The organism is Pseudomonas sp. R3-18-08, assembly GCF_003852065.1.
Taxonomy (GTDB): Bacteria; Pseudomonadota; Gammaproteobacteria; order Pseudomonadales; family Pseudomonadaceae; genus Aquipseudomonas.
Map to the genome: position 1 here is coordinate 2505273 of NZ_CP027729.1, position 115343 is coordinate 2620615.

Consider the following 115343-nt stretch of genomic DNA (forward strand, 5'->3'; position numbering starts at 1 on the left):
CCTGGTGGTGGTCGGTATCGGTATGCAACCCAATATCGAACTGGCCGCAGCGGCCGGGCTGGACGTCGGGCAGGGCATTCGCGTTGACGCGCACTTGCGCACCAGCGCGGCGAATATCTACGCAGCGGGAGACGTCTGCGAGTTCCGGCTGGGCGGCCTCTATCAGCGTCAGGAAACCTGGCGCAATGCCGAGGCCCAGGGGCGGCATGCCGCATTGAACCTGCTGGGCCGGGCATTGCCCTTCGACGCCGTGCCGGGTTTCTGGTCCGACCACTATGACTGGGGCTTGCAGACAGTCGGTGTGATGACGCCGAAGGTGGTCAGCCGCGCCTTGCCCCACGGCGGTTTGCTGCTGTTCTACCTCGATGCCGAGGGGTATCTGCAAGGCGCCTGCGGCTGGGCGCCGGGCAACAGCGTGGCCAAGGACATCAAGCTGTGCGAACGTCTGATCATCGCCCGTGTGCCGTTGTCGTCGGTGGGCCTGGCTGATCCGGCGGTCTCTCTCAAACACTGGCTGCGGGGCTGACATGCGCGAATTTCTGGTATTCCAATCGCTGTGGGCGATGCACACCGAACCCGGCCCGATCGAGGCGCAACTGGATCGCATCGTCGCCGCCGGCTTCGATGGCGTCACTGATCATTACTGGAAGGCCGCCGAGGTCGCACGCCTGCACGCGGCCACCGCCGCACGGGGTTTGCAGATCGAAGGCCAACTGTTCCCGCAGTCGGTGGATGACCTGGCGCGCGCACTGGAGGTGATCAGCCGCTACGGCTGTCATCACCTCACTCTGCAAGCCGACGTGCGCCCGCGTACCCAGGCCGAGGCGGGCCGGTTGATCGAGGGCTGGCAACGCCTGGCCGAGCAGGTGGATTTCCCGATCCTGCTGGAAACCCACCGTTATCGCCTGACCAGTGACCTGCTGTTCACCCTCGACCTGCTGGCGCAAATGCCTGACCTGAAACTGCTGGCGGACCTGTCCCACTACGTGGTCGGTCGCGAGTTGCCCGAACCCGGCGCCGCCGACGACGATGAACAGATACGCACCATCCTGCGCCATAGCTGGGGCTTTCATGGGCGCGTAGCCAGCAGTGAACAGGTGCAGGTCGCGCTGGATTTTGCGCAGCATCAACCCTGGGTGGAACGCTTTATCGGTTGGTGGCGCTACGGAATCGAGGACTGGTTGGCCCGCCCGAACACCCCCCAAAGCCTGTCCTTCACCTGCGAACTCGGCCCGCCGCCCTATGCGATCACCGGTGCGGATGGCCGGGAACTCAGTGATCGCTGGGCTGAGGCGCTCACCATGAAAACCCTGGTTCGCAACCTATGGAAGCAGTGCCTGGACGATCAACTCAGCAGCCCGGTGCTGACCGCCCCAATCAAAAACACCCCGAGCAGCGCGCGGTAGATCACGAACGGCCAGGTGGAGAAGCGCTCCAGAAACTTCATCAGGCCCCAGATCGCGAAAAACGCCGAAATGCTTGCCACCACCAGGCCGAAGATCAAGTGCGGCCAGGCGTGGGCGGGCAGGTCGGCGTGCAGCAGCACCCACAGTTCTTTCAGGCCGGCGAGGGCGATGGCGGGCAGGCCCAGCAGGAATGAAAAGCGTGCCGCTTCTTCGCGTTTGAAATTCAGGAACAGCGCGGCGGTCAAGGTCGAGCCCGAACGCGAGACCCCGGGAATCAACGCGCCGATCTGTGCGATGCCCACGATCAACGCATCACGCAAACGCATTTCGCTCACCTCGCGGGTGTGACGGGCGCGCAGTTCGGCTGCCGCCAGTAATATCGCCATTACCACACAGGCAATACCGATCACCATCAGCCCACGCAGCGGCGAGTTGCAGGTATTCAAGGTTGACGACAGCGCCAGGCCGGCGATGCAGATCGGGATGGTCGCCAGCACAATCGCCACCGCCAGCTTGAACCAGCGGTCGTTGTAGTCACCCCGGCGTACGGCACTGATGCTGCCCGTGGTCACTTGCTGCACATCGCGCCAGAAGTAGCTCACCACCGCCGCCAGCGCCGCCAACTGCATCGCTGCGGAAAACGCCGAGCCAGGGTCTTGCCAGCCAAGCAGGGCCGGCACCACGCGCATGTGCGCGGTGGACGACACCGGCAGCAATTCGGTAATGCCCTGGATCACCCCCAGGATAAAAATCTGCAGGTAATCCAGGGAGGCAAACCCCACATCCAGGCCGGCGGAGCAGACGTTAGTCAAAATACGAGTCCTTGAAAAAAGGGAGAGCCGGCGAAGTTTATTCTAAATGTTTCTGGATTTCGGCCAGGGGCCAGGGCTATTTGCAATCGGTTCAGCCAATAGAAAGGTTGGGCAATGTATTGGCCTTGCCAGCCGATTTGTGAACAATGGCGCCCTGCGTTTTTTCACCGAGAGCCCCATGCCTGAAACCACTGTCGAATTGATCCAGACCGGCCCTGAACACGCCGAGCTGATCCGCAATCTCTACCAGTACTACGCCTATGAGTCTTCGGATTGGGAGCAGGAAGATGTCGAGGCCGATGGCCGTTTCTACATCCACGACGAGCACCTGGCCCGCTATTGGCAAGACCCGCAGTGGAGCGCCAACCTGTTATTGGTCGACGGCTATGTGGCCGGCTTCCTGTTGATCGAAGGCAGCGAACTGCCGGGCATCGATGCCCTGGAGCTGGCCGACCTGTTCATCCTCAAGCGCTACCGCCGCAAAGGCATCGGCCGCGCCATCGCCACCCAGGTGCTGTGCAGCGGCGAGGCCAATTGGCTGGTGCGGTTTTATGACCAGGACGAAGTCTCCCAGGCGTTCTGGCGCACGGTGCTGGATAACCTGCCGCGCCCGGTGCAAACCCTCGAACTCGAGGATGAGCCGCACTTGATCAGTTACCTGGTGACCCACGCTTCACTGCATTGAGCGGCCATGGGCCTGGGCGGGGCTGAACAACACCTGCTGCATCGCTTGCGGCGGTTGCCCGAAGGCTCGCAGGAACGCCTGGCGCATGCGCTCGCGATCACCAAAGCCGGTCTCGCGGGCTACCACTTCGACCGGGTGGCGACTGGTTTCCATCATCGCCCGCGCCGCCTCCACACGCAGCGCCTCAATGGCCTTGGCCGGCGTTTGCCCGGTTTCTTCGCGAAATACCCGGCTGAATTGGCGCGGGCTGAGGCGGGCGACATCGGCCAGGGCGTCCACCGACAGGTCGTGGGTGAGGTTTTCGCGGGCGTAGGCTAGGGCCAGTTGGACGCGGTCGGACTTGGGGTCCAGTTCCAGCAGGGCCGACAGTTGCGACTGTTCACTGCCGCGCCGTTGTGCGATCACCAGCTTGCGCGCAATGCGCCGGGCCAGGTCGCTGCCCAGGTCGTTCTCGACCATGGCCAGCGCCAGGTCGACCCCGGCGCTCATGCCGGCGCCGGTCCACACCTGGCCATCCACCACAAATAACTTGTCTTCTTCCAGGCGAATATCCGGGTAGCGCTTGCGAAACGCCGGTGCGTGGATCCAGTGGGTGGTGGTGCGCTTACCTTCCAGCAAACCGGCTTCGGCCAGCACGAAAATACCCATGCACAGCGAGGCCACGCGGCGCGATTGCGCGGAGGCGGCCTTGACCATCTCCAACAGATTGGCTTCCGGCAGGCGAAACTCCAGGTAGCCGCTGACGATCAGCGTGTCGTAACCCTGCGGCCGAATCGGCGCGGTGTTCACCGAAAAACCCTGGGACGTCATGACCGCGCCGCCGCTTTCCGACACCAGGTGAAACTCATAGGCCGGCTCGCCCCGCAGCAGGTTGGCGCACTCGAACACCGAGCCCAGGCTGAGGCTCAAGGACTGGAAATTCGGGTAAACCATCAACGCAACGCTGTGCATCAGCATTCTCCAAGGGGCGCGGGAGAGGCGATTGTCGGCGCGTGCCAGGTAAACGGCAACTGCCTTTGGCCGATGGCCGGAATCCTTGCGCATATGACATTGTGAGCCTGCGCCTGCGGCCCTAACATTCCTCCAACGAACTAGACGACTGGTCTAATCGGCAGGGGCGAAGCATGAACAGCGAAACCAAAAGTGCACGGCAGACCATTCTTGAAAGTGCGCAAGCGATTGTGGGCAGCAAGGGATTTTCCGCGGTGGGATTGAACGAAATACTTCAAGCCGCCGACGTGCCCAAGGGTTCGTTCTATCACTACTTCAGCTCCAAGGACGCCTTCGGGGTGGTGTTGCTCGATACGTATTTCGACAACTACGTGCTCGGCATGCAGCAGTTGTTCAGCCAGGCGGACCTGTCTGCATACGCCAGGCTGATGCGCTACTGGCAGGCCTGGATCGACAACCACACCGGCTGCACCGACGCCGGAAAATGCCTGGCGGTCAAACTCGGCGCCGAAGTGTCTGACCTTTCAGAGCCGATGCGCCTGGCGTTGCAGCGCGGCACTTCACGCACCATCGAGTTGCTCGCCCTGGCGCTGCAGCACGGGGTGCAGGACGGCTCGTTGATGATCGGGCAACCCCCCGAAAGCCTGGCGCGACGCCTGTATGCGTTGTGGCTGGGGACCAGCGTCATGGGCAAGATTACCCGTACCACCGCGCCGTTCGATGAGGCGCTGGGGCTGACCCGACAGTTGTTGGGCCACCCCGAAAACCCTGTTAATCACAACGATCGAGGCACTGGAAAATGAAAGTATTAATGGTACTGACCTCTCACGACCAGCTTGGCGATACCGGCCGCAAGACCGGCTTCTGGCTCGAAGAGTTTGCCGCTCCCTATTACGCGTTCAAGGACGCTGGTGCCGACGTCGTGCTGGCATCGCCCGCCGGTGGCCAGCCGCCGCTGGACCCGGTCAGCGATCAGCCGGACTTCCAGACTGATCAAACCCGACGCTTCGCCGCCGACCCGGCCGCGCAACAGGCCTTGGCCACTACGGTGAAACTGGACGCGGTCAACGCTGCCGACTTCGACACCGTGTTCTACCCAGGTGGCCACGGCCCGCTGTGGGACCTGGCCGAGTCGCCAGTGTCCATCGCGCTGATCGAGTCGTTCGAGCGTGCCGGCAAGCCTGTCGGGTTTGTCTGCCATGCACCGGGTGCCTTGCGTCACGTCAAGGCGGTCAACGGCGAACCCTTGATCAAAGGCCGTCGCGTCACCGGGTTCTCCAACTCCGAAGAGGCGGCAGTGGAATTGACCGAGGTGGTGCCCTTCCTGATTGAAGATGAATTCAAGAAGCTGGGTGGCAACTATGAGAAGGGCGCTGACTGGCAGTCTTTCGTGATCGTCGATGGCTTGCTGGTGACGGGGCAAAACCCCGGCAGCTCCAGCGAAGTGGCCAAGGCCCTGTTGAAACTCACCGCTTAATTTAAATAACCGATTGATGCGTTGGCGGCTCGCGAGAGTCGCCAGTGTTTTCGTTCGTCCTGAATTTGGAATATCCCATGGCTCATCCATTGAACACCCCAGTAAAACTGGGACATCACACCTTGAACAACCGCGTCGTGTTGCCGCCCCTGACGCGCCAGCGCAGTGCCCAACCCGGCGATATCGCCACCGACTTGATGGCCCGCTACTACCGTCAACGCGCCAGCGCCGGTTTCATGGTCAGCGAGGGCACCCAGATCGAGCCGCGTGGCCAGGGTTACGCGTGGACGCCGGGGATCTACACGCCGGCGCAGATCGACGGCTGGCGCAAGGTCACCGAGGCGGTGCATGCCGAGGGCGGGGTGATCTTCGCCCAGTTGTGGCATGTGGGCCGCGTGTCCCATAACGCCCTGCAACCCGAGGGCGCCGCGCCGGTCGCACCGTCGGCGATCCAGCCCGTGCAGGCGAAGGCGTTTATCGAAACCGCGCCGGGTGTCGGCGAGCTGAAGCAACCCCCGGTACCCCGTGCCCTGACGGTGCTCGAGATCGAGGAACTGGTCGGCCACTACGCACAGGCGGCGCGCAATGCGCTGGACGCAGGCTTTGACGGGGTGGAGATTCATGCGGCCAACGGCTACCTGGTCAACCAGTTCATCTCGGTCCATTCGAACCAGCGTGAGGATGAATACGGCGGCTCACTGGACAACCGCCTGCGCTTTTTGCGCGAGATCGTCGAAGCCGTCTGCCGCGTAGTGGGCCCAGAGCGCCTGGGTGTGCGCTTTTCGCCACTGTTCAGCGGCACCGACCAGGATCGCGTGTACATCGGCCTGGTGGAAGAAGACCCGCACCACACCTACATCGAAGCGATCAAAGTGCTGGAGCAGTCGGGTATCGCCTACGTCTCCATTGCCGAAGCCGACTGGGACAACGCCCCCGTCCTGCCGCACAGCTTCCGCCAGGCCGTGCGCAGCACCTTCAGCGGGCGCATCATCTACGCCGGCCGCTACACCGCTGAGCGTGGCGCGCAACTAATACAGGCAGGGCTGGCGGACCTGATTGCGTTCGGGCGGCCGTTCATTGCCAACCCCGACCTGCCGCAGCGGATTTTCAATGGCTGGCCGTTGAATGCTTTGAAGGCTGAAGGATTGTATGGCGGGACTGAGGCGGGGTATGTCGACTATCCGGAATATGCCAAACCGGACTGAGCTGAGAGTTACCCCTGTAGGGGAGGGCTTCGCCCTCCAGCGGGAGCAAGCTCCCTCGCCACAGGGGCGTGAAGGGTTTATTCGACGCGCAACACAATCTTGCCGATATGGTCCCCGCCTTCCATGCGGGCGTGGGCCTGGGCGGCGTCGGTGTATTCATACACCTTGTCGATGATCGGCAGGCAGCGCCCTTCGCTCAACACTGGCCAGATATGTTCACGCAACTGCTCGGCAATTGCGGCCTTTTCTTCGCGAGTGCGGGCGCGCAGTAGCGAACCGGTGATCACCGCGCGTTTGCCGAGAATGGTCAACAGGTCCACATCATTGGCCTTGCCGCCACCGAGAAAGCCCAGCATCACCAGGTGGCCGTCCATGCCCAGGGCCTTGAGGTTGTTGTTGAGGTAGGAGGCCCCCATGATGTCGAGGATCACATCCACGCCCTGGCCGGCGGTCTTCTCGGCGATGACCTGGGCAAAATCTTCCTCGCGATAATTGATCGGCTGCGCGCCGAGCTTGGCAATTGCTGCGCATTTATCGGCGCTGCCGGCGGTGGCGAAGGCCTGGATACCGAATTCCTGGCAGAGCATCAAGGCGGTGGTGCCGATGCCGCTGGTGCCGCCGTGGATCAAGGCGCGTTCGCCGCTGCAGGCGCCGCCCAGACCAAACAGGTTGGCCCAGACGGTGAAGAAGGTTTCCGGCACCGCAGCGGCCTGAATCCAGTCCATGCCTTCGGGAATCGGCAACGCCTGGCTGGCCGGCACCGCGCAGAACTGCGCATAGCCGCCGCCATTGGTCAGGGCGCAGACCTTATCGCCGAGCGCGTATTGATCCACGCCTTCGCCCAGCGCCACCACTTCACCGGCCACTTCCAGGCCGGGGATCGGGCTCATGCCGGGTTTCATCGGGTACTTGCCGGCCCGCTGCAAGGCGTCGGGGCGGTTGACCCCGGCCGCATGCACGCGAATCAGGATCTCGCCCGGGCCGGCCACCGGTACGTCTGCACGTCGCGGTTGCAGCACTTCGGGGCCGCCGGGGGCGGTGATTTCGATCAGGGTCATTTCTTGAGGCAGGGTCATGAAGGGGTTCCTGTGACGATGAGCGTATGGGTTGGGACCGTGGCGAGCGGTCGACGGTTCAGCCAGATCATGCCCGCTTCCAGCAACAGTGCAACCACAATGGCGCCCGCCGCGATCAGGAACAACAGCCCATGCTGGCCGCCACTGCCATTGAACAGCGCCGAGTAGGCAAAGCCGGCGAGCGCCTGGAAGGTGGCAAAAGACACTGTCGCCCGGCTCCAGGCTATTTGCTGCGAGTGATGCTCGGGGATCAGTTCGTGGATTCGCGCCAGCGCCAGCGGCACAATGCCCGGCGGGAACGAGCCGAGGATCAGCGCCAACACGGCAAGGGCCACGAACGAGCTGGAGACCGCCAGCGAGCCCAATGCGATCGCCTGGATCACCAGCACGACGCGAATACTCAAGCGGGCACCGAGGGTGTCGGCAAGAAATCCGTAGGTCACCGGCCCGACGATGGCGCCCAGGCCATACATCACCCAGATCATCGCCCCGACATGCGCCCCGGCACCCAAGCCGCGTGCCACGTAATCCACCAGGAACACCATGGCCGGCACCAGGCCCGCCGCCATGAAGGCGTATTGCGCGAACAGCAGGTACACCGCTGCCGGTGTCGGCGTTTTAGCCGTTGGCGGCGTTGCCTCCTGCAGCGTGCCGTTGGGCCAGGCGAACCAACTGGCGGCGGTCAGCACCAGGGCCAGCAGGCCCAGGCCGAACCAGGTCTGCTGCAGGCCCAGACTCAACAACGGCGGCACGATTGTGCCGGAGCCGGCGATACCCAGGCCGATGCCGAGGAAGATCGCACCACTGGCCACGCCACGGCGCGGGGCCGGAACATGCGGCAGCACGGTCGCCGCTACCAACACCATGATCGCGCCGCCGGCGATGCCCGACAGCAAGCGCCAGGCGAAGAACCACAGCACCGACAACGGATAGCCACAGGCGAAAAACGCCAGGGTCACTGCCACCATCATCAGGCGCAGCGCCGTTTTGTTGGAAGTCGCTCGGGCGATGGGCCGTCCGATCAGCGCGCCCACCAGGTAACCCACCAGGTTCGCGGCGCCGAGGTAGACCACGTCGCTGGCGGAAAACCACTGGGCCTGGATCAGCGAGGGGATCAACGGCGTATAGGCAAAGCGCGCCAGGCCGATGCTGACCAGGCTGGCGCAGAGCCCGGCGAAGATCGGTAACCAGACTGCGTTTCGGGATGAAGCCTGTGTGTGCAGCATGATGGCGGTCCTGGATATTTTTCTGTGGCGCCCAGCATAGCCAGGATTGCTGATGCAATAATGCAGCGAATTTGCAGCGCGTTGATGCGTTTACGCAGCGGAGGTATTGATGAATTGGGACGATGCGCGAGTGTTCCTCGCGGTATGCCGGGAAACCACATTACGTGGCGCGGCTCGGGTGCTGGGCGTGGACCAGGCCACGGTCGGGCGGCGGATCAACGCCTTGGAAAAGTCCCTCGGCGCGACGTTGTTCCTGCGCACTTCCGAGGGCTATGCCTTGACCGCCGTCGGCGAAGCCGCGTTGCTTTCGGTGGAAAAAATGGAGCGTTCGGCCCTGGAGTTGCAGCGCCAGATACAAGGGCTGGATGAGCGTCTCACCGGCACCGTGCGCGTCAGCACCACCGACTCTTTGGCCATCGACTTCCTGATCCCGGCCATCGCGCGTCTGCATGAGCAGCACCCGGACGTGCGCGTGCAGCTGGACGCCTCGACCCAGTTCCTCAGCCTGGCCAAGCGTGAAACCGATATCGCCGTGCGTAACATCCGCCCGGACAACCCGGACCTGATCGCCCGGCGCATCGCCCGCTGGCCGGTGGGGCTGTTCGCGGCGCAGTCCTATATCGACCGCCACGGCGTGCCGGAACCCGGCAGCCTGTTCGAAGGCCATGACCTGGTGGTGTATCAACCCTACCTGCAAAGCCAGAAAGACTTGACGCTGGTCTGCGAACCGTTGGGGCGCGGGCGGATTGTTGCAGCGTTGAGCTCCAGCCTGCTGGTACGCCGCGCGATTGCCGCCGGCATCGGCATCGGCGAGATCCCGGTGTACACCGGCGAACGTGACGGCCTGGTCCGCCTGTGGCCGCAGCGCACGCGACCGTTGCCCTATGATGTCTGGCTGGTAACCCACGCCGACCTGCGCCATACCGCACGGGTGCGGGTGGTGATCGATGAAATCGTTGCGGGTTTTTCAGCGTCGCCGACCTAAGGTCAGCACACGCCTGCAAGCCCATCGTCGCGGCCAGGGCCACACTGGCGGTCGGTCATTTTCGACGGACACAGGTGGCATATGAACGAAACAAAAAAACAAGATGTCGGGCTGTTGTTCCTGCGGGTCAGCGGGGCGCTGTTTTTGCTGTGGGTGCACGGGTTGCCGAAACTGCTCAACTACAGCGAACAGCTGAAGCTGATCGAAGACCCGTTTCACCTGGGCGCGCCGCTCACCTTGCTGCTGGCCATATTTGCCGAGGTGCTGTGCCCGCTGCTGATCATCGCGGGGGTGTGGACGCGCCTGGCATGCCTGCCGATCCTGGCGGTGCTGGTGATCGCGCTGCTGGTGGTGCATCCGGAATGGACGCTGTTCGAAGGGCAGTTTGGCTGGCTGTTGATGATTATCTTCACCAGCATCCTGATTGCGGGGCCGGGGAGCCTACGGCTGGGGCAGCGATTGGCCTGAATAGTAAAGGTGATTCAAATGTGGGAGGGAGCAAGCCCCCTCCCACAGGGGTTACTCAGCGGTTCAGGAAGGCCAGCAGGTCTTCATTGAGCTGCTGGGTGTGGGTGGCGGCAAATCCGTGTGGCGCATCCTTGTATACCTTCAGCTCGGCGCCCTTGATCATCTGGGCGGCAACCTTGCCAGTGGTTTCGAACGGAACGATCTGGTCACCGTCACCGTGGATGACCAGGGTCGGCACGTCGATTTTGGCCATATCCGGGCGGAAGTCGGTCTGGGAGAACGCGGTGACGCAATCCACGGTGGCTTTCAGCGAGGCTTGCAGCGCGATCTGCAGGGTCTGGGTGAGCACGCCCTCCGAGACTTTCTGGCCCTTGTTGAGGCCAAAGAACGGCGTGTTGAAATCGCTGATGAATTGCGCGCGGTCCTTCAGCAGGCCGGCCTTGATGCCATCGAAGACGTCGTTGGGCACGCCCTGCGGGTAATCGGCTTTCTGCCCGAAGATCGGCGTCACCGCACCCAGCAGTACCAGCCCGGCGACCCGCGCGCTGCCATGGCGCGCGATATAGCGGGCCACATCACCGCCACCCATGGAGAAACCCACCAGGGTCACGTCCGTCAGGTCCAGGTGGTCGATCAACTGGGCGATATCGTCGGCGAAGGTGTCGTAGTCGTTGCCGGTCCACGGCTGATCAGAGCGACCAAAGCCTCGGCGGTCGAACGCGATTGTGCGAAAGCCACGGCTGCTCAGGTATTCCATCTGGTATTCCCACATGTCGGCATCCAGCGGCCAGCCGTGGCTGAACAGCACGGGTTTGCCGCTGCCCCAGTCCTTGAAGTAGATCTGGGTACCGTCTTTGGCAACGAATGTGCTCATCTGAAACTCCTGTGTCTGCATGAAAAGACTGAGTAAAAAATCCGCCCTGTTACATCGCGAAAAGCCTGCGCCAAAAAACCAAGCCGGGCTTGTATCGGTGTGCTTGCCTCAATTACCAACTGAACTTGAGCTCCATGCCCAGGTAGTTGCTGTCGTGCCCGCCGGCATCACGCAGGGTCTGGCCGACCGCGTAGTGCACGGCTTCGACCGCGCCGGTCAGGTTCGGCGTGAAGGCGTAGTCGGTTCTCAGCTGACCGTAGGCACCGGTCCAGCGTTCACCCTGGCCCGCAGTGCCGGCGACCGGCACGCTGGGCTGGGTGTAGACCGCATCCGCAGTGGTTTGCCGCCACAGCAGGCCGATGGCGGTTTGCACGCTGAGCTTGGCGACGGGCTTGACGGTGATCGATGGCTTGACGTGAATCAGGTTGCTATAGCCGGTATAGCCCGCCAGGGAAAAGTAGTAGCCGTTGGGAAACAGCGGGTTGAAGGTGCCGACGGTGCCGTCACCGGTTTTGCGATCGCCCGAGGCGATGTCCAGTTGCAGGCCGAGGCGCGGCTTCCACGCCAGGCCGTCGAAGGTGTAGCCGGTGCGGCTGCCGCCGGCCCAGGCGCGAATGTCCTTGCTGCCCACCGAGCCGCCTTGCAGCATGGCTTCGATGTCCCAGTCGAAGCCCTGGGCCGCGCCACCCAGGCGCGCATCCAACAGCTGGCGCGTTTCGTCGCCATCGGCGTCCAGGTAGTGCGCCGCGCTGCGCTCATACACGCCGTAGTAGGCCGACAGCTCATTCGTGCCGCCCACCAGGCGCTCGACCCGCAGCATATGAAAACGCGCGTCACTGTTGGACTTGTCGTCGAAATGCCGGCCATCCTGGTACTGCACCGGTTGGCTGGCGATCCCGATAAAGCGCCAGTTCGACGTTTCCCAGTCGGCCCACAACGCATCGAACGACTGCCGCACATTCGGGCCGTCCCGTGACGAAATGAAGCGCTGCAAGTCGAAGGCAAAATCCTGGCGACCGATACGGCTCTTGAACGTGCCGCTGCTGAAGGTGTTCACGTATTCGGCGAAGGCCAGGCGCAAATCCACGCGGTTCTGATCGGCGCCGCCCAGGGTGGTTTTGTCATAGGCGCGCACGTCTTCGAGCTGGGTGAACACGCGCCAGTGTTCATTCAAATGCAGGTCGGCGTGAACCTGGAAGCGCTGGATCAGGTAGCGATCACGGGCCACGTTCTTCACGCCGAAACCGCTGGCGTCATTCATCTCGAAACGCTCGCGCAAGGTCGCACCCAGAGACAGGTAGGTGAACGGGTTGGCGCCCGACAGCGGGATGTACTTGAGGTTATCCAGCGGCTGCGTGCGCAGCGCCGGATTCTTGAGCACCGACCAGTCTTCCTGCCAGCGATTGGCCTTGATCGCCGGGCGGCTCGGTGGGTCGTCGGCGTGGACGCTGCCGACGAGCAGCGGCCACAGCACGGCCAGGCTCCAGCCTGTATGACGGATCATTTTTTCGCGGTGAGCTGGTGAATTTCCGCCACATAACCGCCGGGGAATTCAACCACTGCACTGCGCCGGCCTTTGCTGTCGAACGCGGGCACCAGCACCTTGGCGCCAGACCCGCTGGCCTTGCCGAGGGTGGCGGCCAGGTCGCTGACTTGATAGCCGGTGGTGTCGTGGCCGAACGGGTAGGGCAGATGGCCGTTGGTGACCAGCACCGCCATGCGCCCGAAGGCTGACTCGATCTCGACGCGACGGTACTCGCCGCCCGCTTGGCCGACATCAGCGGCGGGAGCGTGCTTGTCGTCGTTCACTATTTTGCCGTGGGAGAAGCCGAGGAACGCCTTGATAAAGCGCTCGGCGCTGTCATTGGACACATACACGCGGTTCTCCGGAACCGCCTCGAACGCCGCGTAGTCCGGGGCCTTGGTGTGCCAGTAGAGCTGCATGTTGACGCCGCCCGGCCACTGCACCACGGCATCACGGCCGATGGGGTCGGGAAAATCGCTGACGATCACATCGGCGCCATTGTCCCGCGCCGCCTTGAGGGCTATGTCCATGTCCTTGACCAGATAGCCGTTGCGTTCCTGGCCGAACGGATGCGGCACGGGCGTGGTGAAGCCGAACAACGAGACCGTGCCCGCCGGGGTCTGCAGCAATTGCGAGGTGGTGCTGCTTGGCACCGGCAGCACATTCACCACCACCTGGGGCGTGCTCTTGCCGCCGAAGGTGGCCAGGAAGCTCTGGGCGAAACGGTCGACATCGGCCGGCGCCACATACACGTGGCTGGTGTCGTATTGGGGCGCCACGGCGACGCTTGGGGTGGCCGCCAAAGCGCTGTTCATCATGGCGCTTGCCAACAGCGTCAATGCTACGGATACCTTGATTGCTTTGTTACGCATGCCCATTCTCCAGCGCTTCTACGGGTTCGAAAGCCGTGAGGTTAGGGGGCAGGCGCCATTGGGAATTGTATGGACGTGCTCGGTTGAACGTTTCAGCGGCCAGGCGTGTCCACCGAACTCTTCCGTCAGATCACACAGGTGAACGAAATGGCCAAGACTTACAGCTATGCCGCTCGGGACTCCAAGGATTCGCTCAAGCCCTTTACCTTCGAGCGCCGCGCCCCCGGCGCGGATGACGTACAGATCGAGATTCTTTATTGCGGGGTATGCCATTCCGACCTGCACACCGCCCGCAACGAGTGGAACAACACCCTGTACCCGTCGGTGCCCGGCCATGAAATCGTCGGCCGTGTGACGGCGGTCGGCGCGAATGTGAAGACATTCAAGGTGGGTGACCTGGCGGGTGTCGGCTGCATGGTCGACAGCTGCCAGCAGTGCGCATCCTGTGCCGAGGGCGAGGAGCAGTATTGCGAGAACGGCTTTACCGGCACCTATAACGGCCCGCTGTTCGGTGGCGAGAATACCTACGGCGGTTATTCGGACAACATCGTGGTCAAGCAGCAATTCGTGCTGCGCATTTCCCACGATGATTCGAACCTGGCGGCGGTAGCGCCGTTGCTGTGTGCCGGGATTACCACCTATTCGCCGCTGCACCACTGGAAGGTCGGCCCGGGCAAGAAGGTCGGCGTGGTCGGCCTTGGCGGGCTTGGGCATATGGCGGTGAAGATCGCCCACGCCATGGGGGCGCATGTGACGTTGTTCACCACTTCGCCGAATAAGCGTGAAGATGGGCTGCGTTTGGGCGCTGATCAGGTGGTGGTGTCGAAGAATGCCGATGAAATGGCCAAGGTGGTCAACAGCCTGGACTTTATCCTCAATACGGTGGCTGCGCCCCATGACCTTGATGCGTTTATCAGTTTGCTCAAGCGTGATGGCACGATGACACTGGTGGGGGCGCCGGACAGTCCGCATCCGTCGCCTGCGGTGTTTAATTTGATCTTCAAGCGTCGCAGTTTGGCGGGGTCTTTGATTGGTGGGATTCAGGAGACTCAGGAGATGCTGGATTTTTGCGCTGAGCATGGGATTGTTTCGGATGTTGAGATGATTGATATCCAGGGGATTAATGAGGCGTATGAGCGGATGCTCAAGGGGGATGTGAAGTATCGGTTTGTGATTGATATGGAGAGTTTGAAGAGGGAGAGTCGGGTGGCTTGATCTAGTTGGGTTGGATTGAGTACATATCCGTTGCTGCGGTAACGGCTACTTAGGGTTCCGCTCTTACAGCCAGCCCTTTCAAGGTCTTTGATAAAATCCCGCAAAACTCCGATCAGGGTGACGAAAGCGATGTGGGCAGAGGTTCTAGCGCGGTTTGAGAAAAAAGCACCGGCCAGTGTCATGACCAGAGTGATATTGGAGCAGGCTGTTCCTGCTGAATGGGTCGACCAGGTGTTCGAAGAGCACCGTCAGCGGCAGTACCCACGAGAGCTTTTGTTTTCAACCATCGTTGAACTGATGTCCCTTGTTTCATTGGGTTTGCGACCTTCGCTGCATGCCGCCGCGCGACAGATGGAAGATCTTCCTGTCAGCTTGGCGGCGCTGTATGACAAGGTCAGTCGTACAGAGCCTGCGCTACTGCGCGCCCTGGTCACCGGTAGCGCAGAGCGTTTGGCACCGACGATAAAAGAACTGGGGCACACAGCCATTTTGCCTGGTTGGCAACTACGGGTCGTTGACGGTAACCACCTGCCTTCCAGCGAAAAGCGTCTGGGCGCTTTGCGCCGTGAACGAGGCGCCGCCCGGCCTGGTTTTTCCGTTGTGGTTTACGACCCCGATCTGGACCAGGTCGTTGATCTTCAGCCTTGTGAAGATGCCTATGCCAGCGAACGCGTCAGCGTGCTGCCGTTGCTGGAAAAGGCCAGCGCGGGGCAACTGTGGATGGCTGATCGACTCTACTGCACGCTCCCGGTCATGCAGGCCTGCGAAGATACCGGGGCCTCGTTCATCATTCGCGAACAGAGCAAACATCCACGCCTGCTTAAGGAAAGCGACTGGCAGCTGCCTGTTGCGGTCGCGGCAGGCAGCGTGCGCGAGCAAATCATCGAAGTAAAAGGTGGACGACAGTGGCGGCGAGTCGAACTGAACCTGCAAAACCCCACCGAATCCGGCGACGCTACGCTGCTGTTCTGGAGCAACTTGCCCGACTCTATCAGTGCTGAGCAAATCGCCGATTTGTACCGCCGTCGCTGGAGCATCGAAGGGATGTTCCAGCGCCTGGAAGCGGTGTTGGACAGTGAAATCGAAACCTTGGGCAATCCTAAGGCAGCCCTGTTGGGATTTGCATCGGCCGTGTTGGCTTACAACGTTCTGGCCGTGCTCAAACGCAGCGTCGAACAAGCTCATCGCCAAACTCTGCCCGACGACTGGGAAGCATCGATTTTTCACCTGACGGTGCAGGTACGCAGCGGTTACGAGGGGATGCAAATAGCCTTGCCAGAATATTTATCCATCCCTATCCCCGCAGCGGGGCTGGCTCAATACCTGCTTGCCCTTGCTCGAAATATCCAGCCCAAAGCGGTCGTCAAGAGCAAACGGGGGCCGAAGGTGCCTAAACCCAAGGAATGGCTGGAAGGCAAAGCCGCGAATGCCCATGTGTCGACGGATCGGGTGCTCAAAGCCGCTAAAATCAAAAGACCTTGAAAGGGCTGGCTCTTACAGCGGGTCACTTTTGGAGGGACCCAAAAGTAACCAAAAGGTCCTCGCCCCACCACTCGGCACCTCGCCTAGGCTCGGTGTGCCCGAACGCAGGCTTGAATCCGTGGGTAACCCGGCAGGACGCCGGGTTAGCCGCCCTGCGCCATGGATGGCGCATGGCGGCGGCCCACGGATTCAAGCCTGCGTTCGGCCAGCGTGGTTAACGGGGCGACTGAGATCAAGATCCAAAGCAAGAGCAAGAGCCAGATCAAAAGATTGCTGACTTCGTCAGCGTCTGAGGAAGTAGAAGCGACACCTCGCACGCTTCAATAATCAGGTCGGCTCTAAGGCCGCCTCGCTTTGCTTTTGATTTTGCTTTTGATCTTAAGCGCCCCGTTAAACCACGCTGGCCGGAATTCGACAGTGATTTGGGGGGTAAACCGGCAGGACGCCGGTTTAGCCGCCCCGCGCCATGGATGGCGCGTGGTGGCGGCCCCCCAAATCACTGTCGGATTACGGGCACACCGAGCCTAGGCGAGGTGCCGAGTGGTGGGGCAAGAGCCCTTTGGTTACTTTGGGGCTCTTTTCCAAAGTGACCCGCTGTAAGAGCGGAACCGCCAGCCGCCATGACCTAAATAACGGATATGTACTCGGTCAATTCCAAAAAAATCCCGGCCAACCTCAAGCCACCATGATGATCTTGGACACCAACTCCACCACCGTCTTGGCCTGCAACTTCCTCATCAACCGCGCTCGATGCACCTCCACCGTCCGATGCGAAATCCCCAATCTCAGCGCGATTTCCTTGGATTTGAGCCCGTTGACAATGTGCATGGCAATCTCCCGCTCCCGCGGCGTAAGGTCGCCTGTGCCTTGATGGGTGCGGTCCAGCCGTTCGAAGTGCCAGATCATCAACTTGAACGGATCCCTGGGCGTGAGCGTGTAGCCATGGGACCTGGCCCAGAACACTTCGCCATTGCGATGCTGCATGAAGCGCTCGTCGGAATAAAAACCGCTGTCGCTGTCGAGCAACCACTCATGGCTGCGCTTGCCGATGGCGTGGTAGTCGGCCTGGGACGGGTAAATCAGCAGGGTCAATTGATTGACCAGCGTCGCGTGGGTGTAGCCGAACAGGTTCAGGAACGCGTCGTTGCAGTCGATGATCACGCGGTTGCTGGTGACCAGCTGCGGCGCGGGGGACAGCTTGAACGCCAGGCGTTCAAGGTTCTGCAATGGCGGGGTAATCACGGTCATGGGCATCCTGCCTCGTTGTTCAACTGACTGGCGGACTACTTATCCATGTAAGTAGTTACACGAATTGGCCCGCGACCAGAGGTGGGTCATTGTAGGGAAAGTCCGGTTCAAGAACAGAAGAAATTGATTATGCCTGTTGATTGCGTGTCTATCGTTGCCGCTGGTCATTCGCGTTTTGGTCGCTTGGAAGGCACCACGCTGGAAGATCTGATTGTTCAGGTCACGCGAGAGGCCTTGAGCGATGCCGCTCTCGAGGCGGCGCAAATCGACGCGCTGTTCCTCGGCCATTTCAATGCCGGGCTGGTGCCGGATGGGTTTGCCGCGTCGTTGCTGCTGCAGGCCGACCCCGGCCTGCGCTTCAAGCCGGCCACACGCTGCGAGAACGCCTGTGCATCCGGTTCGGCGGCGATCCAGGCCGGCGTCAATGCGATTCTCTCCGGCAGCGCCGAATTGGTGCTGGTGGTGGGAGCCGAGAAAATGACCCATACCTCCACGGCCGCCGTTACCCAGGCGCTGGCCGGCGCCGGTTATCAGAATGATGCGGCCGAAGCCGGCCTGAGTTTCCCGCAGTTGTTCGGCCGCGCCGCTCGCCAATACGCCGACCGTTACCATTGCCCGCTGGGCTCGATGGCGGCGATCGCCACCAAGAACCACTCCAATGCCATGGCCAACCCGTTGGCGCAGATGCACCGCGAGATGAATTTCGAGCACTGCAATAACGTGTCCCAGAGCAACCCGTTCGTGGCCGAGTCGCTGCGCCTCACCGATTGCTCGCTGATCAGTGATGGCGCTGCGGCGATTGTGCTGGCGTCGCCCAAGCGTGCGCGGGCGTTTCGCCGCGATGTGCAGATTCGCGCGATGACCCAGGTCAACGACACATTGCCCATCGCCCAGCGCGATATCCTGGCGTTCGAAGGCCCGCAGCGGGCGATTCATTCGGCGCTGCGCGGGGCGAATGTGACCCTGGCCGACCTGAGCTTCGCCGAGGTGCATGATTGCTTCACTATCGCCGAACTGCTGATCTACGAAGCCATGGGCCTGGCGCCCAAGGGCGAGGGGCACCGTGTGCTCGACAGCGGCGTGGTGCGCGCGGGCGGGCGCTTGCCGGTGAACCTTTCCGGTGGGCTCAAGGCCAAGGGCCATCCCGTCGGCGCGACCGGTGTCTCGATGCATGCCCTGGCATTCCGGCAATTGACCGGCGAGCCGATTGGCCTGGCAGTGCCCAACGCGGAGTTCGGCCTGGTGTTCAACATGGGCGGCATGGCGGTGGCCAACTACGCTTCGGTCCTGCACGCGCGCCGGTACTGAGCCATGAACATTGCCAATTGGCTGCACGACACCCAGCGTCGCGACCCGCAACGCCCGGCGCTGTTCGACGGCGCCCGGCAAGTGGCTGACTACGCCACCTTCGCCGCCCATGTGCGCCAGCGCGCCGCGCACCTGGTCGACCAGCACGGCTTGCAACCGGGGGACGCGGTGGCGGTGCTGATGAAAAACAGCTGCGACTATCTGGAGTTGCTCTACGCCATCTGGTGGATGGGCGCGGTGGCGGTACCGATCAATGCCAAGCTGCACCCGACCGAGGCGGCATGGATCGCGGATAACGCTGAAGCACGCTTGATCTTTACCGATGGCGGCCGGGTGTTTTCATCGCGGGATTTGCCTGCGCGCTGCACGGAACTCGACGGTCACGTGCTGCCGCCGAACCAGGGCTGGCCAACCCTGGAGCAACCGGTACCACGCCAGGATAACGACCTTGCCTGGCTGTTCTACACCTCCGGCACCACCGGGCGTTCCAAGGGCGTGATGCTGTCCCATGGCAACCTGATCGCCATGTCTTTGTGCTACGCCACTGATGTCGACCCGGTCAGCGCCGACGATGCCGCGCTGTACGCCGCGCCGATGTCCCATGGCGCCGGGCTCTACAACTTTATTCACGTACGCTGCGGCGCGCGGCACGTGGTGCCGGCGTCCAACGGTTTTGACGCCGCCGAGTTGTTCGGACTCGCGGCAGAGTTGGGCAGCGTCTCACTGTTTGCCGCGCCGACCATGGTCAAGCGCATGGTCGAGCAGGCACGGCAACAGGGCTATCACGGTGAAGGCATCAAGACCATCGTCTACGGCGGCGGCCCGATGTACCTGGCCGACTTGCGCGACGCCGTCGACACGTTCGGCCCCCGCCTGGTGCAGATCTACGGCCAGGGCGAGAGCCCGATGACTATCAGCGTGCTACCCCGTGGGCTGATCGCCGACCGCCAGCGCGCCGACTGGGCGACCCTGGCCGCGTCCGTAGGCTACGCGCAAGCCTGCGTGGAAATCCGCATTCTCGATGCCCGCCACCGACCGTTGCCAACCGGCGAGCGCGGTGAGATCGCGGTGCGCGGCGCCACGGTGATGCAAGGCTATTGGCGCAATCCGCAGGCCACCAGCGACACCCTGGTCGAGGGTTGGCTGCTCACCGGTGATATCGGCTTTCTTGACCCCGCCGGCTACCTGACCCTCACGGATCGCTCCAAGGACGTGATCATCAGCGGCGGCAGCAATGTGTACCCGCGCGAAGTCGAGGAGGTGCTGGCCCAGCACCCCGAGGTCTTCGAAGTGTGCGTGGTGGGCGAGCCGGACCCGCAATGGGGCGAGTCGGTGGTGGCGTTTGTGGTGACGCGCAGCGGCGAGCCCCTCGACGAAGGCGAGCTCACGGCGTGGTTTGTGGCGCGCATGGCCTCGTTCAAAAAACCGAAAAAATATGTATGGCGCAGCGACTTGCCCAAGAACAGCTACGGCAAGGTCCTCAAGACCGACTTGCGGCAGTGGTTGAAAGCAGCGACTATCGCCGCGCTTTAGCACGGATCGACCAACAGACAAGGAGTCCCCCTCGATGGGCAATCACGCGCAAGACACCGTCCGCAAACGCCGCCGCGCGTTTCTCGGTGCCACCTCCGGCCACTTGATCGAGTGGTATGACTACGGCGTCTACGGCTTTCTTGCCGTGTATATCGGCCAGGCGTTCTTCGTTTCCGACGACCCCACCACCAGCCTGCTGGCCAGTTTTGCCGCGTTCGCCCTGAGCTTCTTCATCCGCCCGTTGGGCGGGCTGTTCTTCGGCCCGCTGGCGGACAAGATCGGCCGGCGTAAAACCCTGATCATGGCGCTGGTGATGATGACCGGCTCCACGGTAATGCTGGGCCTGCTACCGACCTACGCCACCCTCGGCATCGTCGCACCGATCCTGCTGATTCTGGTGCGCTGCGTGCAAGGTTTCTCGGCGGGCGGTGAGATCGGCACGGTGACCAGCTTCATTTCCGAATACGCCGGCCCTGGCCGACGCGGCTTTGCCACCTGCTGGCTGATGGTCACCGCGGTGCTCGGCCTGCTGCTGGGCGGCGCCGTGGCCAACGGCATGACCTGGGTGCTGGGCGCCGACGTCATGCAGGAATGGGCCTGGCGCGTGCCGTTCCTGATCGCCGCGCCCCTGGGCTTCATCTCCATGTATATCCGCCTCAAGCTCGAAGACAGCCCTGAGTTCCTGGCCCTGCAACGCGCCGGGCAAACTTCCCGTGCGCCCCTGCGCGAGGTCTGGCAGTGGAAGCGCGCCATTGCCCTGGTGTTCTTCATCATCACCCTGCACAGCTCGATCTTTTACCTGGTCCTGACCTTCGCCTCGACCTACATGGCCAAGATCCTCAAGTTCGACAGCGGCACCACCTTGCTCTATGTGTTCGTCGCCAGTTTCTCGGCGGCCTTCGTCATGCCGTTCGGTGGCGCATTCACCGATAAATACGGGCGCAAGCCGTTCCTGATGGTGGTCGGTGCGCTGGCGACCCTGGCGATGTTCTGGCTGTTCAAGATGGCCCCGACCGCAACGCCGGCAACGTTCTTTGCGCCATTGATGGCGGTGGCGATCCTGTTCGGCCTCTATGCTTCGTCCACCTATGCGCTGATGAGCGAACTGCTGCCCACACGCATTCGTTCCACCGGCATCGCCGTGGCGTACAACGTGCCGGTGGCGGTGTTTGGCGGCAGCGCGCCGCTGATCTCCACCTGGCTGATCAAGGTGACCGGCGACATTACCTCGCCCTGGTACTTCTATGTGGCGACCGGAGTGGTGTCGTTGATTGCCTTGGTGCTGCTGCGCAAGGAGGACTTCGTGGCCAGCACCAGCCCGGCGGCGGTACCTGCGGGGGCGGCATTGGCCTGAGGGCGTTGCATCGGCGCGCTGACTGCGCCAGGCTTGGCAGCCTCATCCCTGCGGAATGAATCGCGTGCAGGCTACCCGTTTGACCATGATCTGCCATGCAGCCACGCCGTCGCAAAAACAGGCGCGCTTTGCCGATGACGAATCGCTGGTCATGGACTGGCAGGGCGCGGCGCTGTCGTTGGCAGGCCGTTACCCCGAGACGGCGCGCCTGCTGTGCGGGCCGGAGGCGCGAACCCGGCAGACGGCGGGTTTGTTCGGCGAGCAGCCGGGCATCGAACCGGCCCTGCGCGACGTCGACCTTGGGCACTGGAAAGGCCAGGCTCTGCGCGCGCTCGACAGCGCTGAACTGAACGCCTGGCTCACCGACAGCGCCTGTGCGCCCCATGGCGGCGAGTCGGTGGCGCAACTGTGCACGCGGGTCGGGCAGTGGATGAAGGCTCTGGAAAACCAGCCGGGGCATGTGCTGGCGGTGACCCACCCTTTTGTGATCCGTGCCGCGCTGCTGTACGTCATGCAGTATCCGGCCTCGATGTTCTACCGGATCGACGTAGAACCGCTGTCGCGCACCGAGCTGCGCTTCAACGCGGTCTGGCGCCTGCGCCTGGAAACTTATGCCTGGGCCCACGATCATGGCAAAATCCATGCCCCGCAATGAGAGCAACCCATGAAACGCATCCTGATCATCGGCATTGGCGCCGGCAACCCTGACTACATCACGATGCAGGCCGTGAAGGCGCTGAACCGCACCGACGTGTTTTTCCTGATGGACAAGGGCCAGAGCAAGGACAAGCTGATCGACCTGCGCCGGGAAATCTGCGAAACCTACATCACCAGGCCCGGCTACCGCTTCGTCGAGGCCGACTGCCCCGAGCGCGTGCGCGGTGATATCGACTACACCACCGCGGTGCGCGACCTCAACCGCGACAAGCAGCAAACCTTCGAGCGCATGATCAACGAGGACATGGCCGACGGCGAAGTGGGGGCGTTCCTGGCCTGGGGTGACCCGGCGTTGTACGACAGCACCATTCGCATTTTGCAGGCGATCCTTGCCGAGGGCCGCTGTGCATTCGAGTTCGAGGTGATCCCCGGCATTACCAGCGTGCAGGCCCTGGCGGCCCAGCATAAGGTGGCGTTGAACCGTATCGGCAAGTCCATCGAAATCACCACCGGGCGCCGCCTGGCGGCGGGGCAGGCGAGTGATGCCGACACCCTGGTAGTGATGCTCGATGCCGAAGATTCCTACCGCAGCGTGGCGGATCAGAACCTGGATATCTATTGGGGCGCCTACCTGGGCACGCCGGACGAAATCCTGATCAGCGGTAAAGTCGGCGAGGTCGCGGACGAAATCCAACGGGTGCGCAAGGCCGCGCGGCTCGCCAATGGCTGGATCATGGACACCTATTTGTTGCGTAAACCCTGAGGGATAGATCCCATGCTCAAACTGCTCGCTCTCGCGCTGACCTTGCTGGCCGGTGTCGCCCACGCGGGTCCCGACCTGCATACCGACCTGCCGTTGTCGTACCTGGAACAGACCCAGGGCGACGCACGCAACCAACCGCTGGTGATTTTCCTGCATGGCTTTGGTAGCAACGAGCAAGACTTGTTCGGTATCAAGGATGCGCTGCCTTCCACCTGGACCTACCTGTCGGTGCGCGCGCCGATGCCGGTGGAGCCGCATGGCTTTCGCTGGTTTACCAAGACCCCCGGTGACGGTGATTACGATGGGGTGACGGCTGATCTGCAAAGCAGCGCCAGGCTGCTCGAAGACTTTGTGGCCAAAGCCACCGCCAAGTACCACACCGAGCCTGACCGGGTGTTCCTGGTAGGGTTCAGCCAGGGCGCGATCATGTCCTATGAGGTGGGCTTGCGCAGACCCGAGCTTGTGCGCGGGATTGCGGCGCTGAGCGGCAGCGTGTTGCCGGTGCTCAAGGCCGAGCTCAAGCCGAATGAAGCGTTGGACAAGCTGGCGATCTTTATCGGCCATGGCACCTTGGACCAGGCGCTGCCTTATGCCTCGGGAACGCGGGCCAACGAGGTGCTGGAAGGGATTGGCTTGAAGCCGCAGTTTCACGGGTATCCGGGGATGAACCATACGATCAGCGAGGCGGAAATCCAGGACCTGAAGGCTTGGCTGGAGAAGAGCCTCAAATAAACACGGTGGACAAATGTGGGAGGGGGCTTGCTCCCGATGGCGGTATTTCAGTCACAGATGTATCGACTGATTCACCGCTATCAGGAGCAAGCCCCCTCCCACATGGGTTTTGTGTTATTTGCCGCCAGTAATCTGCTTCACCAGCGCCGCATGCCCCTTCACATCATCCGCCCGCGAAATCGCTTGGATCACCAGCAGGTGATTGCCCGAGCCAGCCAGGAACGTGGAGTTCAGGGTCTTGCCGCCGCCCTGGCTGGCGGTGCTGTCGACCTGGCGCAGGCCAAGGCCCTTGAAGGTCAGTTTTTTCTCGCCGAGTTTCTTGAAGTCGGGCAGGGCGGCGCTCTGGTTCTTGACGAAATCGCTCACGGCGCCATCGAGAAATTTGGCGTCGTTATCCTGGATTGATACTCCATCGTTACGCACGGTTTCGGCGACGATCACTACACTTTTCGTGTTCGCATTGGCGTACAGGGTGCCTTGGGTATCGGCGGTGCCGTCTTCAGCCTTGCCGGAGGGCAGGGCGTCGGCGGTGTAGGCCTTGGGCAGGCTGAAGGTGAACTTGCCGCCCAGGGTGGAGAGGGTTTGCGTGGCCGGTTTGGCGGCGGCGAACACGCTGCTGGCGGTAAGCGCGAGGGCCAGCAGCACTGCAGTCTTGGTGAAGGTGGCCATGAAGCGCTCCAGAGATGAACGAAATTGCGGCGTATTCTGTCAGAAAATTCGCAATATCGTTCATCTGCAGCCTCACACCTTGTCGGACTCTTCCTGAAGCCGATCCATCTCAAACAAGCGCGCCAGTTCCGCACGGGCTTCCTGGGCGCTCTGCATGACTTTGGCCGCGTCGTCGTACACCGCATGCTGGGCGGCGAGGACTTGCTGGTCATGGGTCCTGAAGCGGTCGATGCGCGCATCGGCCTGGGCCTGGCTCAGGCCGAGGCCGACCAGGGTGCGGCGGCTCATCTCCAGGCTTGAGTAGAATGTTTCACGCACCGGTGAGGCGTCCAGGTCCACCAGGCGGTGGACGTGCTGGCGGTTACGCGCGCGGGCGATGATCTTCATGTGCGGGTAGAGGTTGCGCACCAGTTCGGCGGTCTTGATGTTGATCTCCGGATCATCCATGGCGATCACAAAGAATTCCGCCTGGTCGACCTTGGCCGCATGGAGGATTTCCGGGCGTTGCGGGTCACCGTAGAACACCGGCATACCGCCAAAACTACGGGTCAGTTCGATGGTTTCCACCGAGGTGTCGAGGGCGATGAACGAGATGTTCTGTGCGCGCAGGATTCGCGCGACGATCTGGCCCATTCGCCCCATGCCGGCAATCACCACACGCGGCGCGTCGCCTTCGATGGCGCGGTACTCCTCGGGCACCTCCACCGGCTTGGCCTTGGACTTGAACAGCTTCGGGCACACCAACAGCAGCAGCGGGGTCACGGCCATGGACAGGGTGATGGTCAGCACCAGTACATCGTAGAGGTGCGGTTCGAACAGGCCCTGGTCGCGGCCGATCTTGAACACCACGAAGGCGAACTCACCGCCCGCCGCCAACACCACGCCCAGGCGCAGAGCGCTTTCGCGATTGAGCTCGCCCACCATGCGTCCTACGGCGTACAGCAGCGGCAGTTTCAAACCGATCAACAGCAAGGTCAGCCCGATCACCACCAGCGGTGTGCTGAGCAGCAGGCTGAGGTTGGCGCCCATGCCCACGCTGATAAAAAACAGCCCCAGCAGCAGGCCCTTGAACGGTTCGATCTGGGATTCCAGTTCGTGGCGGTATTCCGAGTCCGCCAGCAGCAGCCCGGCGAGGAACGCGCCGAGGGCCATGGACACGCCCACCAGCTCCATCAGCCAGGCGGTGCCGATCACCACCAGCAGCGCGGTGGCGGTGGAGACTTCACGCAGGCCGGTCTTGGCAACGATACGAAACACCGGTCGCAGCAGGTAGCGCCCGCCGATGATCACCACGGCAATGCTGCCGAGGATTTGCAAGACGTGTTGCACGCCCTGGGCTTCGCTGGTCGGATGATCGCTGCCGGCCAGCAGCGGCACCATGGCAATCAACGGGATCGCTGCAATGTCCTGGAACAACAGGATCGCGAAGGCCAGGCGCCCATGGGGTTGGTTGAGTTCCTTGCGCTCGGCCAGGCTTTGCAGACCAAACGCGGTGGAGGACAGCGCCAGGCCCAGGCCCAGCACAATCGCGCTGTTCCATGACTGGCCAAACAGCCACAGCGCTACCACGCCCATCACCAGCCCGGTCAGCAGCACCTGGGCCAGGCCGACACCGAATACCGCCTTGCGCATCACCCATAACCGTTTGGGCGAAAGCTCCAGGCCGATGATGAACAGCAACAGCACCACGCCCAGCTCAGAGAACTGCGCCACGCTTTGCGGATTGCCGATCAGGCCCAGCACCGAGGGGCCGATGATCACCCCGGCGAACAGATAGCCCAGCACCGCGCCCAGTTGCAGACGCTTGGCCAACGGCACGGCCAGCACGGCGGCGAACAAGAACACCACGGCTGCTTGTAACAGGTTGCCTTCATGGGGCATTGCGAACTCCATTGTTTGCTTGAATCAGATGCTGATGTTTTCAAGGGCGAGGGAAAGGGCTCTATTAGAGCGTGTTTTCACATTTTGAAACTTGTATTTTTGATGCAGAGGTCAATGAATGTGGCTGTTATCTGGCGGATTTCGGCAGCTACGGACGTTTGCTTTTCGTGGGAGCAACTTCGCTTGCGAACAAACCCCGCGTCGCGATGCCTGTGGTTTTCATCTCGGCTTGATTGGCTCTTTGTTACCATGGCCGCCCCTTGTCACCAGGAGTCACCGGCCCATGCAACAGCAGTGGGATGAAATGCACCGCACCCGCAAGCCTACGTTCGTCCTGTGTGGCGAGCCTCAGGGGGACGTGCTCAATCTCTACGTGCACGGTTATTCGGCGTTTTTCAGCCAGCAGCAGTTGGCCAGCTTCAAGGAACAACTGGCCGGCATTGAAGGCTCGACCAACCTGATGTTGTTCTGGCCGGCGGGGCACTTCCTGGAAAACCTGTTTGCCCCGTTCAAGGAGGTAATCGCCTCGATGCTCGGCGGCGGTGGCCTGGGCGCGGCGACCGTGGGTGTGGGCAAGGCGATCGCGTACTTTCTCGACCATTACAAAAGTGTCGAGGCGCGGGTCGATGAAGTGGCCAGGACCTTGCTGCCCGAGCTGGCGAGCTACCTGCACGCCGAATCGCTCCAGGTGCGGCAGATCAACCTGATCGGACATTCCCTTGGCGCCCGGATCCTGGTCAAGAGTGTGCTGGCCAGCCCTGAAACCGCGCATGAACTGCCATTGAATAATGTGCTGCTGATGGGCGGGGCGATCTGTACGTCGAGCCCTTGGGAGGCGGTGTCGGCACCGCTCAAGGGACGGCTGATCAATTGCTATTCGAGCAAGGACTGGGCACTGGCGATGAAGCCGGATACCGAGCGTTGCATCGGCCGCTATGCGATTGCGGTAACGCCGGCGCTCAAGGCCAAGGTCACCAATGTGCATCTGGCCAGCTTCGACCATGCCGCCTACTGGCCGCAGTTGCGCACGGTGGTGCAGTACACCGACCTGCTGCAGGAGCGCCGTGGCCTGATCCGCGCCGACCTGCGCAGCAGTGAAGCGCGTTTTGCCGAAGAAGATGTCGATCTGTTTCCGATGCTGATGCAGGCGCGCCCGGATGAGCTGAAGTTTCTCGCCGAGCTGATGGCGCAAAAGCGCAGTGCCTCGATTGATGCCAGCGTACGCGAACCACGCAAGCTCGCCATCGAGTTGCAGCGCATGGGCGGCGACAGTTTCATGAACCTGGCCCGCGGCCACGGCGTGGCCTATCGTCAGATCGCCGAAGCGGTGGCGCAACGCTTGGGCATCAAGTTCGACGAGCCACTGGCTAGCGTGTCCCTGGCGGATATCGAAGCGCAGGTCGCGGAAAAACTCCTCAAGCAGTATCAGAACAACCTCAGCGGCGCCGACCGACAGGCGTTCGACGCCGAACTCAAGGCCGCGATGCAAAAAGAGCAGGGTGTGTTCAAGCGTCTCGACATGGGCCGTACGGCCACCACCGCCTTGAGCGGCACCGCATTGGCGGGGCTCACCGGGTTTATGCTGCGCCGCGGTGCCGCCACGGCGATTCCGGTGGTGGGCCAGGCGTTGGCGGCCGCGATGTTGCTGGTCAGCGGCGTACGGGCGTTTTCCGGCCCGGCCTATTCGATCACCACGTTGGCGGTGTTGGTGGTCGGCGTGATTCGCCAGCGCCTGGAACGTGAGGCGCTGAACCAGGAACTGGACCTGGTGGTGCAAGTGGTTGAGGCATTTGACCTGCCCCGGGAGACGGTGATGCGCACCGTCGCGTCGGACTGCTAAGCTGGCGCCCTGACTTGTGTGTTTGCCTGGGATCCCGCGTGAAATTCAGCCTGCCGAAAATTGCTACCGCCCCTTTCTGCCCGCCGGAAGTGGCCGGCTCCGTTGTCGTTGATCCCAAGGCGTCGTTCTTCAAACGTGCGCTGATGTTCGCCGGCCCCGGCCTGTTGATTTCCATCGGCTACATGGACCCCGGCAACTGGGCGACCGCCATCGAAGCCGGGTCGCGCTACGGCTACAGCCTGTTATTCGTAGTGCTGCTGGCCAGCTTGGCGGGCATGGCGGTGCAGTGCCTGTGCTCGCGGCTGGGTATCGCCACCGGTAAAGACCTGGCGCAACTGTGCCGCGAGCGCTACAGCAAGCGCTCCGCGCGTACCCAATGGGTGCTGGCGGAAATCTCCATCATCGCCACCGACCTCGCCGAAGTGCTCGGCTGCGCCCTGGCATTTCACCTGCTGCTGGGTGTATCGCTGACCACCGGGATCGTCATCACCGCCTTCGACACGCTGTTGATCCTGGCCCTGCAGAACCGCGGTTTCCGCCGGCTGGAAGCGATCATGCTGGCGTTGGTCGCGACCATCGGTGTGTGTTTCTTCATTGAACTGGTGCTGATCAAACCCTACTGGCCGGACGTACTCAGCGGCTTCACCCCCTCGCTGTCAGCCATCAGCGATGCCGCGCCGCTGTACTTGGCCATCGGCATCCTCGGTGCGACCGTGATGCCGCATAACCTCTACCTGCACTCCTCGATTGTGCAGACGCGCCTGATCGGCAAAGACCTGGCCAGCAAACAGGACGCGGTCAAGCTTGCACGCATCGACACCATTGGCTCCCTGGCCTTGGCCCTGTTGGTCAATGCGGCGATCCTGGTGCTCGCCGCCGCAGCGTTCTACAAAACCGGCCATACCGACGTGGTGGAGATCCAGGACGCCTATCATCTGCTCGACCCGCTGGTGGGCGGTGCGTTCGCCAGCATCCTGTTCGGCATCGCCTTGCTGGCCTCGGGCCAGAGTTCGACCTTCACCGGTACGATTGCCGGGCAGGTGATCATGGAGGGTTACCTGAACCTGCGCATCCCCTGCTGGCAGCGCCGCCTGATCACCCGTGGACTGGCGCTGATCCCGGCGTTCCTCGGCGTGTGGCTGATGGGCGACGATGCCATCGGCAAGCTGCTGATTCTCAGTCAGGTGGTGCTGAGCCTGCAGTTGCCCTTCGCGTTATACCCGCTGATCCGCATGACCGGCGACAAACAACTGATGGGCCCGTTCGTCAACCGGCTGCCGACGCGGTTGCTGGCGTGGTTTTTGTTTGCGGTGATCAGTGGGGCGAATGCGTGGTTGATCGGGCAGTGGCTGTTTTGACTCACCGATCCCAATACGGCACCGTCCCAAAACATTCCACAAAATAATCGATCACCGTGCGCACCTTCAGCGACAGCCTTCGGCTACCCGGCCACAACGCCGCGATCTGCTGGGGCTCCAGGGTGGTCGCCACTTCGTATTCGGTCAGCACCGCTTGCAAGGTGCCGGCGCGCAGGCCTTCACCGATCAGCCAGGAGGGAAACACCACCAGCCCCAGACCCTGCTCGGCGGCGTGGGTCAGGGTGTCAGCGTGGTTGCCGGTGATCGGGCCCTTGACGCTGTAGGCGCTCCAGTCGCCGTGGTCGCGGCGGAAGAACCAGCGCTCCTGGCCTTTTATGCCCTTGTAGGCCAGGCACTGGTGGTTGACCAGTTCGTCGGGATGGCGCGGCGTGCCGTGCTGCGCCAGGTAGGCGGGGCTGGCGGCGAGGCGAAAGCGTTGCGGCGCGAAGATCCGCGCCTGCATGCTGGAATCATTGAGCACGCCAATACGAAACAGTAGGTCAGTGCCATCCTGCAGCGGGTCGACGAAGGTATCGGTCTGCTGGATGTCCAGTTGCAGCTTCGGATAGCGCCGGCACAGCTCCCCCAGCCATGGCGCAAGGTGACGCTGGCCGAACACCATGGGCGCATTGATGCGCACCAGCCCGCTGGGTTCGCTGTCTTGCTCCTGCAGGGCCTGGCTCGCGGTTTCCAGCTGCTCCAGCATCAGCCGCGCGTGTCGCCCGAGCAGGCGTCCGGCTTCGGTCGGGCTCACGGCACGGGTGTGGCGGTACAGCAACTGCTGACCGACGGCTTGTTCCATCAGTTGGATCTGCCGGGAAATGGACGAGGGCGCAAGGCCTTCGCGGCGTGCTACCTCAGAAAAACTGCCATGGTCCAGCACGGCGACGAACAGGCGCAGCGCCTTGAAACTCAGTTCATTCAAACCCTGCATCATGACTCCAGGCTGTGCGTTTTGCGCAAAGGTGTTGTCTGCATGCTGCCATTTATCGCACAGCCAGGCCACTGGATAATGCACGCCTGTTTTCTTCTTCAAGCGCAGGTGATGTATGCAGGCACATTCTATCGAGGGTACGGCGCAGTCCCGGCCGAAGCGAAACGTTCTCCGGCTGCTGTTGTTGCCGTTGGTCATCCTCGCGGGCATGGGGCTGTCGGTCGAGGCCGGTTTGCTGGGGCCATTGGGTGTGCAGGTCGGGCATTTATGGGCGACGTTGAGCATCTTTGGCGTCGGCTCGGCGATCCTGTTCTTGCTGTTGCTGTTCAGCGGCCCGCAAAAGGGCCCGGCCTTCACCCAACTGCCGCGCTGGCAGTTGATCGGTGGTTTCCTGGGACCGATGTACGTGGTGGTGCTGACCCTGGCCACGCCCCATATCGGGGTGGCAATGACGATGATTGCGATCCTGTCCGGGCAGGTGGGCAAGAGTGTACTGATCGACCATTTCGGCTGGTTCGGCACGGCGCGCAAGCGGGTCAATGTAGAGCGCTGGATAGCCCTGGCGCTGATTGTGGCGGCACTTGTTTTGATTGCACGAGGGTAAGGCGATGAATCTGTTTGTGTTGTTGGTCGTGGTGGTCGCCGCAGGGGCGGTGTTGAGCGTGCAGGCTGCCATCAACGGTCGCCTGGGGCAGACTGTTGGGGTATTGCGCAGCAGTCTGTTGACCTTTGCGGTCGGTGCGCTAACCACCGCACTGTTGATATTTTTCTTCGAGCCCGCCCAGGCTGTCAGTTTGTTGGACGTCCCGAAGTGGCAGCTGACCGGCGCCTTGTTCGGCGTGGTGTACATGATGGTAATGGTCGGCGCGGTGCCGGTGGTCGGTACGGCGGTCGCCACGGTGGCAGTGATCGTGGGGCAATTGGGCATGGGCATGCTGATCGACAATTTCGGCTGGCTGGGCAACCCGGCGATCGAACTGTCCGGCAGCCGGATCGTCGCGATGCTGTGCCTGGCCCTGGCACTGGTGTTCATGTATCGCAGCAATACGCGCCAGGCCGACTGACGGCGCTGAACCTTGGCGTCGCGCCTTGGGTCACTGTTTCAGGTGTGGCGTTCGCTGCACCGCGACGACCATGAAGAAGGAGTCTGACCATGCCGGATCAAACCTGTGCTTGCCCACACTGCAAATGCGTACTGGGCATCGACGCGGTCATGAAGGACGGGAAGGGCTATTGCTGCCAGGGCTGCGCCGAGCATCACCTGCACGGTGAGCCCTGCGCTGCGGCGACGGGCTGCGAATGCGCCAAAGCGGCTGCCAACGCGAACTGAACCGTCCAATGTGGGAGGGGGCTTGCTCCCGATTGCGGTGTTTCAGGCACAGATGCAGTGACTGACACTCCGCCATCGGGAGCAAGCCCCCTCCCACATTTTGATTTGCATCAGGCCTCGGGAACGCCGTTTTTCCAGGCTGACCAGTTGTTCAGGATCGCCTGTACCAGCGGATTGCCCGTGCGGTACAGGTTCTCCAATGCCGGTACGAAACCGCCTTGATCGGCGTACTTGAGCAGATTGTCCACTTCGCTGTAGCCCGGATATGGGCGGTCGAAGTCGGAGCCTGCACGCACCACGGCCAGGCGCTGGATATCCACCAAGCCTTCACGGCTGGCGCGCAGCAGCGCTTCGTAAGTGGAGTTGTCTTCCTGCTGGGTGGTGCAGTATTCGCCCTTGTTGTCCGTGAGCAGTTTGGTCCACACCTCGGCGCGCTCGCTCAGGCGGGTACCGGAGAACCAGGTGTTGCCCGCCAGGGTGTCGCAGCGGGTGACTTGCGGCGGCTGATTGGCCGGGGCGGCGGGGTAGTGCTTGCGCCAGGCGGCGGATTCCTTGCTTTCCGTCAGCTCCACCTTGTGCGACAAGGCGAACGCCTTGGCTTGCAGCTTGGGGTTGAGCTCGAACACTTCAGTCTTGTAGTCCAGCGGCGGTTTTTCATTGGGCCCCTTGGTGTTGATGCCGATATAACCGGTCGGCCACTCCTTGGGTGCATCCCGTGAATCCAACTCCCACTGTGTACCGAATTCCACCAGGTAATGCGCCCAGGCGGCGGTACCGATGGTGCCGTGCTTGGGGCTGATACCGGCAATCCCGGCGATCAGGAAATAACTCTGGCGCAGGTCGAACTTGGGTGACAAGGCCAGGGCCAGGGTCGATGCGGCGGCGTTGGTCTGGCCCATGCCAGTGACCAGCAGGCACACGTCCTGGGTGTTGCAGCGAATCACCGGGTATTCGGCGGACAGGCCCGGCACGCGCACTTGCTGCTTGAGTTCCAGGCGGTCGATCCAGGTTTGCGCCTCGGGGGCGAACATGGTGATCAGCATGACCTTGGGTTTGATCGGCGCGGCGTTGTCTGCCAGCACCAGGTGGGGCAGCAGGGCAAGGCCCATGGCCAGCGAGAGGCGGGTAAAGGTATTCATCTGCAGCTCCTTGATCAGAATTGGTAGCCCACGCCGGCGTAGTAACCCCAGCCGTCTGAGCGGGCGCGGAAGTTGCCTTCGCCGAAATTCAACTCGCTGCCATCCTCCCAGTTGCCGCCGTTATGAAAGTAACGGCCGACCAGGGTAAAGCGCAGGTGGGTGAACGAGTACAGCAACACGTTGGTGGCCACCAGGGAATTGGCGGTGCGCGCCGGGTTGTCCTTGTGCAGGTCCGAGCCGAAATCATAGTTGGTGAAGCCGATGTAGGTCAGCGAGGCGCCATTGTCGAATTTGCCGATGGGCACGATGTATTTCATCTGTGCGCGGTAGCCGTCCCAGGAATATTCATTGCTGGCGCCGTAGTTTTCCCATTGGTAACGCCCGTAGAAGTTCGCCGACAGGTTGACCCGCGAGTGGGTGTCGATATCGGTGCCAAGGCCGCTGTACAGGGTGTTGGCGCGGTTCTCCTTGTTGCTGCCGTGGTCGTAGATCCAGTCGAACGCCACATACCATTCCTTGAACGGTCCGATCGCCAGGCTGCGGCCAGCGAGGTAGTCGATGGAGATTCGCGGCTCATGCTCCATGAACACGGGCGAGCCATGGTCCCAGGCGCCTTTGTCATTGCTGTTGCCGATGCCGAGGATCTTTGGCACATCGATGTAGCCGTACAGCTCGAACGGCCCCTTGCGCCCGAAATACTCGTACTCGAGGTAGACGTCATCCTGGGGCTTTGGACCGAAGCTGATGTCCTTGCTGCCGATCAGCGTCAGGTCCTGGTTGAACCACTCCGATAGGTAGACGCCTTTTTTTGCCGGCGGGTTGGCCTCGGGGCTGAGGGTTTCGCCCTGTGCTGAGTCATCCGCGGGTTTGTCCTGCGCCAAAATGGGTGCACTGAGTACTCCCGTAACGGCGGCCAGTAGCAAGGAAACACCAAAGCAAGCGCGAGGCGTTGAGGTGGGGTGCATTGAAAATCCCTATTCGTACGCGGTTTGAACCCGATTGCGCGGGTGGAATGAACCTGGTGGCCAAGTTCGTTCCGCAAACGTTTGCATAGGCTGTACCAACTTTGCTCAATCGTCTGAAAGGCCTGCAAAAAAGCCTGATTAGTCGTCTTTATGGTCAGAAATGACTGGGTGTCATTTTTTCCAGATGATTGCCGGTCTCGCGCCGATACTCACTCGGTGTCTGGTTCATCTCGATGCGAAAGTGCCGGTTGAAATTGGACAGGTTGGCGTAGCCGACTTCGAAGCAAATATCCGCCACCGACATATCGCTTTGCAGCAATAACCGGCAGGCGCGCTGCACGCGGAATTTGCGCATCAGCTCGATAAAGCCATGGCCGGTCGTGCGTTTGAAGAAGCGCGAGAAACCCGGTTCGCTCATGTCCAGTTGCCGGGCGATGTCTGACACGCGCACCTCGCCGCCGAGTTCCCGCATCAGGTAGGCGAAGGCCTTGTTGATGCGTTCGGCGCTGCGCGGGTCCAGGGTCGGCGCGTAGCGCGGGCTGGCCAGCACCTTGAACTGGCGGGGCGGGGCGTTCTTGAGGGTGTCGAGCAGTTGCAGGAACAGGATCAACCGTTGCAAGCCCTGGGCGCTGCCGATGGCTTCCATCAACCGCGCCGCGTGCACCGCTGTTTCGCCGGTGAACTCAAGGCCGCGTCGCGCGTGTTCGAACAGCGGCTGCAGATTGCCGAGTTCCGGCAGGGCCTTGCGCAAGGCGAGGAGGGCGGCGCCGTCGAATTGCAGCACCACGTCACGACCGCTCAGGCACTCGCCGGGTGCCAGGTCGCCAATCCAGTCGTGGGGCAGGTCGGGGCCGATCAAGGCGACATGGCCGGCACTGAATGCACCGATATAGTCGCCCGCCACCAGCTTGCCGCTGCCGTGGCGAATCAGGTGAATTTCGAACTCAGGGTGATGGTTCCAGCGCGCCAGCTCAATCGGGTAGTCGTGTTCGAACCAGCGAAAGCAGTGCTCCGGTTCGGGCAGGATCACTTCCAGTTCGGCGGGACGGTGCTCGAACAGTGGGGCGCGGATGGGCATGCGGCTGCCTCTTGTGCGTTGGGTACCCGCCAAAATACCCGCCTCGGCAGGCATGGCGCTACCCCCGGCGTCGCCCCGCACTGATACTTTTTTGCGCCTGGGGTGCCGGTTAAAAAAGTATCGGTCGGGCATCCGCCACGGGTTTGTGAGAAACCGGCCCAAGCTGCTGTAATCGGCGCTCAACAACAAAAACAACCGGTGGACACCGCCATGCTATCAACCCGCAAAGCCACGCTTGCCCAAACGCTGTTGCTGCTCTCCGGCCTGGCCATGAGCCTGCCCAGCCAGGCCGCCGAGACCCTGACCATCGCCACGGTCAACAACAGCGACATGATCCGCATGCAGCGCCTGTCCAAGGTGTTCCAGGCGCAGCACCCAGACATCCAGCTCAATTGGGTGGTGCTCGAAGAAAACGTGCTGCGCCAGCGCCTCACCACCGATATCGCCACCCAGGGCGGGCAGTTCGATGTGCTGACCATCGGCACCTACGAAACCCCGCTGTGGGGCGCCAAACACTGGCTGGAGCCACTGACCGACCTGCCGGCCGACTACGATGTCGAGGACATCTTCCCCTCGGTGCGCCAGGGCCTGTCGGTGAATGGCACTCTCTACGCCTTGCCGTTCTACGGCGAAAGCACCGTGACCTATTACCGCACCGACCTGTTCAAACAAGCCGGCCTGAGCATGCCCGCCAATCCCACCTGGACCCAGCTCGGCGAATTCGCCGCCAAGCTGACGGTGAGGGACAAAGATCAATATGGCCTGTGCCTGCGCGGCAAAGCGGGTTGGGGCGAGAACGTTGCGTTGCTAAGCACCATGGCCAATGCGTTCGGCGCGCGCTGGTTCGATGAGCAATGGCAGCCCGAACTGACCAGTCCCGAGTGGACGGCTGCGGCCAATTTCTACGTCAACAGCCTCAAGCAATACGGCCCGCCGGGCGTGTCGAGCAATGGCTTCAACGAAACCCTGGCGTTGTTCAACAGCGGCAAGTGTGCGATCTGGGTCGATGCCAGCGTCGCCGGCTCGTTCACCACCGACACCGGCCAAAGCAAAGTCGCCGACCGCGTAGGCTTCGCTGCGGCGCCCACTGAGGTCACCGATAAGGGCTCTTCCTGGCTCTACGCCTGGTCGCTGGCCATCCCGGCCACCTCCAAGCACAAAGACGCTGCCAAAGCCTTTATCCGTTGGGCGACGTCCAAGGATTACATCCAGCTGGTCGCTGAAAAAGAAGGCATCACCAACGTACCGCCGGGCACGCGGCAATCAACCTACAGCGAGGCGTACCTGAACGCGGCGCCGTTTGCCCAGGTCACGCTGCAGATGATGAAGCACGCCGACCCGGCGCACCCCTCGGCCAAACCGGTGCCGTACGTGGGCATCCAGTACGTGACGATTCCCGAATTCCAGGCCATCGGCACTTCCGTCGGCAAACTGTTTTCGGCAGCGCTCACCGGCGGCATGACGGTCGACCAGGCGCTGCAGCAGGCGCAGACCACCACTGAGCGCGAGATGAAGCGTGCCGGTTATCCGAAGTAACTTCACAGGACACCTCGATGAAACGACTTGAAGGTAAGAGCGCGCTGATCACCGGATCGGCGCGGGGGATTGGCCGCGCGTTTGCCCAGGCCTATATCCAGGAAGGCGCCACCGTCGCCATTGCCGATATCAACCTGCAGCGCGCCGAACAGACGGCGGCCGAGTTGGGCCCCCAGGCGTATGCGGTGGCGATGGACGTCACCGACCAAACCTCCATCGACGCGGCCATGGCCGCCGTGGTCGCCCATGCCGGCAAGCTGGATATTCTGGTGAATAACGCGGCACTGTTCGACCTGGCCCCCATCGTCGACATCACCCGCGACAGCTATGAACGGCTGTTTTCGATCAACGTCGCCGGTACGCTGTTTACCTTGCAGGCCGCCGCGCGGCAGATGATTCGCCAGGGCCACGGCGGCAAGATCATCAACATGGCCAGCCAGGCCGGACGACGCGGCGAGGCGCTGGTGGCGGTGTATTGCGCGACCAAGGCGGCAGTGATCAGCCTGACGCAATCTGCGGGGTTGAACCTGATCAAGCAGGGCATCAACGTCAATGCCATCGCCCCGGGTGTGGTGGACGGTGAGCACTGGGATGGGGTGGATGCGCTGTTCGCCAGGCATGAGGGCCTGGCGCCGGGCGAGAAGAAAAAGCGGGTAGGCGACGAGGTACCTTATGGGCGGATGGGCACGGCGCAAGACCTGACCGGCATGGCGATCTTCCTGGCTTCGAAGGAGGCTGACTATGTGGTCGCACAGACCTACAACGTCGATGGTGGCAATTGGATGAGCTAGAGCCATCGGTCACCCGGGGATCTCCATGTCCGGTCACTCGGCAAAACTGCGGTCGAAGAAGTAAATCTCTCCTGGCTTCAACATCTCCAGCGTCGCCTGTGGCCTGCCGCCTTCACCCTGCTTCTTGCGCCCCGTCTCACGCAAATATCCCGCTTGCGTCAGCTTCAACAACCGCTGGCGCACGCTGGTCTTGAGCACCGGCCGCGCCAGTACCAGGGAAAAGATCGCGGTCGCTTGCGGCGCACTGAACTCCTTGCCCAGAAACATCAGCGGCAAGCTGCTGTACAGCGCTTTGGACAACAGCCGTTCCTGCACCGCCGCGACGATCAGGTTGTGATCGAAGGGCAGCTTGATGCTGCCGTCCGCCACCGCGTTGAGGGAAAACCAGGCCTGATGTTCACTCAGCGTCACCTCATCCGCCACAATCGCCAGGTAGTAAGTGGACGACGACCAGCAGCGCGGGTCGCGAAACGCGTCGCCCACCGTGCCAACCTGCTCGCTCCAGGCCAGCTCAAGGCCGACTTTGTCACTGGCGCGCAACCGTTCCACGGCATCCTTGAGGCTCAGATCCTGCACACCGCCATTCACCACCACACCCGGCAGCGCCCAATGCCCGGCGAAGGGCTCGGCGTCACGTTTGTTCAGCAGCAGTTTGAGTTCGCCCGAGGCGCGGCAGTAAAACACTGCGCACAGGTCGACGGTGTGGAGGTAGGCGCTAAGTGGCATGTGAAGTCCTTCTGAACGGCAGTAGGGCACAGTCTAACGGATCGAACCGCTATGTCATGTACTTGCTGAAGTACCGGTAAATAAATGTTTCTTGCAATGAAAGTACATGACATGTACTTTTGTTGCCAGGCCACCGGAGAATCACCATGACCCTCGCCAAAACTGCCATCGCTTCATTCGATGTCGACGCCCAGAAGAGCTTCACGCCGTTGTGCCCCGACGAGTTGCCCGTCGTCGGCGGAGATCTGATCGGCGCTGAGCTCAACTACATGGCCAGCCTTGCCGGGCATCGCATCGGCAGCAAGGACGCCCACACCCCACACGCGCCCTGGGTGGTCGCGCAGCACAGCCAGATGCTGCAACCCACGGGCCTCGTTCACGCCGATATCACCTGGGTCAGCCACTGCGTACCCGGTACCGAGGGCTTCACCTTGCTGGATGAGTTGCCCACCCCGTATGACTACGACTACTTCATCTGGAAGGGTGTCGAACCCGACCTGCACCCTTACGGCGCGTGCTACCACGACCTGCACGACAAGTTGTCGACGGGCGTCATCGAATACCTCAAGGCCCACGGTGTCGTGCGCGTCATCGTTGGTGGCCTGGCCCTGGACTACTGCGTCAAGACCACCGCCTTGCAACTGCTCAAGGCCGGGCTGCAAGTGGTGCTGCACCTGCCGGCGTGTCGGGGCATCACTGAGGCGGGCGGGGTTCAGGCCGTCAATGCGGTGCTCGAGGCCGGCGCTGTCATCAGCAGTACCCGCGAAGAACTGGCCGCGATGGCCACGCGTTAAGGAGACTCACCATGGAAAGTGCGTATGACGATAAATCCCCGGTCATCCAGGGCTTGCTCGACACCGATTACTACACCTTCACCATGATGCAGGCGGTGCTGCACCAGCATCCCAACGTAGACGTGGAATACAACTTCATCGTCCGCTCCAGGGAAAAACTCGGCCACCTGATCCCGGCGTTGCGAACCGAGCTGGAAAAGCTTGCCGGCCTGCAGATGCGCGAAGGCGAGCTGCGCTTCCTGTTCAACCCGCGTTTTCGCGAATACCTCACGCCGGATTACGAGCGCTTCCTTGGCCTGTTTCGCTTCGACCTGCGCTATATCCACGTCAGTGAAGTAGACGGCCAACTGAACATCCGCGTGATCGGCCCGATGCTGCATTGCATCATGTTCGAGCAACCGGTCCTGGCGCTGGTCAGCGAACTGCGCAACCGCGACAAATACCCTGACGTGACCCTCGAAGACGTCACCCGCAAGCTGTATCAGAAGTTCGACTGGCTGGAGAAGAACCTCAGCCGCGAGGAGCTCGCCGACCTGCGCGTTTCCGACTTCTCCACCCGCCGGCGCCTATCGTTCAAGGCCCAGCGCGAAGTAGTCGACATCATGCGCCGCGACTTTCCCGGCCAGTTCCTTGGCACCAGCAATGCGCACCTGGCCTACGAATTCAACTTGCCACTGATCGGCACCATGGCCCACCAATGGCTGATGGTGCATCAGCAACTGGGCCGTCTGCGCGAAAGCCAGAACGCCGCCCTGGAGAACTGGGTGCGCGAGTACCGTGGCCGTCTCGGTATGGCCCTGACCGACTGCATCAGCACCGATTTCTTCCTCAAGGATTTCGACCTGTACTTCGCCAAGCTCTACGACGGCCTGCGCCAGGACTCGGGTGACCCCATCGCCTGGGCCGACAAAGTCCTGGCCAGATATAAGGAACTCGGCATCGACCCCATGACCAAAGACCTTATGTTCTCCGATGGTCTGAATTTCGAAAAATGCCTGCCGATCCTGCGGCACATCCGTGGCAAGGCGCGGTTCGGCTTCGGCATGGGCACCAGCCTGGCTTGTGATGTGGACGGCGTCGAGCCGCTGAGTATCGTCATGAAGCTGGTGCGGGTACACGGTGAGCCGGTGGTGAAATTCTCCGATGACCCGGTCAAGAACGTCTGCGAAGACCCGTCGTTTTTGCAGTACGCGGCACAGGTATTCAACGTTGGTAGCGTGGAGGAATGACATGCAAACTCAAGAACGGATCGCGCGTGAACTGAACGTCAACCGCTCGCTGGGCAAAGGTGGCGAGCCCGAGGAGATTCAACGGCGCATCGACTTCATCAAGACCACCTTGCGCCATTCAGGTTGCAAGGCGCTGGTGCTGGGCATCAGCGGCGGTGTCGACTCACTGGTCGCAGGCCGCCTGTGCCAGCTGGCGGCGCAGCAACTGCGCGAAGAAGGCTACGCCGCGCGCTTTATCGCCATGCGTCTGCCCTATAAGATCCAGGGCGACGAACACGATGCCCAGGCTTCCCTGGACTTTATCCTGCCGGACCATATCGACACCCTCGACATCGCGGCCAGTGTCGACGGCCTGATGGCCAGCCTGGCCGCCGCCGAAGCCAGCGCCGCCCAACTCGATTTCATCAAGGGCAACGTCAAGGCCCGTGCGCGCATGATCGCGCAATACGCGGTCGCCAACCTGCACAATGGCCTGGTGGTCGGCACCGACCAGGCGGCCGAAGCGCTGATGGGCTTTTTCACCAAATTCGGCGACGGCGCCTGCGACCTGGCGCCGCTGTCCGGCCTGACCAAAACCCAGGTGCGCCTGCTGGCCACGGCCCTTGGCGCTCCAACGAACCTGGCATACAAGCCACCCACCGCAGACCTTGAAGAATTGGCACCGGGGAAACTGGATGAGGACGCCTACGGCTGTTCGTATGAAGAAATCGATGCGTACCTGATGGGCGAGCCGGTGAGTGAGCGGGTGAGGGGATTAGTCGAGGCGGCGTACAGCAAGACAGCGCACAAACGTGCGCTGCCTTTCGTGCCGTTGTGATCAACGCTCGATCGAACGACTCCATCGCGCGTTCCACTCCGGACGTGCCTGGTTGACCTGGTCCCAATCGATTGAAATCGCCGTCTGCAGATAACCCTGCATCGCCTCGACCCGCGCCCGGGTCTTGTCGGTGGTCGGCGTGGTCGGGTTTGACGGGATCTGGTCACCGTCTTCCAGCGCTGGCGCCTGGGCTTGGGCGCTGAGCAGGAAGGCCGCGAGCTTCTGCGCCAGTTCCGGCTGGTCATTGCGCGCGATCACGCATTCGGCCACGTTCAGCACGACTGCGCCTTCCTTGGGTTGCGCATACTCCATGGGCACGCCGAGCAGTTTCTGGGTGGCGACCTGGGTCGGCGTCAGGGGGAAGATCGCCGCTTCGTCGGTTTGCACCATCTCGGAGATTTTTGCCGAGCTGGCGATGTATTCCAGCACGTTGGGGCCGACGGTCTTCGGCCACGCCTTGAAGCCTGGCTCCACGTCGGCCTCGCTGCCGCCCTGGATACGGTTGAACATCAGGAAAGCGTGCAAGCCGAAGGTGGAGGAGGCCAGGGACTGGAACACCACTTTTTCCTTGAAGCGCGGGTCGGCCAGGTCCATCCAGGAGGTGGGCGCGGCCCAGCCGTTTTCCTTGAACATCTTGGCGTTGTAGCCAAGGCCCGTGACGCCGAGGGTCACGGCCACGGCCTGGTCCTTGATTTTAGCCTTGGCCGGGATCTGTTCCAGGGTCGGGCTGGGCGCCAGTTTGTCGCACAGGCCCATGGAGATGGCGCGGTACATGATGCCGTCGTCGAGGAACATCACATGCATCTGCGGGTTGTCCTTGTTGGCCTGGACCTTGGCAAGAATGTCCGACGAGGTGCCCGGCACGATCACCACCTTGACGTTGTTGGCCTTCTCGAAGGCGGGCAGCACTTTATCGGCGTAGACCCGCTCCATGGTGCCGCCGTTCATACCCAGGTACAGCGTAGGCGCGGCATGGGCATTGGACGCGAGCAAGGCGAGGGACAAGCAGGACAGCGCGGTACGTGGGTTCATGGGTTTTTCCTCTCAGGCTTGGAAACGACGGATGGAAAACGCTTCAATGGGCTGACGGCTGGCACCCTCGCAGACGATTTCTGCCAGGGCTTCACCGACCGCAGGGCCGAGCTGGAACCCGGCGCCGGCAAAACCGAAACCGTGGAGCAGGCCGGGTTGGGTGCTGCTGGGGCCGATCACCGGTTCATGATCGGGTAGATAACCTTCGGTGCCGCTCCAGGTACGGATGGCCTGGGCCCCGCGCAGAAACGGGTACAACTCACCCGCATTGCGCAGGATCTCCAGCACCGCCGCCTGGCCGGGCCGGGCCTGCTGCGGGCCAAGGGCGAAGCCGCGACCACCGCCGAGGATGCAGTTGCCGCGCGCCACTTGCCGCGCATAGATGCCGCCGCCTTCGACGCCGGTGCTCACGTTCATCACCCTCGGCAACGGCTCGGTCACCAACATCGCCGGGTGTGCCGAGATCATCGGCACCGGTTCGCCAAATTGCGCGGCGACGCTGCCGGCCCACGCACCTGCGCAGTTGAGCAGCCATGGCGCTTGCAGGTGCAGGCCATTGGCGCAGTGCACCTGGAAGCGCTGGCCGTCATGGTCGATGCGGCTCACCTCTGCCTGCTCATAAACCCAGGCGCCACTGCGCTGCGCCGCTCGGGCGAAGGCCGGCGATACCAGGCGCGGATTGGCGTGGCCGTCGTCGGGGCAGAGCGAGGCGCCCACTGCGATGTCGCCCACCCACGGGAAGCGCTCGCGCAACTGGGTGTAATCGAGCAATTGCAGGTTCAGGCCAAAGCCACGGGTGTGTGCGGCATAGGCTTCAAGCGCGGCAAAATCCCCATGACTGCGCGCCAGTTTCAGGTGTCCGGAGCGCACGTACTCGCCGTCGATGCCGATCAATCCAGGCAGGTCGGCCCACAGTTGATGGGCGCGCTGCGACAGCGGTAACTGATGCAAGGGCCGTCCTTGACGTCGCACGCCGCCGTAATTCACGCCGCTGGAATGCGAGCCGCAAAAGTCGCGCTCGACCAGCGCCACCCGCTGACCCTGGCGCGCAAGCATCAAGGCCGCCGACGCGCCAACAATCCCGCCGCCCAACACAATAACGTCGATCACGGCTGCACCTGCACGCCGAACGGCAGCGGCTTGACCGGCGCCTGGGCACGCAGGCGCCCGACCTGTTCAATGCTCCGCCCGCTGCGCTCGGCGACAATCTCCGCCGCCGCCAGCCCGCACATGCGCCCCTGGCAGCGGCCCATGCCGACGCGGCAATGGGCCTTGACCCGGTTGATCTCCCAGTGGCCTTCATCCACCACAGCGCGCACCTCGCCCACACTGACTTCTTCGCAGCGGCACAGGGTCAACGCATCCGGTGCCTGCGCGGCCCATTGTTCAGGGAAGGGAAACGCGGTTTCCAGGCCCTGGCGAAAGCGCTGGATGCGCGCCAACTGCTGTTCCAGCCGGGTGATACGACGCTGATCGACCCCCTTGCCGATATCTTCCAGTACGGCCAGCGCTGCACGCTCACCGGCCAATTGCGCCGCATCGGCGCCCATGATGCCGGCACCGTCGCCCGCCAGGTAAACCTGCGCCACGCTGCTGCGCCCGGCGCTGTCGCGGCGCGGCAACCAGGCCCGGTTCAGGCGGTTCCAGGCAAACGCGCAACCGAGCAGGTCTGCCAGTTGCGTCTCACTGCGCAGCGCGTGCGCGAAGGCCACGGCGTCGCACGCCAGGCGCTGTTCGCCCCAACGAATACCGCTGACCCGCTGTTCGCCGTCGATCTGCCGCAGGGTTGCGCCCTGATGCACGGCAACCCCGTGGGCGGTCAGCCAGGCGCGGTAGTACACGCCCTTGGCCAGGGTCAGCGGCTGCCCGAGCAGCGCCGGCAGCGCACGGCATTGGGCGCTGAACGGCGCGCTGTCGAGAACCGCCACGACCTGGGCGCCGGCCTTGGCATATTGGTAAGCCACTAAATACAGCAAAGGCCCCGAACCACAGAACGCAACACGCTCGCCGATGGCGCAGCCCTGATATTTCAACGCAATCTGGGCCGCGCCCAGGCTGTAGACGCCGGGCAAGGTCCAGCCTGGCACCGGCAGGATACGGTCGGTGGCCCCGGTGGCGACGATGACCCGCGAGTACTCGACGCGCTCGGCACGGCCCTCTGTGAGCGTGTCCAGGCAGGCGTCTTCGGCATTCCACACCAGGGTGTCGGGGCGATAGTCGATCAGCGGTGCCAACTCGTCCAAGGTGCGATGCACGGCTTGGGCCTTGCCCGCTTCGAAGCCGTAAAGCTGCTTGGCCGAGCGTTGGAAGTTCACCGGTTGGCGCCGATAAACCTGCCCGCCGCCGCGCAGGCTTTCATCGATCAGGCACGGCTTGATGCCATGCTCGAGCAAGGTGCGCGCCGCCGTGATGCCGGCCGGGCCTGCGCCCACAATCACAATCGGCTTCATGCGTGGCGCCCCGGTTCACGGCTGATCGCCTGGCCCTCTTCCAGCAACGTCGAACAAGCGCGTACGCGGCGCCCGTCTGCAAGGCGCACCCAGCAGTCCTGGCAGGCGCCCATCAGGCAGAAACCGGCACGGCGCTCAGCGCTGAAGTCGCTGCCGCGCAGGTGCTCGGCGCAGGTCAGAATGGCCGTCAGCAGGGTGTCGCCGAGCAGGCCTGCGGCCGGTTGGCCGTCCAGGGTGAACGCCAGGGCAGGGCGCTGGGTTTCAGCGAGTCGCTTGAACAGGGCCATCAGTGTTTCCCCACCAGCACGCGGTCCAGGCCGTACACCCGGTCGAGCAGAATCATGGTTGCCGCCGTCAGCGCGATCACCAGCGCCGAGACCGCCGCCATCATCGGGTCGATGGACTCGGTGGCATACACGTACATGCGCACCGGCAGGGTTTGCGTGGCCGGGGAGCTGACGAATATCGACAGGGTCACCTCATCGAAACTGTTGATGAACGCCAACAGCCAGCCACCGGCCACGCCCGGCAGAATCATCGGCAGCGTGATCTGGCGAAACAGCGTAAAGCGGCCGGCACCGAGGGATTCGGCGGCCTGTTCGGCACTGCGATCGATACCGATGGCGGCCGCCAGCACCAGGCGCAGCACATAGGGCGTGATGATCACCACATGGGCGAGCATCAGCCAGGTGAAGCTGCCATTCACGCCCATCAGCGCAAACAGGCGCAACAGGGCAACGCCCAGGACCAGGTGCGGGATGATGATCGGAGACAGAAACAGCGCACTGAAAAAATCCCGTCCTGGAAATGAATAACGACTGATCGCCAAAGCCGCCGGCACCGCGATCAGCGTGGCCAGGGTCGCGGCGGTAAACGCCAGGATCAGGCTGTTATAGAACGCCTGGATAAAGTCGGCGCGCTCGAACACCGCACGAAACCAGCGCAGGGAGAAGCCCGACGTGGGCAGGCTCAAGGTGTTTTCCGGGGTGAAGGCCACCAGGCACACCACCACCAGCGGCGCCAGCATGAACACCACCACCAGGGCGTGGAAACCGAGGGCCAACGGACCGTTTCTAGACATGCGCTCAAACCCCCAGGGACTTTTTGTAGCGGCCTTCGACCATGCGGTTCCAGCTCAGCATGATCAGCAGATTGACCAACAGCAGCACCACGGCGATGGTCGCGCCCATGGGCCAGTTGAGTTCCGAGAGGTATTGGTCGTACACCACCGTGGCGACCATTTTCAGGCGGCGCCCGCCGAGCAGGCCGGGGATGGCGAACGAACTGGCGGCCAGGCCGAACACAATCAGGGTGCCGGACAGTACGCCGGGCATCACTTGGGGCAAGACGATCTGGCGCATCACCGTGGCCTGGCTGGCACCCAGCGACAACGCGGCCTGCTCAGCCGAGGGGTCGAGCTTCTGCAAGGAGGTCCAGACCGGGATGATCATGAACGGCAGCATCACATGCACCAGCGCGATGATCACCGCGAACGGTGTATACAGCAGCTTCACCGGGCGGCCGCCGAGCATTTGGATCACTTGGTTGACCAGCCCGTCGGCGCCGAGCAACAGGCTCCAGCCAAAGGCGCGCACCACCACCGAAATCAGCAACGGCGTGAGGATCAGGATCAGGAAAATCGAGCGCCATGGCGTTCCCATGCGGCTGAGAATATAGGCCTCCGGTACGCCGATCACTACGCACAACAGGGTGACCAGCGCACTGATCCAGAAGGTGCGCCAGAAGATCTCGTAGAAGTACGCATCACTGAACAGCGACAGGTAATGGGCGAAGGTCCACTCATCGGCCTTCACGCCTACCTGGTAATCGAACACGTTGAACGACAGCACCAGCGTCAGGCCCAGCGGCAGCACCAAAAGCCCGGCAAACAGCACCAGCGCCGGCAGGGACAGTAAGTAACCCCGGCTCATGGGTGCACCTCGTCCGGCGCCAAGACCCGCAACAGGTCCGCTTGCCAATCCAGGCCCACTGCCGCGCCGTTGCCCAGCGGCGCGCTGCCGTCGTTGCTGCGTACCACGGTGATTTCGCCGAGGTCGGTATGGACCCGGTACAGCCACTGGCTGCCGAAGAAGTAACGGTCCAGCACCTTGCCCTGCAAGCGACCCGAGCCCGCGTCCAGCAGCTGGATTTTCTCCGGGCGCAGGCTCAGGGTCAGCGCGCCAGCGCCGCCCGTATGGCGCACCTGCGGGATGCCCAGGGCATCGTAGTCGCCGGCGAGCAGATTGGCCTTGCCGACGAAGTCCGAGATAAACCGTGTGCGCGGGTGCTCGTACAACCGGTAGGGCGCGTCGATCTGGGTCACGCGCCCGGCCTGCATCACCACCACGCGGTCGCTGATCGATAGCGCCTCGGCCTGATCGTGGGTGACCATCAAGGTAGTGATGCCCACCGCGCATTGAATACGGCGGATTTCAAATTGCATTTCTTCGCGCAGGTTGGCGTCGAGGTTCGACAGCGGCTCATCCAGCAGCAGCACCGGCGGCTCGATCACCAGCGCGCGGGCCAGAGCCACGCGCTGGCGTTGGCCGCCGGACAGTTGCCGGGGGTAGCGTTCGGCATGGGGGGCCAGGCGCACCAGCTCCAGCACGGTCTTGACCTTGGCGGCGATCTCGCCGGCGGGCACCTTGTGCATCTTCAGGCCGAAGGCGACGTTGTCGCGCACTGTCATGTGCGGGAACAGCGCATAGCTCTGGAACACTACGCCCAGGCCCCGGCTGGCGGGCTTGGCATGGGTGATGTCGCGACCGTCGAGCAGGATCTGCCCGCCGCTCACATCGACGAAACCGGCGATCATCTGCAAGGTGGTGGTCTTGCCGCAACCCGAGGGGCCGAGCAGGGAAACGAATTCGCCTTTTTCCACCGCAAGGTCGGTGGCGACTACCGCATCGACGGCGCCGTAGCGTTTGCTCAAGGCGCGAAGTTGGAGAAATGCCATGTCTGCGTTCCACCTGTTTGAGTCGCGTCGAAACGCGCTTTTTTTGTTTTGGGCAGATGCGAAAGAACAGTTGTGGGTGCGCTGGCGCTCGATCTTCGGTCGGCTGCCGGTTGTTGTTCGTTTCGCCCCTGTGGACGCAGATTAGGACGAAGACTAGAGTGGACGGAAGACAGTATTTCACTGAATGGATGATTATTTTCTGTTTTATTCATTCATCAGAATTTAGTTGGAGATAAGGCGTGAATGATTCCACTGAGCGGAATGAAGGTGCCAGGGAAGTTGGCTCGGGTGGCGTCTCTCGCCTGTTCGCACTGCTGCGCATCCTGGGTGAAGTGCCGGAAGGCGGTGAACGCGTGACCCAGCTTGCGCAGCAGGTCGGCCTCTCGCAACCGACCACCCACCGCCTGCTGCGCAGCCTGATGGACGAAGGCATGGTTGAGCAGGACGCGCGCAGCAAGCGCTACCGTTTGAGCCTGGAGTTTTTTGCCCTGGCGGCGAATGCCGGCAAAACCGGCAACCTGCGCGACCTGGTACGGCCAAGCCTGTTGCGTTTGAGTGCGTCGCTGGGCGATTCGCTGTTCCTGCTGGCCCGCAGTGGCTTCGACGCGATCTGCCTGGACCGCAGCGAAGGCCCGTACCCGATCCGTACCTTCACCGGCGATATCGGTGGGCGCGTGGCGCTAGGCGTGGGGCAGGGCAGCCTGGCGATCCTGGCATTCCTGCCTGAGGAAGAGCGCGAAACGGTAATCCGCTACAACCTGCCACGGCTCAAGGATTTCCATGTGTACGACGAGGTGCTGTTGCGTTCGGAGGTCGAGAATGTGCGCAGCCTGGGGTATGCCGCGCGCAACACGGGCGTGCTCGAAGGCATGGCCGGGCTGGCGGTGCCCATTCTCAACCGTGACGGGCATGCGGTGGCGGCGTTGAGCGTAGCGACCATCAGTGATCGCCTGGGGCCGAGCCGTTTGCCGATGGTGGTGGAATTGTTGAAGCGCGAGGCGGCGGCGATCGGGCCACGGATCAATCCGTTTGATCCGACGTTGCGCCGGCCTTCGCAGGCGTTTGGTGGGTAGTCCATTTCTGATGCGTTGGAACTGCACTGTTTTCGGTTGCCACCAAGAGGTAGCTGAATCGAGGGCTTACTGGCCTGGTTAAGCAGTTGTTACGTCCAAGACATGAGGTGTTGCAATGAATCCTAACTTCAACCAGCCGCTCTATTCGCCTCCACCCGCACAGAGCTTCGGATATACCCCTGCCGATTATGGGCGCAATGCTACTGCGAACATGCCGAGCAGTATGACCAGCATTTATTCCAATTCGGCAGTCGCAGAGTCGCTGCTACGCAATTTTGAATACTTCTCGTCTGGAGCTGCTTTCGTTTCGCGAGACTCGCTTATTGACTTTGCCAATCGTCCATTGGTAGACGGCGGTTACCATGATCAGATGACGTTGCTTGCCAGGGATATATTGGGCCGGGGCGACCTCCCACGGCTCTTTGATGGCGTTCAGAACGGCGGTCAGGAAGACGGGCTGATCAACCAAGAGGATGTGGAGCTAGCCATCAACCAGTTAGCTCAGCAAGACGCACGTGGCTATCGGTCACCGGGTTATAACGGCGCGATGCAACAGCCAACAGGGGAGTTTGGGGCGCGCTATACCAGCGCGATGCAGCAACAGAGAGTCAACCAGCAGTTTGCTCCTGCGTTCTGCGAACAGCCTTCCTCCAATGGGCCGCGCGGCATGGAAGGCTGGGACGCGTCGCCACCTGCACCACGAGCGTTCGGGGCGCAGCAGCCGTCCTATGCGGGGATGCCAGTCAGTCAGCAGTGGAACCCCATGACGACAGGGCAGCGACCGTATGCCAATGACAGTAACGAAGCCCTATCGGCCAAAGTGCTCTCCCATTTCAGCAACCTGCAAGACTCCTCAACGGGGACGATCACTGACGCATCACTGAGCGCTGCAGCGTCGGGACACGCTCTGGATGGTCGGCCCATCAGCGCGGCGGATGCCGCTATCGCGCAGGAGCTGCTGGAGCGGGGCCAACTGTTCAAGACCCTTGATCAAGGCCGCAGCGGCACACTTGACGGCAGTATTTCCAGGCAGGATCTGGGCGATGCAGCGAGTGAGTACCGCACAATGAGCAACGCCGGGCTGCTACAGGCCGTGAAAGATAATTTCAGGCAGTTTACCGCCGGTGCGGATGACAATTATGTCAACGCCAATGAGCTGAAAGAGGCAGCCGGTCTTATTCCGTCCGCCCGAACGTTCAGCCCGCAAGCGCGCGAAGTGGCCTTGGAGTTGCTCAATCGTCCGGGATTATTGCGCGAGTTGGATATCGGCGTTCGGGAAAACGGTACGCCAGGCGCTGAAGACAAACGTTTCGACATGGTTAACATCGACCATATGATCGAGAAAGAATCCTTCACATAGCGAGCCAAGCCTTAAGCCAACGCACCTGTGGGTAATTACTCCGTGGCTGCGGGTGGGCAGGATCAAATGAGCGCCAACGGCTGCTTCCGGTGACTCGGGTAGCAGCCGTCGGTGCTCAAGAGGCTTGTGCAGTGGGATCGTCATCTCGGCGTAGCATTCGCGGTTCAGCGCCAATAGACTCAAGCGATTGACGACACCACCGAGACCCAGGGCCCCGAACCATCATGGAAGTCATCCAGCAACGACCGCTGTGGCAGGTCTATCTGTTTTTTCTGGCACCGATGGTGCTGTCCAACTTTCTGCAAAGCTTTTCCGGCACGCTCAACGGTATCTATGTCGGGCAGATGCTGGGTACCCACGCACTGGCGGCGGTGTCGGGCATGTTCCCCATCGTGTTTTTCTTCATTGCCCTGGTGATTGGCCTAGGTGCTGGCGCCTCGGTGTTGATCGGCCAGGCCTGGGGCGCCCGCGAGACGGGAATGGTCAAGGTGATCACCGGCGCCACGCTGACCCTCGGCGCGCTGGTGGGCCTGGTTGCCGCCCTGCTTGGCAGCCTGTTGGCCCGCCCCGCGTTGCAGGCGTTGGGAACCCCTGTCGATGTGCTTGACGATGCGGTGGGCTACGCCCAAGTGATGATGCTGATCATGCCGCTGTTGCTGGTATTCATTCTTTATACCCAACTGCTACGCGGTGTCAGCGATACCGTATCACCGTTGTTGGCCTTGATGGTGTCGACCCTGGTGGGCTTGTTGCTGACGCCAGCGCTGATTCGCGGCTGGATCGGCCTGCCGCCCATGGGCATCCAGAGTGCGGCGTACGCGGGGCTGGCGGGGAATGCCTTGGCGATGCTGTTTCTGATCCTGCGGCTGCGCCACAAAAACTCGGTGATGGCGCCGGATCGCGACATGCTCGCCGCCTTGCGCCTGGACCGGGTGATCCTCGGCAAGGTCCTGCGCATCGGCCTGCCGACAGGCCTGCAGATGGTGGTGCTGTCGTTGTCGGAACTGGTCATCCTGGCGCTGGTCAACGGCCACGGTTCCCAGGCGACGGCGGCGTACGGCGCGGTGACGCAGATCGTCAACTACGTGCAGTTTCCGGCGCTGTCGATTGCCATCACCGCCTCGATCCTGGGGGCCCAGGCGATTGGCGCCGGGCGCCTGGAGCGCATCGGGCCGATCCTGCGCACCGGGCTGTTGATCAACACCGCCCTTACCGGTGGCCTGATCGTGCTCGGCTATGGGCTATCGCATTGGTTGCTGGGGCTGTTCATCACCGACGCCACCGCGCGCGTCAACGCTGAGCACCTGTTGCACATCATGTTGTGGAGCATCCTGGTATTCGGTTTCCAGGCCGTGATCGGCGGGATCATGCGCGCCAGCGGTGTGGTGCTGATACCGGTCGCCATCTCGATTTTCTGTGTGCTGTGCGTGGAATTGCCGGTGGCCTACCTGTTCAATGCGCATTTTGGCCTCGAAGGCGTGTGGATGGCGTTTCCGGTGACTTACCTGGCGATGCTGGTGCTGCAGACCGCGTATTACCGCCTGGTATGGCGGCATAAGCAGATCAAGCGGCTGCTGTGATAAAAGGTTGCCCACCCAAGCAGAGAAGGCGCTTTATCGATGGCTAACCCTTACGCCGAGCTGTTCCAGGTGCCGGGCGCTCGCGCCTTTGTGCTGGCGGGCATGCTGGCACGCATGCCGATCTCCATGACCGGGATTGGCCTGATCACCATGCTCTCGCAAGTGCATGGCGGTTACGGTCTGGCGGGTTCGGTGGCGGCGGTATTCGCGTTGGCTACCGCGTTTTGCGCACCGCAGGTGTCACGCCTGGTGGACCGCTACAGCCAGGGCAGGGTGCTGCCCATTGCGGCGTCGATCGGTGGCGGCGCGTTGTTGATGGTGTTGCTGTGCACGCGTTTGCAGGCGCCAGGCTGGACGTTGTTCCTGTTCGCCGCACTGGCCGGCTGCATGCCCAATATGTCGGCGATGGTGCGGGCGCGCTGGACCGAGCTGTACCGTGGCCAGCCCAAGCTGCACACCGCATTTGCCCTGGAGTCGGTGCTCGATGAAGTGTGCTTCATCATCGGCCCGCCCATTTCCGTCGGCCTCAGTGTGGTGCTGTTCCCGAGGCCGGGCCTTTGGTGGCGGCCGTATTGCTGGCGGTGGGCGTGACCACCTTCGTATTGCAACGCACCACTGAACCGCCGGTGCATGCACGTCATGACCACCACGGGCGCTGGTTGATCGCCTCGCCGTCGGTACTGATCCTGATGACCCTGTTGCTCGCCATGGGTGTGATCGTCGGTGTGGTGGATGTGGTCAGCGTCGCGTTCGCCCAGCACGCGGGCCACCCGACGGCAGCCAGTATTGTGTTGTCGGTCTACGCCATCGGTTCCTGCCTGGCAGGCTTGGCCTTCGGCATGCTCAAGCTCAAGGCGCCGCTGCCTCGGCAGTTTCTGTACTGCGGCGTAGCTACGGCCGTGACCACGTTGCCCTTGCTGTTGGTGACCGACATTCCGGGGCTGGCCGTGGCGATCTTTATCTCCGGTCTGTTCTTCGCTCCGACCCTGATAGTGTCCATGGCGCTGGTGGAGCAAGTCGTCCCACCCAGCCGCCTCACCGAAGGCATGACCTGGCTGATCACCGGCCTGAGCATCGGGGTGGCCATCGGCGCCGCCAGCTCCGGCTGGATGATTGACCACTCTGGCGCCGCCAGCGGGTTCTGGGTTGCACTGGCGGCGGGGATGGTCGTGTTGGGTTCGGCGGTGCTGGGGTATCGGCGGTTAGGCAGTCAGCCAGTCGCCGCGCAAGGCTGCGGGAAATGATGGTGTAAAAACTCATCCAGCGCCTGGCGTGTCAGGTCGTTCAACGTCACTTTCTTGCGGTTCGCCGCCAACGCTGCCGCCAGATGCAGGTCATGGCCGACGCGTACGTTGAACGAGCCCTTGCATGGCTTTTCAGGAGTTTGCCCGAGCGACTGGCAGGTGGCGAGGTAATCGTCCACCGCCTCTTGGAAGGCCGCGTCCAACTCTGCGACAGTTTTGCCTTCGTAGCTCACCAGGGCCTTGATGAACAGGATTTTGCCGAACAGGCAGTTGTCCTCGAGGCTGGCTTCGATGGAGCCGATGTAGCCTTTGTGTTTCAGCTGGTTGTTCACTGAATCAGTTCTCCTGATTTCAATTGTTCGATGATTTGGCGCCGAATGTAGTGTTTCAGTTCGTTGCCGGGGTGAGGCTTGTGCAAGGTGATCAGTGCACTGGGGTCGCCAATGTCGAATTTGACTCGGCTTCCAGCCCCTTCAATCTGTGTGTAGCCCAGTCGGCGTAACAGGGTTACGAGTTCAGACCAGGTGAATGCCATGTGCTCATTGAGCAGTTTGGCGAGCAGCTTTTCATTTTTGGACACGGCGTTCCCTGCGTGTAACTAAATGTAGTTGCAAAAAGTGGTGTACGTCAATGCTAGCTCGGTCTGATGCGTCTTTCCCGAGATTGATGTAACCCGTGATGACACCTCGCTCGCAGGCCCCCATTGCTCGCTAATTTTTCCCTCTGCGGTTCGTTTTATAGGGACGACGTGCCTTTGTGCTTCCTGCCTATTGCTCCGGACTCCAACAAATGAATGCTGAAGACTCCTTGAAACTTGCTCGCCGGTTTATCGGGTTGCCCCTGGAAAAACGCCAAGTGTTCCTGCAGGCCTTGCAGAAAGAAGGCGTGGATTTTTCCCGGTTTCCGATTCCGGCGGGAGTGGAGGCCGAGGATCGCCAAGCGCTGTCCTACGCACAGCAACGCATGTGGTTTCTCTGGCAGTTGGATCCGGCCAGCGGCGCCTACAACCTGCCCGGCGCCGTACGCTTGAAAGGCGCGCTCAGCCTCGACGCCCTGGAACAAGCGTTCGCCAGCCTGGTGGCGCGTCACGAAACCTTGCGCACGGTGTTTCAGCGTCAAGCGGATGAGCGTCTGGCGCAGGTTTCAATCGAGCCGTCGTTGGCCATCGAGAACCTGGACTTGAGCACCCTGGCGCCCGTTGACCGTGAGCAGGCGGTCAACGCGGCGGCGACGCGCCAGTCGCTATTGCCGTTCGACCTCGAGCATGGCCCGCTGCTGCGCGTGCAGCTGCTCAGGCTCGACGAACACGAGCACGTGCTGCTGCTGACCTTGCACCACATCGTCTCCGACGGTTGGTCGATGAATGTGTTGATCGACGAGTTCATCCGTTGCTACGACGCCCACGAGCGCAACGAGGCGCCACAATTGCCGGCGCTGGTGATCCAGTACAGTGACTACGCCCTGTGGCAGCGCCGCTGGCTGGAGGCCGGCGAACAGGCGCGCCAGTTGGCGTATTGGCAGGCGCGCCTGGGCGATGAACATCCGGTTCTGGAGCTGCCGACCGACCGTCCACGGCCGGCCATGCCAAGTTACCAGGGCACTCGCCATGCCTTCGAGATCGACCCGGCGCTGGGCACCCAACTGCGCCTGTGCGCGCAAAAGCACAACGTCACCTTGTTCATGCTGCTGCTCGGCGCCTTCAACGTGTTGTTGCATCGTTATACGGGGCAGGGCGACATTCGTGTCGGCGTGCCCATCGCCAACCGCAACCGCACTGAAGTCGAAGGCTTGATCGGCTTCTTCGTCAACACCCAGGTACTGCGCACCGAGCTGACCGGCCAAACCCGCATTGCCGAACTGCTGCAAGGCATCAAGGAGCACGCCCTGGGCGCCCAGGCCCATCAGGAATTGCCGTTCGAACGCTTGGTCGACGCCTTGAACGTCGAGCGTAGCCTCAGCCATACGCCGCTGTTCCAGGTGATGTACAACCATCAACCGGTGGTGGCGGATATCGCCTCCGTCAGCACCGCCTCCGGCCTGGAACTGGCCCTGGTGGAATGGCAAGGCCGCACCACCCAGTTCGACCTTACCCTCGACACCTATGAAAAATCCGGCACCTTGCATGCCGCGCTGACCTACGCCAACGACCTGTTCGACGCGCCTTCCATCCAGCGCATGGCGCGCCATTGGACCCGCCTGTTGCAGGCGATGGTGGCGGACGCTGAACAGCGCATCGGTGAGCTGCCGATGCTCAGCGCCGACGAGCAACAGCTGCTGGTCAAGACCTGGAACCACACGGTCGCACCGTACCCGACCGAACGCGCGATCCATCACTTGATTGAAGACCAGGCGCAACGCACGCCTGACGCGCCAGCGCTGGTGTTCGATGAGCTGACCCTGACCTACGCCCAGCTGGACGCACGCGCCAACCGGTTGGCCCATGCATTGCGCGAGCAAGGCGTCGGCCCGGACGTGCTGGTGGGCATTTGTGTCGAGCGTTCCATTGAAATGGTCGTGGGCCTGCTGGCGATCCTCAAGGCGGGCGGCGCCTATGTCCCGCTGGACCCGGAATACCCCGAGGAGCGCCTGGCGTACATGATCGACGACAGCGGCATCAGGCTGCTGCTCAGCCAGCAAAGCCTGCTGGCACGGCTGCCGACCGCAGGCCTCCAGGTGATTGCCCTGGATCAGCCGGCCAACTGGCTCGACGGCTACAGCACCGCAGCCCCGAACGTCAGCCTGCATGGGCTGAACCTGGCCTACGTGATCTACACCTCGGGCTCCACCGGTAAACCCAAGGGCGCCGGTAACAGCCACCGCGCACTGGTCAACCGCCTGTGCTGGATGCAGCAGGCCTACGCACTCGATGGCGGTGACGCGGTGCTGCAGAAAACCCCGTTCAGCTTCGACGTTTCCGTGTGGGAGTTTTTCTGGCCGCTGATGACGGGCGCGCGCCTGGTGGTTGCCGCGCCGGGCGAACACCGTGAACCGGCCCGGCTGATCGAGACCATCGGCCGGCACGCCGTCACCACCGTGCACTTCGTGCCGTCAATGTTGCAGGCGTTTATCCATGAGCCCGGCGTGGAGGCCTGCGCCAGCCTCAAGCGCATTGTCTGCAGTGGCGAAGCCTTGCCATTGGACGCGCAACGCCAAGTGTTCGCCAAGCTGGCGAATACGGCCTTGTACAACCTTTACGGCCCGACCGAAGCAGCAATCGACGTCACCCACTGGACCTGCATCGACGAAGGCGCGGACAGCGTACCCATCGGCCGGCCGATCGCCAACCTCGGCACCTACGTGCTGGATGCCCAGCTCAACCCGGTTGCGGCTGGTGTCTCAGGCGAGCTGTACCTCGGCGGCACCGGCCTGGCGCGCAGTTACCATCGCCGCCCGGCGCTGACGGCCGAGCGCTTTGTGCCAAGCCCGTTCGTGGCCGGCGAGCGCCTGTATCGTACCGGTGACCGTGTGCGCCAGCGCGGCGATGGGGTGATCGAATACCTTGGCCGCCTCGACCATCAGGTCAAGCTGCGCGGCTTGCGCATCGAACTGGGTGAGATCGAAACGCGCCTGATGCAGCACCCAACGGTGCGCGAAGCGGTGGTAGTGGTACACGGCGGCAAGCAGTTGGTGGCTTACCTGGTGCTTGAGCGCGACGCACCGACCGACCTCAAGGCCTGGCTGCTTGGCAGCCTGCCGGAATACATGGTGCCAAGCCACTTCATCACGCTTGCCAAGCTGCCGGTGACCGCCAACGGCAAGCTCGACCGCAAGGCGCTGCCACTGCCGGACGCCACGGCGCAGCAGGCCTTTGCTGCCCCGGAAAACACCGTGCAACAAGCCCTGGCCGCGATCTGGAGCGACGTGCTGGGCATTCAGGCTGTCGGCCTGGACGACAACTTTTTCGAGCTGGGCGGCGATTCAATCATCTCCATTCAGGTGGTCAGCCGGGCCCGCCAGGCCGGTATCCGCCTCAGTCCGCGCGACCTGTTCCAGTACCAGAGTGTGCGCAGCCTGGCGCTGGTGGCGGGCGTCGACGAACTGAGCGAAGTCGATCAGGGGCCGGTCAGCGGTGAGGTCATTCTCACGCCGGTGCAGCAGGGCTTTTTCGCCCAGGCCATCCCGGCGCGTCACCATTGGAACCAGTCGTTGCTGCTGACCCCGCGTGAACCACTGCAGCCCGCTCGGCTCGACGCGGCCGTGATGCAAGTGGTCCGGCATCACGATGCCCTGCGCCTGCGCTTCGTGGCGCAGGCTCAAGGGTGGCAACAGCACCACGCCACTGCGGTCGACGCATCGCTGCTGTGGCAGGCCCAGGCCGACACCGACGCCGAATTGGCCGCGCTGTGTGACAAGGCCCAGCGCAGCCTTGACCTGGAGCACGGCCCGTTGCTGCGCGCCGCCCTGGTCGAGATGGCCGACGGCACCCAGCGGTTGCTGCTGGTGGTGCACCACCTGGTGGTGGATGGCGTGTCCTGGCGCATCCTGCTCGAAGACTTGCAACAGGCGTATCGCGAGCAGCGGTTGCCGGCAAAGACCAGCGCCTATCAGCACTGGGCGCACCGGCTGCAAGAGCACGCGCACGCTCTCAAGCATCAACTTCCGTACTGGCAGGCGCAAACCGCCGAGGCCGAGTTGCCCTGTGATCACCCTGAAGGCGGCCTGCAGCATCGCCTGGGCGCCAAGCTGGAAACGCGCCTCGACGCCGAGCACACGCGCCAGTTGCTGCAGGAGGCGCCGGCGGCCTATCGCACCCAGGTCAATGACCTGTTGCTCACCGCCCTGGCACGCGTGGTCAGCCGTTGGAGCGCTCAGCCCGCCGCGCTGATCCAGCTGGAAGGGCATGGCCGCGAAGACCTGTTCGACGGCATCGACCTGACGCGCACCGTCGGCTGGTTCACCAGCCTGTTTCCGCTGCGCCTGCAAGCGGACGGCGAGTTGGCCGGCGCGATCAAGGCGGTCAAGGAACAACTGCGTGCAGTCCCCGACAAGGGCCTGGGCTATGGCCTGCTGCGCTACCTCGGCGCGCCCGGAGCCCGCGAAACCCTGGCCGGCCTGGCCGTGCCGCGCATCACCTTCAACTATCTAGGTCAGTTCGATCGCCAGTTCGATGACTCGGCACTGTTTGTACCGGCCGCCGAGGGCAGCGGCCAAGCCCAGGACCCCGAGGCACCGCTGGCCAACTGGCTGACGGTGGAAGGGCAGGTGTATGGCGGTGAATTGGCGCTGCAGTGGGGCTTCAGTCGCGAGATGTTCGAGGCTGCGACCATCCAGCGCTTGGCGGACGACTTCGCCTGTGAGCTCAAGGCCGTGATCGCCCATTGCTGTGCCACACCGGCCGGGCAGGTCACGCCATCGGATTTCCCCCTGGCACAGGTCACTCAGGCGCAGCTGGATGGATTGCCGGTGGCCGGGCCGGCCATCGCCGACCTGTACCCGCTGTCGCCGATGCAGCAGGGCATGCTGTTCCACACCCTGCTGGCGCCGGAAGCCCAGGCCTATATCAACCAGTTGCGCGTCGACATCGAAGGCCTCGATCTGCTGGCGTTCGGGCGCGCCTGGCAGGCCGCGCTGGACCGTCACGACATCCTGCGCAGCAGCTTCCATTGGCAGGGCCTGGACAGCGCCCATCAAGTGATCCGGCGCCAGGTCGACCTGCAGCTGCAGGTGATTGAAGACCCGAGTGCCGATTGCGAAGCCTTGGCTCAGGCCGAGCGTGAACGCGGTTTCGCACTCGATACCGCGCCGCTGTTTCGCCTGATGCTGGTGCGCGGCGCGGGGCCGACCTGGCACCTGATTTTCACCAGCCACCACATTCTCATGGATGGCTGGAGCAACGCCCAGTTGCTCGGCGAGGTGCTCGCCCATTACGCCGGCCAGACGGTGCCCGCACCGCTCGGGCAATTTCGCGATTACCTGGGCTGGCTGCAACGGCAAGGCAACGGCGAAGCGTTCTGGAAAGCCCAGCTGGCGCCGCTGCAGGCGCCGACTCTGCTGGCCCAAGCGCTGCGTGCGCCGGTTGCGCGGGCAGGCACTGCCGACCATCAGGTTGTGCTGGGCCGTGACTTCACCCACACCCTCAGTGAGTTCGCCCGCCAACACAAAGTCACTCTCAACACCGTGCTGCAAGGGGCCTGGAGCCTGCTGCTGCAACGCTACACCGGCCAGGCGTGCGTGGCGTTCGGCGCCACCGTGGCCGGGCGTTCCGCGCCGTTGCCGGGGATCGAACAGCAGTTGGGTCTGTTCATCAACACCTTACCAATCATCAGCGCCGCCTCGCCGGCACAATCGGCCATCAGCTGGCTTGGTGAGTTGCAAGCGCTGAACCTCAGCCTGCGCGATCACGAGCATGTGCCGCTCTATGACATCCAAGGCTGGGCTGGCCAGCCAGGCGCCGCGCTGTTCGACACCTTGCTGGTGTTCGAAAACTTCCCGGTGGCCGAAGCCCTGAAGCAGGGGGCGCCGGCCGGGCTGAGCTTCGGGCCATTGCATAACCATGAGCGCACGCATTACCCGCTGACCCTCGGCATCGAGCTGGGTACCAGCCTGCGCCTGGAATTCAGCTACGACCGGGCGCACTTCAGCCAAGCCCAGGTCAGCCGCCTGAGCGACAACCTGCAGTATCTGCTCGCGCAATTTCTCGCAGACGCGCAAAGCCCCCTGGGCAACCTGCGTCTGCTCGACGCCAGCGCCCAGCGTGATGTGCTTGCCCTCAGCCAATTGCCCGCAGCCGTCCAGCCTCATCAACGCGCCCATGAACGCATCGCTGCCCAGGCCCAGGCCACGCCGGATGCACTGGCGGTGCAGGCTGGCAGCGAACGCCTCAGCTATGCCCAACTCAACGCCCGCGCCAACCGCCTGGCCCATCGCCTGCTGGAATGCGGCGTCGGCCCCGGTCAGCGCGTGGGCCTGGCGTCCCGTCGTGGCCCGCAGTTGATCGTCAGCCTGCTGGCGGTGCTCAAGAGCGGCGCGGCCTATGTGCCGCTGGACCCGAAATACCCCGCCGAGCGCCTGGCCTATATGCTGGCGGACAGCCGCCTCGACCTGCTGCTCAGCGAAACCGGCCTGCTGGCCGATTTGCCATTGCCGGCAGGGCTGACCCGCCTCGACTTCAGCGCCGGCGGTGATGAATTGGCCAGCTACCCTGCGACCAATCCGCCCAACCACGCGATGGCGGCGGACCTGGCCTATGTGATCTACACCTCCGGCTCCACCGGCCAGCCCAAAGGCGTGGCCATCGACCATGCCGCCCTCGACCAGTTCTGCGACAGCGCCGTGGTGTACAGCCAACTGAGCGCCCAGGACCGCGTGCTGCAATTCGCCACTTTCAGTTTCGACGGCTTTGTCGAGCAGTGCTACCCGCCGCTGTGCGTGGGCGCGGCGCTGATCATGCGCGGCGATGAACTGTGGGACGCCGGGCAACTGGCGCGAGAAATCGTTGAACAGGGCGTGACCCTGGCCGACTTGCCCGCCGCCTACTGGTACTTGCTGGCCAAGGAATGCGCCGTGCACCGCCGCCCCCTGGGCAAGCTGCGCCAGGTGCATGTGGGCGGTGAGGCCATGTCCGTGGAAGGCCTGCGCGCCTGGCATGCCGCCGGGTTGGGCGATGTGCGGCTGGTCAACACGTACGGGCCGACCGAGGCGACGGTGGTGTCCAGCGTGCACGATTGCCGGTTGGCTGATGCCAGCGACTCGTTCGGCGTGCCGATTGGGCGCGCGATTGCCGGGCGCTCGCTCTACGTGCTCGACAGCGCTTTCGAACTGCAGGCGACCGATAGCGTGGGCGAGTTGTGCATTGGTGCCGAGGCCGGCCTGGCCCAAGGCTATTTCGACCGCCCGGCGCTGACCGCCGAGCGCTTCCTGCCCGACCCGTTTGCCGCCATCCCCGGTGCGCGGCTCTACCGCAGCGGCGACCTGGCCCGTTACAACGAGGCGGGTGCGCTGGAGTACGTCGGGCGTATCGACCATCAGGTGAAGATTCGCGGCTTGCGTATCGAAATGGGCGAAATCGAAGCCAGCCTGCAAGCCTTGCCGCAGGTGCGTGAAGCGGCGGTACATGCGCTGCCGAGCGCCACGGGCACGCAATTGGTCGCCTACGTGGTAGCCGCCGAGGGCCATGTGCTGGAGACACAGGCACTGGCGGGCCGTTTGCGCCAGTCGCTGCCGGACTACATGGTGCCTGGGCAGTGGGTGGTGCTCGAGGCGTTGCCCTTGAACAGCAACGGCAAGCTCGACCGCCGCGCACTGCCGGCGCCGGACCTGAACCTGCACGCCCCGGCCTACGTGGCGCCCCACAGCCCGCTGCAAATCCAGCTCGCGGCGATCTGGCAAGCGGTGTTGCAGGTTGAGCGCGTCGGCCTGGACGATCACTTCTTTGAACGCGGCGGTCATTCGCTGCTGGCCACCCAGGTGATCTCTCGGGTGCGGCATGCGCTCAAGCTCGAAGTGCCGCTGCGCGCGCTGTTCGAACAGCCGACCCTGCGCGCATTTGCCGACGCTTGCGCGGCGCTGCAGGTGAGCACGGCGCAGTCGTTGCTGGCGCTGGAGCGCGGCCGTCCGCTGGCGCTGTCCTTCGCCCAGGAACGCCAATGGTTCCTCTGGCAACTGGACCCGGCCAGCGCGGCCTATCACGTGCCTGCCGCCCTGCACCTGCGCGGCCAACTCAACCGCGCCGCACTGGAGCAGGCGCTCCAAGCCCTGGTACAGCGCCATGAGCCGCTGCGCACCACCTTTGTGGAGCAAGGCGAGCACACTTTGCAAGTCATCCATCCGCACCTGGCGGTGACCATCGAGCAGCAGCGCGTCGATGTGGCGGCGATCGAACAGGCGGTGGCCGAGGAAATCCAGCGCCCGTTCGACCTGCGCATCGGCCCGCTGATGCGGGTTAAATTGCTCGACGTCGCGCCAGAGCATCATGTGCTGGTGATCACCCAGCACCACATCATCTCCGACGGTTGGTCGATGCAAGTGATGGTCGATGAGCTGGTAGCGCTCTATCAGGGTGACGACGCCTTGCCGGCGTTGCCGATCCAGTACGCCGACTATGCCCAGTGGCAACGTGACTGGATGGCCGCCGGGGAGAAACAGCGCCAGCTCGATTACTGGTGCGCGCGCCTGGGCAGTGAACATCCGGTGCTGGCGCTGCCCCTGGACCACCCGCGTCCGGCGGTGCAAAGCCATCGGGGCGCACGCCGGCAGATCCATCTGGATCGCGCGCTGGTGGCCGAGCTCATGGCGTTGGCCCAGCGTCAGGACGTGACCTTGTTCATGCTCCTGCTGGCCTCGTTCCAGACATTGCTGCATCGCTACAGCGGCCAGTCCGAAATCCGCGTCGGCGTGCCGATCGCTAACCGCACGCGCCTGGAAACCGAGCGACTGGTCGGTTTCTTCGTCAACACCCAGGTACTGCAGGCGCAGTTGCATGGGCAAATGCCTTTCGAACAGTTATTGGCCCAGGTCAAGCGCCGCGCCCTCGAGGCCCAGGCGCATCAGGACCTGCCGTTCGAACAACTGGTGGAAGCCTTGCAGCCTGAGCGCAGTCTCAGCCACAACCCGCTGTTCCAGGTGATGTTCAACCATCAGGACAGCCTGCGCGCCGGCCCTGTGCACTTGCCGGGCCTGGCATTGCAGGCGCTGGACTGGGCCGGGCATACCACCCAGTTCGATTTGAGCCTGGAGACCGAAGAATCCGCCGATGGCCTCTGGGCGTCGCTGACGTACGCCACCGACCTGTTCGAAGCGGCAACCCTGGAACGCCTGGCCGGGCATTGGCACAACCTGTTGCACGCAGTGGTGAGCGATGCGTCCCAGGCGCTCGATGACCTGGCAATGCTCAGCGCACCGCAATGGCAGCAGATGGTTGAAGGCTGGAACCACACCTCATTCGACTATCCACGCGAGCAGTGCGTGCACCAGTTGTTCGAGGCCCAAGCCCTTGCCCAGCCGGAGGCCGTCGCACTGCGCTTCAATGGCGACCGCCTGAGCTACGCCGAACTCAACCGTCGGGCCAATCGCCTGGCGCATCGCTTGATTGCGGCAGGCGTCGGCCCTGACGTGCTGGTGGCGGTGCATGTGGAGCGCTCCCTGGACATGGCGGTCAGCCTGTTGGCCACCCTCAAGGCCGGCGCTGCCTACGTGCCGCTCGACCCGCAGTTCCCGGCCGAGCGCCTGGCATTCATGCTCGACGACAGCGGCGCCCGGGTGCTGCTGACCCAGGCGCGGTTGCACGGCCAGCTGGCGCATCCCGAGGGCCTGCAGGTGCTGTTGGTCGAGGATGAAACGGGTGCAGAACACAACCCCGAGGTTGCGCTCACACCGGAGCACCTGGCCTACGTGATCTATACGTCCGGCTCCACCGGCAAGCCCAAAGGTGTGATGGTGCGGCACCAGGCGCTGTGCAGTTTTACCTGCGCCATGGCCGACAGTTTGTCCATCGGCGCTGATGCACGCCTGTTGTCGTTGACCACGTTCTCGTTCGACATCTTCGCCCTGGAGCTCTACGTGCCGCTGAGTGTCGGCGCGACGGTGCTGCTGAGCGAGCAGGCCATGGCGCTGGACCCGGAAGCCATCCTCGACTTGGCCCACAGCCAGGCGGCCACGGTGCTGCAGGCGACGCCGTCGACCTGGCGCATGCTGCTCGACAGCCCGCGCGCGCAGCTGTTGCGCGGCGTCCAGTGCCTGTGCGGCGGCGAAGCGTTGCCGGCTGACCTGGCCCAGCGCCTGCTCGCTCTGCAAGGCCCGGTGTGGAACCTCTATGGGCCGACGGAAACCACCATCTGGTCGGCGGCCCATCGGCTGCATGAAGCGCAGCCTTTGGTCGGGCGGCCTATCGCCAACACCTCGCTGTTCATCCTCAATGCCGGGCTCACCCCATGCCCGCAAGGCGCGGCCGGTGAGCTGCTGATCGGCGGGGTCGGCCTGGCGCGGGGTTATCACGCACAGCCTGCGCTCACCGCCGAGCGTTTTGTGCCGGACCCGTTCGGGGCGCCCGGCGCACGCCTGTACCGCACCGGCGACCTGGCGCGTTACTGCGCAGACGGCGTGGTCGAGTACCTCGGCCGGGTCGATCACCAGGTCAAGGTGCGTGGTTTCCGTATCGAGCTGGGTGAGATCGAAGCCTGCCTGCGTGACTACCCAGGCGTGCGTGAAGCCGTGGTGCTGGCCGACAACGACCGCTTGATCGCCTACCTGGTGAGCTCCGCACCGGACGAACAACAGGCCTACAAAGCCGCGTTGCGCGAGCGCCTGCCGGACTACATGGTGCCGGCGCACCTGCTGTTCCTCGACCGTCTGCCGTTGACCCCCAACGGCAAGCTCGACCGCAAGGCCTTGCCCAAGGTGGATGCCAGCCAACTGAGTAAAGGCCATCTGGCCCCCATCACCCCGCGCGAACAACAGGTCGCGGCGATCTGGGCCGAGGTGCTGAACGTGCCGCAGGTCGGTCTCGACGATCACTTCTTCGAACTGGGCGGGCATTCCTTGTTGGCCACGCGGGTGGTGTCGCGGGTGCGTCAGGCCTTGGCCCTGGAAGTCGCGCTCAAGACCCTGTTCGAACAACCCCTGCTGGGTGACTTTGTGCGCGCACTGGGCGAGGAGGGCGTCACCGCGCCGGCGCTGCAGAAGGCCGACCGCACGCAACCCTTGCCGTTGTCTTACGCCCAGGAGCGCCAATGGTTCCTGTGGCAACTGGACCCGCACAGCACGGCCTACCACATCCCCAGTGCCTTGCGCTTGCATGGCCCGCTGGACCAGGCCGCGCTGCAACGCAGCTTCGACACCTTGCTGGCGCGCCATGAAAGCCTGCGCACCCATCTGCGCCAGGAGGCCATGGGCGCGGTGCAAGTCATCGAAGCGCTGGGCCTGATCGATATCGACCGGGGCGCCTGCGACTATGCCGACCTCAAGGCCGCTGTGGCGGCCGAGGTCGCACGCCCCTTCGATTTACTGCGCGGGCCGCTGTTGCGGGTCAAGTTGCTGCGCCTGGCTGAGGACGACCATGTGCTGGTGCTGGTGCAGCACCACATCGTCTCCGATGGTTGGTCGATGCAACTGATGGTCGAGGAACTGGTGCAGATGTACGCCGCGTTCAGCCAGGGGCAAACGCCGGACCTGCCGGCATTGCCGATCCAGTACGCCGACTATGCCGTGTGGCAACGCCAGTGGATGGAGGCCGGCGAGCAGGCGCGTCAATTGGCTTACTGGCGTGAGCAACTGGGCGGCGAACAGCCGGTGCTGGAGCTGCCGTTCGACTACCCGCGCCCGGCGCTGCCAAGCCATCGCGGCGCACGCCTGGGCATCGAGTTGGCGCCAGGGCTGCTGGAAGGCTTGCGAGCGTTGGCGCACAACGTCGGCGTCACGCTGCCGATGGTGCTGCTGGCGTCCTATCAGGCGCTGTTGCACCGCTACAGCGGCCAGGAAGACGTGCGCGTCGGCGTCCCGGTGGCCAACCGTAACCGCCTGGAAACCGAGGGTTTGATCGGGTTCTTCGTCAACACCCAAGTGCTCAGGGCCGAGCTGCACGGGCAGATGAGCGTCGAGCAGTTGCTGCGCCAGGTGCGCCAGCGCTCCCTGGACGCCCAGGCCCATCAGGACCTGCCGTTCGAACAACTGGTGCAGGCGTTGCAGCCGGAGCGCAGCCTGAGCCTGAGCCCCTTGTTCCAGGTGCTGTTCAACCACCGCGTGACGTCCGCCGCAAGCCAGTTGCAGCAGCTGACCGACCTGCACATCGAAGTGCTGAGTTGGGATGAAGGCGTGGCCCAGTTCGACCTGGCGCTGGACGTCGAAGAAAGCCCGACGGCGCTGCATGCCTCTCTGAGCTACGCCACCGACCTGTTTGCGCCCGCCACCATCGCGCGCATGGCGGCGCATTGGCAGAACCTGCTACAGGCAATGGTTGCTGATCCACATCAATCCATTGGCCAGTTGCACCTGCTGGACGCCGCCGAGCAGCAACACATCCTGCACCTGTGGGACCGTACCGAATCCGGCTACTCGGCCCAGCGCCTGGTGCATGAGCTGGTCGCTGACCGTGCGCGGCAGACCCCGGATGCAGTGGCGGTGAAGTTCGATGCGCAAACCCTGAGTTACGCTGAGCTCGACGCCCAGGCCAACCGCCTGGCCCACGCGTTGATCGCCCGTGGCGTCGGCCCGGAAGTGCGGGTGGCCATCGCCATGCCGCGCAGCGCCGAGATCATGGTGGCCTTCCTCGCCGTGCTCAAAGCCGGTGGCGTGTACGTGCCGCTGGACATCGAGTACCCGCGTGATCGCCTGCTGTACATGATGCAGGACAGCCGGGCGCAACTGCTGCTCAGCCATACCCAGGCATTGGCGCAATTGCCGATTCCGGCAGGGCTGGAGACCTTGGCGATTGACTCCACCGAGCAATGGGCGCACTTCAGCGACGACGCGCCGAACGTGGTTCTACACGGCGACAACCTCGCCTACGTGATCTACACCTCCGGTTCCACCGGCATGCCCAAGGGCGTGGCGGTGCCCCACGGGCCGTTGGTAGCGCACATCATCGCCACCGGCGAGCGCTATGAAACCAGCCCGGCCGACTGCGAACTGCACTTCATGTCGTTCGCCTTCGACGGTGCCCATGAAGGCTGGATGCACCCGCTGATCAACGGCGCCAGCGTGCTGATCCGTGACGACAGCCTGTGGTTGCCGGAATACACCTACGCGCAGATGCATCGTCACAACGTGACCATGGCGGTGTTCCCACCGGTGTACCTGCAACAACTGGCCGAACATGCCGAGCGCGACGGCAACCCACCGGCGGTGCGCGTGTACTGCTTCGGCGGTGATGCGGTGGCGCAGGCCAGCTATGACCTGGCCTGGCGTGCGCTGAAACCGACCTACCTGTTCAACGGCTACGGCCCCACCGAAACCGTGGTCACGCCGCTGCTGTGGAAGGCGCGCAAAGGCGACCCGTGCGGCGCCGTCTACGCGCCCATCGGCACCTTGCTCGGCAACCGCAGCGGCTACGTGCTCGATGCCCAACTCAACCTGCAACCCATCGGCGTGGCCGGCGAGCTGTACCTGGGCGGCGAGGGCGTGGCCCGGGGTTACCTGGAGCGTCCGGCGTTGACCGCCGAACGTTTCGTGCCGGACCCGTTCGGCAAGCCCGGCAGCCGTGTGTACCGCAGCGGCGACCTGACCCGTGGGCGTGCGGATGGCGTGGTGGACTACCTCGGCCGCGTCGATCACCAGGTGAAAATCCGTGGTTTCCGTATCGAACTGGGCGAAATCGAAGCGCGCTTGCGTGAACAGGACAGCGTCGGCGAAACCGTGGTGGTGGCCCAGGACGGCCCGACCGGCAAGCAGTTGGTGGCGTATGTCGTCCCCGCCGATGCCAGCCTGGCCGACCAGGCCGAATTCCGCGACACCCTGCGCCGCGCCCTGAAAAGCGGCCTGCCGGACTACATGGTGCCGGCGCACTTCGTATTCCTCGCACAGATGCCGTTGACCCCCAACGGCAAGCTCGACCGCAAGGGCCTGCCGTTGCCGGACGCCAGCCAGATGCAGCAACGCTACGTGGCGCCGCAGACCGAACTGGAGCAGCACATTGCCGCGATCTGGGCCGACGTGCTGCACCTTGCGCAAGTGGGCCTGAACGACAACTTCTTCGAAGTCGGCGGGCATTCCTTGCTGGCGATCCAGATCACCTCGCGGGTCCAGGCCGAGCTGGGCCTGGACGTACCGCTGATGGAACTGTTCCAGACCGAATCGCTGCGTGCCTACGTGCAGGCCGCAGCCACCTTCCGCGCCGGCAGCGAGGAAGATTTTGACGATCTTCGTGACTTTTTGAGCGAACTAGAGGCGATTTGAACCATGCTTTCCAACCCTAACATCGACCTGGTGTCGCGCTTTCTTCGCCTGCCTCTGGAACAACGCCAGCAGTTCTATCTGCGTCTGCAGGGCCGGGGCATGAGTTTCGCTCAACTGCCGATTGCCCCGACGCGTCACGACAGCGACACCGTGCCGTTGTCCTACGCCCAGGAACGCCAGTGGTTTCTCTGGCAACTGGACCGAGGCAGCGCCACTTACCACATCCCCGGCGCCTTGCGCTTGCAGGGGCGGCTGGACCTGACGGCCCTGCAGCGCAGCTTCGACAGCCTGTTGGCCCGTCACGAAAGTCTGCGCACGCAACTGATCGAGGACGGTGAGCAGGTGCGCCAGGCCGTGCTGCCCGAGGCGCGGGTGCACATCCAGCAGGCGCAGATCGATGAAGCGCAGTTGATGGCGCGCGTGGAAGCGGAGGTGGCCCAGCCTTTCGATCTGCTCCAGGCGCCGCTGCTGCGCGTGACCCTGTTGCAACTGGCTGAAGATGATCATGTACTGGTGATGGTGCAGCACCACATCGTGTCCGATGGTTGGTCGATGCAGGTGATGGTCGAAGAGCTGGTGCAGTTGTACGCCGCCTACAGCCAGGGCCAGGACCTGCAACTGCCCGAACTGCCGATCCAGTACGCCGACTACGCCCTGTGGCAGCGCGGCTGGATGGAAGCGGGGGAGCGGGCGCGGCAACTGGCCTATTGGCAGGCGCTGCTGGGCGGTGAACAACCGGTGCTGGAGTTGCCGCTGGACCGTCCGCGCCCGGCGCAGCAAAGCCATCGCGGCGCCAGCTTGCAGGTGCATCTGCAAGCCGAGCTGGTCGCCGGCCTCAAGCGCCTGGCCCAGCACGAGGGCGTCACCCCGTTTATGCTGCTGCTCGCGTCGTTCCAGACCCTGTTGTATCGCTACAGCGGGCAGTCGGACATCCGCGTCGGCGTGCCGATTGCCAACCGCAACCGCGTCGAAACCGAGCGACTGATCGGATTTTTCGTCAACACCCAGGTGCTCAAGGCTGACCTGGACGGGCAGATGAGTTTTGTCGAGCTGCTGCAACAGACCAAGCAGCGCGCCCTGGAGGCCCAGGCCCACCAGGACCTGCCGTTTGAGCAATTGGTGGTGGCACTGCAACCCGAACGCAGCCTGAGCCACAACCCGTTGTTCCAGGTGATGTTCAACCATCAGACCGACGCCCAGGGCGCGCGCGACGGCCAGGCATTGCCGGGCCTGCGCGTAGTGGAGCTGGACTGGGACAGCCAGACCACGCATTTCGACCTGAGCTTGGATACCCACGAGTCAGCCGACGGGCTGTGGGCGGCGTTGAGCTACGCCACTGACCTGTTCGACGCCGCGACCATCGAGCGCCTGGCGCAGCACTGGCAGCAGCTGTTGCAGGCGCTGGTCAGCGCGCCGCGCAGCCGTCTGGCCGAGCTGCCGATGCTGGGGGCCGCCGAGCAGCAGCGCATGCTCCAGGAGTGGAATGCCCCGGCCTGCGCCCGTGCATTGCAAGGCGTGCACCACTTGTTCGAGGCCCAGGCCGCCGAGCAGCCCGAACGCCAGGCCCTGGCCCTGGATGATCAAACCCTTAGCTACGGCGAGTTGAACCGCCAGGCCAACCGCCTGGCGCACTACTTGATCGCCCGTGGCGTAGGCCCGCACGCATTGGTCGGGATCGCCGTGGAGCGCTCCTTTGCCATGGTGGTCAGCTTGCTGGCGGTGCTCAAGACCGGCGCCGCCTACGTGCCGCTGGACCCCGAGTACCCGCGCGAGCGTCTGCTGCATATGCTCGAGGACAGCGGCGTGCGCCTGGTGTTGACCCAATCGCACCTGTGCGAGCGCCTGCCATTGCCGGCGCAGGTAGACGCCGTGGCGATCGACCTTGCCCAGGCGTCGTTGGCGTTGTGCGCAGACCACAATCCACCCGGCGACTTTGAGCCGCAAAGCCTGGCCTATGTGATCTACACCTCGGGTTCCACCGGCAAACCCAAGGGCGTTGCCATCAGCCACGCGGCGTTGAGTGAGTTCGCCGGCATCGCCGCCGAGTACTCGCAACTGGTCGCGCAGGATCGGGTGTTGCAATTCGCCACCCTGAACTTCGACGGCTTCGTCGAGCAGTTGTACCCCGCCCTGACCCTCGGCGCTACGGTGGTGCTGCGCGGTCCGCAGCTGTGGGACGGCGCCGAGCTGTACCGACAGGTCATCGCCCAGGGCATCACCCTGGCCGATTTGCCCACGGCGTACTGGAAGCTGTTTTTGCAGGATTGCCTGGCGGCGGGTGCGCGGCCTTATGGCGCCTTGCGCCAGGTACATATCGGCGGTGAAGCCATGCCCTTGGACGGCCCGCTGTTGTGGCAACGGGCCGGCCTGGGGCATGTGCGGCTGCTCAACACCTATGGGCCGACCGAGGCCACCGTGGTTTCCAGCGTACTGGACTGCACCGACCCCGACGTCATCAGCGGCGTCACCGCCAGCCCCATTGGCCGCGCAGTGCCTGGGCGTGGCTTGTTGGTGCTTGATCGCGACCTGAACCTGTTGCCGATCGGTGCCGTGGGCGAACTCTACATTGCCAGCGCCAGCGGCCTGGCCAGCGCTTATCTGCAGCGTCCGGGCCTGACTGCCGAGCGCTTTGTGGCCAACCCGTTCAACGCCTGCGGCGAGCGGCTTTATCGCACCGGCGACCTGGCGCGTTATCGCGCCGATGGGGTGGTGGAGTACGTCGGACGGGTTGACCATCAGGTGAAGATTCGCGGGTTCCGCGTCGAACTGGGCGAGATCGAAACCTTGCTGCTGGCCCAGGACAGCGTGCGCGAAGCGCTGGTGCTGGCGGCTGACAATCAGCTGCTGGCCTACCTGGTGCCCGCGCAGCCGTTGAGCGAGGCCGAGCGCGAAAACACCGGCGAGCAGTTGCTGACCACCTTGCGCACGCACCTGCCGGATTACATGGTGCCGGCGCACCTGATCTTCCTCGAACGCATGCCGCTCAACCCCAACGGCAAGCTGGACCGCCAGGCTCTGCCCAAGCCCGACGCCAACGCGGCGCAACCGGGCTGGCTGGCGCCGGTCACGTCGTTGCAGCAACAGATCGCCACGGTCTGGGCGGATATTCTCGGTGTCGAGAACGTCGGTTTGAACCAGCATTTCTTCGAACTGGGCGGGCATTCGTTGCTGGCGATGCAAGTGGTGTCGCGCATTCGCCAGGCATTGCAGCTGGAGGTGCCGCTCAAGGCGCTGTTCGAGTACCCGCGATTGGACGCATTTGTCGCGGCATTGCAGGCCCAGGACAGCCAGGTGCCGACCGCGCCAGCCTTGTTGCCGACAGGGCGCGAGCACCCCTTGCCGCTGTCCTACGCCCAGGAGCGCCAATGGTTTCTCTGGCAGTTGGAACCCCACAGCGCCGCGTACCACATCCCCAGTGCGCTACGCCTGAAAGGGCAGTTGGACCTGGACGCGTTGCAGCGCAGCTTTGATGCGTTGCTGGCCCGGCATGAAAGCCTGCGTACTCACCTGCGCCAGGATCACGCGCGCACGGTTCAAGTGATCGAGCCGCTGGCGTCGTTGCAGATCGCGCACGTCGAGGTCGACGAAGCCGAACTCAAGGCACAGGTCGAGGCGCTGATCGCGCAGCCGTTCGACCTCGAACGCGGCCCGTTGCTGCGCGTGTCGCTGTTGCGCCTGGCCGCGGATGAGCATGTGCTGGTACTGGTGCAGCATCACATCGTCTCCGATGGCTGGTCGATGCAGTTGATGGTCGAGGAACTGGTGCAGCTGTATGCGGGCTACAGCCAAGGCTTTGATGTGCAACTGCCGGCGCTGCCGATCCAGTACGCCGACTACGCCGTGTGGCAGCGCAACTGGATGGAGGCGGGCGAAAAGGACCGCCAGCTGGCGTACTGGCGCGACCGGCTCGGCGGCGAGCAAAGCGTGCTGGAGCTGCCGTTCGACCACCCGCGCCCGGCCGTGCAAAGCCACCGTGGCGCGCGCCTGGCCTTCGAACTGGCCCCTGAACTGAGCCACAATCTCAAGTCCTTGGCCCAGCAACAGGGCGTGACCCTGTTCATGTTGCTGCTCGCGTCGTTCCAGACCTTGCTGCATCGCTACAGCGGCCAGGAAGACATCCGCGTCGGCGTGCCCATCGCCAACCGCAATCGCAGCGAAACCGAGCGTCTTATAGGTTTCTTCGTCAACACCCAGGTGCTCAAGGCCGAGCTGCACGGCCAGATGAGCGTCGAGCAGCTGTTGCAACAGACCCGCCAGCGCGCGCTGGAAGCCCAGGCCCACCAGGACCTGCCGTTCGAACAGCTGGTGGAAGCCCTGCAACCGGAGCGCAGCCTGAGCCACAACCCGTTGTTCCAGGTGATGTTCAACCACCAGACCGACGTCGGCCAGGCCCAGGTCCAGCAGCAATTGCCGCAGCTTCTGGTCGAAGGGCTGGAGTGGCAGAGCAAGACCGCGCATTTCGACCTGGACCTGGATATCCAGGAGTCTACCGAAGGTATCTGGGCCACCCTGGGATATGCCCAGGACCTGTTCGAAGCCAGCACCGTGCAACGTATGGCGCGCCACTGGCAGAACCTGTTGCAGGGCATGGTCGCCAACCCTGGGCAGCAGCTCGGCCAGTTGAGCCTGCTGGACGCCGCCGAGCAGCAACAGATCCTGCAACTGTGGGACCGTACTGAATCCGGCTTCTCGGCCCAGCGGCTGGTGCATGAATTGGTGGCCGACCGCGCCCAGGAAACCCCGCAGGCGGTGGCGGTGAAGTTTGCGGACGAGCAGCTCACCTACGGCCAGTTGGACCGCCAGGCCAACCGCCTGGCCCATGCGCTGATCGCCCGTGGCGTCGGCCCGGAAGTGCGGGTGGCCATCGCCATGCCGCGCAGCGCCGAGATCATGGTGGCCTTCCTCGCCGTGCTGAAGGCCGGTGGCGTGTACGTACCGCTGGATATCGAATACCCGCGTGACCGCCTGCTGTACATGATGCAGGACAGTCGCTCGCGGCTGCTGCTGACCCACTCGGCGGTGCAACACCGCTTGCCGATCCCGGACGGCCTGCAAGCCCTGGCGGTGGACCAGCTACTGGCCGGGTGCGACGAGTGTGACGCGGCGCCGAATGTCGTACTGCACGCCGACAACCTCGCCTACGTGATCTACACCTCCGGTTCCACCGGCATGCCCAAGGGCGTGGCGGTGCCCCACGGGCCGTTGGTGGCGCACATCATCGCCACCGGCGAGCGCTATGAAACCAGCCCGGCCGACTGCGAACTGCACTTCATGTCGTTCGCCTTCGACGGTGCCCATGAAGGCTGGATGCACCCGCTGATCAACGGCGCCAGCGTGCTGATCCGTGACGACAGCCTGTGGTTGCCGGAATACACCTACGCACAGATGCACCGCCACAATGTGACCATGGCCGTATTCCCACCGGTGTACCTGCAACAACTGGCCGAACATGCCGAACGTGACGGCAACCCACCGGCGGTGCGCGTGTACTGCTTCGGCGGTGATGCGGTGGCGCAGGCCAGCTATGACCTGGCCTGGCGCGCACTGAAACCGACCTACCTGTTCAACGGCTACGGCCCCACTGAAACCGTGGTCACGCCGCTGCTGTGGAAGGCGCGCAAAGGCGACCCGTGCGGCGCCGTCTACGCACCCATCGGCACCTTGCTCGGCAACCGCAGCGGCTATGTGCTCGATGCCCAACTCAACCTGCAACCCATCGGCGTGGCCGGCGAGTTGTACCTGGGCGGCGAGGGCGTGGCCCGGGGTTACCTGGAGCGTCCGGGGTTGACCGCCGAACGTTTCGTGCCGGACCCGTTCGGCAAGCCCGGCAGCCGCGTATATCGCAGCGGCGACCTGACCCGTGGGCGTGCGGATGGCGTGGTGGACTACCTCGGCCGCGTCGATCACCAGGTGAAAATTCGCGGCTTCCGTATCGAACTGGGCGAAATCGAAGCGCGTTTGCGTGAACAGGACAGCGTCGGCGAGACCGTGGTGGTGGCCCAGGAAGGCCCGACCGGCAAGCAATTGGTGGCCTACGTGGTGCCACTGGACCCGGCCCTGCTCGACGATGCCGTCGCCCAAGCCAACGGCCGCGAAGCCCTGCGCCGCGCCCTGAAAACCCGTTTGCCGGACTACATGGTGCCCACGCACCTGATGTTCCTCGAACGCATGCCGCTGACCCCCAACGGCAAGCTCGACCGCAAGGGCCTGCCGTTGCCGGATGTGAGCCTGATGCAGCAGGTGTATGTGGCGCCGCAGAGTGAGCTGGAACGCAAAATCGCTGCGATCTGGTCCGACGTGTTGCGCCTGCCGCAAGTGGGCTTGCATGACAACTTTTTCGAACTGGGCGGCGATTCGATCATTTCCATCCAGGTGGTCAGCCGTGCGCGTCAGGCCGGGGTGCGGTTCTCGCCCAAGGATCTGTTCCAGCACCAGACCGTGCAGAGCCTGGCGGCTGTCGCCCAGGAAGGCGAGGGCGCAGTGCTGCTGGATCAGTCGGCGTTGAGCGGCGAGTTACTGCTGCTGCCGGTGCAGCAGGCGTTTTTCGCCGATGACATACCCCAGCGCCACCACTGGAACCAGTCCGTGGTGCTGCAACCGCACCAACCGTTGCAGGCACCGCTGCTGGTGGCCGCACTCGAGGCGCTGATCGTGCATCACGATGCGCTGCGCAGCACCTTTGTGCACGGGCCGGCGGGCTGGAGCGCGGCATATCGCGAGCCGCAACAGCACCAGGCCGACCAGGTGCTGTGGCAGACCCGCTTGAATAGCGTCGAGGAACTTGAGGCCCTGGGCGAAGAAGCCCAGCGCAGCCTCGACCTGAGTGCCGGGCCATTGTTGCGCGCGGTGCTGGCGCAGTTGGCCGACGGTTCCCAGCGTTTGTTGCTGGTCATCCATCACCTGGTGATCGACGGTGTGTCCTGGCGCATCCTGCTCGAAGACCTGCAAAGCACTTACCAGCAACTGGCCCAAGGCGCCGCCGTGCAACTGCCGGCCAAGACCAGCGCCACCCGAGCCTGGGCCGAGCGCTTGCAGATCTATGCGCGCAGCACGGCCTTGCAACACGAGCTGGCCTGGTGGCAGACGCACTTGCAGGGCAGTCCGTCCGGCTTGCCGGGCGCAGACCCGCAGGCCAGCCTGAGTAACCACTTGGCGCTGAGTGTGACCACGCATTTGGACCCGGCCTACACCCGGCGCCTGCTGCAGGACGCGCCTAGCGCCTACCGCACCCAGATTAACGACTTGTTGCTGACCGCCCTGGCCCGTGTGATCACGCGCTGGACCGGTGACGCGTCGATGTTGATCAGGCTCGAAGGCCACGGGCGCGAAGACCTCTTCGATGAGATCGACCTGACCCGCACCGTCGGCTGGTTCACCAGCCTGTACCCGTTGCAACTGCTGCCGGCCGCGACGCTGGCCGGCTCCCTGAAACAGATCAAGGAACAGCTGCGCGCCGTCCCCGCCAAAGGCCTGGGCTTTGGCGCATTGCGTTACCTGGGCGATGCCGAGGCCCAGCAGGCATTGGCTGCGTTGCCGCGCCCACGCATCACGTTCAACTACCTGGGGCAATTCGACGCCAGCTTCGACAGCGCTGAGCAAGCAGCGCTGTTCGCGCCGTCCGGTGACGCCAGCGGTGCCGAGCAAAGCCCGGAGGCGCCGCTGGGCAACTGGCTGGAAATCAACGGCCAGGTGTATGGCGGCGAGCTGAAGCTCAATTGGAGTTTCAGCCAGGCCATGTTTGCCCAGGCGACTGTCCAGCAACTGGCCGACGAGTACGCCGAGGAACTCAAAGCCCTGATCGACCACTGCTGCACGCCTGCCAACCAGGGCGTGACGCCCTCCGACTTCCCGTTGGCACAGTTGACCCAGCACCAGCTTGACGACTTGGCGCTGAACGCGGCCGAGGTCGAAGACTTGTACCCGCTGTCGCCCATGCAGCAAGGCATGCTCTTCCAGTCACTGTATGGCGAAGGCTCGGGTGACTACATCAACCAGATGCGCATCGACGTGCACGGCCTGGATGTGTCGCGCTTCCACCAGGCATGGCAGGCGGCGGTCGAGCGGCACGAGATCCTGCGCAGCGGGTTTGTCTGGCAGGCCGAGTTGGAGCAGCCGCTGCAGGTGGTCTACAAGCAGGCACGCCTGCCGTTTTTCGAGCTGGATTGGCAGACCCGCGAGGACCGCGCCCAGGCCCTCGACAGCCTCGCCGAGTCGGTACGGGCCCAGGGCTTTGCGCTGGAACAGGCCCCCCTGTTGAGCTTGACGGTGGTGCGCACCGGCGCGTCGAGCTATCACTTGATCTACACCAACCACCACATCCTGATGGACGGCTGGAGCGGTTCGCAGTTGTTCGGCGAGGTGTTGCAACACTATGCGGGTGAGCCGTTGCCAGCGCCCACCGGGCGTTATCGCGATTACATCGCCTGGCTGCAAGCCCAGGACAAGGCGCTCAGCCAGGCGTTCTGGAAAGACCAGCTGAGTGACTTGCAGGAACCCACGCGCCTGGCACGGGGCACACATGCCCAGCCGGACACGGCCCTGACTGTAAATGGTGAGCATCGCCTGAGCCTTGACGTGCCGCAAACCGAACGCCTCAAGGCATTCGCCCAGCGCAACAAAGTGACCCTCAACACCCTGGTGCAGAGCGCCTGGCTGTTGCTGCTGCGCCAGCACACCGGGCAAGCGACCGTGGCGTTCGGCGCCACGGTGGCGGGGCGCCCGGCGCAACTGCGCGGAATCGAACAGCAGGTCGGTTTGTTCATCAACACCTTGCCGGTGGTGGCGACCCCGGATGCGCAGATGTCGGTCAGCCAGTGGCTGCAGCAGATCCAGCAGCAGAACCTGGGCTTGCGTGAGCAGGAACACACGCCGTTGTTCGAGATCCAGCGCTGGGCCGGCCTGGGCGGCGAGGCGCTGTTCGACAGTATCCTCGTATTCGAAAACTACCCGGTGTCCGAGGCCCTGGAGCAGGGCGCGCCGTCGGGGTTGCGCTTTGGCGTGGTGCATAGCCTGGAGCAGACTCACTACCCATTGACGGTCTTGTTGGCGCTGGGCGACAGCCTGGGTGTGGAGTTCAACTACGACCGCCAGGCCTTCAGCGCGGCGCACATCCAGCGCCTGGCCGAGCATTTCCAGCAATTATTGCTGGCACTGGCCGACGATGCTTCCCAACGCCTCGGCGCATTGCCGTCCATGGCTGCAGCCGAGCGCGAAACGGTGGTGCAGGCCTGGAACGCCACGGCGGTGGAGTATCCGCTGGATCAAGCGGTGCACCAGTTGATCGAGGCCCAAGCGCAGCGCACGCCACAGGCCCCGGCGTTGGTGTTCGCCGGGCAGACCTTGAGTTATGCGCAATTGAACGTGCGCGCCAATCGTCTGGCTCATCGCCTGATGGCTGCCGGCGTCGGCCCGGATGTGCTGGTGGGGCTGGCGCTGGAGCGTTCGATCGAAATGGTCGTCGGCCTGTTGGCGGTGCTCAAGGCGGGCGGTGCCTATGTGCCGCTGGACCCGGAATACCCGCGTGAGCGCCTGGCCCACATGCTGGAGGACAGCGGTGTGCAACTGCTATTGACCCAGGCCCACTTGCAGGCGCAACTGCCGGTGCCGGCGGGGGTACAAAGCCTGGTGCTGGAAAGCGGCGATGCCTGGCTGGACGCCTTCAGCGCCCACAACCCGAACATCGCGGTGCAGGGCGAAAACCTCGCCTATGTGATCTATACCTCCGGCTCCACCGGCCAACCCAAGGGCGCCGGCAATCGCCATCGTGCGCTGACCAACCGCCTATGCTGGATGCAGCAGGCGTATGGCCTTGGCGCTCACGACAGCGTGCTGCAGAAAACCCCGTTCAGCTTTGACGTGTCGGTGTGGGAGTTCTTCTGGCCGTTGATGACCGGCGCACGGCTGGTGGTGGCAGCACCGGGCGACCATCGTGACCCGGCCAGGCTGGTCAGCCTGATCAACACGCAGCACATCACCACGCTGCACTTCGTGCCGTCCATGCTGCAAGCCTTTTTGCAGGACGCGGACGTCGCCTCATGCCACAGCCTGCAACGCATTGTGTGCAGTGGTGAAGCGCTGCCCGCGGACGCCCAGCAGCAGGTCTTCGCCAAGCTGCCCCGCGCCGGGTTGTACAACTTGTATGGCCCGACCGAAGCGGCGATTGACGTGACCCACTGGACCTGTGTCGAGGAAGGCCGCGACACCGTGCCGATTGGCCGGCCGATCGCCAACCTGGCGTGCTATGTACTCGACGACAATCTGGAACCGGCACCGGTCGGTGTGTTGGGCGAATTGTACTTGGGCGGTGTTGGCCTGGCGCGGGGGTATCACCGTCGCCCGGCATTGACCGCCGAACGCTTTGTGACCGACCCGTTCGGCAGCGGCGCGCGCTTGTATCGCACCGGCGACCTGGCGCGTTATCGCGACGATGGCGTGATTGAATATGCCGGGCGCATCGACCATCAGATAAAACTGAGGGGGCTGCGCATCGAGCTGGGTGAAATCGAAGCACGCCTGCTGGCGCTCGACAGCGTCCGCGAAGCGGCGGTGCTGGCCGTCGACGGCACGCATCTGGTGGGTTACCTGGTGCTGCAAACAACTCAGGAGGATTGGAAGGCGCAGGTGGTTGCGCACCTGGCCGAGCAGTTGCCGGATTACATGGTGCCGGCGCAGTGGGTGCTGCTGGCGCAGATGCCGCTGAGCCCGAATGGCAAGCTGGATCGCAAGGCGTTGCCCAAGCCGCAGGCCCACGGCGCCGAGCAGTACCAGGCACCGCAGAGCGAACTCGAACGGCAGGTCGCGGCGATCTGGAGCGAGGTGCTGGAAGTGGAGCGCGTGGGGCTGCACGACAACTTCTTCGAATTGGGTGGCCATTCGTTGCGGGTCCTGATGCTCAAGGAACGCATCCGCAAAGTCAGCGGCGTGAACGTGTCGGTCAGTCAGTTGATGCTTAACCCGACCGTAGCGGGTCAGGTCAGATGCGTGCAGGGCGATAGCCGCACGTCGTTGATCGTCAAGCTCAACCAACAGACCGAAGGCACGCCGTTGTTCCTGTTCCACCCAAGTTTCGGCTCGGTGCATTGCTACACCGCAATTGCCCTGGCACTGCGCGAACAGCGCCCGGTATTGGGGGTGATGTGCCGTGCCTTGGCCGAGGACGGCGCAGCGGTGCCGCACTGGCAAGTGATGGTCGAGGATTACACCGCACAGCTGTTGACGGCCCAGCCTGAGGGTGCGTTCCGTCTGGCCGGTTGGTCGTTGGGCGGTAACCTGGCGATGGAAGTGGCGCACGGCCTGGAACAGGCGGGGCGTGACGTGGAGTTTGTGGGGTGGATCGACGCCGCACCGCCGCAGTGGGTCAAACCCTACTGGGACGCAGTGGACGTCGGGGACGATCGTGAGGTGTCAGCCAACGAGCGCCGTGCCGCCTTATTGGGCGTGATGTTCCCTGAATCCGCCGACGCGATTCAGCGTGCCTGGGCGCAGTGCCAGCGCGATGCCGAGGATGAAGCGGGACAATGGCAAGGGTTTGTGAGCTGGGCTGAGCAGGCCTTGGGTGACACCTTTATCGCGATCAAGGAGCAACTGCTGCACGGTAACGAAGCGCAGATCGCCTGGGACGTCGACCGGGCGCTGAGCGAACGGATGGTGGCGGCCGACTTCAAACCGCTCAAGGCACCTGTCAGTTGCTGGTGGGCGTCCATGAGCCGGGCAGGGCGCTTCAGGGAACTGATCGAACAGCAGATGGCGACAGTGATCAGCCAGGGACGCATCGAGCGTTCGGTGATGATCGAGACGGACCACGACGGCATTGTCGACAGTGCCGTGTTCATCCGCAGCTTGGCAGAGGCGATGGGGTAACCCGTATCCAATGCGGGAGGGGGCTTGCTCCCGATTGCGGTGTCACAGTCAACAGATGTATTGACTGACACACTGCCATCGGGGGCAAGCCCCCTCCCACATTTGGATCTTCATTACTCCGCCGATTGGGGAGCTTGTCGCCATGCGGTCAGAGTCCCAGCGATGCTGACCATTACGAGGCGGATCAGAACGGCATTATCCAGTGTGGGAGGGGGCTTGCCCCCGATTGCGGTGTCACAGTCAACAGATGTATGGACTGACACACTGCCATCTGGGGCAAGCCCCCTCCCACATTTGGATCTTCATTACTCCGCCGATTGGGGAGCTTGTCGCCGTGCGGTCAGAAGTCCCAGCGGGTGCTGACCATTACGAGGCGAATCAGGACGGCATTATCCAATGTGGGAGGGGGCTTGCCCCCGATTGCGGTGTCACAGTCACCAGATGTATTGACTGACACACTGCCATCGGGGGCAAGCCCCCTCCCACATTTGGATCTTCGTTACTCCGCCGATTGGGGAGCTTGTCGCCGTGCGGTCAGAAGTCCCAGCGGGTGCTGACCATCACGTTACGCGGTTCGCCGTAGGCGGCTGAGTTATAGAAACCGACGTTGGTGTAGTAGGACTTGTCGAAGATGTTGTTGAAGTTGACGGTAGCCGACAGGTTCTTGGTGACTTGGTAACGGGTCATCAAATCAACCAGCCAGTAGGATTCCTGGGTGATGTCCTGGTTGGTTTCGAGCGACCCGTTCCAGATCTCGTTCCAGCCCTTGGTCTGCCAGCGTACGCCGCCGCCAATGGTGAATTTGTCCAGGTCACCCTTGAGCTTGTAGGTGGTATTCAGATTGACCTGATGCTCGGGTTCGAAGGTGGAGATCTTCTTGTCGTCATCATCGCGCACGATCTTGTGGGTGTAGCCACCTTGCACCTGCCAGCCTGGGCTCAGTTCACCGGAGATTTCCGCTTCGTAGCCTTTGGTCACGGCCTTGGAGCCTTTGAACGCATAATTTTGCGGCGTCGGCGTCTGGTTGTTGTACGCATCGTCCTGGATCGCGCGGTTGGTCTCATGCACCTCGAAGTAAGCGATGCTGGTGTTCAGGCGGCCCTCGAAGAATTCGCCCTTGAGGCCAATCTCGTAGTTTTGCCCTTCGTCCGGTTCCAGCAGTTTTTCGTTGCGATCCTTATAGGTACTTTCCTGCGGCTGGAAAATATCGGTGTAGCTGGCGTATGCCGAGAAGTTCTCGTTGAGGTCGTAGATCACCCCGGCGTACGGGATAAACCGGCCGGTTTCCTTGTAGGAAGGGTTATTGCCCGTCACATGGTAGTTAGCCACGCGCCCGCCAAGGATCACGTTCAGGTCATCCATCACGTTCAAGCGTGTGGTCACGTAGTAGCCTGTCTGGCGGATGGTGTCGTCGATGTACTGCTGGGCCGGGCCGTAGATTGGCTTGGAGATATGGCCATTCCAATTATAGAAATCGACTTTATTGCCCCCCGGCCATTCCGGCGCCCAGTAACCCTTGCCCTGCCAGCGCGAGGTACCGATCGAACCGCCGACCACCAGCTCATGTTCGCGGCCGAACAGGCTGAAAGGCCCGGTGGCGTAGAGGTCGGCGGAAGTGCTTTTGGTTTCGCCGGTGTATTTCTGCCCGTTGATTTCAGCGGTGCCATCGGCTGCCGGCTGGACGAACTGGATCGAACCGAGGTCGGCGTGATAGCCGTTGATCTTGTGGTCGAGCTGGAACTTGGTCACCCAGCCGTCGCCCAGGTCATGCTCGAGCATGGCGAACGCGGTACGGGTGTTCTGCTCCCAGGAACTCCAGGTGGTGCCATTGTTGTAGGAGCGCGGCATCTTGTTGATGCTGCCGTTGGAGTTGACCAGCGGGAAGGAGCCGGACCAGCTCGAACCCTGCGGAACGTTGTCCTGGTAGTCAAAGCCCACGGTCAGCATGGTGTCGGGGGACAGGTCGAATTCGGTGATGCCGTAGTAGGTTTCGGTCTTGCGCGAGTAGTGGTCCATGAAGGACTTCTTGTCCTGATAGGCTGCGACCGCACGCCCACGCACATTGCCGCTGTCGGTCAGGGGCCCGCTGACATCCACTTCGCTGCGGTAGTTGTCCCAGGAACCGGCGCCCAGTTGCACATGCCCCTTGAAATCCGCCGTTGGCTTCTTGCGGATCAGGTTGATGGTTGCCCCCAGGGAGCCGGCCCCGTTGAGCAGGCCGGTGGCGCCCTTGAGCACTTCAACCCGGTCGTAGATCGCCATGTCGCTCAAGGTGTTGCCCGCCGAGTAACCGACGTTACGCACGGTGGACGGAATGCCGTCGTACTGGAAACTGTTGACCGAGAAACCACGGGAATAGTAGTTGGTACGGTCGGTGTCATAGGCCGACACCGTGATGCCCGGGGTGTGGCGCATCACGTCATCCATGTTGTTGAGGCCGAAGTCCTCGATGTGCTGGCGGGTGAGCACTGTGATGGACTGCGGGGTTTGCCGGGGTGTCAGGGTCAGGCGCGTGGCGGTGGCGATGGTGCCCGGAGTATAGGAACCCGAACCTTCGGTGATGTTGCCCAGGTAGTTGCCGGTTACCTGGGTCGGGCTCAGCTCCAGCCCGCCACCGGTACCGGCAGCAGCCACGGTCAAGGTATTGCCGTTGAGGCTGTAGGTGGTCTGGCTGCCTGCGAGCAATGCATCGATGGCCTGCTGCGGCTGCAGCTTGCCCTTGATGGCCCGGCTGTTCTTACCCTGCACATCGCCAGGGCTGTACAACACTTGCACATTGGTCTGGCGCCCGAATTCCTGCAGCGCGCTCCCCAGCGGCTGGGCAGGGATGTTCAACTCGATCTCCTGGGCCTGTACATAGCCTGCAATCGGCAGCGACACCGCGAGTGCCAAGGCACTCGGAAGAAGGTTCATGTTCAGGGCCCTGCGCATGGATAACACTTTGCTCAGGGGGCTGAGACCGAGTCGTGCTGGCATGGATGCTTTCTCTTCTAGGTTTTAAGTGGGCAGTTATACGTATCTATTGAGGTTAATTCTCATTACCACTAGTGAGACGTTCCTACCTCGAAAAACCGGAAAATAAAATTCACGCCGGTTCCATCTCGTACACCACTTGGCCGGCGCGCAGGCGCACCAGTTGGTCGGCGATGTCGAAATAACGGTCGTCGTGGCTGATCACGATGATGGTCTTGCCCAGGCGCTTGAGGTCCGGCAACAGCTCGGTGTAGAAGATTCGGCGGAAGGCGGGGTCCTGGTCTGCGGCCCATTCGTCGAACACCAGTACCGGACGTTCTTCCAGCCAGGCGTTGACTAACGCCAGGCGCTTGCGCTGGCCGGTGGAGAGGTCGGTGGTGCTGAACACACCGTCCTTGACACTGACCTTGTGCGCGATTTCCAGGCGTTCCAGGTATTTAGTGGCGCTGTCCAGGGACTGGGTGGCGCTGCCTTGCACCAGGTCGTCGAACAGGTAGTAGTCGGAAAATACCGTGGTGAACAACTGGCGGTAGTCGTCGCGTTCCGGGTCGGTGACCGCTTCGCCGTTAAGGCGAATCTCGCCGGCCTGGGGCGGGTACAGGCCCAATAAAAGCTTGATCAAAGTGGTCTTGCCGCTGCCGTTTTCACCGACGATAAACACGATGTCGCCTTGCTTGATGCTCAGGTTGATCGGCCCCAGGTGGAACGGCTCGCTGCCTTCGACCGCTGGCGGGCTATAACTCACGTCGCGCAGCTCGAGGCTGTTGACCACCGGCTTTGGCGCTTCGCTGTCGTCCATCAACAGGTGCGGTTCCGGCGACGAGAAGCGTTCCGACAGCTCACTGATGCGGCCAAAGGCAATCTTGGCCTTGCCGACTACGGGCAGGTAACCGAGCAGGTGCTCCAACGGGCCTTTCATGTATAGCAGCACCAGCACGAACCCGGTGATTACGGTCGGATCCGGGTTGGGGTTGTACGCCTGCATCGCCAGGGCCAGGCCGATGACCACGAAGAACAGCATCGAACCAAACGTCTTGGCGAGGATGTAAATATTGACCGAGCGCACCTGGATATCGCTGATGCGGTCGGCGGTTTCCTGGATGCGATGGGTGTTCATGCGAAACCGCCGTGGCCGGTGCATGCGCAGTTCCTTGGCGCCGGACGCAATCGCGTTGTAGTAACGCTGCAACTCGTCTTCATGGCTGCGCGCCAGGTCGAAGCCCTGAATGCCTTTGCCGCCGGCGATGAATTGCACGGCGCTGCCGATAATGATCGCCACCACCATCATCAGGAACATCGGCACCGACAGGTAGGCCAGGTAGCCCAGGCAACCGAGAGTGACCGTGGCTGCGATAGCCAGGGGCGTGAACGCGAAGGAAAAGTCGCTGATGGTGTCGACGTCGTGGGTCAACACCGGAATCAGGCGGTGCGAGCGATACCGTTCGATCTGCCCGATGGGCGCCGACAGCACCTTTTCGCCCAGGTCCTTGCGCAGGGCGGCGATGATTCGTTGCCCGACGTAGTTGGTGCCGATGTCGGAAATGATCGAACTGAGCAGCGCCACCACGCACAACGCGGCAAAGGTCATCACCACGCCCTGGGTCATGCCGTCGGCCGAATGCAGCGCGTTATTGATGGTGGCCAGCAGCAGGGTAATGGCCAGGCCGCCGACCATGCCGAGGCCCACGGAGACCGTCACAATGGCGCGAAAGGGCCGGAGCAGGGCGAGCAAGCCGTTGAAGGCGCCGCGTTTGGGGTCGGTCATAAATACATCCCGGAGAGTGAAAAGAGGGGCTGGGCACACAGACCCTTACCCATGACAAACGAAGTGTCGGCGCGACTATTTAGCCCGGTGTGCCGGGCGGTGCCGGCGCGGGGATAAATTGCGCGAGGGCTGGTTCGTTCCTGTTGGGTAGGCGCACGGCTATTCACGCCGTACGTATTCCTTCTGCGAGAGCGAAACAATGACGAAAAAGAACCTGGTGTATGTGTGGTCCCTGAGAAATGCCGCCGCCGACAAGGCCGGGCAGCCGGTGGCCTACAAGGACCATGAGCGCTACATGAAGTCGGTGCTGGAATTTCTGGTGGGCTCGCTCAACGACACCTCGCTGGGCGATGCCTACAAACTGGTCGGCGTGGTGTATGACGATGATGAGCAAAACCCGCGGGATCAGGCACTGGTCGCCGATTACGGGTTCGCTTACCAGCCTGGCCGCCAATGGCTGTACCCGGCCGACTTGCGCGTGCAGGGCACGTTGGTCAACGACCTGCTGCTGAGCGTGCCGTCGACCTATCGCCGCCTGCCACGGGGCAGCGCCGAACATATCGCCGGCAAGCAGGATTTCGAGCGGCGCCTGCATGACACGCTGGTTGAATTGAACGCTGACATCGTGGTGCTGGATGGCTTGCTGGTGATCCTCGATGACCTGGTACGCCCAGGCGCGCCATTTGCGCGGCGCATCATGAACATTCATCCGGGTATCACGCGTATCGAATCGCCTTACGAGCGCCGTGGTGCCTATGCCACGTGGAACGCGTTGTACGGCGCGCGCGGGCAAACGGTGGTGGACTGGGCGACCAAGGCCACCACGCCTTCGGAGCCGCTGTACCTTACCGGTGCATCGTTCCACTATGTGGATAACGGTATCGATTCCGGCGAAGTGTTCCACGACGTATTGAAGACCGAGATTTCACCAGAGGACACGATCCTCGAACTGCGCTGGAACAACTTCAACAACAGCCTGTTCCCGGCGTTGCATGAAGGCCTGGAGCTGTTGGCCACAAAAGGCTGAGCGCAATCAAATGTGGGAGGGGGCTTGCCCCCGATGAGGGAGTGTCAGTGCCTGTATCTTTGCCTGACCCACCGCCATCGGGGGCAGGCCCCCTCCCACATTTGGATCTATTGCGCTATCAGAGGTCGCGCACTACCCGGAAACCAATCCAGTCACCGCGCGTCTGCGGGTAGATGTTGTTGCGGTTGCCGGAGCGGGAAAACACCGGCGCTTCGCCCCAGTCATTGCCGCGGATCTGGTAGGCCTCGCAGTTCGGCTCCACCCAGGCACTGCCGTCAGTCGGTGCGCCGATGTAGTTGGCGTGCTCGCAATCGGCAACCCGCTCGTACACGTTGCCGTGCATGTCATACAGGCCAAACGCATTCGGCGGGTAGCTGCCCACCGGCGACGAATAGCTGTAGCCGTCCGCCGGGCCGTAGGTGTTGGCGTGCTGGGCGATGCTGTAGCCCTTGCCTTCGTCGAACGGGAAGGGGAATGGCCCGCTGGTGCCGGCGCGGGCGGCATATTCGCGCTGGGCCTCGCTGACCATGTGGTATTGCTGGCCGGTTTTCTTCGACAGCCAGCTCACGTAGCGCTTGATGTCGTCCATGTCCATGCACACGGCCGGCTGGCGAGGCCCCTGGGGGTAGCGCGGTTTGCTGGCGATGCATTCGCGGCCGGGGCGATCATCGCCATTGGCGATCTTCACCCCGGTCTGGCGCACGTAGCTGTCCCACTCGCCGGCGGTGATCTGGAAGCGGCTCATGGCAAAGGGCTTGGCGAAGGTCACGGCATGCATCGGGCCTTCGTCGGGCTCGCGGCCGACTTCGTCTTCCGGGGTGCCCATGGTGAAAGTGCCGGCGGGCAGCACCACCATTTCCGGGCAGTCCTTGCAGTCCTTGAAGACTTTGCCCGGTTGCGGTGCAGCCGCCTGGGCCAGGCCAGGGAGCAGGGCGCCGCACAGTGCGGTGAGTGCCAGGGCGGTCAGGGGTTTGAGTCGAAAGGGCATCATGTGAGCGTCTCGTTCAAATAAAAAAAGGGGTCACAGCCGCTGGCTCAGCAGCGCCATGAAGCGCTGGATTTCAGCCGAGCTGTTGAGCAGGCCGGGGGCGGTGCGAATGACCGGCCCGACATCGCGGTCCACCGCGTCGATCACCACACGGTTTTGCCGCATATGCGCCGCTACTGCATCGCTGTCCTGGCTCTTGACTCGAAAGAAGGTAAAGCCCGCCGATAACTCCGGGCTGCGCGGCGTGACCAGTTCGATCTGCCGATGCGCCAGCAACTGTTCCTTAAGCTCGGTGTTGAGTGCGTGGATTCGCGCCTGCACCGGTGCCTTGCCCAGCTGCAGGTGCAACTTGAACGCTTCGTCGGCGGCCCAGCGATGCTCGAAAGCGTGGTAGCCGCCGGGGGTCATGGTGGTGGCGAAATCCTTGTCTTCTGAGAACGTCGGCACCATCGGCGTGACGTACCTGTTCTGGGGGTCGCGTGCGCACACCAGGCCGGTACCGCGCGGGCCGAACATCCACTTGTGGGTGCCGGCGATGAAAAAATCGCAATGCATGCCAGGGAAATCGAGGTCTTCCACGCCGAAGCCGTGCACACCGTCGACCACATAGAGGATGCGGTCGTTGTCGTCACGGTGGCGATTGTGTTCATCCACCAGTCGGCCGATTTCGCCGATGGGCAATTTGACCCCGCTGCCCGACTGCACCCAAGTCATGCCCAACACGCGGGTGTCGGGGCGGATATTGCGCTGGATGTTGCCCAACACTTCATCGACTGACACACGGCTGGCGCTGTCGAACAGGCGGATGCGGCGTACCCGGGTGCTTTCCTTGCGCACGCGAAAATCCAGCACGTTCTGTGTCGCGTAATGCTCGTGCTCGGTGGTGAGGATTTCCTGGTCGGCGCGCACCTGGATCCCGCCGTAAATCATCGCCAGCCCCTCGGACGTGCTGCCGGTCAGGGCGATCTGCGGCGGCGTGGCGTTCAGGTAGCGACCGGCCCACTCACGCACCTGGCCTTCGCGTTTCCAGGTTTCCTGCAGGTCCCAGTCCATCGCCAGGCCTGGGTTGCGGTCGATCTGCGCGCGGTAGCGGTCGATGGCCTCGCGCACCGGCCTGGGGTGCGAGGCCACCAGGAAGTTGGAAAAATGCAGGTAATCCGGGTCCTGGTCGAACAGCTGCTTTAATCCCGTCCAGGGGTCGTTGGTGGCGGCTGCCAGTGCCTGGGGTATCAGCGCGGCGCCCAGCGGCAGGCTGGCGGCAAACACGCCGGCCTGCTTGAGAAAGGTGCGGCGATCGGTCATGGGCTGACTTCGCGGTTGGCCAAGGGTTTGGCGGCTTTTTGCACCTGCTCCCACACCCGCAGGAAGTTGCCGCCCCACAGCTTGGCGATATCGGCTTCGGAATAACCACGCTGGATCAGTTCGGCGGTGACGTTGCGCACCTCGCCGACGTTCTCCCAGCCCTGCAGACCACCGCCGTCGTTGAAGTCCGAAGCGATGCCGACGTGGTCGATGCCGATCTTGCGCACGGTGTAGTCGATGGCGTCCCCCCAGTCCTTGAGGGTCGCCTTGGGTTCTTCTTCGAGAATTGCGTACAACTCACTGGCGTACTGGCCGAAGCGCTGTTCGGGCCACGCGGCGATGATCGCGTCGCCCGGCATCAGAGCCATCGCCAGGTTCGGCAGGGGCGGCAAGTCGAAACGTGCGCGCAGGGCGTTGAGCTTGTCCTGGGTCGGTTGGCTCAGGGGGCGCAGGTAGGCAGGAAAGCCCACCACCTGCACCACGCCACCGCTGTTTTTGATCAACTGCAACTCCTTGTCGCTGAGGTTGCGCGGGATGTCCACCGACGCCCTGGGTGCCGAATGGGAGGCCACCATCGGCGTACGGCTCAATTGCGCGACCTGTTCCAGGGCCTTGGTCGACATCTGCGACACGTCGATGATCACGCCCAAGTCATTGAGGCGCTGCACCGCTTGCTGGCCGATGGGCGACAGGCCCTCGAGGGCGTCGGCGGTGTCATTGAAAAACGGCAGCGGGCGCGATGAGTCCGCCCAGGCGTTGTTGCCGATGTAGCTGAAACCGAACATGCGCATGCCGCGCGCCGCCCACAGGTCCAGCTGGTTCAGGTTGTTGCCCAGCGGGTAGGCGTTGAGCATGCTGATGAAGATCGCGAACTTGCCCTCGCCGTGCAGGCGGCGCATATCGTCCGGGGTATAGGCGATGCCCACTTGGTTGGGAAAGTCGCGGACCATGCCGGAGATGATTTTGTAGCGCACCTCCTGCTCGTGGCGGGCCTCTTCGACAAAGCCGTCGGTGGGTTTGTGCGGGGCGTTGGGGCCGTTCCAGATTTCCGGCCAGCCGAAGATTGTCAGGGCCGCACCGGACAAGCGGCCGCGCGCCGCCTTGGCCAGGTCGAACTGGCCGCTGCCGTCCTTGTCGGCTTCATTGCCGGCGGTGCCGAAATCCATGGGCACGGTGATATGGCTGTCGAACGACAACAGGCGATCCTGCATTTCGTTGGCTTGCTTGATCACCTCCAGCGGGTAGCCGGCGTTACCCTTGAACCAGTGATCCCAGGCCAGCAGGCCGGCCCCGGCGGCGACGGCCAGTGCCAGCGGCAGGCCGATATACAGCGCCTTTTTCGAACGTGGTTTTGTCATTGCCATCTCAGTCAGTTGAGGCCGTTGCTATCAGGGAAGAACGAGCGATGGCCGGGGAAATTTAGCCGGCGGCCCAGGGCCGGTAAATTTCCCCAGGTTGAAAACGTTCTAGCTCTGATTAAGCCGTTTCCTAAGGTAGACAATGACGATCTCTCGACGTGGGTTCATCGCAGGCCTGGCGCTGACCGGCGCGGCCGTGCCTGCGGCCTTTTATGCCCATCGCGAGCTGACACGGGAAGACGAATTCCCGGTCACCCCCGGCGAAGCCACGGTCGACCTGGCCGACACCCAGGGCCAGCACTTGGCGAACACCTTGCGCGGCGTGTGGAATCTGCGTCTGGAAGGCCGTGATGCCGGCCTCAAGGGCCTGCCGTTGCAGGGCCTGCAATTGCTGCTGGATGTCGCACCCCGTGGGCGGGGCTTGCGCGGCTACCTGGACACCGCCGAGAACCTGCGTGGCGACGGCGAACCACGCTACCGTGTCTTGGGCGATCTGCTGACGGGCGAGGGCGCGTTGCTCTATTGGCGGCTGATCGACCGCGATTCGGCGGCGGGCATTCCGGCCTACGAATTCAAGATGACCCTCGATGAAGTCTGGGCCGACTTCGGCAATGCCGGCAGTGCCACCCTCAGTGGGCAGATCCTCGACCTCGAGCGGCCGTTGGCATTGACCGAGCGCGACAACCGTTTTATCGCCCACAAACAGCTGTTCCCCGAAGCCCGCCAGCGTATCGGCCTCAACGAGGCCCTGCTGGCGTGGTTGATTGCCCCCGAACATCGCCTGTTTCACCAGCTGTGGCACGCCAGCCGTGACCAATGGCACAAACTCTCCGAGGAAAAACGCGAAGCCCTGCGCGGCATCGGCTGGCAACCCGGGCCGCGTGGCCAGGAGCGCGATGCGCGGGGCAAGCGCAAGGACCGTAACGGCTCGGGCATCGACTTCTTCTTCATGCACCGCCATATGCTCGGCACTGCCCGCTCCCTGCAGGAGCTGCCGTCATGGCCGCATTTCCCCGCGCCGCAGCCAGCGCTGGAGCGTGATCGCCAGGGCTTTTTGCGTTACTTCGACAACCACGACGGCTTTGCGCTGCCGCCCTACTGGTCGGCGCCGGACGACGCCGATTACACCCAGTGGGTCAGCGACATCAAGGCCGCTGAGACCTACCACAGCAATTTCCAGGTGTGGGAATCCCAATACCGCGACCCGCGCTACCTGGCCCGATTGACGCTCGGCCAATTGGGCTCGGAAATGGAATTGGGCCTGCACGACTGGCTGCACATGCGCTGGGCCTCGGTGCCGCGCGACCCCTCAAACGGCGCCCCGGTGCCGTTCGCCCGCGACCCTGCGGACTTTGCCGCGCGCTGGTATGCGCCGGAAAACGACTTCCTCGGTGATCCGTTTTCATCCCATGTCAACCCGGTGTTCTGGCACTTCCACGGGTGGATCGATGACCGTATCGAAGACTGGTTTCGCGCCCACGAACGCTTCAATCCCGGCGAAGTAGCCCGGCTCGAGGTCAACGGCGTAGCCTGGTTTGCGCCGGGGCGCTGGGTTGAAATAGGCGACCCCTGGCTCGGCCCGGACACCCATGGCTGCAGCACCACGCCGGGGTTGCAGCAGGGACGCTCGATGGAAATGGACCCGGAAATCATGAAACTGGCCCTGCGCATCACCTTCGGCGCCGATGACGATCTGCTCAAGGGCCTGTTCAAGCGCGTGCCGCAGCGGCCGTGGTATGCGCGCCACTTGAAGGTCAAGCGCGAAGCGTAAGGACAACTCGTCACAGGCATGGGTATCTACACAACTTTGGCACGGCCCCTGAACCTGTGGCGGCCCAGGAGCCGAAGCCTCTCTAACTGATGCCGCGCGTTCCAAATGTGGGAGGGGGCTTGCCCCCGATGGCGGCCTGACAGCCGACCAGGATGTTGGATCAGAGCGAGTACATATCCGTTGCTGCGGTAACGGCGGCTGGCGGTTCCGCTCTTACAGCGGGTCACTTTTGGAAGGACCCAAAAGTAACCAAAAGGTCCTCGCCCCACCACTCGGCACCTCGCTTCGGCTCGGTGTGCCCTCACTCCGGCTTGAATCCGTGGGCCGCCGCCATGCGCCATCCATGGCGCAGGGCGGCTAACCCGGCGTCCTGCCGGGTTACCCACGGATTCAAACCTGCGTTCGGCCAGCGTGGTTTAACGGGGCGCCTGAGATCAAGAGCAAGATCAAGATCAAGAGCGGCTCGCTTCGCATCGTGGTTACCGTAGGGTGCTACAAGTTGTGTAGATACCCATGCCCCGATGGCGGCCTGACAGCCGATCAGGATGTTGGATCAGGGCGAGTAAATATCGGTTGCTGCGGTAACGGCGGCTTAGGGTGCCGCCCTGACGGCGGCTCACTACAGGCTGAGGCGTCTCTGCAAACGTTGACGTCTGAGCGCCCATGCGCCACGATCAACTCAATTTTCAAAAATTGAGTTTCAGTTGTGGCAAAAATCCATAACCCCACTGATTTCGACACGTTACTGAGTCGTCACGGCTTGCAGGTTTTCGAGCTTGCACGCATGTTCAAGGCGGTCGATGACAAAGGCCGGTATCTGCATTGGGATGAATTTCGCCGTTACCCCACACCCGGCGTGAATAAGGAGGCCGCGTGGGCCGCCATCAAGATGTCCCGCGCCTGTGCAAGCAAGACCCTTGAGCTCAAGAGCGAATGCGGCAGCGCTTTTTTCTTGTGTTCCACGGATTTCAGTGATGCGGTGATTCACGCCGTCGAGTCCGTCACCTCAAGCCTGGGCGGCGCAGCCGCGGCGTCTCCTCAATACCGCGATAATGCTCAGTACCTGGTCGATTCATTGATGATGGAGGAGGCCATCTCCAGTGCCCAGCTGGAAGGTGCGGCGACTACGCGCAAGATCGCCAAGGACATGCTGGCCAAGGAGCGTGCGCCGCAGAATGATGATGAGCGGATGATCCTCAACAACTATCACCTGATGAAACATGCCAAGTACAACCAGGGCGAAGCGCTGTCTGTCGCGTTGATCTGTGAATTTCATGCCATCGCAACGGCGGGTATTGAAGAGGACGATGTTCGCCCTGGGCATATCAGGACGACCAACGATATTTTTGTTGGCGGCGCCGGGAATGAAATCATTCATCAACCACCTCAGGCCGCAGTGCTGCCGGACAGGCTCGAGGCGCTTTGCAGGTTTGCCAACGATCAGCATGACGGCCAAGGCGGCGCGCACTTTATCCATCCAGTGGTCAAGGCCATCATCCTTCATTTCATGCTGGGTTATGAACATCCCTTCAGAGACGGCAACGGTCGGACCGCACGCGCTTTGTTTTATTGGTTCATGCTCAAAAGTGGTTATTGGCCCTTTGAGTACATTTCCATCAGCGCACTGCTTAAAGAAGCCCCCATGCAATATGGGCGTTCGTATATCCATACGGAAACCGATGGGTTCGATCTGACCTATTTCGTCATCTATCAGTTGCGGATCATCGAACGCGCAATAAACGAATTCATGCTGTATTTCGAAGGTAAAAGACTAGAAGCCGTCGAGCTGATGAGCTGGCTGGATGCCCTTGATTTAAAGGAGGGGCTGAATTACCGACAGGGCCATTTCTTGAAGAAAGTGCTGCAACATCCTGGGCGCATCTATACGCCCAAGGAACTCACCCATGACTATGACATTTCGGAAAACACTGCACGCAAAGATCTTGAAAAACTGGTCGGTATGAAACTTCTGTTCAAGGTACAGGAAGGGAAAAGTTTCCTGTACATCGCGCGGGACGATGCGCAGGCCAACTTGAAGAAGCTGACAGCCATAGGTTGAGCGTTTCAAACCTGCTTTAATGCATAAATCGAAGACGAAAAAAAACCGGCTGATCAGGCCGGTTTGGGGTGTCCCTTCAACAGCCAGGGTTATACCTGGTTGGTCGGCAGGCGATCAGCACCGCCTTCAGCCAGGCCACGTTCCTGCAAACGATCCGCACCGCCTTCAGCCAGGCCGCGTTCCTGCAAGCGGTCCGCACCGCCTTCAGCCAGGCCACGTTCCTGCAAACGGTCTGCACCGCCTTCAGCCAGGCCACGTTCCTGCAAACGGTCTGCACCGCCTTCAGCCAGGCCACGTTCCTGCAAGCGGTCTGCACCGCCTTCAGCCAGGCCGCGTTCCTGCAAACGATCGGCACCGCCTTCGGCAACGCGGGTTTCAATCAGGCGTTCCGCACCGCCTTCAGCGACTACCGGGTGGGCGAAAGCGTTTGCAGCCAGTACCGAGAAAGCGAGGCTAAGCAAGAGTTGGCGTTTCATGAGTGTGTGCTCCGAGTGTCTTGGTTGGGTGCCGTTTGGCATGGGTTTGATGTTACGCGTCGCAGTTTTTAAGAGAACTTCATTGCGCTGATGGTGACTATCGATGCCAACAATGGTCATGGCATCTGCGGCAGTTCGTTGGGGCGCAGGTCGAACACCAGCACCTCGGCGTCTTCGCCGTGGCTCAGGCGAATCTCGCGCTCGTCCCGTACCCGCACACCGTCGCCTTCCTGCAAACGCTGGCCATTGAGCTCGACGCTGCCGCGCGCCACATGGATGTAGGCGTAGCGATCCGGCGCCAGGTCCAGTTGCGCGCTTTCATCGCCATCGAACAACCCGGCGTACACCCGTGCATCCTGGCGAACGTTCAACGAACCGTCGGCGCCATCCGGCGAGATGATCAACTGCAGGCGTCCGCGTTTTTGCGCTTCACTGAAGTGCTCCTGCTGATAGCGCGGCTTGGCCCCGGCTTCGTTGGGCACGATCCAGATTTGCAGGAAGTGCACGCTCTGGCGCTGGCTGTGGTTGAATTCGCTGTGGGCGACGCCGCTGCCGGCACTCATCAGCTGCACATCGCCGGGACGGATCACCGAGCCGGTGCCCAGGGTGTCCTTGTGTTCCAGGGCGCCTTCGAGCACATACGAGAAAATTTCCATGTCGCGGTGCGGGTGCTGGCCGAAGCCTTTGCCGGCGGCGACGCGGTCATCGTTGATCACCAGCAGGTCGGAAAAACCCTGCTCCTTGGGGTTCCAGTAGTTGGCGAAGGAGAAGGTGTGAAATGACTTCAACCAACCGTGATTGGCGGCGCCGCGTTCGGAAGCTTTGCGAAGGGTCAGCATGGTCCAGTCCTCAAGTGAGCGCGGGCTGCGAAATGCAGGGCGCTTGCGTTGAGAAGAAGGTTAATGGTTAACGGATAATTCATTAAGAAGATGGAATCTGAATAACTGTCATATCTGGGTTGACAGTAAAGTCATGCCATAATGCGCGTCGCCTTTCTACTTGATGGACATTCCCACCTATGAAAACCGTGGCCATGGCGCTGTTCCCGGACTTCCTGCTGCTCGACATGGCCGGGCCGCTCGAAGTGTTCTCGATTGCCAACCGCTACCTGCCGGCGGCCGACCACTACCGCATCCTCACCATCGGCACCGAGCCCGGGCCGTTGCGTGCCTCCAATGGCGTGATGGTGCAGACCGACCTGCTGCTGGAGCAGGCCCAGGCGAACTACGACTTGCTGCTGGTACCGGGCGGCCCGGGTGCCTATAACGAATGCCATCCTGCGCTGCTGCCCTGGCTGAAGGCGGTGGCGCCACAGGCCCGACGTTTCGGTTCGATCTGCACCGGCGCCTTTGTGCTCGGGCATGCCGGCTTGCTTGACGGGCACCGCGTGACCACTCATTGGCACTACACCGAGCGTCTGATCAAGGCGTTCCCCCACGCCATGGTCGAGACCGATCGCATCTACCTGCAGGACCGGCGGCTGATCACCTCGGGCGGGGTCACTGCCGGTATCGACCTGGCCCTGTCGATCGTCGCCCAGGACCATGGCAAGCAAGTGGCGGTGGACGTGGCCAAGGTGTTGCTGGTGGTGATGAAGCGCCAGGGTGGCCAGGCCCAGTTCAGTCCGATGACCGCTGCCGTGGCGCCCCAGGAAACCGCAATCACCCGTGTGCAGCACCATGTGCTGGCGCATCTCGACCAACCCTTTACCATCGAGTCCATGGCCGAGCTGGCCGGCATGAGTGCGCGCCACTTTGCGCGACTGTTCGCCAAGGAAGTGCAGATGACACCCATGGCGTTCCTGCAAGGCGCGCGCATTGACCGTGCGCGGCAGTTGCTGGAAACCACCGATTTACCGCTCAAGACCGTGGCCTTCCACGCCGGCTTCGGCAGCGTGCGGCATATGCGCTTTTTGTTCAGTGAAAAGCTCGGCCTGAACCCTACCCAATACCGACAACAGTTCAGTTAACGACACAATGTCCGTCTGAGGCACCCGATTGTCCGTATCGCTCCCCGTGCCGGGATTGTCCTGTCATCCTCAGCTGGCAAGATAACGTCGAGCCCACGGAAAAGGATGCGCAGGCACTCAAGCACGGGTGTTTCAGCGCGGTTACGGACATGAATGATTCTGCGGCGGTGAGCTTCGGCCCCTACACCTTTCATCGGCACCAGCGCCTGGTCAGCAAGGCCGGTTGGCCGGTGCCGCTGGGCGGGCGGGCGCTGGATATTCTCGCGGTGTTGCTGGAAGCGCCGGGGCAATTTATCAGCAAGGCGACCTTGATCGAGCGGGTCTGGCCCAACAGCGTGGTCGAGGACAATAACCTGCGCGTGCACATTGCCGCGTTGCGTCGCGCCCTCGACGGGCAGCGTGTCATCCTCAACCACCCGCAGCGTGGCTACTGCTTCGCCGCGCCCGTGCAAGGCACACTGCCGACGGTGCCGGCACAGCACAACCTGGTGGCACGGCTCAGCCCGGTGCTCGGTCGCGATGAACTGGTGGCTGTGCTGGTGCGCCGCATCGCCGGGCAGCGCCTGTTGACCCTTACCGGTGTTGCCGGCATCGGCAAGAGTACGCTGGCCCTGGCCCTCGCCGAACGCATGGTGCCCCGCTATCGCGATGGGGTGTGGTGGGTCGACGTGACCAGCCTGCAAACCCCGGGCGAACTGCTCGGCCAGCTGGCCACGGTATTACAGCTGGACCCCGCCGACAGCCTCGACGAGCTGGCCCGACAGTTAGCCTCGCGCCAGTTGTTGCTGGTACTCGATGGGGCCGACCTGCTGCTCGGTGCCTGTCGCACACTGGTGCGTACATTGGGCGAACGGGCACCCCAGGTCAGCGTGCTGATCAGCAGCCGCGAAGCTTTGCTGGCGCCTGGTGAATGGGTGGTGCGCGTGCCACGGCTGAGCGTGCCGTCACCGTCAGCGTTGGCCAGTGTCGAGCAGGCCATGGCCTGGCCTGCGGTGCAACTGTTCGTCACACGGGCACGCGCCAGTCAGCAGGGTTTTGCGTTGCGGCCTCAGGAGTTGGCGCCGTTGCGTGAGATTTGCCGGCGGCTGGACGGCATCCCGTTGGCCCTTGAACTGGCCGCCGCCCAGGTCGACGCACTCGGCATCGGCGGTGTGCAGCAGCAATTGTGCGTGGGCTTGCACGGGCTGAGCCGCGGTCGTCGCACCGCGGTGGAACGCCATCGTTCATTGACCGCTGCGCTGGACTGGAGCTATGCGCGCCTGAGCCTGCCGGAATGCTGGCTGTTCCTGCAGCTGGGCTTGTTCAAGATGGCGGTGACCCTGCCCACCTTGAGCGAAATGGTGAGCGGTACCGAGCTTGAACACGCCGACCTGGCTTACCTGCTGGCGCGTCTGGTGAATATGTCGCTGCTGAGCGTCGAGCCCGGCCTGGGCCCGACGCGCTATCGCCTGTTCAACTGCGTGCGCAGCTACGCCTTGGCGCAACTGCGCGACCCGCTTCAGGTAGCGCGCTTGCAACAAGGCTACGGCGAGTGCCTGGGCGCGTTTTCAGGCCGGCCGTTTGTCCTGCAACTCGTCGAGCAGGCGGCGTACGCGCAGTAGATCCTGGGTGGCGAAGCCTTCGGTAAATCGAGTGTAGAGGGGGTTCAGCAAGTCGATGGCTGCCTGCTTGCGTCCTTGCTGTTGCCACAGTTGCGCCAGGGAGCCCGCACACCGCAGCTCCCAGGCCAGGGCGCCTTGCTGGCGCGCCAGGTCGAGGGCTTCGAGCAGCAGCGTCTGCGCGCCCTGGGTATCACCTCGCAGCGCTGCCTGCCCGGCATAGACCCGCAGGATCTCCGGGGCACACCAACCCGCCGCGCCACTGCGCGCCCGTTCGAGACCTGGCTCATCGACGTGCTGCATGCCGAAGGTGACCAGGGTGTCCTCGATCAGCCCCAGGCCCTGTAAATCCCCGTTGCACAGGATGCCGGCGTAATGCCCGGCCCAGGTCTGGAACAGTTGCACCGAATGCGTGTGGGACTGCTCCAGCAGCAGGCTTTGCAGGGTTTGCGCATCGTCTTCGGCACCGTTGAAGCGGGCGATCACCACACCGGCCAGGGCCAGGGTGTAGCAGATCGACGTACCGTGGTTGATCTGTAGCGCCAGTTCCAGTGCCTGGCTGGCGGTGCGCCAGGCGCGTTCGGGAAAGCCTTGCAACCAGAGGATTCGCGCCAGCACGGTCAGGGACGCGACGCTCTGGTCGTATTGCACGCCGACGCCATGGGCGAAGCGGTTCACGTGGGCGCTGTGGCTCATGCGCTGCAGCACCTGCTCGGCCTGCTGTCGGGCCAGCGCCTGATGGCCGGTGTAATGCTGGGCCAGGGCGCGCAAGCGTTGGGTGCTCAGGTCCAGCAGCGGCTCGGTGCGCGGGTCGAGGCGATCGAACTGCCTGCTCTGTTCCAGCGCTTGAACATAGCGCCCGGCGCACAGGTTCGCCGCCATGTGCCCGGAGACCGCACGCAACTGGCCGGCCAGGTCCTGGCGCTCTTCTGCCAGGCGTGCGGCTCCGACAAACGCGGCGATGGTCTGGGGCGCGGCGCCCACGGCGTGGTAGGAGAGGCTGCCCAGGGCCAATTGCAGCTGCAGGGCCAATTGCGTGCAGGGCGCTTCGACCCGATCGATCAGCGCCAGTGCCTTGTCCACATAGCCGGCGTGCTCGCGCAGCAGCGACAGTTCCTGCCACAGGGGCATCGCACTGACCGTCAGCCGGATCGCCAGTAAGTGCCCCGCAGTGTCGGCAAAGCCCCAATCGAGGGCGGCGCGCACGTCTTCACGCAGCGGGGCGTAGCGGTCTATCCAGGGCTGTGTGGCAATCAGTTCCCAATCGCCCTGGGCCTGTTCCATCAGGGCCAGGCAGCGTGCCGCGTGGCGCTCGCGGGTGGCTTGCAGCTCGCCGGCGAGGCTGAGCTTTTCCAGGGCGTAGGTGCGGGTGATATCGAGCAGGCGATAGACCATCTCGTCCTCGCTGGCGTCCACGTTCAGCAACGACTTGGCCACCAGTTGCGTGATCGAGCCCAGCACTTCGGTGGGGGCTATATGCTCCCCGGCGATCACCGCCGCCGCGCTGACCAGGCTGAAGCCGCCGCGAAACACCGCGAGCCGGCGCAGGCAGATTTTTTCGCAGTCGGTGAGCAGGTCAAAGCTCCAGTCGAGCGTGGCCCGCAGGGTCTGCTGGCGGGGCAGGGCGCTGCGCCGCCCGCGCGTCAGCAGGCGAAAGTTGTCTTCCATCTGCACCAGCAGGCCCGCTAAGCCAAAGCGCTCGATCTGCGCGGCCACCAGCTCGATGGCCAGGGGAATGCCGTCCAGGCGCTGGCAGATATCGATCGCCAGCGGCAGTTCGGCGTCGCTGAGGGCAAAGCTGTCTTGATGGGACATGGCGCGTTCGATCAGCAGCTGCATGGCCGGGTAACCCAGGGCCTGGGCGCGGTTGCCGGTGGCGGGCGGGCAAGTCAGCGGTTCGAGGCGTTGCACGTATTCACCTTCGGCGCGCAGGGCTTCGCGGCTGGTGGTGAGGATGTGCAGGTGCGGCGCATGGCGCAGCAGGGTTTCGCTGATCAGGGCGATGTCGTCGAGCAAGTGCTCGCAGTTGTCGATCACCAGCAGCATCTGGCGTGCCTGCAGGCTGCGGGCAACTGCGGCCAGAGGCGCATGCTCGCCAGGCGGGACGCCCAGCAGGGCGGCGAGGTTGGGCAGGATCATCGAGGCGGCACTGAGCGGCGCCAGGTCGAGCAGGTGGATGCCGTCGCGGTAATGGCCGATCAGCAACTCCGCCGCGCGCAGGGCGACGGTGGTCTTGCCGATGCCGCCGGCACCGGTGAGGGTGATGAAGCGTTGCTGCGGCAATTGCTGCACCAGCGCGTCGATCAGCGCCTGGCGGCCGAGCATGCGCGTGCGCCGCAGCGGCAGGTTGTGGCTTGGGCGTGGGCGCCCGCCGTCGGTGGGTAGCGTCATCGGTTCGATGCTCAGTGGCGCGACAAAACTGTAGCCGCGCTGGGCGACCGTGACGATATAGCGCTGCCCGGCCTGGCCGTCGCCCAGGGCCTTGCGCAACGCGGCCATGTGCACCCGCAGGTTGCCGTCTTCCACCACGCTTTTGGGCCAGACCCGTGCGATCAGCTCCTGCTTGCTCACCACATTGCCGGCGTGCTCGAGCAGGATCAGCAGAATATCCACCGCCCGCCGTCCCAGGCGCAGCGGGCGACCGGCCTCCAGCACCAGGCGCTCACGCGGATGGATGCGGTAAGGGCCGAAGTGCACGGCCTGGTCGCTCAAGTCATTCATGGCTGCACAGGTTCAGGAGTCGGGGGAGGGGCCAGCATATTCCAGGTGCATCAAGACCACTAGGCTGCGATCACCTCGGGTTTGGGACGCGAGTGGTGGTTTCGCCAGGTCATCGGGTTCACGCCTTCGCTGCGGGTGAACATATGGCAGAAGTGCGCCTGGTCGCAGAAGCCACATTCCAGGCTGATTTGCGTGAGGCTCAGGGACGAGCCGGTGATCAGTTCCTTGGCGCGCAGGATGCGTTGCTGACGAATCCATTCCTGGGGCGATACCCCGGTGGAGCACTTGAATGCGCGGGAAAAATGGCTGCGCGACAAGGCGCATGCCTGGGCCAGCTCGGCGATGCTCAGGCTTTCGCCGAGATTGGCGAGAATCAGTTGCTTGGCGATACGCTCGCGCCGGGGGCATAGGCCTCCGGTGGCGGATAAACGAGGGGCATATTGCTCGAGTCGGGCCATGACAAATATCCGCAGTCGATGGGAGCGTTCCCGGTGAATGGATGCAGTGTAGACGCCGCTTATCTTGTTGCCGGACCGCCTGGCTGACGAGTTAATCGTTGTTAATTTCGCCAGGTTCGGGCGGGGAAAAGACAGCACAGGTATGCAATCCAGAGCGTTCCGGGCATGCTTTCCTGACCCTCTGCACACCGTTTGGATACCGCCATGAACCGCAACGACCTGCGCCGCGTCGACATGAACCTGCTGGTGATTTTCGAAGCGCTGATGTTCGAGAAAAACCTGACCCGGGTCGCCGAAAAACTCTTTATGGGCCAGCCGGCGGTGAGTGCGGCACTGGGCCGCCTGCGCGACTTGTTCGACGACCCGTTGCTGCTGCGCAACGGTCGCGGCATGGAACCCACGCCACGAGCGTTGGCTATACTCAAGGAACTGCAACCGGCCATGGACACCATTTCAGGCGCCGTCAGCCGCGCCAAGGATTTCGACCCTTCCACCAGCTGCGCGGTGTTTCGCATCGGCTTGTCCGACGATGCGGAGTTCGGGTTGTTTCCGCCATTGCTCAGTCGCCTGCGCGAAGAGGCGCCGGGCATCATCGTGGTGGTGCGCCGGGCCAACTTCCTGCTGATGTCGTCGCTGCTGGCCAGCGGCGAAATCTCGGTGGGGGTGAGCTACACCACGGAACTGCCGGCCAATGCCAAGCGCAAGAAGCTGCGGGACATTCCCTGCAAAGTGCTGCGCGGCGATGATGGCGAGGCCCCACTGACCCTCGACGATTATTGCGCCAGGCCCCATGCGATGGTGTCGTTCTCGGGCGACCTGAGCGGCAATATTGACCTGGACCTGGCACGCATCGGCCGCTCGCGCCGGGTAGTGCTGGCGGTGCCGCAGTTCAGCGGGCTGCGTGCGCTGTTGGCAGGCACGCAGATCATCGCGACCGTGCCGGATTACGCGGCCTGCGCCTTGACCGAAGGCACCCGCCTGCGGGCCGAAGACCCGCCGTTCGCGATTGATGCGGCAGAGCTGTCGATGGTGTGGAGCGGGGTGCATGACAATGACCCGGCCGAGCGCTGGTTGCGGGGAAAGATCGCGGAGCATATGGCCGAAGGGGTTTAGCGGTTCAGCCCTGGGGCCGAAGGCGTTTTAACCTGGCCGGCCTCGATGTACAGCAAAGTCCTAACGGTGCGCACGCTTTTTCCGGCTGCCCGCTTGGGGTTGGCCCGCCTACCATGGGTCAACTTTCAAGCAGGAGCTGGTAACGACTATGTATATCTCTCAGAAGCCACAGGTTATTGCACCGGTTACACCAGAGCCGCGTCATGACGCGCCCGCATCGACGTCGCGGCATCCGGGGCAAATACCCGAAAGCGATGATCGCCCCGCCTCGGGCGCTGGCCTCGCGCGCTCAACCGGCTCTGTTGTCTCCAGGCAGGCGGCAATGCCAGTGACTGTCGAGACTTCAAAGCTGGACAGGGTGAGCGATCCGCGTCTGGAGGTTAAGAAGGAAGCTTCAGCGCCCAATGGGATGTACCTCGTTTCTTACTCGGTTCCGGGATCAGGCCAGGGGGTGAGCAACATTACTTTCCCCATCAGTATCGGCGCCGGCACTCAAAGAACCAGTAGCGAGCCTGCGGGGATTTATTACGCGATGCAGTTCGGCATTAATGACGAGCAGGGCAATTTCCTCGGCGGCGGGTATATCGGGCTGCAGCCACGGGAGGACGGCAAGGCGCGGGTGCCGTTTTCCGGGTTTGGGTCGCACTTTACCGCGCCACACGGCAGTTCCGACGCGGATGGTGGCCCAGGGGCGAGCAACAGTACAGCGGTGGATTTCAAGTTCGGTCATAAATACAACCTCACCGTGGAGCAAGACCCGAAGAATCCGCTGCGGCTGAGCGGGTACATCCAGGACGTCACGGACCCCGAAAAATTGGGGCCCAAGCAACATGTCAAAGACCTTTACGTCGATCGCAAGGTTAGCTTGACCACACGTTTTAGCGGGTTCGTCGAACACTATGGCAAGGAGATCGATCGCAGTTCGCAGATTGCGCCGACTGCAGGCAGTTTTTCTGCGCCCTTCACGACGGATGACCAAGGCAATATCAAGGTTGGTTCAGTCCAGAGCGACGGCTTGTATGGTCGGTTCCGCAATTCGATCACAGGCGATCTGGAAGTGACTCGGATGAACGGCGAGGGTAAGGAGCTCAAGTTCTCGTTCCAGGGCGTCGGTTACCAAAAGCCAAGCTGAGCGTTGCGGGGAGGGGCCCGCACGGGCTCCTCTCGTGCCTCCAAACCACCGGGGCAAACAGCACATACATTCAATTCTCCACCGCCATTGCCCAGCAAACTCCCCCCATCGCTCAATGCACCGGGGGGAAACACCCAATCATGGACCCAACACCTAACACCAGCCCCGACGAAGTCGTCACGCTGGTCGTCAAGCACCGGGTCAAGCCCGGCCGCGAAACCGAGTACGAAGCCTGGCTGCGCCGCATCGTGCGCATCGCCGGTGAACGCCCAGGCCACCTTGGCGTCGACGTAGTGCGCAGCCAACAGGGCGGCATGGCGCTGTTCACCTGCGTACTGCGCTACCGCTCCACCGACGCCCTGGAGTTGTGGCTCGAGTCGCCACAACGCCGGGCCCTGATCGATGAAGCGGCGCCAATGCTGGCCGACGGCGACCAGACTGAAATCGGCGGCGCCAATGAATTCTGGTTCGCCCCCCAGGCCGACGGCGCGGCCAAGCCGCCGCGCTGGAAACAGGCGGTGGTGAGCCTGTTTGTGATCCTGCCGCAAACCCTGCTCCTGCCGTTTATCTGGGGGCCGGTCCTGCGGTTGCACCCGTTTTTATCCAACTACGTGGTCTCCACCTTCCTGGTCACCCTGACCATCGTGCTGCTGGTGGTTTACCTGCTGATGCCGGCCGCCACCCGCCTGTTCGCTCCCTGGCTTGAAGCCTCTGAAAAGGAAACCCTATGAACGCCGATCTGATTCTGTTCAATGGCCAGTTCCACACCGTGGACCGGGAAAACCCACGCGCCACCGCCGTCGCCATCCGTGACGGACGCTTCGTCGCCGTGGGCACTGACGGTGAAGCCATGGCCCTGCGCGGCAGCGCCACCCAGGTCATCGACCTCAAGGGCCGCACCGTGATTCCCGGCCTCAACGACTCGCACCTGCACCTGATCCGTGGCGGGCTGAACTACAACCTCGAGTTGCGCTGGGAAGGCGTGCCGTCCCTGGCCGATGCCTTGCGCATGCTCAAGGACCAGGCCGACCGCACCCCCACGCCGCAGTGGGTGCGCGTGGTGGGCGGCTGGAACGAATTCCAGTTTGCCGAAAAACGCATGCCGACCCTGGAAGAGCTCAACCAGGCCGCGCCGGACACCCCGGTGTTCGTGCTGCACCTGTACGACCGCGCCTTGCTCAACCGGGCCGCGTTGCGCGTGGCCGGTTACACCAAGGACACGCCGAACCCACCAGGCGGCGAGATCGTGCGCGACAGCCAAGGCAACCCCACCGGCATGCTGGTGGCGCGCCCTAACGCGATGATCCTTTATTCGACCTTGGCCAAGGGCCCGAAACTGCCCTTGGAATATCAAGTCAACTCCACCCGCCAGTTCATGCGTGAACTCAATCGCCTGGGCCTGACCAGCGCCATTGATGCCGGCGGCGGTTTCCAGAACTATCCCGACGACTACGCGGTGATCGAGCAACTGGCCAAGGACCAGCAGTTGACGGTGCGCATCGCCTACAACCTGTTCACCCAGAAGCCCAAGGAAGAGCTCAGCGACTTCAAGAATTGGACCGGCAGCGTCACCCTGCACCAGGGCGATGACTACCTGCGCCACAACGGCGCCGGCGAGATGCTGGTGTTTTCGGCTGCCGACTTCGAAGACTTCCTCGAGCCGCGCCCGGACCTGCCGCTGACCATGGAACAGGAGCTGGAGCCGGTGGTACGCCATCTGGTGGAACAGCGCTGGCCGTTCCGCCTGCACGCCACGTACGACGAGTCGATCTCGCGCATGCTCGACGTGTTCGAAAAGGTCAACCGCGACATACCGTTCAATGGCCTGCCGTGGTTCTTCGACCACGCCGAAACCATCACCCCGAAAAACATCGAGCGCGTGCGCGCCCTGGGCGGCGGCATTGCGATCCAGGACCGCATGGCGTTCCAGGGCGAATACTTCGTTGAGCGTTACGGTGCCAAGGCCGCCGAAGCCACGCCGCCGATCAAGCGCATGCTCGCCGAAGGCGTACCGGTAGGCGCGGGCACCGACGCCACGCGGGTGTCGAGCTACAACCCGTGGACCTCGCTGTACTGGATGGTCAGCGGCCGCACCGTCGGTGGCCTGGAGCTGCACGCCGAGGGCTTGCCGCGCCTCACCGCGTTGGAACTGTTTACCCACGGCAGCGCCTGGTTCTCGTCCGAGCAGGGCAAAAAAGGCCAGATCAAGGTCGGCCAACTGGCAGACGTGGCGGCGTTGTCGGCAGATTTTTTCAGTGTCGATGAAGAAGCCATCAAGTGGATCGAATCGGTGCTGACCGTGGTCGGCGGCAAGGTGGTCTACGGCGCCGGTGACTTCGAAGATTTCGCGCCACCGCGCGTTCCGGTACTGCCGGACTGGTCGCCGGTGGTCAAGGTACCCGGGCACTGGCGCCCCAGCTCACCGCTGCAAGCTCAAGTTCACCAGTGCAGCGGCCCGTGTGGCGTGCATTCCCACAGCCATGAAAAAGCCCGTCTTTCCAGCGTGCCGGTCAGCGACTTCCAGGGTTTCTGGGGTGCGTTTGGCTGTTCGTGCTTTGCCTTCTGATTGTCACTACCCAAAGGAGTTACCCGCATGACTTATTCGCGCTTGAACAAAGATGATGCTGTTGTACTGCTGGTCGATCACCAGACCGGCCTGATTTCGCTGGTGCAGGATTTCTCCCCCAACGAATTCAAGAACAACGTACTGGCCCTGGCCGACGTGGCGAAGTTCTTCAACCTGCCGACCATCCTGACCACCAGCTTCGAAAGCGGCCCCAACGGCCCGCTGGTACCGGAACTCAAGGCGCTGTTCCCGGACGCGCCGTACATCGCCCGCCCTGGTCAGATCAACGCCTGGGACAACGAAGAGTTCGTCAAGGCTGTCAAGGCGACCGGCCGCAAGCAGATCATCATTGCCGGCGTGGTGACCGATGTGTGCGTCGCGTTCCCGACCCTGTGTGCCCTCGATGAAGGCTTTGAGGTGTTCGTAGTCACCGACGCCTCCGGCACCTTCAACGAAACCGTGCAACAAGCCGCCTGGGCGCGCATGACTGCGGCCGGTGCGCAGCTGGTGAACTGGTTCGCCGTGGCCTGCGAGCTGCAGGTTGACTGGCGCAACGACATGGAAGGCCTGGCCAACCTGCTGTCGCCGCGCATCCCCAACTACCGCAACCTGATGAACAGCTACTCGGCGTTCACGGCCAAGTAACTCGTCCTCAAACCTGTCGGTAATCCATGTGGGAGGGGGCTTGCTCCCGATAGCGGTCTATCAGTCAGCTTATTTGTAGCTGACCGACCGCTATCGGGAGCAAGCCCCCTCCCACATTTGCCTGTGTTCACATTTTGATTTGTGGTGCTGCGACCAACCGGTTATAAAACAGCCCATCGTCCACCGAGAAGCGACAATGAACCCTTTCGAAGACATGCGCCTGTTTTGCCAGGTCATGGAATCCGGCAGTTTCACCGCCGCCGCCGAGCAACTGGGCCTGTCCAAGCAGTTTGTCAGCCGCCGTCTGATCCAGCTCGAGGATCGCCTCGGCGTGCGCCTGCTCAACCGCTCCACGCGTCGCCTGGATGTCACGCCACTGGGCCAGAGTTACTACGAATCCGCCTTGCGCCTGCTCAGTGACGTGGAGCAAGTGGAGCAGGGCATCGCCGGGCAGAACAGCGAACCGCGCGGCACTATTCGCCTCAGCGCGCCGTTGTCGTTTGCCATGGCGCATCTGGGTTGCCTGTTGCCGCTGTTCTTGCAGCGCTATCCCGAGGTGGCGGTGGAGGTCGACCTCAGCGACCGCCCGGTGGACCTGATCGGCGAAGGCTACGACCTGGTGCTGCGCATCGGCACCCTGGAAGACTCCACCTTGATCGCCCGGCGTATCGCCAGCATCCCACGGGTCTACTGCGCCAGCCCTGACTACCTGGCCCTGCGCGGCACACCGCAAAAGCCCGATGACCTCGCCGCCCACGATTGCCTGCCCTACGGCCACGGCCGCCACGTGCAATGGCGCTTCAAGGGCAAATTGCAAGCGCTGAACGTGAGCGGGCGCATGCGCGTCAATAACGGCGATCTGCTGCGTGACACCGCGATTGCCGGCCTGGGCGTGACCTACCTGCCGACCTTTATCGTCGGCGACGCGTTGAAGGACGGCCGCCTGGTCAGCGTACTGGACGCGTTCGCCCCCGAAGCCCTGACCCTGTCGGCCGTGTACCCCCAGCATCGGCAGAGTTCGCGGCCGGTGCAGGCGTTGGTCGAGTTCCTGCGCGAACGCCTGGCTAGCGGCTGCTGAACAACTGACGGATCAGGCTGGGCGTGCTGCCGGTCCAGCGCTTGAACGCGCGCCGAAAGTTCGCCGCATCGTTGAAGTTCAGGTACGCGGCGACTTCATCGTTGCTCAAGCCTTTGACCTGATACAGGTGCAACGCCATGTGCTTGCGTACCCGGTCCACCTGTTGCTGAAAGCCGGTGTCGTGCTTGTGCAGCTTGCGCTTGAGGGTCGCCGGGCTCATGGCGAAGGCCAGTGCGGCCTGTTCCAGGCTCGGCGGCTGGCGTACGTGCTCGCGCAGGTAGTCATGGAGGCAGTCGAGAAAGCTGGCGGCAAAGCCCAACTGGTCGATCTGCTCGCGGGCGTGCTGGCGCGCCACCTGGCCTGCCGTGGCCGAGGCACCGGGCCAGGCGCGGGTCAGGTACTCGCGCGGCAGGCACATCATGTCCAATGGACGTTCGAAGCGCGTGTGTTCGCCCAGGTGCACCCAGTATTGCTCCACATAGCGCGGCTCGGCGTGGCTGAAACCGCACACCCACGGCAGGCGCTGGCCGCTGAGCCATTGGCTCATGGCCACCAGCGAGGTCATGCTCGCCTCCAGCACAAAGCGCCAGTGCTCGCCGGCGCCGCAACTGTCCCGCCAGTACAGGTAGGCATGGTGCTCATCCAGCTCCAGGTTCAACGTAACCAGCGGGCTGAGCAGCACCTGTTGCTGGATCAGGATCTCCAGCGCCTGGTGCAGATTCTGCGCATGCCCCAGTGCATGGCTGGCCGCGCCATAGTGGCCGGGCAGCAAGCGTTGGCCAAACAGGAAACTGCTGTCATCGGCGTCCAGCAGTTTGCGGCTGTTGCCGATCACGTCGAGGAACTGCCGGGGGCTCAAGCGCGCGTTGCCGGCCAGGATGTCTTCGTGGAACAGCCCGGTGCCGCGCAGCAGGCGATGGCTATCGATGTCCCGGGACAAGGCCAGGTCGATCAACGTGGCGGGCTGGTAATGGCCGGGAATGAAGCGGCTGTCGCTTTCATACCAACTGGCTTTGACGGCCATCTCAGGCGCTTTTCGCAAGGGGTTGCTTGGCCCGCGCCAGCGCCAGGTTGAGGCGCCTGAGCAAGTCGTGGGGCGGCTCGTCCAGGGCCATTACCACCGCCGTGGTCGCCGCCAGTTGCAGGCGCTCGCCCTGCAGCCGGGTTTTGTGCGCCAGGCTCTGCACCGCTTGCTGCAACTCCAGCGCCAACCCCTGAGCCTGGCGCTCGCCGGTGTTGGCCAGCAGCACCACAAAGCGGTCGCCGGCCAGGCGGCACAGCAGGTCCTGGCGGCGCAGGTTGAGCAACAGCACATGGCTGACCGCCTGCAGTACCGCATCGCCCTCGGCATGCCCGTAGGCCTGGTTGATGGCGGCAAAGTGGTCCAGGTCCAGGGCCAGCAGCGACAGCGGTTGCTGCTGGTCGCGGCTGTCGTGCAGGCTGCTTTCGAGCTGGCGCTTGAGGTAGTCGGCACCGGCCAGGGGCGTGAGTTTGTCAAACAGCCGATGCTCGCGGAACAGGCGCTCGCGCTTTTCCATCTGTGCGCTGATCGCCAGTTGTTCGCGATGCCAGTGGTAGATGCCGATCGTCAGCAGGATCATGCCCACCGGCATCGGCCCCGACTCCAGCCAGTGGTCCCAGGTGATGCTGTCGGGCAGGCGAATGAACTCGTCGAGGCTGTCGATCCACCAGGAAAAAAAGATGCACGACAGGCCCAGCGCCAAGTAGTTGGTGACCCGCCCGGCGGGGCGGCTTTTCAGCACCAGGCCCAGCCATATCAACGCGAGCAGCGCCGAACCGCCTTCACCGACGATATCCAGCCACACCCACTCACTGAGGCTTTTGAGCTCGCCGCAGGCCAGGTGCAGGATCAGCCCGAGGTTGGCGGCGATCAGCAGCAGGGCGAGCTTCCAGCGATGGGGTTTGAGCACGCAGAACATGGGGCGGGTCCCTCGGTGATCCAGTCGTGGGCGCCAGCACAGCAGATGCATGTGACGGTTGGATGACGGTGGGGGAGGGTCGGATCAGCTCACGTCAAAGGGCGATGAAAATCAAAATGTGGGAGGGGGCTTGCTCCCGATAGCGGTATATCAGCCAGCCTATTTGTCGCTGACCCACCGCTATCGGGAGCAAGCCCCCTCCCACAGGGGAACTGCTGAGGTCATATCAGCTCATTTCAGGCCGAAAACCTTTGCTAACCCCCGGTTTACGGGCCTTCACACCGAGTTCTGTCACAGAACCGTCATCCCCCACCCCTAGCTTGCCCTCCCAGTTGCCGGGCCCCTTGCCTGGCGCCAACGGATTCTTGGGGAGGGTTTCATGTACAAGCGCACCGGGCTCGTCAGCTTTACGCTTACCGCCTTGGCCCTGGCGATCACCTGCGAGCGGCTCAACGCTGCCGAGACCGAGCATGTCGAGGTGGTCGGCCAGGCCGCCGCCATCGGCAGCGCACTTAAGGAGCAGCGCAGCTCCGACAGCATCAAGAGCGTGGTGCATGCCGACGGCGTGGCGCAGTTGCCGGACGAGAACGTCGCCGAAGCGGTGCAGCGCCTGCCTGGGATCAGTGTAGAGCGCGACCAGGGCGAAGGCCGGTTCGTCAGCGTGCGCGGCCTGGGCCCGGACCTCAACAGCGTGACCATCAACGGCACCCTGGTGCCGTCGCCCGAGAGCGAGCGCCGCGCCGTGGCCCTCGACGTACTGCCCTCGGAACTGGTGCAGTCGCTGTCGGTGATCAAGACCCTCACGCCGGACATGGACGCCAACTCCCTAGGTGGCACCGTCGACGTGAAAAGCCTGTCGGCGTTCGACCACAAGGGCCTGTTCTATACCGGCAGCACCGAGGCCAGCTATGACAAGAACACCGCCCAGACCAGCCCGAAATTCTCCGGCGCCGCCAGCAACCGCTTCAGCCTCGGCGACGGTGTCGACAACTTCGGCGTGGCCGCGGCCCTCAGTTGGCAGCAGCGTGATTTCGGCTCGGACAACGTCGAGACCGGCGGCGCCTGGGATTTCAGCAACGGCGCCAGGCTCAACGAGTTCGAACAGCGCGACTACGACATCCGCCGCGAACGCGCCGGTGGCGGGCTGAACTTCGACTACAAGCCCGATGACCTGAGCAGCTACTACCTGCGCACCCTCTACAGTCGCTACAAGGACACCGAAACCCGCAACGCCGCCAGCCTCGAATTCGCAGACCCCCAGGCGCCCGGCGAACTGGGTGAGGCCGAGGGCAAGCGCAAGCTGAAGAACCGCGAAGAAACCCAGCAAATCCAGTCCTACGTGTTCGGCGGCGAACGCATGCTTGGCCTCTGGACCTTGAGCGGCCAGGCCGGCTACAGCCGCTCCAGCGAAGACAGCCCGGCGCATATTGCCGGGGCCACGTTCGACGGCGGTGACTTTGCCGACAGCGGCTTCTACGACACGGCCAAGCCACGCCCGATCATCGGCAGCGGCTTCTACGACCCCGGCAATTTCACCCTCGACAAGGTCGACTGGGAAAAACAGCACACCCAGGACACCGAGAAAAACCTGCGCCTGGACCTGGCCCGCGACTATGACCTGAGTGGCTACGCCTCCCAGTTCAAGTTCGGCGGCAAGGTCAGCCGGCGCCACAAGGACAACGACCTGGAGGCCTGGGTCTACAAGGACCTGGATGAACAGGGCTTGACTGACGAACAGCTCAACCTCAGCCAATTCCAGAAGGGCAATGTCGACTACCGTCTCGGCCGTTTCGGGCCGGGCATCAGCGCGGGTAACATCCGCCAACTGATCGGCGGCCTCAACCGCGATGACTTCTACGACCCCACCGAATCCCGGGTCAACGACTTCACCATCCACGAAGACATCAACGCCGGCTACCTGATGAACACCGTCGATATCGACGACTGGCGCTTCATCGCCGGGATGCGCTACGAGGGCACCGAGTTCGAGGCCAAGGGCACCGGCGCCACGGACGCCCAGTTCAGCGCCACCGAGACCAAACGCCGTTATCACCACTGGCTGCCGGGCCTGCATGCGCGCTACCAGATCGACAAGAACACCCAGGTGCGCGCTGCCTGGACCAAATCCGTGGTGCGCCCGACTTTTGGCCAGCTGGCTCCCGGTTTCGTGATCGACGATGACGAGGCCACCTTCGGCAACCCGGACCTCAAGCCTCTGGAGTCGAGCAACCTGGACCTGGGCATCGAACACTTCATGGGCCGCGCCGGTACCGTGTCGGCGTTCGTGTTCTACAAGGACATCCAGAACTTCGTCTACAACACCGACGTCGCCGGCACCGGCGCCTGGGCCAACTTTGCCGAGGCGCACACCTTCGCCAACGGCGACAGCGCCAAGCTGTATGGCCTGGAACTGGCCTACTCGCAAAAATTCGACTGGCTGCCCGCACCGTGGAACGGCCTGCTGATCGGCGCCAACAGCACCTTCAGCCGCTCCAGCGCGGATATCGAGGGCTTCGACAGCGCCAGCGGCGGTAACCGCAAGCGCAACATCAGCCTGCCCAATCAGTCGGACACCGTCGGCAACCTGATGCTGGGCTGGGAAGACGACAGGCTCAGCCTGCGCGTTTCGGCCAACTACAAGTCGGCCTACCTGTACGAGCTGGCGTCGATCAACGACAAAGCCCACGACCTGCATGTGGATGCGCAGACCTTCGTCGATTTCAGCGCGCGCTATTCGCTGAGCAAAAACCTGCAAGTCAGCTTCGAGGCGCAGAACCTCACGGATGAGTCGTACTTCGTCTACACCGGCCACCGCAGCTACAACGGCCAGTACGAGGAGTACGGGCCTACTTACAAGCTGGGCCTTACCTTCACTCATTTCTAACCCACACCTCGGTCGAAATGTGGGAGGGGGCTTGCTCCCGATAGCGGTGTGTCTGGCAGCACATACATTGACTGAACCACCGCCATCGGGAGCAAGCCCCCTCCCACATTGGATCTTCATCGTATTCGAAGGATTTGCCTGTTCATGAGAGTTTCCAAGCTGTGTCTGCTGATCGCCCTGATCACCAGCGCCAATGCGTTCGCCATCGACATGACCCCGTGGGCACCCAGCCTGAATGCCGAAGCCGTGGTCTTCCTGCCCAACGCCAATGAACGCCTCGCCGCCAGCACCCGCGATGGCCTGTTGCTGCTTGACGATAAAGGCGCCGAACTGGCCCGGTTCAAGGGTCATTTCAGCAGCCTCGACACGCGCACCGTCGGCACTCAAACGCTGGTCGCCAGCCTCGACAACGATCGCCAACAGGCCTTGCTGATCAGCCTGGACAGCGCCGGCAAAACCTGGGGCAAACCTTTGTACCTGCCGACCCGCGATTACCCGGTGAACGGCCTGTGCCTGTACCGCGATTCGGCGGCCAACCTGTTTGTGTTCCTGGTGGGCGAGGAGGGCAAAGGTGAGCAATGGCTGGTGGGCAACGGCGCGACGCTGCTGGCCCAGGCGCAGCGTGTACGCGGGCTGCCGCTGCCGCCATCGGCGCAGTTCTGCCAGGTGGACGATGCGGCCGCGCGCCTGGTGGTGAACGAGGCCAATATCGGCTGGTGGGCCTACCCGGCGCACCCGGAAGCCGCGGTGAAACGCACGCCCGTGGCGCTGTTCGATGACCCTGCGCGCGAAGCCGGCGCCATGGCGCTGGTGCCGGGTGGAATGGTGGCCCTGGACCCGAAAACCACGCAATTGCATCTGTTCCAGCAAGCCGGCGAACGTTGGGTCGAGCAGTCGAGTCTGGCCTTGCCGGGCCTCAAGGAGCCGGAGCAACTGGCGATCCACGGCCGGCAGTTGCTGGTGCGCGATGACGACAGCGGCCAGCTGTATCAGGGCCGCCTCGACTGGCAGGCCACGCCGGTGCCGGCTGCCCCGGTGTTGCCCCACGTCGCCGCAGTGCGCCAGACCGAACCGGTGAGCCGCCAGGGCGATGCGGCGGATGATCCGGCCATCTGGATCCACCCGCACACCCCCGCGAAAAGCCGTGTGCTGGGCACCAACAAAAAACAGGGCCTGCTGGCCTACGACCTCAACGGCAAGCTGTTGCAGGAACTGGTCGTGGGCCGCCTGAACAACGTCGACGTGCGCCCCAACTTCAAGCTTGGCGCACAGACCGTCGACCTCGCCGTCGCCAGCAATCGCGATCGCAACAGCCTGAGCCTGTTCAGCATCGACCGGCAGAGCGGCGAGCTGCAGGCAGCCGGCGAAGTGCCGACGCCGCTCAAGGAAATCTACGGCATCTGCCTGTTCCAGCCCGCCAGCGGCGAGCTCTATGCGATCGCCAATGGCAAGGACGGCACCTTCCTGCAATACCGCCTGAGTGCGCCGGCCGGGCGTGTGCAGGGCGAGCTGGTGCGCCAGTTCAAGGTCGACAGCCAGCCGGAAGGTTGCGTGGCCGATGATCAACGCCAGCGCTTGTTTCTCGGGGAAGAAGACGTCGGCGTGTGGGCGGTGGATGCCCGCGCCGACCAGCCTGCCACCCTGACCAGCGTGATCAAGGTGGGCGCGCAGTTGCATGCGGACGTCGAGGGCCTGGCGCTGTATCAGAGCCCCGCGCGGGATTACCTGGTGGTCTCGAGCCAGGGCAATGACAGCTACCTGGTGCTCGACGCCGAACCGCCGTTCGCCGTGCGAGGGGCGTTTCGCGTCGGCTTGAACGCCGCCGCCGGCATCGATGGCGCCTCGGAAACCGACGGCCTCGAGGCCACCGCCGTCAACCTGGGTGGGCCGTGGAGCCAAGGCATGCTGGTGGTGCAGGACGGGCGCAAGCGCATGCCCGAGCAAGCCCAGAACTTCAAGTTCGTGCCCTGGGCCGAGGTGACTCGCGCATTGAAATTACCTTGAGCTGTCATCACCCAGTCACGCGTTTTTAATCGAATAGGAGCTTCACCATGCATGCGACGATGGAACATATGACGATCTGGAGCTTGATCAGCGACGCCAGCCTGTTGGTCAAGGCGGTCATGGTCACCTTGCTGTTGGCATCCTTGATCAGTTGGTACCTGATCATCCGGCGCAGCAGTGTGCTGCGGCGCCTGGAGCGGCAGTTGCACGCCTTCGTGGTGCGCTTTCGCGCCGCATCGGATCTGCAACCGCTGTATCGCGACGCCGTGCAGGCGGGCGAGGGCGGTGTGGCGCCGATTTTTATCGCCGGCCTGCAGGAATACCAGCACCTGCACCACCACGATCCCGCAGTGCTCGAAGGCGTGGAGCGCGCCTTGCAGGTGGCGATCACCGAGCAGGAGCTGGAGCTGGAAAAGGGCCTGCAATTTCTCGCGACAGTGGGCTCGGTCAGCCCCTACATCGGCCTGTTCGGCACGGTGTGGGGCATCATGAATTCCTTCCTCGGTTTGTCCCAGGTGCAACAGGCCACGCTGTCGACGGTGGCGCCGGGCATCGCCGAAGCCTTGATTGCCACGGCCATCGGCCTGTTCGCGGCGATCCCGGCGGTGATCGCCTATAACCGCTTTGCCGCGCGCAGCCAGAACCTGCTCACCCGTTACTACGCCTTCGGTAACGAACTGCAAGTGCGCCTGCACCGCGCCCTGCGCGGTACCCCGATCAACCTGGCCGTGGCCGCCTGAACAAGGAGCGAACCGATGTTGACCAGGCCGCAACGCAAGCACGGGCCCAAGGCTGAAATGAACGTGGTGCCTTACATCGACGTGATGCTGGTGCTGCTGGTGATCTTCATGGTCACCGCGCCCATGCTGACCCAGGGTGTGAAGATCGAGTTGCCCAAGGTCGCCGCCGAGGCGCTGGCCACCGACACCCGCCAGCAGATCCTCACGCTGTCGGTGCAGGCGAACGGCGGTTACTACTGGAACCTGGGCGGCGAGCTCGACACCCGCAACCAGACCGACAGCGCCGTGAGCCTGGAAGAAATGGGCGCCAAGGTCATGCAGGTGGTGGCGGCGCGCAGCGACACCCAGGTGTATATCCGCGCGGACGACAACGCAGGGTACGGCCGCGTGGTGGCGGCCATGGCGGTGTTGCAGAAGGGCGGCGTCAGCAACCTGGGGCTGGTGACCGAGGCCCCGCAATGACGGCGATGATCATGCACAGCCCGACACAGGCGCGGGCGCCACACAGCGACGGGATGTGGCGCATCAGCCTGGCGGCAAGCCTCGCCGTGGCGTTGCATGTGGCGGTAGTGGCGGCATTGATGCTGGGCTGGTCGCCGGAGAAACCGGTGGTGGACGCGCCACGGGTGATGCATACGCAACTGGTGATGATGCCGGCGCCTGAGCCTGAGCCTGTAGCGCCCGTATTGCCTGAGCCGGTTGCGGTCCCGGTACCGCCCAAGCCGACGGTTGACCCGCAGATCCAGGCGCAGAAAATCGAGAAGGCCGCTCTGGCGCGCAAACGGGTCGAAGCGCAGAGAATCGAGCAGCAACAGCAGCGCCTGGCCACCGAGCAACGCAATCGGGAGCTGGAACAGCAACGCCTGAACCAGGAGCGTGTGGCTTCCGAGAAAGCCCAAGTTGCTGTACCGGTAACCACTCCGGCGTTCGACAGCCGCCAATATCAGCCCTTGAGCAAGGAAGCGCCGGACTACCCGGAGCGCGCACTGGACAAGAACATCGAAGGCGACTGTTCGGTGGAATACACCGTCAATACCCAGGGCCGCGTGGAAAATCCCAAGGTGCTGGACGGCTGTCATCCGTTGTTTATCCGGCCTTCGCTGGCGGCGGCGAATACCTTTCGCTATCAGCCCAGGGTCGTCGACGGCAAGCCAGTCGCTGTGCCGGCGGTGCGCAACACCTTCCACTACCGCATCAAATAATGGCTGACACCGAACCAATGTGGGAGGGGGCTTGCTCCCGATTGCTGAGTGTCAGCCACTGCATCTTTTACTGACCCACCGCTATCGGGAGCAAGCCCCCTCCCACAGTTGGTTTTGCATCAGGCGTTCGCTACGTTGGTTAACTCAAGGCCCGCCACATGGCGCTCCAGATTGGCCAGAAACGTATCGGCAATCTCATTGCGGCTATTGGTCGAAATCGCCGACGTATGCGGCGACAACCGCACCCTCGGAT

84 protein-coding genes and 1 pseudogene (2 of these 85 cut by a window edge) are annotated in these 115343 nt (G+C 63.1%); 49 read left to right on the forward strand and 36 right to left on the reverse strand.

Translation table 11 applies throughout. The features are described 5' to 3' along the window. Both C4J92_RS11585 and C4J92_RS11590 read left to right on the forward strand, forming a co-directional pair. On the forward strand, positions 1-526 hold the final stretch of the coding sequence (locus tag C4J92_RS11585; RefSeq protein ID WP_124403921.1) for an NAD(P)/FAD-dependent oxidoreductase. 674 nt of this gene lie to the left of the window's left edge; the window shows 526 of its 1200 coding nt (coding positions 675-1200); its start codon lies beyond the left edge, outside the window; the stop codon is at positions 524-526. A gap of 1 nt (position 527) precedes the next feature. Continuing rightward, positions 528-1406 carry a sugar phosphate isomerase/epimerase gene (locus tag C4J92_RS11590; RefSeq protein WP_256657478.1) on the forward strand — a complete coding sequence of 293 codons (879 nt, stop codon included), beginning with the start codon at positions 528-530 and terminating at the stop codon, positions 1404-1406. Here C4J92_RS11590 and C4J92_RS11595 read toward each other — a convergent pair. Beyond that, positions 1346-2218, reverse strand: a complete 873-nt coding sequence (locus C4J92_RS11595; protein ID WP_124403922.1) for an undecaprenyl-diphosphate phosphatase — start codon at positions 2216-2218, stop codon at positions 1346-1348. The two genes, C4J92_RS11590 and C4J92_RS11595, sit on opposite strands and share 61 nt — an antisense overlap. Before the next feature lie 178 nt (positions 2219-2396). Between C4J92_RS11595 and C4J92_RS11600 the strand changes: the two genes are divergently transcribed. Further along, on the forward strand, positions 2397-2903 hold the full coding sequence (locus tag C4J92_RS11600) for a GNAT family N-acetyltransferase (protein WP_124366732.1): 507 nt from the start codon (positions 2397-2399) through the stop codon (positions 2901-2903). Here C4J92_RS11600 and C4J92_RS11605 read toward each other — a convergent pair. Next, positions 2892-3854 carry a GlxA family transcriptional regulator gene (locus C4J92_RS11605; RefSeq protein WP_124366733.1) on the reverse strand — a complete coding sequence of 321 codons (963 nt, stop codon included), beginning with the start codon at positions 3852-3854 and terminating at the stop codon, positions 2892-2894. The genes C4J92_RS11600 and C4J92_RS11605 overlap by 12 nt on opposite strands. 173 nt (positions 3855-4027) lie before the next feature. Between C4J92_RS11605 and C4J92_RS11610 the strand changes: the two genes are divergently transcribed. The 3 genes from C4J92_RS11610 (at position 4028) to C4J92_RS11620 (ending at position 6536) form a co-directional block, all read left to right on the forward strand. Then, complete coding sequence (locus tag C4J92_RS11610; RefSeq protein ID WP_124403923.1) at positions 4028-4657, forward strand: TetR/AcrR family transcriptional regulator; 630 nt, start codon at positions 4028-4030, stop codon at positions 4655-4657. Next, positions 4654-5331 carry a type 1 glutamine amidotransferase domain-containing protein gene (locus C4J92_RS11615; RefSeq protein ID WP_124403924.1) on the forward strand — a complete coding sequence of 226 codons (678 nt, stop codon included), beginning with the start codon at positions 4654-4656 and terminating at the stop codon, positions 5329-5331. Before C4J92_RS11610 ends, C4J92_RS11615 begins: the two co-directional genes overlap by 4 nt. Positions 5332-5408: 77 nt before the next feature. Next, the gene (locus tag C4J92_RS11620) at positions 5409-6536 is read left to right on the forward strand and encodes an alkene reductase (RefSeq protein ID WP_124403925.1); all 1128 of its coding nucleotides are present in this window, start codon (positions 5409-5411) and stop codon (positions 6534-6536) included. A 77-nt stretch (positions 6537-6613) separates the two neighbouring features. Here C4J92_RS11620 and C4J92_RS11625 read toward each other — a convergent pair whose 3' ends face one another. Together C4J92_RS11625 and C4J92_RS11630 are read right to left on the reverse strand one after the other, a co-directional pair. Continuing rightward, on the reverse strand, positions 6614-7612 hold the full coding sequence (locus tag C4J92_RS11625; protein ID WP_124403926.1) for an NAD(P)H-quinone oxidoreductase: 999 nt from the start codon (positions 7610-7612) through the stop codon (positions 6614-6616). Next, the gene (locus C4J92_RS11630; RefSeq protein ID WP_124403927.1) at positions 7609-8838 is read right to left on the reverse strand and encodes a YbfB/YjiJ family MFS transporter; all 1230 of its coding nucleotides are present in this window, start codon (positions 8836-8838) and stop codon (positions 7609-7611) included. Before C4J92_RS11630 ends, C4J92_RS11625 begins: the two co-directional genes overlap by 4 nt. Before the next feature lie 109 nt (positions 8839-8947). Between C4J92_RS11630 and C4J92_RS11635 the strand changes: the two genes are divergently transcribed. Beyond that, positions 8948-9823 (forward strand): LysR family transcriptional regulator, encoded by an 876-nt coding sequence (locus C4J92_RS11635; RefSeq protein ID WP_124370437.1) that lies wholly within the window; start codon positions 8948-8950, stop codon positions 9821-9823. A gap of 81 nt (positions 9824-9904) precedes the next feature. After that, positions 9905-10291 carry a DoxX family protein gene (locus C4J92_RS11640; protein ID WP_124403928.1) on the forward strand — a complete coding sequence of 129 codons (387 nt, stop codon included), beginning with the start codon at positions 9905-9907 and terminating at the stop codon, positions 10289-10291. A 55-nt stretch (positions 10292-10346) separates the two neighbouring features. Here the strand turns inward: C4J92_RS11640 and C4J92_RS11645 are convergent, their stop codons facing one another. From C4J92_RS11645 to C4J92_RS11655, 3 genes are all read right to left on the reverse strand, one after another. Beyond that, entirely contained in the window at positions 10347-11165 is an 819-nt protein-coding gene (locus C4J92_RS11645) for an alpha/beta fold hydrolase (protein WP_124403929.1), read from the reverse strand. A 112-nt stretch (positions 11166-11277) separates the two neighbouring features. After that, positions 11278-12669, reverse strand: a complete 1392-nt coding sequence (locus tag C4J92_RS11650) for an alginate export family protein (RefSeq protein WP_124403930.1) — start codon at positions 12667-12669, stop codon at positions 11278-11280. Next, complete coding sequence (locus C4J92_RS11655; protein ID WP_124403931.1) at positions 12666-13562, reverse strand: VOC family protein; 897 nt, start codon at positions 13560-13562, stop codon at positions 12666-12668. Before C4J92_RS11655 ends, C4J92_RS11650 begins: the two co-directional genes overlap by 4 nt. A 147-nt stretch (positions 13563-13709) precedes the next feature. Between C4J92_RS11655 and C4J92_RS11660 the strand changes: the two genes are divergently transcribed. Continuing rightward, positions 13710-14777 carry an NAD(P)-dependent alcohol dehydrogenase gene (locus C4J92_RS11660; RefSeq protein ID WP_124403932.1) on the forward strand — a complete coding sequence of 356 codons (1068 nt, stop codon included), beginning with the start codon at positions 13710-13712 and terminating at the stop codon, positions 14775-14777. A gap of 180 nt (positions 14778-14957) precedes the next feature. Then, positions 14958-16259: an IS4 family transposase gene (locus C4J92_RS11665; RefSeq protein WP_124404373.1), complete on the forward strand. Its 1302-nt coding sequence runs from the start codon at positions 14958-14960 to the stop codon at positions 16257-16259. A gap of 675 nt (positions 16260-16934) precedes the next feature. On the opposite strand, the gene C4J92_RS11670 is transcribed toward C4J92_RS11665, so the two are convergent. Continuing rightward, positions 16935-17507, reverse strand: coding sequence for a PAS and helix-turn-helix domain-containing protein (locus C4J92_RS11670; RefSeq protein WP_124403933.1), 573 nt, complete (start codon positions 17505-17507; stop codon positions 16935-16937). Positions 17508-17636: 129 nt separating this feature from the next. Between C4J92_RS11670 and C4J92_RS11675 the strand changes: the two genes are divergently transcribed. The 6 genes from C4J92_RS11675 to C4J92_RS11700 all read left to right on the forward strand — a co-directional run bounded on the left by C4J92_RS11675 (position 17637) and on the right by C4J92_RS11700 (position 23854). Then, the gene (locus C4J92_RS11675) at positions 17637-18815 is read left to right on the forward strand and encodes an acetyl-CoA acetyltransferase (protein ID WP_124403934.1); all 1179 of its coding nucleotides are present in this window, start codon (positions 17637-17639) and stop codon (positions 18813-18815) included. 3 nt (positions 18816-18818) lie between these two features. Beyond that, a complete protein-coding gene (locus C4J92_RS11680) occupies positions 18819-20348 on the forward strand; it encodes a class I adenylate-forming enzyme family protein (protein WP_124403935.1) in 1530 nt (509 codons plus the stop codon). Between the two features lie 34 nt (positions 20349-20382). After that, entirely contained in the window at positions 20383-21702 is a 1320-nt protein-coding gene (locus tag C4J92_RS11685; RefSeq protein WP_124403936.1) for an MFS transporter, read from the forward strand. A 64-nt stretch (positions 21703-21766) separates the two neighbouring features. Further along, on the forward strand, positions 21767-22357 hold the full coding sequence (locus tag C4J92_RS11690) for a histidine phosphatase family protein (protein ID WP_124403937.1): 591 nt from the start codon (positions 21767-21769) through the stop codon (positions 22355-22357). A 9-nt stretch (positions 22358-22366) separates the two neighbouring features. Beyond that, positions 22367-23122, forward strand: coding sequence for a precorrin-6A synthase (deacetylating) (gene cobF / locus C4J92_RS11695; RefSeq protein ID WP_124403938.1), 756 nt, complete (start codon positions 22367-22369; stop codon positions 23120-23122). A gap of 12 nt (positions 23123-23134) precedes the next feature. Beyond that, complete coding sequence (locus C4J92_RS11700; protein WP_124403939.1) at positions 23135-23854, forward strand: alpha/beta hydrolase; 720 nt, start codon at positions 23135-23137, stop codon at positions 23852-23854. Between the two features lie 114 nt (positions 23855-23968). Here the strand turns inward: C4J92_RS11700 and C4J92_RS11705 are convergent, their stop codons facing one another. Further along, positions 23969-24523, reverse strand: a complete 555-nt coding sequence (locus tag C4J92_RS11705; protein ID WP_124403940.1) for a hypothetical protein — start codon at positions 24521-24523, stop codon at positions 23969-23971. Positions 24524-24595: 72 nt separating this feature from the next. Beyond that, a complete protein-coding gene (locus C4J92_RS11710) occupies positions 24596-26404 on the reverse strand; it encodes a monovalent cation:proton antiporter-2 (CPA2) family protein (RefSeq protein WP_124403941.1) in 1809 nt (602 codons plus the stop codon). 283 nt (positions 26405-26687) lie between these two features. On the opposite strand from C4J92_RS11710, the gene C4J92_RS11715 reads away from it, so the two are divergent. Both C4J92_RS11715 and C4J92_RS11720 read left to right on the forward strand, forming a co-directional pair. Then, entirely contained in the window at positions 26688-28244 is a 1557-nt protein-coding gene (locus C4J92_RS11715; protein ID WP_124403942.1) for a DUF726 domain-containing protein, read from the forward strand. Between the two features lie 38 nt (positions 28245-28282). Next, complete coding sequence (locus C4J92_RS11720; RefSeq protein WP_124370452.1) at positions 28283-29602, forward strand: Nramp family divalent metal transporter; 1320 nt, start codon at positions 28283-28285, stop codon at positions 29600-29602. 1 nt (position 29603) lies between these two features. On the opposite strand, the gene C4J92_RS11725 is transcribed toward C4J92_RS11720, so the two are convergent. Then, a complete protein-coding gene (locus tag C4J92_RS11725; protein ID WP_124405796.1) occupies positions 29604-30536 on the reverse strand; it encodes a LysR family transcriptional regulator in 933 nt (310 codons plus the stop codon). Positions 30537-30651: 115 nt separating this feature from the next. Here C4J92_RS11725 and C4J92_RS11730 point away from each other — a divergent pair, with 115 nt between their 5' ends. From C4J92_RS11730 to C4J92_RS11740, 3 genes are all read left to right on the forward strand, one after another. Next, positions 30652-31140 carry a DMT family transporter gene (locus C4J92_RS11730; protein ID WP_124362518.1) on the forward strand — a complete coding sequence of 163 codons (489 nt, stop codon included), beginning with the start codon at positions 30652-30654 and terminating at the stop codon, positions 31138-31140. 4 nt (positions 31141-31144) lie between these two features. Beyond that, positions 31145-31600 carry a DMT family transporter gene (locus tag C4J92_RS11735; RefSeq protein ID WP_124362519.1) on the forward strand — a complete coding sequence of 152 codons (456 nt, stop codon included), beginning with the start codon at positions 31145-31147 and terminating at the stop codon, positions 31598-31600. 89 nt (positions 31601-31689) lie between these two features. Next, positions 31690-31866 (forward strand): metallothionein, encoded by a 177-nt coding sequence (locus tag C4J92_RS11740; protein WP_124403943.1) that lies wholly within the window; start codon positions 31690-31692, stop codon positions 31864-31866. Positions 31867-31976: 110 nt separating this feature from the next. Here the strand turns inward: C4J92_RS11740 and C4J92_RS11745 are convergent, their stop codons facing one another. The 3 genes from C4J92_RS11745 to C4J92_RS11755 form a co-directional block, all read right to left on the reverse strand. Then, positions 31977-33005, reverse strand: coding sequence for a purine nucleoside permease (locus C4J92_RS11745; protein ID WP_124403944.1), 1029 nt, complete (start codon positions 33003-33005; stop codon positions 31977-31979). A gap of 14 nt (positions 33006-33019) precedes the next feature. After that, positions 33020-33970, reverse strand: coding sequence for a nucleoside-specific channel-forming protein Tsx (locus tag C4J92_RS11750; protein WP_124366757.1), 951 nt, complete (start codon positions 33968-33970; stop codon positions 33020-33022). A gap of 154 nt (positions 33971-34124) precedes the next feature. After that, complete coding sequence (locus C4J92_RS11755) at positions 34125-35048, reverse strand: AraC family transcriptional regulator (RefSeq protein WP_124403945.1); 924 nt, start codon at positions 35046-35048, stop codon at positions 34125-34127. A gap of 210 nt (positions 35049-35258) precedes the next feature. Here C4J92_RS11755 and C4J92_RS11760 point away from each other — a divergent pair, with 210 nt between their 5' ends. Both C4J92_RS11760 and C4J92_RS11765 read left to right on the forward strand, forming a co-directional pair. Further along, positions 35259-36584, forward strand: a complete 1326-nt coding sequence (locus C4J92_RS11760; RefSeq protein WP_124403946.1) for a sugar ABC transporter substrate-binding protein — start codon at positions 35259-35261, stop codon at positions 36582-36584. A gap of 17 nt (positions 36585-36601) precedes the next feature. After that, on the forward strand, positions 36602-37375 hold the full coding sequence (locus C4J92_RS11765) for an L-iditol 2-dehydrogenase (RefSeq protein ID WP_124403947.1): 774 nt from the start codon (positions 36602-36604) through the stop codon (positions 37373-37375). A 33-nt stretch (positions 37376-37408) separates the two neighbouring features. Here C4J92_RS11765 and C4J92_RS11770 read toward each other — a convergent pair whose 3' ends face one another. After that, a complete protein-coding gene (locus C4J92_RS11770) occupies positions 37409-38101 on the reverse strand; it encodes an NUDIX hydrolase (RefSeq protein ID WP_124366761.1) in 693 nt (230 codons plus the stop codon). A 146-nt stretch (positions 38102-38247) separates the two neighbouring features. On the opposite strand from C4J92_RS11770, the gene C4J92_RS11775 reads away from it, so the two are divergent. From C4J92_RS11775 to nadE, 3 genes are read left to right on the forward strand one after another with little or no spacing between them, the layout of a single operon-like run. Then, entirely contained in the window at positions 38248-38895 is a 648-nt protein-coding gene (locus tag C4J92_RS11775) for an isochorismatase family protein (protein ID WP_124403948.1), read from the forward strand. Positions 38896-38906: 11 nt separating this feature from the next. Further along, a complete protein-coding gene (pncB, locus tag C4J92_RS11780) occupies positions 38907-40124 on the forward strand; it encodes a nicotinate phosphoribosyltransferase (RefSeq protein ID WP_124370460.1) in 1218 nt (405 codons plus the stop codon). 1 nt (position 40125) lies between these two features. Further along, the gene (gene nadE / locus C4J92_RS11785) at positions 40126-40941 is read left to right on the forward strand and encodes an ammonia-dependent NAD(+) synthetase (protein WP_124403949.1); all 816 of its coding nucleotides are present in this window, start codon (positions 40126-40128) and stop codon (positions 40939-40941) included. Here nadE and C4J92_RS11790 read toward each other — a convergent pair whose 3' ends face one another. Genes C4J92_RS11790 through C4J92_RS11820 form a run of 7 tightly spaced genes read right to left on the reverse strand, consistent with a single transcriptional unit; the run spans position 40942 to position 47379 of the window. Then, the gene (locus C4J92_RS11790) at positions 40942-41973 is read right to left on the reverse strand and encodes an ABC transporter substrate-binding protein (protein WP_124370462.1); all 1032 of its coding nucleotides are present in this window, start codon (positions 41971-41973) and stop codon (positions 40942-40944) included. It abuts the gene before it with no gap. A 12-nt stretch (positions 41974-41985) separates the two neighbouring features. After that, positions 41986-43083, reverse strand: coding sequence for an FAD-binding oxidoreductase (locus C4J92_RS11795; RefSeq protein ID WP_124403950.1), 1098 nt, complete (start codon positions 43081-43083; stop codon positions 41986-41988). Further along, on the reverse strand, positions 43080-44423 hold the full coding sequence (locus C4J92_RS11800; protein WP_124403951.1) for an NAD(P)/FAD-dependent oxidoreductase: 1344 nt from the start codon (positions 44421-44423) through the stop codon (positions 43080-43082). Before C4J92_RS11800 ends, C4J92_RS11795 begins: the two co-directional genes overlap by 4 nt. Continuing rightward, positions 44420-44710: a (2Fe-2S)-binding protein gene (locus C4J92_RS11805; protein ID WP_124366768.1), complete on the reverse strand. Its 291-nt coding sequence runs from the start codon at positions 44708-44710 to the stop codon at positions 44420-44422. Before C4J92_RS11805 ends, C4J92_RS11800 begins: the two co-directional genes overlap by 4 nt. Next, on the reverse strand, positions 44710-45504 hold the full coding sequence (locus C4J92_RS11810; protein ID WP_124403952.1) for an ABC transporter permease: 795 nt from the start codon (positions 45502-45504) through the stop codon (positions 44710-44712). Before C4J92_RS11810 ends, C4J92_RS11805 begins: the two co-directional genes overlap by 1 nt. A 4-nt stretch (positions 45505-45508) precedes the next feature. Continuing rightward, positions 45509-46354, reverse strand: a complete 846-nt coding sequence (locus tag C4J92_RS11815) for an ABC transporter permease (RefSeq protein ID WP_124403953.1) — start codon at positions 46352-46354, stop codon at positions 45509-45511. Continuing rightward, positions 46351-47379, reverse strand: coding sequence for an ABC transporter ATP-binding protein (locus C4J92_RS11820; RefSeq protein ID WP_124403954.1), 1029 nt, complete (start codon positions 47377-47379; stop codon positions 46351-46353). The genes C4J92_RS11815 and C4J92_RS11820 overlap by 4 nt, the downstream gene beginning before the upstream one ends. Between C4J92_RS11820 and C4J92_RS26975 the strand changes: the two genes are divergently transcribed. The 5 genes and pseudogenes from C4J92_RS26975 (at position 47378) to C4J92_RS11840 (ending at position 52636) form a co-directional block, all read left to right on the forward strand. Then, complete coding sequence (locus C4J92_RS26975) at positions 47378-47524, forward strand: hypothetical protein (protein ID WP_164487532.1); 147 nt, start codon at positions 47378-47380, stop codon at positions 47522-47524. The two genes, C4J92_RS11820 and C4J92_RS26975, sit on opposite strands and share 2 nt — an antisense overlap. 94 nt (positions 47525-47618) lie before the next feature. Continuing rightward, positions 47619-48452, forward strand: coding sequence for an IclR family transcriptional regulator (locus C4J92_RS11825; protein WP_124403955.1), 834 nt, complete (start codon positions 47619-47621; stop codon positions 48450-48452). Between the two features lie 115 nt (positions 48453-48567). Continuing rightward, the gene (locus C4J92_RS27055; RefSeq protein ID WP_177413181.1) at positions 48568-49812 is read left to right on the forward strand and encodes a hypothetical protein; all 1245 of its coding nucleotides are present in this window, start codon (positions 48568-48570) and stop codon (positions 49810-49812) included. A gap of 224 nt (positions 49813-50036) precedes the next feature. Continuing rightward, positions 50037-51392 carry an MATE family efflux transporter gene (locus C4J92_RS11835; RefSeq protein ID WP_124403956.1) on the forward strand — a complete coding sequence of 452 codons (1356 nt, stop codon included), beginning with the start codon at positions 50037-50039 and terminating at the stop codon, positions 51390-51392. Between the two features lie 39 nt (positions 51393-51431). Then, positions 51432-52636: pseudogene (locus tag C4J92_RS11840) on the forward strand (MFS transporter). On the opposite strand, the gene C4J92_RS11845 reads toward C4J92_RS11840, so the two are convergent. Both C4J92_RS11845 and C4J92_RS11850 read right to left on the reverse strand, forming a co-directional pair. Further along, on the reverse strand, positions 52603-52968 hold the full coding sequence (locus tag C4J92_RS11845) for a type II toxin-antitoxin system HicB family antitoxin (protein WP_124362545.1): 366 nt from the start codon (positions 52966-52968) through the stop codon (positions 52603-52605). The pseudogene C4J92_RS11840 and the gene C4J92_RS11845 sit on opposite strands and share 34 nt — an antisense overlap. Further along, positions 52965-53216, reverse strand: coding sequence for a type II toxin-antitoxin system HicA family toxin (locus C4J92_RS11850; protein WP_057722035.1), 252 nt, complete (start codon positions 53214-53216; stop codon positions 52965-52967). The genes C4J92_RS11845 and C4J92_RS11850 overlap by 4 nt, the downstream gene beginning before the upstream one ends. A 209-nt stretch (positions 53217-53425) precedes the next feature. Between C4J92_RS11850 and C4J92_RS11855 the strand changes: the two genes are divergently transcribed. Beyond that, positions 53426-67462, forward strand: coding sequence for a non-ribosomal peptide synthase/polyketide synthase (locus C4J92_RS11855; protein WP_124403957.1), 14037 nt, complete (start codon positions 53426-53428; stop codon positions 67460-67462). A 3-nt stretch (positions 67463-67465) separates the two neighbouring features. Next, a complete protein-coding gene (locus tag C4J92_RS11860; protein ID WP_124403958.1) occupies positions 67466-79321 on the forward strand; it encodes a non-ribosomal peptide synthase/polyketide synthase in 11856 nt (3951 codons plus the stop codon). A 534-nt stretch (positions 79322-79855) separates the two neighbouring features. Here C4J92_RS11860 and C4J92_RS11870 read toward each other — a convergent pair. After that, complete coding sequence (locus C4J92_RS11870; protein WP_124403960.1) at positions 79856-82297, reverse strand: TonB-dependent siderophore receptor; 2442 nt, start codon at positions 82295-82297, stop codon at positions 79856-79858. A 109-nt stretch (positions 82298-82406) separates the two neighbouring features. Beyond that, positions 82407-84059 (reverse strand): cyclic peptide export ABC transporter, encoded by a 1653-nt coding sequence (locus C4J92_RS11875; protein ID WP_124403961.1) that lies wholly within the window; start codon positions 84057-84059, stop codon positions 82407-82409. Positions 84060-84258: 199 nt separating this feature from the next. Between C4J92_RS11875 and C4J92_RS11880 the strand changes: the two genes are divergently transcribed. After that, complete coding sequence (locus tag C4J92_RS11880) at positions 84259-85086, forward strand: N(5)-hydroxyornithine transformylase PvdF (RefSeq protein WP_124370475.1); 828 nt, start codon at positions 84259-84261, stop codon at positions 85084-85086. Between the two features lie 118 nt (positions 85087-85204). Here C4J92_RS11880 and C4J92_RS11885 read toward each other — a convergent pair whose 3' ends face one another. Genes C4J92_RS11885 through pvdM form a run of 3 tightly spaced genes read right to left on the reverse strand, consistent with a single transcriptional unit; the run spans position 85205 to position 88734 of the window. Beyond that, on the reverse strand, positions 85205-86077 hold the full coding sequence (locus C4J92_RS11885) for a formylglycine-generating enzyme family protein (RefSeq protein WP_124366781.1): 873 nt from the start codon (positions 86075-86077) through the stop codon (positions 85205-85207). A 30-nt stretch (positions 86078-86107) separates the two neighbouring features. After that, the gene (locus C4J92_RS11890; protein ID WP_124403962.1) at positions 86108-87376 is read right to left on the reverse strand and encodes an aminotransferase class V-fold PLP-dependent enzyme; all 1269 of its coding nucleotides are present in this window, start codon (positions 87374-87376) and stop codon (positions 86108-86110) included. Beyond that, a complete protein-coding gene (pvdM, locus tag C4J92_RS11895) occupies positions 87373-88734 on the reverse strand; it encodes a pyoverdine-tailoring dipeptidase-like protein PvdM (RefSeq protein ID WP_124403963.1) in 1362 nt (453 codons plus the stop codon). Before pvdM ends, C4J92_RS11890 begins: the two co-directional genes overlap by 4 nt. A gap of 142 nt (positions 88735-88876) precedes the next feature. On the opposite strand from pvdM, the gene C4J92_RS11900 reads away from it, so the two are divergent. Beyond that, complete coding sequence (locus tag C4J92_RS11900) at positions 88877-90505, forward strand: PvdJ/PvdD/PvdP-like protein (RefSeq protein WP_124403964.1); 1629 nt, start codon at positions 88877-88879, stop codon at positions 90503-90505. A gap of 706 nt (positions 90506-91211) precedes the next feature. After that, entirely contained in the window at positions 91212-92564 is a 1353-nt protein-coding gene (locus C4J92_RS11910) for a Fic family protein (RefSeq protein WP_124403965.1), read from the forward strand. An 89-nt stretch (positions 92565-92653) separates the two neighbouring features. Here C4J92_RS11910 and C4J92_RS11915 read toward each other — a convergent pair whose 3' ends face one another. Both C4J92_RS11915 and C4J92_RS11920 read right to left on the reverse strand, forming a co-directional pair. Beyond that, positions 92654-93040: a hypothetical protein gene (locus C4J92_RS11915; RefSeq protein ID WP_124403966.1), complete on the reverse strand. Its 387-nt coding sequence runs from the start codon at positions 93038-93040 to the stop codon at positions 92654-92656. 116 nt (positions 93041-93156) lie between these two features. Beyond that, positions 93157-93879 carry a pirin family protein gene (locus C4J92_RS11920; RefSeq protein ID WP_124403967.1) on the reverse strand — a complete coding sequence of 241 codons (723 nt, stop codon included), beginning with the start codon at positions 93877-93879 and terminating at the stop codon, positions 93157-93159. 179 nt (positions 93880-94058) lie between these two features. On the opposite strand from C4J92_RS11920, the gene C4J92_RS11925 reads away from it, so the two are divergent. Then, positions 94059-95009, forward strand: coding sequence for a GlxA family transcriptional regulator (locus tag C4J92_RS11925; RefSeq protein ID WP_124403968.1), 951 nt, complete (start codon positions 94059-94061; stop codon positions 95007-95009). A 149-nt stretch (positions 95010-95158) separates the two neighbouring features. Further along, entirely contained in the window at positions 95159-96610 is a 1452-nt protein-coding gene (locus C4J92_RS11930; RefSeq protein WP_124403969.1) for a winged helix-turn-helix domain-containing protein, read from the forward strand. Here the strand turns inward: C4J92_RS11930 and C4J92_RS11935 are convergent. After that, entirely contained in the window at positions 96557-99328 is a 2772-nt protein-coding gene (locus C4J92_RS11935) for a winged helix-turn-helix domain-containing protein (protein WP_124403970.1), read from the reverse strand. The two genes, C4J92_RS11930 and C4J92_RS11935, sit on opposite strands and share 54 nt — an antisense overlap. A 59-nt stretch (positions 99329-99387) precedes the next feature. Then, positions 99388-99786, reverse strand: a complete 399-nt coding sequence (locus tag C4J92_RS11940) for a helix-turn-helix domain-containing protein (protein ID WP_124362564.1) — start codon at positions 99784-99786, stop codon at positions 99388-99390. 204 nt (positions 99787-99990) lie between these two features. Here C4J92_RS11940 and C4J92_RS11945 point away from each other — a divergent pair, with 204 nt between their 5' ends. The 6 genes from C4J92_RS11945 to C4J92_RS11970 all read left to right on the forward strand — a co-directional run bounded on the left by C4J92_RS11945 (position 99991) and on the right by C4J92_RS11970 (position 106320). Continuing rightward, positions 99991-100899, forward strand: coding sequence for a LysR family transcriptional regulator (locus C4J92_RS11945; RefSeq protein WP_124403971.1), 909 nt, complete (start codon positions 99991-99993; stop codon positions 100897-100899). Between the two features lie 148 nt (positions 100900-101047). Continuing rightward, positions 101048-102031: a hypothetical protein gene (locus C4J92_RS27215; protein ID WP_256657479.1), complete on the forward strand. Its 984-nt coding sequence runs from the start codon at positions 101048-101050 to the stop codon at positions 102029-102031. Between the two features lie 140 nt (positions 102032-102171). Continuing rightward, positions 102172-102762 (forward strand): antibiotic biosynthesis monooxygenase, encoded by a 591-nt coding sequence (locus C4J92_RS11955; protein WP_124366795.1) that lies wholly within the window; start codon positions 102172-102174, stop codon positions 102760-102762. Next, positions 102759-104597, forward strand: coding sequence for an amidohydrolase (locus C4J92_RS11960; RefSeq protein WP_124403972.1), 1839 nt, complete (start codon positions 102759-102761; stop codon positions 104595-104597). The genes C4J92_RS11955 and C4J92_RS11960 overlap by 4 nt, the downstream gene beginning before the upstream one ends. 27 nt (positions 104598-104624) lie before the next feature. Beyond that, complete coding sequence (gene ycaC, locus C4J92_RS11965) at positions 104625-105242, forward strand: isochorismate family cysteine hydrolase YcaC (protein ID WP_057722054.1); 618 nt, start codon at positions 104625-104627, stop codon at positions 105240-105242. A 196-nt stretch (positions 105243-105438) separates the two neighbouring features. Then, the gene (locus C4J92_RS11970; RefSeq protein WP_124366798.1) at positions 105439-106320 is read left to right on the forward strand and encodes a LysR family transcriptional regulator; all 882 of its coding nucleotides are present in this window, start codon (positions 105439-105441) and stop codon (positions 106318-106320) included. Here C4J92_RS11970 and C4J92_RS11975 read toward each other — a convergent pair. Both C4J92_RS11975 and C4J92_RS11980 read right to left on the reverse strand, forming a co-directional pair. Beyond that, a complete protein-coding gene (locus C4J92_RS11975; protein WP_124403973.1) occupies positions 106307-107344 on the reverse strand; it encodes an AraC family transcriptional regulator in 1038 nt (345 codons plus the stop codon). The two genes, C4J92_RS11970 and C4J92_RS11975, sit on opposite strands and share 14 nt — an antisense overlap. Before the next feature lies 1 nt (position 107345). Further along, complete coding sequence (locus C4J92_RS11980) at positions 107346-108260, reverse strand: GGDEF domain-containing protein (RefSeq protein ID WP_124362570.1); 915 nt, start codon at positions 108258-108260, stop codon at positions 107346-107348. A gap of 379 nt (positions 108261-108639) precedes the next feature. On the opposite strand from C4J92_RS11980, the gene C4J92_RS11985 reads away from it, so the two are divergent. From C4J92_RS11985 to C4J92_RS12005, 5 genes are all read left to right on the forward strand, one after another. Next, a complete protein-coding gene (locus C4J92_RS11985) occupies positions 108640-111144 on the forward strand; it encodes a TonB-dependent receptor (protein ID WP_124403974.1) in 2505 nt (834 codons plus the stop codon). A gap of 144 nt (positions 111145-111288) precedes the next feature. Continuing rightward, positions 111289-113148 carry a phytase gene (locus tag C4J92_RS11990; RefSeq protein ID WP_124403975.1) on the forward strand — a complete coding sequence of 620 codons (1860 nt, stop codon included), beginning with the start codon at positions 111289-111291 and terminating at the stop codon, positions 113146-113148. A 47-nt stretch (positions 113149-113195) separates the two neighbouring features. Continuing rightward, the gene (gene tolQ / locus C4J92_RS11995) at positions 113196-113888 is read left to right on the forward strand and encodes a protein TolQ (protein ID WP_124403976.1); all 693 of its coding nucleotides are present in this window, start codon (positions 113196-113198) and stop codon (positions 113886-113888) included. Positions 113889-113903: 15 nt separating this feature from the next. Further along, the gene (gene tolR, locus C4J92_RS12000) at positions 113904-114350 is read left to right on the forward strand and encodes a protein TolR (RefSeq protein ID WP_124403977.1); all 447 of its coding nucleotides are present in this window, start codon (positions 113904-113906) and stop codon (positions 114348-114350) included. Continuing rightward, positions 114347-115090, forward strand: a complete 744-nt coding sequence (locus C4J92_RS12005; protein WP_124403978.1) for an energy transducer TonB — start codon at positions 114347-114349, stop codon at positions 115088-115090. Before tolR ends, C4J92_RS12005 begins: the two co-directional genes overlap by 4 nt. 119 nt (positions 115091-115209) lie before the next feature. Here C4J92_RS12005 and C4J92_RS12010 read toward each other — a convergent pair whose 3' ends face one another. Continuing rightward, on the reverse strand, positions 115210-115343 hold the end of the coding sequence (locus C4J92_RS12010; RefSeq protein WP_124403979.1) for a D-isomer specific 2-hydroxyacid dehydrogenase family protein. The gene runs 811 nt beyond the window's last position; only the last 134 of its 945 coding nucleotides appear in the window; its start codon lies beyond the right edge, outside the window — the gene reads right to left on this strand; the stop codon is at positions 115210-115212.

Bases quoted from the DNA above. Each gene is read 5' to 3' on its own strand.
- C4J92_RS11600 (WP_124366732.1), top strand. From the start codon at position 2,397: ATGCCTGAAACCACTGTCGAATTGATCCAGACCGGCCCTGAACACGCC.
- C4J92_RS11715 (WP_124403942.1), top strand. From the start codon at position 26,688: ATGCAACAGCAGTGGGATGAAATGCACCGCACCCGCAAGCCTACGTTC.
- C4J92_RS11980 (WP_124362570.1), bottom strand. From the start codon at position 108,260: ATGTTCTGCGTGCTCAAACCCCATCGCTGGAAGCTCGCCCTGCTGCTG.
- C4J92_RS11770 (WP_124366761.1), bottom strand. From the start codon at position 38,101: ATGCCACTTAGCGCCTACCTCCACACCGTCGACCTGTGCGCAGTGTTT.
- C4J92_RS11975 (WP_124403973.1), bottom strand. From the start codon at position 107,344: ATGGCCGTCAAAGCCAGTTGGTATGAAAGCGACAGCCGCTTCATTCCC.
- C4J92_RS11590 (WP_256657478.1), top strand. From the start codon at position 528: ATGCGCGAATTTCTGGTATTCCAATCGCTGTGGGCGATGCACACCGAA.
- C4J92_RS11685 (WP_124403936.1), top strand. From the start codon at position 20,383: ATGGGCAATCACGCGCAAGACACCGTCCGCAAACGCCGCCGCGCGTTT.
- C4J92_RS26975 (WP_164487532.1), top strand. From the start codon at position 47,378: ATGTCTGCGTTCCACCTGTTTGAGTCGCGTCGAAACGCGCTTTTTTTG.
- C4J92_RS27215 (WP_256657479.1), top strand. From the start codon at position 101,048: ATGTATATCTCTCAGAAGCCACAGGTTATTGCACCGGTTACACCAGAG.
- C4J92_RS11990 (WP_124403975.1), top strand. From the start codon at position 111,289: ATGAGAGTTTCCAAGCTGTGTCTGCTGATCGCCCTGATCACCAGCGCC.
- C4J92_RS11775 (WP_124403948.1), top strand. From the start codon at position 38,248: ATGACCCTCGCCAAAACTGCCATCGCTTCATTCGATGTCGACGCCCAG.
- ycaC (WP_057722054.1), top strand. From the start codon at position 104,625: ATGACTTATTCGCGCTTGAACAAAGATGATGCTGTTGTACTGCTGGTC.
- C4J92_RS11650 (WP_124403930.1), bottom strand. From the start codon at position 12,669: ATGATCCGTCATACAGGCTGGAGCCTGGCCGTGCTGTGGCCGCTGCTC.
- C4J92_RS11875 (WP_124403961.1), bottom strand. From the start codon at position 84,059: ATGACCGACCCCAAACGCGGCGCCTTCAACGGCTTGCTCGCCCTGCTC.
- C4J92_RS11930 (WP_124403969.1), top strand. From the start codon at position 95,159: ATGAATGATTCTGCGGCGGTGAGCTTCGGCCCCTACACCTTTCATCGG.
- C4J92_RS11915 (WP_124403966.1), bottom strand. From the start codon at position 93,040: ATGAAACGCCAACTCTTGCTTAGCCTCGCTTTCTCGGTACTGGCTGCA.
- C4J92_RS11640 (WP_124403928.1), top strand. From the start codon at position 9,905: ATGAACGAAACAAAAAAACAAGATGTCGGGCTGTTGTTCCTGCGGGTC.
- C4J92_RS11800 (WP_124403951.1), bottom strand. From the start codon at position 44,423: ATGAAGCCGATTGTGATTGTGGGCGCAGGCCCGGCCGGCATCACGGCG.
- C4J92_RS11900 (WP_124403964.1), top strand. From the start codon at position 88,877: ATGACGATCTCTCGACGTGGGTTCATCGCAGGCCTGGCGCTGACCGGC.
- C4J92_RS11700 (WP_124403939.1), top strand. From the start codon at position 23,135: ATGCTCAAACTGCTCGCTCTCGCGCTGACCTTGCTGGCCGGTGTCGCC.
- C4J92_RS11725 (WP_124405796.1), bottom strand. From the start codon at position 30,536: ATGCAGGGTTTGAATGAACTGAGTTTCAAGGCGCTGCGCCTGTTCGTC.
- C4J92_RS11625 (WP_124403926.1), bottom strand. From the start codon at position 7,612: ATGACCCTGCCTCAAGAAATGACCCTGATCGAAATCACCGCCCCCGGC.
- C4J92_RS11970 (WP_124366798.1), top strand. From the start codon at position 105,439: ATGAACCCTTTCGAAGACATGCGCCTGTTTTGCCAGGTCATGGAATCC.
- C4J92_RS11755 (WP_124403945.1), bottom strand. From the start codon at position 35,048: ATGCCCATCCGCGCCCCACTGTTCGAGCACCGTCCCGCCGAACTGGAA.
- C4J92_RS11820 (WP_124403954.1), bottom strand. From the start codon at position 47,379: ATGGCATTTCTCCAACTTCGCGCCTTGAGCAAACGCTACGGCGCCGTC.
- C4J92_RS11645 (WP_124403929.1), bottom strand. From the start codon at position 11,165: ATGAGCACATTCGTTGCCAAAGACGGTACCCAGATCTACTTCAAGGAC.
- C4J92_RS11760 (WP_124403946.1), top strand. From the start codon at position 35,259: ATGCTATCAACCCGCAAAGCCACGCTTGCCCAAACGCTGTTGCTGCTC.
- C4J92_RS11630 (WP_124403927.1), bottom strand. From the start codon at position 8,838: ATGCTGCACACACAGGCTTCATCCCGAAACGCAGTCTGGTTACCGATC.
- C4J92_RS11805 (WP_124366768.1), bottom strand. From the start codon at position 44,710: ATGGCCCTGTTCAAGCGACTCGCTGAAACCCAGCGCCCTGCCCTGGCG.
- C4J92_RS11660 (WP_124403932.1), top strand. From the start codon at position 13,710: ATGGCCAAGACTTACAGCTATGCCGCTCGGGACTCCAAGGATTCGCTC.
- C4J92_RS11665 (WP_124404373.1), top strand. From the start codon at position 14,958: ATGACCAGAGTGATATTGGAGCAGGCTGTTCCTGCTGAATGGGTCGAC.
- C4J92_RS11765 (WP_124403947.1), top strand. From the start codon at position 36,602: ATGAAACGACTTGAAGGTAAGAGCGCGCTGATCACCGGATCGGCGCGG.
- C4J92_RS11920 (WP_124403967.1), bottom strand. From the start codon at position 93,879: ATGCTGACCCTTCGCAAAGCTTCCGAACGCGGCGCCGCCAATCACGGT.
- C4J92_RS11615 (WP_124403924.1), top strand. From the start codon at position 4,654: ATGAAAGTATTAATGGTACTGACCTCTCACGACCAGCTTGGCGATACC.
- C4J92_RS11745 (WP_124403944.1), bottom strand. From the start codon at position 33,005: ATGAATACCTTTACCCGCCTCTCGCTGGCCATGGGCCTTGCCCTGCTG.
- C4J92_RS11790 (WP_124370462.1), bottom strand. From the start codon at position 41,973: ATGAACCCACGTACCGCGCTGTCCTGCTTGTCCCTCGCCTTGCTCGCG.
- C4J92_RS11855 (WP_124403957.1), top strand. From the start codon at position 53,426: ATGAATGCTGAAGACTCCTTGAAACTTGCTCGCCGGTTTATCGGGTTG.
- C4J92_RS11735 (WP_124362519.1), top strand. From the start codon at position 31,145: ATGAATCTGTTTGTGTTGTTGGTCGTGGTGGTCGCCGCAGGGGCGGTG.
- C4J92_RS11655 (WP_124403931.1), bottom strand. From the start codon at position 13,562: ATGCGTAACAAAGCAATCAAGGTATCCGTAGCATTGACGCTGTTGGCA.
- C4J92_RS11985 (WP_124403974.1), top strand. From the start codon at position 108,640: ATGTACAAGCGCACCGGGCTCGTCAGCTTTACGCTTACCGCCTTGGCC.
- tolR (WP_124403977.1), top strand. From the start codon at position 113,904: ATGTTGACCAGGCCGCAACGCAAGCACGGGCCCAAGGCTGAAATGAAC.
- C4J92_RS11750 (WP_124366757.1), bottom strand. From the start codon at position 33,970: ATGCACCCCACCTCAACGCCTCGCGCTTGCTTTGGTGTTTCCTTGCTA.
- C4J92_RS11635 (WP_124370437.1), top strand. From the start codon at position 8,948: ATGAATTGGGACGATGCGCGAGTGTTCCTCGCGGTATGCCGGGAAACC.
- C4J92_RS11945 (WP_124403971.1), top strand. From the start codon at position 99,991: ATGAACCGCAACGACCTGCGCCGCGTCGACATGAACCTGCTGGTGATT.
- C4J92_RS11880 (WP_124370475.1), top strand. From the start codon at position 84,259: ATGACGAAAAAGAACCTGGTGTATGTGTGGTCCCTGAGAAATGCCGCC.
- tolQ (WP_124403976.1), top strand. From the start codon at position 113,196: ATGCATGCGACGATGGAACATATGACGATCTGGAGCTTGATCAGCGAC.
- pvdM (WP_124403963.1), bottom strand. From the start codon at position 88,734: ATGACAAAACCACGTTCGAAAAAGGCGCTGTATATCGGCCTGCCGCTG.
- C4J92_RS11815 (WP_124403953.1), bottom strand. From the start codon at position 46,354: ATGAGCCGGGGTTACTTACTGTCCCTGCCGGCGCTGGTGCTGTTTGCC.
- C4J92_RS11960 (WP_124403972.1), top strand. From the start codon at position 102,759: ATGAACGCCGATCTGATTCTGTTCAATGGCCAGTTCCACACCGTGGAC.
- C4J92_RS11730 (WP_124362518.1), top strand. From the start codon at position 30,652: ATGCAGGCACATTCTATCGAGGGTACGGCGCAGTCCCGGCCGAAGCGA.
- C4J92_RS12005 (WP_124403978.1), top strand. From the start codon at position 114,347: ATGACGGCGATGATCATGCACAGCCCGACACAGGCGCGGGCGCCACAC.
- C4J92_RS11810 (WP_124403952.1), bottom strand. From the start codon at position 45,504: ATGTCTAGAAACGGTCCGTTGGCCCTCGGTTTCCACGCCCTGGTGGTG.
- C4J92_RS11705 (WP_124403940.1), bottom strand. From the start codon at position 24,523: ATGGCCACCTTCACCAAGACTGCAGTGCTGCTGGCCCTCGCGCTTACC.
- cobF (WP_124403938.1), top strand. From the start codon at position 22,367: ATGAAACGCATCCTGATCATCGGCATTGGCGCCGGCAACCCTGACTAC.
- C4J92_RS11860 (WP_124403958.1), top strand. From the start codon at position 67,466: ATGCTTTCCAACCCTAACATCGACCTGGTGTCGCGCTTTCTTCGCCTG.
- C4J92_RS11680 (WP_124403935.1), top strand. From the start codon at position 18,819: ATGAACATTGCCAATTGGCTGCACGACACCCAGCGTCGCGACCCGCAA.
- C4J92_RS11935 (WP_124403970.1), bottom strand. From the start codon at position 99,328: ATGAATGACTTGAGCGACCAGGCCGTGCACTTCGGCCCTTACCGCATC.
- C4J92_RS11940 (WP_124362564.1), bottom strand. From the start codon at position 99,786: ATGGCCCGACTCGAGCAATATGCCCCTCGTTTATCCGCCACCGGAGGC.
- C4J92_RS11710 (WP_124403941.1), bottom strand. From the start codon at position 26,404: ATGCCCCATGAAGGCAACCTGTTACAAGCAGCCGTGGTGTTCTTGTTC.
- C4J92_RS11740 (WP_124403943.1), top strand. From the start codon at position 31,690: ATGCCGGATCAAACCTGTGCTTGCCCACACTGCAAATGCGTACTGGGC.
- pncB (WP_124370460.1), top strand. From the start codon at position 38,907: ATGGAAAGTGCGTATGACGATAAATCCCCGGTCATCCAGGGCTTGCTC.
- nadE (WP_124403949.1), top strand. From the start codon at position 40,126: ATGCAAACTCAAGAACGGATCGCGCGTGAACTGAACGTCAACCGCTCG.
- C4J92_RS11670 (WP_124403933.1), bottom strand. From the start codon at position 17,507: ATGACCGTGATTACCCCGCCATTGCAGAACCTTGAACGCCTGGCGTTC.
- C4J92_RS11885 (WP_124366781.1), bottom strand. From the start codon at position 86,077: ATGATGCCCTTTCGACTCAAACCCCTGACCGCCCTGGCACTCACCGCA.
- C4J92_RS11955 (WP_124366795.1), top strand. From the start codon at position 102,172: ATGGACCCAACACCTAACACCAGCCCCGACGAAGTCGTCACGCTGGTC.
- C4J92_RS11610 (WP_124403923.1), top strand. From the start codon at position 4,028: ATGAACAGCGAAACCAAAAGTGCACGGCAGACCATTCTTGAAAGTGCG.
- C4J92_RS11620 (WP_124403925.1), top strand. From the start codon at position 5,409: ATGGCTCATCCATTGAACACCCCAGTAAAACTGGGACATCACACCTTG.
- C4J92_RS11890 (WP_124403962.1), bottom strand. From the start codon at position 87,376: ATGACCGATCGCCGCACCTTTCTCAAGCAGGCCGGCGTGTTTGCCGCC.
- C4J92_RS11925 (WP_124403968.1), top strand. From the start codon at position 94,059: ATGAAAACCGTGGCCATGGCGCTGTTCCCGGACTTCCTGCTGCTCGAC.
- C4J92_RS11605 (WP_124366733.1), bottom strand. From the start codon at position 3,854: ATGCACAGCGTTGCGTTGATGGTTTACCCGAATTTCCAGTCCTTGAGC.
- C4J92_RS11835 (WP_124403956.1), top strand. From the start codon at position 50,037: ATGGAAGTCATCCAGCAACGACCGCTGTGGCAGGTCTATCTGTTTTTT.
- C4J92_RS11675 (WP_124403934.1), top strand. From the start codon at position 17,637: ATGCCTGTTGATTGCGTGTCTATCGTTGCCGCTGGTCATTCGCGTTTT.
- C4J92_RS11870 (WP_124403960.1), bottom strand. From the start codon at position 82,297: ATGCCAGCACGACTCGGTCTCAGCCCCCTGAGCAAAGTGTTATCCATG.
- C4J92_RS27055 (WP_177413181.1), top strand. From the start codon at position 48,568: ATGAATCCTAACTTCAACCAGCCGCTCTATTCGCCTCCACCCGCACAG.